Here is a 113884-nt window from a genome sequence, read left to right as displayed (position 1 = left end):
TTCCTCGTCGCCCTTCATCGCGAAAGCGGTTACCGCGATCACCGGTATGGTGTGCAGTTCATCGTCTTCCTTGATCCAGCGGGTGACGTCGAGGCCCGAAACCTCGGGGAGCTGAATGTCCATCAGGATGAGGTCGGGACGATGCTCGCGGGCGAGCTTCATGGCCTCGGTGCCATGGCGCGTCTGTATGGTCTCGTAGCCGTTGGCGACGAGCAGATCGTTGAAGAGCTTCATGTTGAGCTCGTTGTCTTCGACGATCAGTATCTTCTTGGCCAATGTTCCGACGTCCCCAATGGGCCGGCGCGCGGCGGCGCCGGTGCGTTCACGGATCTGCCGTACCGGCTCGGTGGCGGGTTTATGTGTTCCCGTGATCCGCTGTAACCTTACCGGGGATTCCTTACGCAAAAGCAAACCAGATACTGGACATGACCAACTTGAACAGCCGCGAAGCGGCGCAGGCCGTGGCGATCGAAGCCCTCTCTTTCCTGGCCCGGGACCCCGATCGCGTCTCCGGCTTTCTGGCGAATGCCGGAATCGGACCGGACCGGCTGCGCGACGTCGCCCGCGAACCGGGCTTCCTGGCCGCCGTTCTCGACTATCTCCTTGCCGACGAGCCACTTCTGCTCATGTTCGCCGAGGATTCCGGCATTTCGGCCCGATCCGTGCCGGCGGCGCGGATGGCGCTCGGCGAGCCGGACAAAATGTTCTGAAACAGCGGATCTGGCCCGAATGGACACATCCAGCACCGGCCTGCGCATCGGAATTGACCTCGGCGGCACGAAGATCGCCGGGATCGTCTTCGATGATGCCGATACGGTCGTCGCCGAGACGCGCGGGCCGGCGCCGCGCGACGACTACCGCGCGACGATCGCGGCAGTGGTGGACGCGATCGGCGCGCTGGAGACGCAAGCCGGTGGAACCGGCACGGTCGGCATCGGCATGCCCGGCTCGATCTCGCCGGTGACCGGCCGCGTCCAGAACTCCAATTCGGTGTGGCTCAACGATAAGCCCTTCGCCGAGGACGTGCAGGCCGCGCTCGGCCGGCCCGCGCGCTTTTCCAACGACGCCAACTGCTTTGCCCTGTCCGAGGCCACCGACGGCGCCGCGGCGGGCGCGGACAGCGTGTTCGGCGTCATCATGGGCACCGGCTGCGGCGGCGGCGTGGTCGTCGGCGGGCGGATCGTCGAGGGGCCGAACCGCTGCGGCGGCGAATGGGGCCACACGCCCCTCCCCTGGTCCACCGCCGAGGAGCATCCAGGCCCGCGCTGCTGGTGCGGCCGGCTGGGGTGCCTGGAGACCTGGCTGTCGGGAAGCGGGCTGGAACGGGACTTCGCACAGGCGACGGGCCGCGCCCTGTCGGGTCCCGAGATCGCCGCCCGCGCCGCCGACGATCCGGCCTGCGAGGCGGCGCTCGAGCGCCACGTTTCGCGGCTCGCCCGGGCGCTGGCGATGATCACCAACATCATCGACCCGGCGGTCATCGTGTTCGGCGGCGGGCTGTCACAACTTCCCCATCTCTACGCGCGGGTGCCTCCGGCGATGGCGCCCTATGTCTTCGCCGACAAGCCGAAGATCGACATCCGGCCGCCGGCGCACGGCGATGCCAGCGGCGTGCGCGGCGCGGCGCGGCTGTGGACCGGAGAGGCCCCCTCGCGCTGAGATGGATGCCGCCGACGGCCCGACGCGCTATAGTCGGGCCGATCTCGTCGCTCGCCAGGCACGGCCATGTCGGGACTGCCCACTCTCTGCCTCGATTGTTCGACGCGCCCGCCCGACGGGGCGGCGCGCTGCCCGTCCTGCGGCGGGCCCCGGCTCGTGCGCCACGCCGAGCTGTTCGACCTGTCCGTCGCCCATGTGGACTGCGATGCCTTCTACGCGGCGATCGAGAAGCGCGACGACCCCAGCCTCGCCGACAGGCCGCTGATCATCGGCGGCGGCAAGCGCGGCGTCGTGTCGACGGCCTGCTATATCGCCCGCATCGACGGCGTGCGCTCGGCGATGCCGATGTTCAAGGCGCTGAAGCTCTGCCCGAACGCCGTCGTCATCAAGCCGAACATGGAGAAGTATTCCGCCGTCGGCCGCCAAGTCCGTGCGCTGATGCTGGAGCTGACGCCGCTGGTCGAGCCGCTGTCGATCGACGAGGCCTTCCTCGATCTAACCGGCACACAGGCCGTCCATCGCATGGCGCCGGCGAGCACGCTGGTCCGCTTCGCCCACCGCGTCGAGACCGAGATCGGCATCACCATCTCGGTCGGCCTCAGCCACAACAAGTTCCTCGCCAAGATCGCCTCCGACCTGAAGAAGCCGCGCGGCTTCTCGGTCATCGGCAAGGCGGAGACGCTGGACTTCCTGCGCGACAAGCCGGTCGGCCTGATCTTCGGCGTCGGCGCGGCCATGCAAACGAAGCTGGCCAGGGACGGCATCACCAGGATCGGAGACCTGCAGCGGATACCGGAAACCGACCTGGCGCGGCGCTACGGCGCGACGGGGATGCGGCTCGCGCATCTGGCGCGCGGCGAGGACGACCGGCGCGTCTCACCCGACAGGCCGGCCAAGAGCGTCAGCTCCGAAACGACGTTCGAGGATGACATTTCAGATCCGGTCCGATTGAGGACGATCCTGTGGGGCCTGAGCGAAACGGTCTCGCGCCGGCTCAAGACGGCGCAGTTGAGCGGGCGCACGGTGACGCTGAAGCTCAAGACGGCCGGGTTCCGCACGCTGACCCGCTCGCACACGCTGTCCTCGCCGACCCAGCTCGCCGACCGCATCTTCGAAAGCGGCCAGCGGCTGCTCGCCGACGCCGCCGACGGCACCGCGTTCCGGCTGATCGGCATCGGCGTCTCGGAGTTCGGTGCCGAGGACGCCGACGCCCTGACCGACCTCATCGATACGGGACCGGCCCGCCGTGCGGCCGCGGAACGCGCCGTCGACGCGGTGCGCGACAAGTTCGGCCGCGACGCCGTGACGCGCGGGATCGCGTTTTCGGGGACCGCGCCGCGGGACCGGTCGAAGTAGCTCCGGGTAGGCCCGGGCAGGCCCCGCCCTACTGCTCGCAGGGCTCAGCGTCGAGGAACTCGATCGCGGACAGGTCGCCGACCAGGGTGAAGTCGCCATAGTCGAGCACGATCTTGCGGCTGACGCCGTTCGAGAACAGATCGTAGCTGAACTCGTAGGACGGCAGGTCCTTGTTCTCCGCATCGTTGTCGAAGTAGGCGACCGTCACCGGCCAGCTGGCCAGCTCACCGAGCACCTCGTCTCCGGTCTGGCCCTCGTCGCCGGCGGGCTCCCGGCGCGCGCCGATCACGGTGGTGGTCGAATAGGTCTTCCGGCCCGTATCGGAGCCGTCATAGACGTCGGCGGCGACGATCTTCTCTCCCGACTCCGCGGCCTGGAGAATGCGCATCACATGCTGGGTCGGGAACAGGATCTCGGAGTCGAGCGAGAACTCCGCGTCCTCGGGGACGCTCAGGTCGACCGTGATCGTTCCATCCTCGCGTGTCGCGATACCGTCGGTCTCGTCCGCCAGGTCCTGGTCGAGATAGTTCTTCGTGACGAAGCGGTAGCTGGAGCCGTCGCCGGCCTCCCAGGTGGTCGAGCGCAGGTCGTTGACGAGGCTGCGCCGCGTGCCGGTGATACGGGTGACGAAGCGCGTCGTCACCGTGAACCCCTCGCAGGCCGACCCCATCGTCTCCAGGACCAGCCGCCCCTCGATGTCCGACGAACCGCCCCCGCCCTGGGTGCGATCGATCTCGAGGTCGTAGACGGCCCGGTGCGAGGCGATGGTCGGCACACCCGCCTGGAGCGGTGTCGCGACCAGCACCAGCGTTGCGGCAAAGGCGAACCGGCCGAGGCGCGGCATGAGCATTAGGCGAATCCCTTCAGCGTTCCGATGTTTCGACAATCTCGCATCACATGATGTTTTTACAAGGGCGCGCGGGGCGGCGCCTTGCATGCCGTCGCGAAATCGGGGATCAACGATGGCACTGCGCCGACACTCTAGGAGACTTACGCATGTCCGATACCGTCGAATCCCGCCTGGCCGCCATGGGCATCACCCTGCCCACGCCGCCGGCGCCTGCCGCCAACTACGTGCCGTTCGTGAAGACCGGCAACCTCGTCTACTGCTCCGGCCAGGTGCCGATGGGACCGAACGGGATCGAGCATGTCGGCAAGCTCGGCGACGACTACAGCATCGAACAGGGCATGGCGGCCGCGCGGCTGTGCGCCATCAACCTGCTCGCGGTGATGAAGATGGCGGTCGGCGACCTGGAAAAGGTGACGCGCTGCGTGAAGCTCAACGGTTACGTCAACTGCACGCCCGATTTCCGTGACCAGCCCAAGGTCGTCAACGGCGCGTCCGACCTGATCGCCGAGGCGCTCGGCGACAAGGGCAAGCACGCCCGTGCCGCCGTCGGAACCTCGGCGCTGCCGCTCGGCGTCGCCGTCGAGGTCGAAGGCATCTTCGAGGTCGCCTAAGGGATCACATGGCCGGCCTCGACTGGCTCACCGCCCGCCCCATCGCCCATCGCGGGCTGCATGACGCCAAAAACGGCGTCATCGAGAACACGCTTTCGGCGGCGCGGGCGGCGATGGAGGCCGGCTATTCCATCGAGCTCGACGTCCAGCCCGACCGGGACTTGGTCCCGGTCGTCTTCCACGACTTCACGCTCGACCGGCTGACGACGGGCTCCGGGCCTGTTTCCGCCCTGTCGGCCAAAGAACTGGCCGGCATCGCCTTCAAGGGGACGGACGACCGCATACCGACGCTCAGCGACTTCCTCGCGGTGGTGAGCGATCACGTGCCGGTTATCGTCGAGGTGAAGACCGACTTCACGGGAATGCCCGAATTCTGTGCCCGGATCGCCGACGTCCTGAAGGATTACGAGGGTCGCGTCGCGGTCATGTCGTTCGACCCCGGGACCGTCGATGCGTTTCGCCGTATCGCTCCGGCTTTGCCGCGCGGGATCGTCGCCGAATCCTTCCGGCAGGACAAACCCGAAGGAATGACGTGGTGGGACGTGTTCAGGCTGCGCCATCTTCTCCATGGCTGGCGAACCAAACCGCATTTCGTTTCGTATAGCGTGGACGACCTGCCGGCGGTGGCGCCGATGGCGCTGCGCTGGGTCTTCGGCCTGCCGCTGATTACCTGGACGGTCCGGTCCGAAAAACAGCGCCGGCGCAGCGATACCTGGGCCGATCAGATCACCTTCGAGGGGTTCCGGGCCTGAAACATCTCGTGGCGGGGACTTGAGCGATGGCGCGTTCGAAATCGTCCGAACCCGGCGGCGGGACCATTTCGGTCCGCGTCGTGGACCGGCTGGGCGACATTCCAGCCGCGGACTGGGATGCCTGCGCCAATCCCCGGGCGCAGCCCGAGGCTGCGTCACGCACCCCCTCTGAAATCACTTCAGAGGAAACCTATAACCCATTTGTTTCACATGCTTTTCTGAATTCCTTAGAAGCATCCGGAACGGTTGCAGCGAAGACCGGCTGGTTGCCGCAGCATCTCGTGGTCGAGGATCGCGGCACGGACGACAGCACGGACGGCGGCACGGACGGCGGCGTCATCGCCGCGGCGATGCCCTGCTATCTGAAGAACCATTCCTACGGCGAGTACGTGTTCGATCACGGCTGGGCCGACGCCTACGAGCGGGCCGGCGGGCACTATTATCCGAAGCTCCAGGTGTCCGTGCCATTCACACCGGTGACGGGGCCTCGGCTGTTGGCGCAGCCGGGTCCCGACGCCGACCGCAACCGCAATGCGCTGATCGCCGCCGCCGTCGAACTGTGCAAACGGCACAAGGCGTCGTCGGTCCACTGGACGTTCCTGCCGAAGCACGAGTGGGACCTGCTCGGGGAGGTTGGCGCGCTGCAGCGCACCGACCGGCAGTTCCACTGGGCGAACGAGGGCTATGCGGATTTCGAGGAATTTCTCGCCGCGCTGTCGTCGCGCAAGCGCAAGGCGATCCGCCGCGAGCGGCGCGAGGCCCTTTCCGAGGGCATCGAGATCGTCCGCCTGTCCGGCTCCGATATCACGGAAGACCATTGGGACGCGTTCTTCGCGTTCTACATGGATACCGGCGGCCGCAAGTGGGGCCGGCCCTATCTGAACCGGGCGTTCTTCTCGGAGATCGGCGCATCGATGGCCGAGCGCATCGTCCTGGTCATGGCCAGGCGCGCGGGCCGCTGGATCGCGGGCGCACTCAACTTCGCCGGCGACACGACGCTCTACGGCCGCCACTGGGGCTGCGTCGAGGACCACCCGTTCCTGCATTTCGAGGTCTGCTACTACCAGGCGATCGAGCACGCGATCGACAACCGCATGGCCTTCGTCGAGGCCGGCGCCCAGGGCGAGCACAAGCTGTCGCGTGGCTATCTGCCGGTCACCACCTATTCCGCCCACTACATCGCCGATGCGGGCCTGCGCGACGCGATCGCCGACTATCTCGATCGCGAGCGGCACTATGTCGACGCGGAGGCCAGGCTGCTGAGAGACCACGCTCCGTTCAAGAAAGACAGCCAATGACGAGGGCGACGCCCGAGAGCCGCGACCGTTACCGCCTGTTCCAGCCGATCACCACGCGCTGGATGGACAACGACCAGTACGGCCATCTCAACAACGTGGTCTATTACTCGCTGTTCGACACGGTGGTGAACCGGTTCCTGATCGACAACGGCCTCGTCGACCCGCTCGGCGGCGCCATGATCGGCCTCGTCGTCAACTCGCACTGCCACTATTTCGCGCCGCTCGCGTTTCCCGAGCCGATCGAAGGCGGCCTGCGGGTCGACCGCATCGGCTCGTCCAGCGTCGCATACGGGATCGGCATCTTCGCCCAAGACGCCGGGACCGCGGCCGCGCAGGGCGGCTTCGTCCACGTCTATGTCGACAGCACCACGCGCCGGCCGATGCCCCTGCCCGATCCGATGCGCGCGGCGCTCCGGGAGATCGCCGTCGACTAGACCGGCCGCCGGCGAGATCGGCGGCGTCAGGAGCGGACGATCAGCGCCCTGAAGGCGCCGCTCATCGAGCCTTCCTCGAGATATTTCAGCGCGAGAACGCCGCCGGCGATGATCGACAGCCAGGCGATGAACGAGCCGAGCGCCAATGTCGACAGCCCGGTCAGCCCCTGCCCGATCGTGCAGCCGAGCGCCAGCACGCCGCCGACGCCCATCATCGCGCCGCCGAGCATGTGCCGCATGGTGTCGGCGGCATCGGTGAAGGATTCCACCTGGAACTCGCGCGACAGGATCGACGCCAGGAACGAGCCGACGATGACGCCGCCGACCGTGGCGATGCCGAAATTGATCGTCGCGCCGGTGAAGGTCATCAGGTACTGCATGCTCTCGCCGATCGGCGCGACGAAGGTGAAGGAGGCGAGCTGCGTCGGCTCGAAGTCGTCGTAGCCGAGCACGCCGGTGATCCACCAGCCGGTCGGGATCAGCAGGCCGATGATGACACCGGCGGCGATGTCGCGCGGCGAGGACCGGAAATCCCGGTCCTTGAAGCAGAACCACAGGAAGCCGAGCGCAACCACCAGCGCGACCACCCAGCGGATCGTGCCGGCGTCCACGGCCAGCGTGTTGGCGAGGAGATCCGGAATGCCCTGGGTCTCGTGGCCGTATTGCGTCAGGTCGATATTGGAGCGTTCGAGCTCGAGCCGGGCCAGGCCGATCAGGCCGCGCAGGGTCATGTAGGCGAAGATGCCGAGGAACAGCACGGCGACGACCGATTTCAGGTTGCCGCCGCCGACGCGCACCAGCACCTTGTTGCCGCAACCGCCGGCCAGCACCATGCCGAAGCCGAACAGCAGGCCACCGATGATCGACGTCAGCCAGCCGAAGTTGGAGGTCAGATAGATCGAGCCGTCGAGCTCGACCATGCCGGCAGCGTCCATCGCCTGGCTCGTGAGGATGGCGATCGCGATCGCCAGAAGCCACGCCCGGAAGCGGGTGTAGCTGCCCATGTAGACGATGTCGGACAGGGAGCCCATCGTGCAGAAATTGGTCCGCTGCGCCGTCGCACCGAAGATGATGCCGGCACCGAAACCCGCCGCCGCCACCAGAATCCTGACGGAAATCTCGTCCATCGCCGCTTGTCTCCTACCATGATCGGGCTCTTGCCGGCCCCGTGCCCCCGCCTCTCATATGTTCATATCATAATTTGAGAATGTGTTTCCAGAAAACGGTTCCGGAGGCGTGCAACCGCAGCGGCAGGAAAAACCGATTTTCCGGACAGCCTCAAGCCCTCATCTTGACCGCCGCAATGGCGGAGGCGACACTTTTGCCCGCATTTTGGACCTGAAGTCGTTTTCGCGGATCGGACACGGTCCGCCCTATCGCCAGGCGTCCCGCGTACGCGTTGCGTAGAAAACCGAAGCCGCCGGAACAGGCGGCCAGATGACCCGTACATATTTCGACCAATGAAAGGAGCCGCCAACGCGCGGCAATACCAGCAGCGGGCAACCGCTACAGAGGAGGAATCCATGAGCAAGCTTCTCAAGGAAGTGCTGTCGGCCAACAAGAAATACGCCAAGGGCTTCGACAAGGGCCACCTGCCGATGCCGCCCGCGCGCGCCTTCGCGATCCTGACCTGCATGGACGCACGGCTCGATCCGGCGAAATACGCGGGCCTGGCGGAAGGCGATGCCCATGTCATCCGCAATGCCGGCGGCCGGGCCAGCGACGACGCCATCCGTTCGCTGGTGATCTCCTACAAGCTGCTGGGCACGCGCGAGTGGTTTGTCATCCATCACACCGACTGCGGCATGGAGACCTTTACCGACGACGTCATGCGCGGCCTCCTCGGCAAGAGCCTGGAGACGGCGACGGTCGACGAAGACGGCTGGCACGACATCGGAAAGGGTCGCGGCTCGTCCGAAGGAAAGTACATCGACTGGCTGACCATCTCGGACCTCGCCGAAAGCGTCGTCGAGGACGTCAAGCGCATCCGAAGCCATCCGCTGGTGCCGGGACGCATCCCGATCCACGGCTACATCTACGACGTGAAGACCGGCAAGCTGGTCGAGGTGCCTTCCGCAACCAAGGCGGGACAGTCCAGGGGCCGGCGCTGACACGACAAGCGAAGCGGCGGGCGGCGGAAACCATCCGCCGCCCGCGGCGGCGGCTCCGGCTCCGCAGGCACAATGCCCCGATCCGGTCCCCGGCACGCCCCGCTACACAGCACGCCCAGTTCGGGTGTGTCCAAACCGCACCCGCCGATTAACCGGATCGCGACCTATTGCCCCTAGGTTAGCCGGTCGACACAACGAAAAATCGACTGCGACGCGCGACAAGGGGGCTCATGTCCATTTCATACCCAGAAAACGGGGACGCCGGGAAAATCCGACCTGCTTCCGGCGATCGCCCGGGATCGCGCCGCGCACTGCCGACCTGGACCGCCATCACGCGTAGGTTTCGCAGGTCGATCCGCGTTCGGTTCGTCTTCGCGCTGGCCTGCGCGCTCCTCGGCATTACCCTCACCGCGGCGGTCTGGAAGGCATCGCAGTACGCGCTTCTGTCGACATTCGAACACACGGTGCACGAGGTACGGACGGACATCACCCCCTCGCACAATATCGCCGTTTCGCTGCTGGAGGCCGAGCGGCTGGTAAGGCTCTACGAAAAAGATCAGAGCCCGGCGTTGGCGACGGAATTCGAGCTGGCCGCAGGCGCGATCGAATCGAACTTTCTGATGTTCGTCGGCCATCTGACGAACGTCGAAGAACATCAGGACGACATCGACGTCCATCTGATGGTCTCGGCCTACGACGCCTGGCAAGGCGCGCGTCAGGCGGCCAGCGGTCTCTTTGCACGCAATCCGGAGACGCCCGCGTTCTCCGCGTCGTTCCACGACACGACCACAGGCCTCGAAAGCGCCTACGCCGCGACCTCGGACTTCTATCGCCGGACGGTCAGCGAGATCGAGCGGCACCTCAGCAACGGTCAGGCCGTTTCCAGTTGGGCGGGCTATGTCATGATGTCGGCGATCCTGGCCGGCTATCTGATCCTGATCCTCACCAGCCTCTATGTCTGCCGATCCATCCTCCATCCGATCGAAAGCCTGCAGGAAGGCGCGCGCCGGCTGGGCAAGCGCGACTTCGCCCATCGCGTCCGGCTGCACAACAAGGCCGACGAGCTCGGTCAGCTCGGCCGCGCGTTCAACGTCGCCGCCGCCTCGCTGCAACGGCTATACCGGGAACTCGAACACCGCTCGACCCGCGACGGCCTCACCGGCGCGCTGAACCGGGCCGCCTTCACCGAGCGCCTGTCGGCGGACTGCGCGAGTTCCGACCGGCACGAGCGGCCGCTGTCGCTGCTGATGGTCGACATCGATTTCTTCAAACGGGTCAACGACATGCACGGCCACCAGACCGGTGACCGGATCCTGCAGGGCGTGGTGGACCTGATGGAAAACACCATCCGCCCGGGAGATGTGGTCGCGCGATATGGCGGCGAGGAGTTCGCCGTCATTCTTCCCGATACCGACGAGCGCGAAGCCGTGGCAACGGCCGACCGAATACGTCGCGCCGTCGAGCGGCAGCTCTTCGATTGCGGGGCCGCCGAGCCGATCACCGTCACCGTCAGCATCGGCTGCGCCTGTCGACAGCCGGACGCCATGCCGAGCGAGGACCTGATCGAATCCGCCGATGCCGCGCTCTACCAGGCCAAGAGAACCGGCCGAAACCGGGTCGTCAAGGCGCATCCCGGGACCGGCAAGCCGTCGCATCCGGTCGCACTCGTCTCGGTGGCGTAACACGGCGGCGGCACCGTTCGGCGGGTCGGCCTTGACCTGCCCCGGCGGCTCTGGCTTGTAACGGCGAGCCCGCAGAAAGGAAGACCGCCATGGCCGCCTACGACGACGACAACATCTTCGCCAAGATTCTCCGTGGCGAGATTCCGAGCTTCAAAGTCTACGAGGACGACCGCAGCTTCGCGTTCCTCGACATCATGCCGCGCTCGCGCGGCCATACGCTGGTCATCCCCAAGGTGAAGGCGACCGACCTCACCGACATCGGCCATGACGACCTCGCCAACCTGATGAGCGTCGTGCAGGCACTCTCACCGAAGATTAGGGACGCGCTCGGCGCAGAGGGTTTCATGATCCAGCAGTTCAATGGCGCCGCCGCGGGGCAGACGGTGTTTCACCTGCACATCCACATCATCCCGCGCTGGGAGGGCGAAAGCCTGAAGCCGCACGGCACGACGATGGCCGATAAGGACGAGCTGGCGGAAACAGCGAAAATCGTCGCCGCGGCGCTGGCTGACTGAAGAATCGCCCCCGAAAAATATTGGCCCGAAAAATATTGGCCCCGGATGTGGATCCGGGGCCATTGGGCGGTCGCGAAACGTGGGGACGTCGATGACGCCCCTCACGCTCGTCAGGCGCCGTCCACCTCGATCTCGACCGGTACGTTTCCGCGCGTCGCGTGCGAATAGGGGCAGATCTTCTCGTGCGCCTCGTTGGCGAGCGCCAGCAGCTCGTCCGTCGGCAGGCTGTCGTCCTTGACGTGCAGCTTCACCATCAAGCCGAAGCCGCCCGCATCGCGCGGACCGATCGTGACGGAGCAGGTGACCACGGCCGCCGTGGCGTCCTTCTTGTGCTGGGACGCGATGAAGTCGAGCGCCCCGCCGAAGCAGGCGGCGTAGCCCGCGGCGAACAGATGCTCCGGCGTCGTCGTATCCGGCTTGCCGGGACCGCCCATCTCCTTCGGCACGGAAAGATCGACCGATACCGATCCGTCGGCGGCCTCCGAATGGCCGTTACGGCCGCCGGTGGCACTCGCCGTCGCGGTGAAAAGCGGCTTGATGCTCATGAATATGCTCCGTTGTGATCGCGAGGTTCGATAAGGACGCCATATAGTGGCGTCGCGCACCCTGGCGAGGGACCGCCGTCTGTTTCTGCCGTTGCCGGCCTCACCCCGCCCCGAGCCAGATCAGCGCCAGCAGCGCCGCCTCGCCAGCGAGGATGCCGATCAGCATGTTGCGCCTGAACAGGGCGAAGACAATCACGCCGACGGCGACCGCGCCGAACCGGGCGACAGGGCTGGTGGCGGCGAGATCGCCGACGGGAAAGACGATCAGCCGCGCGACGAGTCCCGCGATCAGCGCCGTCGCAACCGCCTTCACCCAACGCAGGACAAGGCTGGTCTCGTCGATCCGAGCGGCCATGCCGACGCCGAGGAGGCGCCAGAAATCGGTTGCCGCGAAGCCGGCCACGGCAATGAAGACGTATGGCCACCAGCCCCCCGCGACCCCACTCATCTTGCCGCCCCGACCATCGGCACCCCGGCTGTCGGTACCCCGGTCATCGGCGCCATCCGCGCGTGAGCACGAAGGCCGCGGTGCCGCCGACCAGCCCGGTCCACAGCAGGTCCAGTCCCGGCATGTACCAGTAGAACACCGGGCCCAGGCAGAAGCCCGCGACGATGGCGATCCAATCGATCCGCTCGCGCGCCGCGGCCATCATCGACAGCAGAAAATAGAACGGCGTCAGCAGCAGGAGCGCGGCGGCGATGGCCACGGGCACGCCTCCGGCGATTTCGTAACCCAGCACGGTCGCGACGATACAGATCGGCCAGAGCGACGCGACAATGCCGAGGTAATAGGGAATGCGAAGGTGGCGCTCGATCTCCGGCAGCCGGCGCATAGACTCGATCCAGACAGTCACCGCCACGAAGTGCGACAGCGGGATCTGTTTCCAGGCGGACTGACCGGGCTGGCGGAGAACGGGAAGGATCGCGACCGTCATCGGCAGAAGCCGAACGGCCGTCAAGGTCACGGCGACGGTCGCGGTGGCGAGGCTCGCGCCCGTTGCGATCTGGTCGACGAGAACGACCTGCCCCGGCAGGGCGAAAACGGTGGCGGTGATGATCGTCGCCTGGAAGACATCGAGGCCCGCGGCGCGGGCGAAGGCGCCGAAACCGAAGAACGACGCGAACAGAACGATACCGGGAACGCCGATCGCCCTGCCCGCCCCCATTCGAAACGCCGCACGTCGACCGTTCGACGCCTCGCTCACCACAGATGTCCGGTCATGGCCGCCCGGCGGCTACTGGCTGGTCAGCGGGATCTTCGGCACGACAGTACCGCCGCGCTTTCCCGTGCCCGATCCCTCGCCGCCCGGATCGCCGCCGGTCTTGCCTCCGGACGGACCGGACTTCTTGGGTTTGGCGCTCTTCTTGCGCGCCTTCTTGGGCGGGCTGGGACGCGGCGCCGGCTCGATGAACTCGAAGCCCAGGCGCGGCTCGGCATCCTTCGGCGTCTCGACGATCACCTTCACCGTACCGCCGTTCTTCAACTTGCCGAACAGCACCTCTTCGGCGAGCGGCTTCTTGATGTATTCCTGGATGATGCGCGCGAGCGGCCGGGCGCCCATCTGCGGGTCGTAGCCGCGATCGGCGACCCACTTGTTCGCCTCCTGGCTCATCTCGATCGTGATGTTGCGATCGGCGAGCTGGGCCTCCAGCTGCAGGACGAACTTGTCGACCACCATCGCCACCACTTCCGGCGGCAGGTTGTCGAACGGGATGATCGCGTCGAGCCGGTTGCGGAACTCCGGCGCGAACATGCGATTGATCGCTTCCTCGTCGTCGCCTTCCCGCTTGGTGCGGCCGAAGCCCATCGGCGCCTTGGCCATGTCGGCGGCGCCAGCATTGGTCGTCATGATCAGGATGACGTTCCTGAAATCGACGTGCTTGCCGTTGTGATCGGTCAGCTTGCCGTGGTCCATCACCTGCAGAAGGATGTTGAACAGGTCCGGATGGGCCTTCTCGATCTCGTCGAGCAGCAGCACGCAATGGGGATGCTGGTCGACGCCGTCGGTCAAGAGGCCGCCCTGGTCGAAGCCGACATAGCCGGGCGGCGCGCCGATCAGGCGGGACACCGTGTGCCGCTCCATGTACTCGGACATGTCGAAGCGCAGCAGCTCGACGCCGAGCAACTGTGCGAGCTGCTTGGCGACCTCGGTCTTGCCGACGCCGGTGGGGCCGGAGAACAGGTAGCTGCCGATCGGCTTCTCGGGCTCGCGCAGGCCGGCGCGGGCGAGCTTGATCGCCGCCGACAGCGCCTCGATCGCCTTGTTCTGGCCGAACACGGTGCGCTTCAGGTTCCCGTCGATATGGGCGAGCACCTCGGAGTCCGTCTTCGACACGGTCTTCGGCGGAATGCGGGCCATGGTGGCGACCGTCGCCTCGACCTCCTTCACGCCGATCGTGCGGCGACGCTTGGATTCGGGCAGCAGCATCTGCGAGGCGCCGGTCTCGTCGATGACGTCGATCGCCTTGTCGGGCAGCTTGCGGTCATGGATGTAGCGCGCCGACAGCTCGACCGCCGACTTGATGGCGTCGTTGGTGTATTTGACGCCGTGGAAGTCCTCGAAATAGGGCTTGAGCCCCTTGAGGATCTTGATGGCGTCGGGAACCGTCGGCTCGGTGACGTCGATCTTCTGGAACCGGCGCACCAGGGCGCGGTCCTTCTCGAAGTACTGGCGGTACTCCTTGTAGGTGGTCGAGCCGATGCAGCGCAGCTGGCCGCTCTGCAACGCCGGCTTGAGCAGGTTCGAGGCGTCCATCGCGCCGCCGGACGTGGCGCCGGCGCCGATCACCGTGTGGATCTCGTCGATGAACATGATGGCGCCGGGATACTTCTCGATCTCCTTGACAACCGCCTTCAGCCGCTCCTCGAAGTCGCCGCGATAGCGGGTGCCGGCGAGCAGCGTGCCCATGTCGAGCTGGAAGATCGTCGCCTTCTTCAGGACCTCCGGCACGTCGCCGTTGACGATGTGGCGGGCGAGACCCTCGGCGATCGCCGTCTTGCCGACGCCGGGATCGCCGACGAACAGCGGGTTGTTCTTCTGGCGGCGGCACAGGACCTGGATCGTGCGCTGCAGCTCGGCCTCGCGGCCGATCAGCGGATCGATGCGGCCTTCCTTGGCCTTCTGGTTCAGGTTGACGCAGTAGGCCTCGAGCGCGTCGGACTTCTTCTTGTCGCCCTCCTCGCCCTCGCCGGCCTCGTCCTCGGCGCCGCGCACGGTGCGCGTCTCGGAGAATCCGGGCCGCTTGGCGATACCATGGCTGATGTAGTTGACCGCGTCGTAGCGGGTCATGTCCTGCTCCTGCAGGAAGAAGGCGGCGTGGCTCTCGCGCTCGGCGAAGATCGCGACCAGCACGTTGGCGCCGGTCACCTCCTCGCGGCCGGAGGACTGCACGTGGATGACGGCGCGCTGGATGACGCGCTGGAAGCCTGCGGTCGGCTTCGAATCCTCGCCGCTCTCGCTGATCAGGTTGTCGAGCTCGTTGTCGATGTAGTCGACGAGGCTCTGCCGCAACGCGTCGATATCGACGTTGCAGGCGCGCATCACGGCCGCCGCGTCCTGGTCGTCGACCAGCGCCAGCAGCAGATGCTCAAGCGTCGCGTATTCGTGGCGCCGCTCGTTGGCGATGGCGAGCGCGCGGTGCAGGGCCTGCTCTAGACTTCTCGAGAACGATGGCACGATGCGATCCTACTTCTTCTCCATGACGCACTGCAAAGGATGCTGATGCTTTCGGGCAAAGTCCATGACCTGTGTCACTTTGGTCTCCGCCACCTCGTACGTATATACGCCACATTCGCCCACGCCGTTGTGGTGCACGTGCAGCATGATGGTCGTCGCCTCTTCCGGGCCCTTGTGAAAGAACCGCTCCAGAACGTGGACGACGAACTCCATCGGCGTGTAGTCGTCATTCAGAAGCAGCACCCGGTACAGGCTCGGCCGCTTGGTCTTGGGCCGTGTCTTGGTGGCGGTGCCGGTCCCGCTTTCGTCACCGTTTTCGTCGTCCGTCCCACCGTCGCGCTTGGCCATACGGAGGGGCCAGTCGCGTTCGGCCAGAGATGGCGTGAAACCCTTCATTCCCGTGCGCTCTCCCGCAACTGTCAGCATCCCCTCGATCCGGGAAATCGCGTTAGGTGCCTTCGAATCCCATTGTAAAAGCTGCCGATGCGACAGGCTAGACGCTCGATGGTTAAGTTAGGAACCGCCGGCCGACGTTTCCAGAGGGGGCGCACAAAAGCAAAAGGCCCGACCAAACGGCCGGGCCCTACGCGCTGACTGAATACGCAGTGGTTTGCGTCGAGGACGCCTTACTTGGACGCCTTGGCGACCATGCCCTCGAAGGGCTTGTAGGCGTCTTTGGCCAGGTCGGCATAAAGCTCACCGACTTTCGTGGCCTGCGCGACGAAGCCTTCGTAGGTCGACTTCACGTAATCGGTCTGGATTTCCATGGCCTTGTCGATGGACTTCGCAGCCATCAGCTTCTCCATGGTGGCCGCGCTGTCCTCGAAGGACTTCTTCGAATAGTCGGCCATCTCGACGGCGAGCGACTGCATGCCTTTGGAGAACGAGCCGAAGCTCTTCATCGCATAGTCCATGTTGTCCTTGCCGAGTTTCTGAATGTCATCAAAACCGTTGATCATGGGCGGATCTCCTAGAACTTCGATACGACCTCACGGCCGGACTTGTCCGGCCCTTGTGCATTGCAATCACGATATATGCAGCGCAGCATATTTGTCAATATTTTTTTGCACTGCACAAAACAGGAAAGCCCCGGCCGCCGTAACGGTAACCGTCATGATCGATCTTGCTTTACGGTTTCCTAACTCGATCGTACATAGCTTAGCGGTCGACAAAGGCACCAACAGCAGGGACGGCCGCAGAATTGCTGCATTCGCACGGTGTAAACAGGTCGATTGCGTGGGCGTGGGGATTCCGCAATAGGTATCCGTCGTATGCGTCGGCCGACAGAAACCGGGCGACAGCGTCGCGTGGCAGCAAGCCTCGCGCGGAGAGGCCGGCTCAGCGGAATGGAGATCGATCGATGATCGGCGTACTCCGGCGTATCCGGACGACGTTCAAATTGTTCACATTGGGTATCGGCGTCGCGGCGGTCGCGACCGGTCTGCTTTCGGCGCAGCCGGCCAGCGCGGAAGAACGCTACGCGGCATTCGTCATCGATGCCTTGAACGGCAATGTGCTTTTCTCGCGCTACGCCGACAATCGGCGCTATCCCGCGTCGCTCACCAAGATCATGACGATCTACCTGATGCTCGAGGATGTCGAAGCCGGACGCATCCGCTTCGACACCCCGCTGAAGGTTTCCCAGAACGCCGCGAACCAGGCGCCGTCGAAGATCGGTGTCCGCCCCGGCGAGACGATCACCGTGGATCAGGCGATCCGCGCCCTGGTGACCAAATCCGCCAACGACGTCGCGGTCGTGGTGGCGGAAAATCTCGGCGGCACGGTTGCCGCCTTCGCCCTGCGCATGACGCGCACCGCCCACGCCATGGGCATGCGCAGCACCAATTTCCGCAATCCGCACGGCCTGCCGGACTCCGGCCAGTATACGACGGCGCGCGACATGGCGACGCTGGCGATCCAGACCCAGCGCCGCTTTCCGCAGTACTACAGCTATTTCCAGACGCGCTCCTTTACGTGGAAGGGGCGCACCTACGGCAATCACAACAAGCTGCTCGGCCGTGTTAAGGGCGTCGACGGCATGAAGACCGGCTATATCCGCGCCTCCGGCTTCAACCTCGTCTCCTCGATGCGCCGCGACGGCCGCCACATCATCGGCGTCGTCATGGGCGGCCGCACCGGTTCCAGCCGTGACGCGCACATGCGCGACATCCTCGAAAAGAACATCCGCCTTGCCTCGACGGGCGGATCGATCATGTTCGCCAACGCGCCGCTGCCGCGCTCGCGGCCCGACAATGCCTCGCTTCCAGTCACGGCGACCGCGATGCAGGCCGTTCCTGCCCCCAGAATGCTGGTGCCGTCGACCACGGTGCCCGGAACCCTCGTGACGGCCGGCATGGCGGGCAAGCCGATGCCGCTCAACGGCGACGCGATGGTCGCGCTGATCGAACAGCAGACCGCCGACCTGCCGCCCGTGGACCAGGGCGATACCAGCGCCGACGTTCCGGAGCTCGAGACCACCTCGATCGCCAATGCCGGCGGATGGGTGATCCAGATCGGCGCCTTCAACGACCGCGGTCTGGCGCTCGATACACTGGAAAGGGCCAAGACCAGCGCGCCGACTGCCCTGGCGTCGGCGAAGGCCTTCACGGAAACGATCGAGAAGAACGGCGAAACCCTGTGGCGCGCCCGCTTCGCCGGGTTCGACAGGATGGGAGCGGAAGGCGCCTGTTCGCAGCTCAAGCAGCGTTCGTTCGGCTGCTTCCCGGCCCGCAATTGACCGGGTCAGGAGCGGCGGCGATGTTTGCCAAGCAGAAACTCCTTGGCCTCGTTGATCTTCGCGGCAAGGTAGGTCGATCCGCCCCGGTCGGGATGGAGCTTCATCATGAGCTCCTTGTGCGCACGCCGGATCTCGGCCTCGTCGGCCCCCGGCTCAACGCCCAGAACCTGATAGGCCTCCTCCGCCGTCATTGGCCCAGTGTGTCGCGGGCCGCCCGCCCCCGTTGCCGCGTCAGCCTCTCCGTCTTCACTCCATCCGGGCGCCCGGCGGTCCAGATACGCTTCGAGTAGCTGCCGGCTCTCCGTGTCGTCGAGCTCGGACAGCATGTCCAGCAGGCTGTCGACCTCAAGCGATTCCAGCGAACGCCCGGCGTACTGCCCGCGCAGCACGGTTCCCTCCATACGCCCGCTGTCGTGATCGAGTCTCATCTCGAGCCAGGGCGAGCGTACGGTCGAGGTCTGGCCCGCCGATCGGTTCGAACGCGACCCAAGCCCGGCGAACGGGTTGCGGCCGAACCCGAACAGCGAGAACCCGACGATCGCCAGCGGCGCGGCAAGCTGCCAGCGTCCGATCAGCGCCAGACCGACCGCGCCGAGAAGCAAGGCGCCGCCCACGCCCTTGCGCAGACTCGCCGCAAGCGTCGCGGGATTGGCCTTGGTGAAGGCGTTCGCCGCGATCACCAGAAGAATCAGTCCGATCAGACCAAGCAGAAACGGCCCCATACCCAGCTCGCCTCACCGCATCTGTTGGAGCAGCAGCCGGGCCTGGCCGCCACCCTTCCGGCCGTAATCGACCAGCGCCGCCCGGCCACCGGCCGCATAGACGGCGACCGCCGCCAGCAGCTCGCGCAGGTGCTGGGCCGATCCCGTGTCGAAACGGCAATAGGCACCGTTGGTCAAACGGGCGATCTCGCGGAACGCCTTCTCGGCGATCGCATCGCGGCCCTCGTGGAACATGAAGGCCCGCGTGCCGGTCATGCCGATCTCGCCGGCCACGGCGCACAGGTCGTCGATGGATTCCTCCATGCAATCGCCGATGTAGACGAGTGCCTGCACGGGCTTCTTGCGGGACTCGTTGCGCACGTGCGCCAGGGCCCGGCGGATCTGTGTGTGCCCGCCGCGGCAATCGATCCGCGTCATCAGGTCGGCGAGCGCCTTGGGATCGCTGACCCAGCGGCTCGCCCGGCACTCGTTGAAGCCGCGGAAATAGAGAAGCTGCACGTCCAGACCGCCGATCTGGGCCGTCTCGTTGAACATTTCCGCCTGGAGCTGGCAGGCGCTGTCCCAGGTCGGCTGCCGGCTCATGGTGGCGTCCAGCGCGAAGATGAGTCGACCGCGCGCGCCGCCGGTGTTGGCGGGCGTCATCGTGTGCGCCTGCTTCAGAAACGCGTCGATCTCGGAGCGCGAGCTCGCCTCCTCGATCTTGCCGCCTTCCTGGCGGGTTACAGGGGCTTTCCGCTCCCCCGACATGGCTCTTCGCTGCCTCCCGAGGCAATCGTTTCTCTATCCTAGTAAGATTGGCGCGTTGCGACGAAATCGCAACCGAGGCCTGCGCGCCGCCTCGGCAAGGCCTAAAGCAGGCCCAGTTCGACAAGCTCCCGGCGCATGGCGGCCGGCATATCGGCAATGCCGCTCGTCTTGTCTCCCAGATCCGGCGGCGCGTCCTTGGCGTCAAGATAGCGCCAGCCCTGGAAAGCGCCACGCGGGCGCGGCTCGACCAGCCGCACATCGGGATCGAGAACGATGCCACAGCGGGCTACGCCGTCCTCCCCCGTCACCGGGCGCAGCTCCAGAATGCGCTGACGGCACTGGATGATGCCCTTGATCACCCAGTACAGCGACCCGCCGTCGAGGATATCGTCCTGCCGCTTCGGCGTCATGCGGGTGACATGGACCTGCTCGGCCGGAACGCCACGTCTCTGCTTGTCGGCGAGACGTTCGGCGATCCAGCCTGTCAGGTCCTCGACGGAGTCCGCGCCGACGCAGAGCTTGATCAGGTTGACGGTCATGCCACCGAAACTAGTCCGTTCCCCGGAAACCGCAAATCCGCCGGTCTCACTCTTTCGCGGCTGTGGACGAAGCCGGCCGGCCGTTCGTCTGCTCCAGCCAGGCCACCAGCTCGGACACGCCTTCGAGTATGACGTCGGCATGCGGCTCGAGATGGGCCCTGTCGCTGGTGCCCGTCAGCACACCGACGGCCCAGCCTGCGCCGGCCGCACGCGCCATATCCAGGTCATGCGTATTGTCACCGACGACGGCGACCTCGCCCGGATGCAGCCCGGCGGCATCGCAAAAGGCATGGACCATGTCCGCCTCCGGTTTCGGCCGGGCGACACTGTCGTATCCGATCAGGTGGTCGATGCGGCCGGTCAGCCCCAGTTTGTCGATGAAGGCCGCCAGAGCGACGGTGGAATCGTTGGTGGCGATCCCGACTTCCAGCCCGCGCGCGCGCAGATCGCGGATCAATCCGTGAAGATCCAGCAGCGGCACCACGTTTTCAGGTCCCTTCACGGCGCAGATCGCGTCGATCCGCGTCGCCAGTTCGCGCGCCTCTTCCGCGTCCGCGGACGGCCACCACAACCGGACGAGATCGCGCGTCGAGCCCGCGGCCCAGATCGAGCCCGCCCTCAGGCGCCCGGTCTCGCGGTCGAGGCCGGCGGCTTCGACCAGGTCCTCTGGATCGCCCGACGGGGAGAGTTCGACCGCGAGGTGGCGGATCACCGGCGCCCAGGTGGCATCGCAGTCGATCAGCGTACCGTCCTTGTCGAGCAATACGCCGCGAATCCGGCGTCGCGGCCTCATGTCAGCCTCGCCACTCTGTGACGATCTTGGACAGATCGGGCCGGTCGCGCTCGCTCGGCGGCTCCGCCGGCGTACCGATATAGACGAATCCGGCGATCCGCTCGTTGGCTTCCACCGCGAGCAACGTCGCCACGTCGGCATCGAACGCGGGCCAACCTGTCAGCCACTGGCCGGCATAGCCGCTGGCATGGGCGGCATGAAGCAGGTTCATGCACGCGGCCCCGGCCGACAGCTCCTGCTCCCAGGCGGGTACCTTGGGGTGCTCACTCGTGCGCGAGATCACCGCCACCACGAGCGGTCCGCCCTCCTTCTTGCCGCGCTCGACAGCCTCGGCCTCGGCGGACGCGTCGGGATGATTGGCGCGCCAGATCGCCATCAATCGGTCGACGAACACGGACCGCGCCTCCCCCGCGATCACGACGAAGCGCCACGGCGCCAGCTTGCCGTGGTCTGGCACGCGGGCCGCAATCGTCAGGATCCGGTCCAGTTCGGGTTTCGACGGCGCGGGCTCGACCAGTTTCGCCGACGGGATCGACCGGCGGGTCGACAGATATGTCATCAAGTCGGTATTGGGCTTGTTCATAACCGTGGAGTGGCTCTTCTTCTGGAGCCCGGCGCAAGGTATCGTCGCGTCATCCTGCACCGGTACTCTTTCGACAGGTTGCGGTTTTTTAGCGTGGTCAGATCGGGATTTCCAAAGCAATGTTCAAACGAATCGTCGCATTTTCGTTGTTTCTTTTCACCGCTCTCGTTTTTCTTCCCTCCGCCCAAGCCCAACAGCGCAACGTGATGCTGGTGCTCGACGCCTCCAACAGCATGTGGGGGCAGATCGACGGCAAGAACAAGATCGTCATCGCCCGCGACGTGGTGCGCGACGTGCTCGGCGACATTCCCGCTGACATGAGCCTGGGCGTGATCGCCTACGGCCACCGCTCGGAAGGCGATTGCGGCGACATCGAAACCGTGATCCCGGTCGGGCCGGTCGATCGCCAGCGCTACATGTCGGTGATCGACGCGATCAAGCCGAAGGGCAAGACGCCGCTGACGGAGGCCGTGCGGCGCGCGGCGGAGGAACTGCGCTACAGCGACGTGCCGTCGACGGTGATCCTGGTCTCCGACGGCATCGAGACCTGCAATGCCGACCCTTGCCGACTCGCCGCCGACCTTGAAGCCGCCGGAGTCGACTTCACCGTCCACGTCGTTGGCTTCGACGTGAGCGCCGAGGAAGCCGCCAGCTTCTCCTGCCTTGCCGATCGTACCGGCGGTCAGTTCTTCCAGGCGCGCAACGCCGGCGAACTGACCGACGCGCTCGACACCGCGGTGCGCGAGGTTGCCGCCACCGAACCGGAACCGGCTCCCGAACCGGCCCCGGAACCGGCGCAGACCGGTCCGAATCTCAAGCTTTCCGCGGTTCCCACCGAAGGCGCAGAGGTGCTGTCGTCCGGACCGTACTGGGTGATCTACGAGGCGGATGCCGACCAGAACGGCAAGCGCAAGGAAGTGAAGCGCAGCGGCAGCCCGGTGGCGACGCTCGAGGTTGCGCCCGGCAGGTATTGGGTCGAGGTCTCCTACAAGCAGGCCAAGCAGGCCCGCGAGATCGAGGTGCCCGAAGGGGCCGTTGCAGACGAGGTATTCGTCCTCGGCGCCGGTCGCCTGACCGCCGTCGCGGTACCGGCGGAAGGCGCCGAGCCGCTGGAAGATGCCTACTGGACCCTCTATGGCAGCGAAAAGGACATGCAGGGCAAACGCCAGGAGATCGCCCGCTCCGGCAGCGCCAAGGGCGATTTCTTCGTACCCGCCGGTACTTACTGGCTGGAAGGAAAGTACAAGAGCGCCAGCGGCGGCAAGGAGGTCACCGTCGCGGCCGGCAAGCTCACCGAGGAGACCCTCGTCCTGGGCGCCGGCATCCTGGTGATCTCGGCGACCGCCACTGAAGGCGGCGAGCCGCTCGACGACATGCACTTCACCGTCTACGAGGCGGCCGCCGACCTGTCGGGCAAACGCAAGGACGTGACTCGGTCTGGCCGAGACGTCGCGGAATTCGGCCTGCCGGCCGGAAAATACCTGGTGGTGGCTCGTTCCGGCCAGGCGGAGGTGTCGACCGAGGTCGAGGTCGTAGCCAACCAGCGTACCGAGCGCACGATCGTGATGGAGGTCGGCGCGCTGAAACTGTCCACCCAGGTCGCGGGCCTGTCCGGTGCCATTCCGGACGTCGGATTCCGCTACGAAATCGAATCGGGTTCCCAGGACATGTCCGGAAAGCGCAAGAAGATCACGGCAACGGCCAGGCAGGAGCCGGTCCTTCGTCTTCCCGCCGGCAGCTATCGCGTCATCGCCCGGCTCGGGAGCCAAAACGTCATTGCCGAGGCAGATGTCAGCGTTCCGGCCGGCCAGCTTTCGGAAATCACGATCGAACAGCAGGCCGGCTTCGTCCGGTTCGCCGTGGACGGCGACCCCGAGGAGCGGATTCGCTGGGAAATCAACGATGCGGCCGGCAAGCAGATCGGTGCGACAACGCGCCAAGATGTCAGCTACGTACTGGCGCCGGGCGACTATGAAGCCCGCCTGATCGTCGGCGACAAGACCGCCACGCGGGCCTTCACGGTCGCCAGTGGACAGACCCTCGAAATCGGGATGGCGCCGGCGCAGTAACGATTTTCCCGGGTAGGGCTTGGCACCGCACGCCTTTTCGGTGCCATATTCGCGGCCCGTATTAGCGCCGTTCGCGTACAGAAGATCCGGCCGGCCCCTACCGGCCGGATTTTCGGCGCGGCGAACTGCGTGGGTAACCTACCTGGACCAAAGCAGCCGGATGCGCTTGAGACTCCGCCAATTGCACCTTCGAACCTTGATGAAAACTGCCGTTTTCGCGGTGTTATCGGTCGGGTTGATCGCAGGCAGCACAGCGGCGGAGAACTCGGCGGTCGTGCCTTCCGATCCGATCCTGGTCGCGCAGAACACAATTCCGATTCCCCGTGAACGACCGCTGATGGTCGAGCCGCCCAGGGCCGCCCCCATGGGCGAAAGCCCGGGTGCGCCGCTCGACCTGCTGCAGGGGCTCAACATCGACCCGGACAGCGCGTTCGGCGATGCGGCCGCCGACCTCGTCCGACCGGATCGGCAGATGCGGCTCGCCGCGCGTCTTTCCGAGGAAGGCGACATGCTCGTCGACGGCCTGGCGTGGCGGATCTACCGGGCGCAACCGGGAGTCGACGGGTCGTTCGAGCTGGTCGAGGAGAGCGACGCCTCCGCTCCGATCTTCACGCTGCCGGCTGACGACTACATCGTTCACGTCTCCTATGGTCTTGCCAACACCGCCAGCCGGGTATCGTTGCGCGAGGGCCCGGCCGAACAGACGCTCGACCTGAATGCCGGCGGTATGCGGCTGGCGGCGATCGGCGTCCTGGACGAGCCGATCCCATCCAAGCAGATCTCGGTATCGGTCTATTCGTCCGAGCAGGACGAGTACGGACAGCGGAAGCTTCTGGTGGAACAGGCCGAGCCCGGCAAGGTCATCCGCCTGAACGCCGGCAGCTATCACGTGGTCAGCCGCTTCGGCGACAGCAATTCGGTGATGCGTGCCGACATCCTGGTGAAGCCGGGGCAGCTAACCGACGCGACGATCAAGCATCGGGCCGCCGCCATCACGCTGAAGCTCGTCAACGAAGCCGGCGGGGAGGCCCTGGCCAACACCGCCTGGAGCATTCTCTCGCCGGGCGGCGACGTGGTGAAGGAGAGCTACGGCGCCTTCCCAACCCATGTACTGGCGGCCGGGGAATATTCCGTCGTCGCCCGCCACGACGAGAAGCTCTACAGCCGCGATTTCGTCGTGGAAGCCGGTCGCGACGCCGAAGTCGAGATCATCGCGCAATAGCGACACGCGTTTGCGCGGCCAGCCCGCGAGACAGACGACCGGCCCGCCGAAACCGTGAGCGCCGGTTCTCTACGGCGGCGCGGTGCCGGCTCCTCACTCTTCGGGCCTCACTCCTCGGCGTGAACGACGATCAGTTTCTGCCCTTCGCCGACCTGGTCGCCGGCACCGGCGGCGACTTCGGAGACCGTGCCGGCGCGCCCCGCGGTCAGGGTGTGTTCCATCTTCATCGCCTCGATGACGGCGAGCTTCTGGCCGCGCTCGACGGCCTGGCCTTCCTCGACATGAACGGAGACCACCTTGCCGTGCATCGGCGCCTTGATGACGGCGTCGCCATCGGCGGCGTCCAGATCGACCGAGAACGGGTCGCGTGCGGCGACGAGAAACTGACGACCATCGACGAGAACGTAGATGCCGTCCGGGGCGTCGATCAAATCGGCTTCGATCTCCTCTTCCCCATCGTCCGGGTGCGAGACGCGGATGGCCGGTTCGCCATCCACCCATTCGACAGGAACGGTGTCCTGCGCTCCGTCGACGACCAGCGGCTCGGCCGTCATTCGGCCCGCGCCGAGCTGAAAGCCGTCGGCGACGCTCCATGGGCTGTAGATCTCGTTCGAACGATTGAGCCGCTCCATCTCGACGCGCTCCTGCTCGCGATCGACGAGCCGCAGCGTGCCGAGCGCAATTGCCGCCTCTCTCACTCCCGGCGCGGCCGAGACGAGCGTATCGAGCTTGCGGTCGATCAGGCCGGTATCGAAGCGAACCGCGCGAAAGTCCGGATCGTCCACCAGACGCCGAAGGAAGCCGAGATTGGTGCGCGGGCCGGCGACCATGCTCGCATCCAGGCTCTGCGACAGCAGATCGAGAGCCTCGTCGCGGGTTTCGCCGTGGGCGATCACCTTGGCGATCATCGGATCGTAGAACGGGCTGACGTCATCGCCTTCGCTGACGCCGGTGTCGATGCGGATGCCCTCCCCCTCGAACAGCGACAGGACATGCAGATGGCCGGTCGAAGGCAGGAACCCGTTGTCCGGGTCCTCGGCGTAAAGCCGCGCCTCCACTGCATGGCCGTTGATCGTTATTTCCTCCTGGGCGAGCGGCAGCGGCTCGCCCGAGGCGACGCGGATCTGCCATTCGACCAGATCCTGTCCGGTGATCTCCTCGGTCACCGGATGCTCCACCTGCAGGCGGGTATTCATCTCCATGAAGTAGAAGGGCGTCTCGTCCGACAATGGCTTCGAGCCATCGACGATGAACTCGATCGTGCCAGCGCCCTGATAGCCGACGGCAAGCGCCGCCTTGACCGCCGCCTGCCCCATCCTGGCGCGGAGGCCTTCGGTCATGCCGGGCGCCGGCGCCTCCTCGATCACTTTCTGATGACGGCGCTGCAGCGAGCAGTCGCGTTCGAACAGGTGCACGGCGTTGCCATGGCTGTCGCCGAAGACCTGCATCTCGATATGGCGCGGCTGGGAGACGAACTTCTCTATCAGGACCCGGTCGTCACCAAACGCCGCCTTGGCTTCACGTTTGGCGCCGGCCAGCGCGTCGTCGAATTCGATCGCCTTGTCGACGCGCCGCATCCCCTTGCCACCGCCGCCGGCGACCGCCTTGATCAGCACCGGATAGCCGATCTCGTAGGCTTTCTCGTGCAGGAACTCCGGCTCCTGACGCGCACCGTGAAATCCCGGCACCACCGGTACCCCGGCCTTGTCCATCAACGCCTTCGCTTCGTCCTTCAGCCCCATCGCCTTGATCGCCGATGCCGGCGGGCCGACGAATACGATGCCGTTGGCGGCGCACGCCTCGGCAAACGCGGCGTTCTCCGACAGGAAGCCATAACCCGGATGGATTGCGTCCGCCCCCGCCTCCCGGGCCGCGGCGATGATGCGCTCGGCGACCAGATAGCTCTCGTTGACCGCCGCCGGGCCGATCGGCACGGCGATATCCGCCATACTCGCATGCATGGCATTGGCATCGGCGTCCGAGTAGACGGCAACCGTCGTGAGCCCCATGCGGCGGGCCGTACTGATGATACGGCAGGCGATCTCGCCACGGTTGGCGATGAGGAGCGTCTTAATCATGCTGAACGTTATCTCATCCCTGAGGTAGGCGGGCAATCGGGACAGGCGCGGGTGCGGACTTCAGCACTCGACGATGCTGACGGCCAGGCCGCCTTTGCTCGTCTCCTTGTACTTCTCGCTCATGTCTAGACCGGTTTGGCGCATCGTCTCGATGCAACTGTCGAGCGGCACGAAATGGCTGCCGTCGCCACGCAGCGCCAGAGACGCCGCGGTCACCGCCTTCACGGCCCCCAGTGCGTTGCGCTCGATGCAGGGCACCTGGACGAGACCACCGACGGGGTCGCAGGTCATCCCCAGATGGTGCTCGAGCGCAATCTCGGCGGCGTTCTCGATCTGCTCGTTGGTACCACCAAGGGCCGCCGCCAGCCCCGCCGCGGCCATGGCCGAAGCCGAGCCGACCTCGCCCTGGCAGCCGACCTCGGCGCCCGAAATCGACGCGTTGTGCTTGATGATGCCACCAATCGCGGCGGCGGCCAGCAGGAAGGTGCGCACGCCTTCGGCCTTCGCCTCGGGGCAATGATCGAGATAGTAGCGGATCACCGCGGGCAGGACGCCGGCGGCGCCGTTGGTCGGCGCCGTCACGACACGGCCGCCGGCGGCATTCTCCTCGTTGACGGCCATCGCATAGACGGACAGCCAGTCCATCACCGTGTGCTCGAAGGGGCGGTTATGTCCCGCCTCGCCCTCCAGCTTGGCATGGATGTCGGCGGCGCGACGCTTGACCCGCAGGCCGCCCGGCAATTGCCCGCCGGAACCGAGGCCGCGGGTCATGCAACCGAGCATTGCCGACCAGATGCGATCGAGGCCGGCGTCGAGGTCGGCGCCGGATCCACGCGAAAGTTCGTTGGCGCGCTTCATCTCCGCGATCGACAACTCGGCGTCGCGACCCATCGCCAGCATCTCGCCGGCGGTGGAGAAAGGATACGGCACCTTCGCCTCATGGGTGAGCGGGCTTTCGTCCTCGCCCACCTCGTCGAGCTCGGCCGCTGTTTTCACGAAGCCACCACCGATCGAATAGTAGGTTTCCTCGACCAGCACCGTGCCGTCCTCGGCATAGGCGAAGACCTTCATGCCGTTCGAATGGGCGGGAAGCGGATCGCCGTAGTCGAATACGATGTCGTGCTGCGGATCGAAGGACATCGATGGCAATCCAGGCGGGGCAATGCGCTTCGCCCGGGCCACTTCGTCGAGCAGGCCGTCGACGGCGTCCGGATCGACCCGATCCGGTTTCTCCCCGATCAGGCCCAGCACGACGGCGCGGTCGGTACCGTGCCCCTTGCCGGTGAAGGCAAGCGATCCGTGCAGCGAGACCGAGATCCGCGCGACATCGTCGGCACCGCGCTTGCCCAGAAGCGACAGGAAGCGCGCTGCCGCGACCATCGGGCCGACCGTGTGCGAGCTCGACGGACCTATTCCGATCTTGAACAGTTCGAATACGGAGAGGAACATCACCCTTCTCTTTGACCGGGCATGCCATGCGGCGTTGTTCGTGCACCCCACGACCGCCACTGACCTTATGGGGCGTTGTTATGCGCTGAACTTGTCCGCCCATGCAATGCCGGGCACCGGTCGGTCGTCCACCCAATTGGCGGTCGTGCCAGTGCAGCCTACATCCTCGCGGGTCGAGCTGCTAAGTGTCGGCAAACGCGCGGGTAAACAGCGAAACGGGGAAACGCCATGAAAGCCGCCTATTACGAGGAGAACGGCGCCGCAGCCGATGTGCTGAGGATCGGCGAGGTCGAGACGCCGGAGCCGGGTCCCGGCGAGGTGCGCGTGAAAATCGCGGCCTCCGGGGTCAATCCGTCCGACGTCAAGTCGCGCGCCGGCACAGCCCGCAAGATAGCCTTTGACCGAGTCATCCCGCATTCCGACGGCGCCGGAACGATCGACATGGTCGGCGACGGTGTGTCGCCGTCGCGGCTTGGCGAGCGCGTCTGGATCTGGAACGGCCAGTGGAAACGGCCGTTCGGCACCGCGGCCGAATACATCGTTCTGCCGGAAGTCATGGCGGTTCGGCTGCCGGACGATACGGGCTTCGAGGTCGGCGCCTGCCTCGGCATTCCGGCGATGACGGCGGTTCACGCCATCTCGCTGGCCAGCGCCTCGCCGCAAACCACGATCCTGGTTTCCGGTGGCGCCGGTGCGGTCGCGAACTACGTGATCCAGTTCGCCAAGGCGCGCGGCGCGCGGGTGCTGACGACGGTCTCGTCGGCGCAGAAGGCGGCGATGGCGAAAGAGGCCGGCGCCGACGAGACGATCGATTACACGCGCGAAGACGTCGGGACACGCGTGATGGACCTGACGATGCAGATGGGCGTCGACAGCATCATCGAGATGGACCTGACCGCCAATGCCGGGCTGATCCCAAAGGCTATCAAGCCGAAGGGACAGGTGGTGATCTACGGCACCGGTCCGGACGCGACCATTCCCGCAGCCTTCTGCCTGGTGAACACGATCCGGCTGCAGTTCTTCCTCGTCTATGAACTCGACGAGGCGGAGCGGCAGGAAGCCGTCGACGAGATCAACGCCAGGCTCGCGGCCGGCACGCTCGTGCATCACCTGGGACCGGAGTTCGGCCTCGACGACATCGTCACGGCGCACGAGGCGATGGAAGCGGCGAAGATCGGCAAGATCGTCGTGCGGCCCTGAGGCACTTACGACCGCAGGGAGTATTTCCCCGCGTCCCTTACCGCGCCTTCGCCAATACGCCGCCGGTCATCGGCTCGGGCACGCCGGTGCTCGTCGGGAAGGTGAGCGGCAATCCGCGCAACGAGCGGGCCGCCAGATAGGCAAAAGCCTGCGCCTCGACGTGATCGCCCGACCAGCCGATCTCGGCGCCAGTCACGACCGGGGCATCGAGCCGGTCGCGCAGCATCGCCATGAGCGTCGGGTTGTTGGCGCCACCACCGACCACGATCCACTGGCGTGCCGGCTCCGGGAACCAGTCCCGCGCCAGCGCCACGGATGCCGCTGTGAAGGCGGCAAGCGTCGCGGCGCCGTCCTCGAGCGACAGGCCTTCCAGAGAAGAAGCGGAAAACTCGTTTCTATCCAGAGATTTCGGCGGCCTTCTTGAAAAATAGAGTCCGGACAGAAGCGCTGCGAGGGCGTCTTCGTCGATCCGGCCGCGCGCCGCGATCCGCCCGCCCTCGTCATATGCCATCCCGGCCCGCGCGCTCACCCAATCGTCGATCAGTGCATTGGCGGGACCTGTGTCGAAGGCCAGCGGAGCCTCCCCGCTCAAGTAGGTGACATTGCCGACGCCCCCGAGATTGAGGACCACCACCGGAAGATCGAGGCCGGCATGAGCGGCGAGCGCCCGATGGTAGACCGGGACGAACGGTGCCCCCTGCCCGCCCGCGGCGACGTCGGCGGCGCGGATATCATGGACGACATCGATGCCCAACCGCTCCGACAAAGCCGGTCCGTCGCCGATCTGGACCGTCAGGCGTGTCTCTGGACGGTGGAAGATCGTCTGCCCGTGAAAGCCAATGACGTCGATATCCGCGGCGGTCAGGCCGTTTTCAGCCAAGAACGCTTCTACCGCGTCCGCATGCGCCCCGGTAACGATGCCCTCGGCCTCGCCGAAGGCACCGGACCGTTCGTTGCGGTCGGAAATCCCGGGTGCCTGCGCGACCGCCGCAGCGATCGTGCGACGCTCGGCCGCAGAATAGGGTCTGCTGCCGGTCGGTCCGAAAGCAAAAACCATTTCGCCGTCAGTCTCTATCAGCGCCACATCGACACCGTCCATGGACGTGCCGCTCATCAGTCCAATCGCCGTCAGCGCTTTCGTCACGTGGAAGCCTCTGGTAGAGCCATGTCGGCAAACAGATTACCTGGGATACACAGTCGACATGAGTGCCTTCAAGTCCGATTTCCTGCGCGTGCTCGAAGAGCGCGGCTTCATCCATCAGTGCTCCGACCCGGAAGGGCTGGACCAGAAGACGCTTGAAGGGCCGATAACCACCTATATCGGCTACGACTGCACCGGCCCGTCGCTGCATGTCGGCCACCTCTTGTCGATCATGATGCTGCGCTGGCTGCAAAAGACCGGTCACAAGCCCATCACGCTGATGGGCGGCGGTACGACGCGGGTCGGCGATCCGTCCGGCAAGGACGAGAGCCGCAAGATGCTCACCTACGACCAGATAGAGGCCAACAAGCAAAGCCTGAAGGAGGTCTTCGCGCGTTTCCTGTCGTTCGGCGACAAGGCCACGGACGCGACCATGCTCGACAACGCCGAGTGGCTGGCGCCGCTCAACTACATCGATTTCCTGCGGGACGTCGGACGGCATTTCTCGGTCAACCGGATGCTGAGCTTCGAGTCCGTGAAGATGCGGCTCGAACGCGAGCACGAGCTGTCGTTCCTCGAATTCAACTACATGATCCTGCAGGCCTACGACTTCGTCGAGCTGAACCGGCGCTACGGCTGCACCCTGCAGATGGGCGGCTCGGACCAGTGGGGCAACATCATCAACGGTATCGATCTCGGCCGGCGCATGGGGACGCCGCAGCTCTATGCCCTCACCTGCCCGCTGATCACCACGTCGTCGGGCGCAAAGATGGGCAAGACGGCCGCCGGCGCGATCTGGCTCAAGGGCGAGATGCTGAGCCCCTGGGACTACTGGCAGTTCTGGCGCAACACCGAAGACGGCGACGTCGGCCGCTTCCTGAAGCTGTTCACCGACATGCCGCTCGACGAGATCGCCAGGCTGGAGGCGCTCGGCGGCGCGGAGATCAACGAGGCCAAGAAGATCCTGGCAACCGAGGCCACCGCGCTGCTGCATGGGCGCGAGGCGGCGGAGGATGCCGCGGAAACGGCGCGTCGCACGTTCGAGGAAGGCGCGCTCGCCGAAAGCCTGCCGACGATCGAGGTCACCGCTGCCGAGATCCGGGCCGGGATCGGCGTGCTCTCGGCCGTCGTCCAGGCCGGGCTCGCCCAGACCAACGGCGAGGTGCGCCGTGCGATCTCCAACAACGCCATCAAGGTGAACGACCAGCCGGTGAACGATCCGGCGGCGACGCTGACCGAAGCGGATATCGGGCCGGAAGGCGTGATCAAGCTTTCCTTCGGCCGCAAGAAGCACGTGTTGCTGCGGCCGGCGTGATCCGCATCAGCGGATGGTCCTGGCCGGGCGGGTATCCCCGTCGGGACGCGCCGGTGCCTGCGGATTGTCCATGCCGAGGATGTAGCGGAACACACCTGGCGCAACGACCGATATCGGATTAATGGTCAGCACGGGCTTCTTGGTCGATCCGCTCAGCGAGTAGGTAATGCCGAGCAGCCCCTCGTTCTTCTTGCCGCCAAGCAAGGGCCCGAGAAACAGCGGCAACTGGCCGAACAGGTTGTTGAGGGCGTAGAGCGGCACATAGGTGCCGTGTAGATTCATTCGCTCGTCATCGAAATCGATGGTGCCCTCGAAAGTCGCCCCGACGGCGACGCCACGCAGCACGCCTTCCTTTACCTTCAGGTCGCCCTTGCCGCGCTCGAATTTCGCCGAGAGGCGGTCGAAGCCTACGTCGGCGACGTTGACCCGCTGCGCGGCACCGCCGGCCGATTGCGCCGGGGCCGAGGGGCGGGCCAGTGCCTCAGGCTGGTCCTCGCCCTCCTCTATGAGCCGGGCGAGCGACGGGTCGTTGGCGATGCGGAACCGATCGATGGCGATATCGCCCGACAGCGGCGCATTCGCCCCGCGGCGGCCGGCAACAACCCGCAACTGACCACCACGCATATTCGGATAATAGCCCACCCACGCGAGCACCCTGCCCGCATCGGCGCTGTCGACCGAAAGGTCCGAGTTGGCGCCGTCGTCGGAATAACGAACGCTGACCGGGACAGCGTTCGACGTCAACGCCGAGAGATCGAGCCGGTCGGTCCGGTTTCCGACACGCCTCACCGAGCCTTGCAGGTTGGACAAGACCTCACCGCCGACACCGATCGCGCGGTCCACGTCGATTTCGACGTTCATCACCTCGTTCCCGCTATTGCCGGAACTCTCGGCTGCCTCACCGAGGTTCGCGAGCAGCGCCCGCATATAGAGCGCCTTGCCCTTCAGCTTGAATGAACGGGCGCCGGACTGGCTCGTTCCGCTGACGGCGAGGTCGGTGCCGCGCGGCGTCCGGAGGACCGGCATATCGAGGCTGACGAGCCCGCCCGCCTTGGAGAATTCGGCGCTGCCCTCCACACGCATCGATTCCGACTGGACGCGCAGATCGGTCAGCTTCACGGTCTGACCGGACTGGGTGAGCTTGAAATTCGCAGTCGCCGGCTGGCCGGCGGGCTTTTCCAGACCGAGCGCGGGGAACGAAACCTTGGCCCGGGTAAGGTCCGCCTCGATCTGCTGGACGTTGCCCGACTCGGTCGCCTTGACGTCGGATACGGTCGTGACGATCGGGCCGGTCAGGATCGCGTCGAGCGGCATGCCGAGTCGCGCGCGCGCCGCCTCGTCCAGGGTCATGGTGACGGAACGCGCGCCGGGGGCACCAGAGGGGTCGAGGGAATCGTCGAGCGCCAGATCGGCGCGGACATTGTCGACCAGCGCGTCCCCCTCGATCAGAACCCGGCCGTCGGCGACACGTACGTCGATATTGCCGTCGCCGATGCTCCTCGCGCCGCCGAAATTCTCCGCGCTGAAGCCTGTGATGGAGCCATCGGCTCCCAAATCGATATCGGAGAAGCGCAAACCGTCGATGAGCGGCATTCTGAGGGTGAACTCGAACGCGCCTTCGCCGCCGAAACTGTCTATGTCGAATTTGCGCCGGGTGGCCAGTTCGATCGGCGGATAGTCGAGCAGCCGCATGATGTCCCTGATCTCGCCGTCGAGTTCGATGGTCAGCTCGCCGCTTGAGGGCTTGGCCGGTATGTCGGGAACAAAGAAACGCCCAGCAGGCAGGGTGACCGTCCCGCCATCGGGCAGATCGACCCGGCCGGGCGTGGTGGCCCGTGCAGTGAATTCCTGGGCATCGACCCGGCCGTCGGCGTTGACGCCGAGAAGCGGCGGCATCTCCTTGAGAAACACCAGCGATCCGTCCTTGAGCGAAAAGCCCAGGTCGAAGGCTTCCCGGTGAAACGGCACGCCCCTGAGAGCCCGCGCGATCTCGCCGGGGCGGATATCGACATCGACGCGACCGCCGACGATCTGCCCGGAAAGCATGTGGTTAACGAACCAGCGCCGCGCCTTGTCGGCGAGGAACGGCGGCCAGACAGTCTTGAAGGTCTCGACCGAGGTGGGCGTCATGGAGCCGGCAAGCCGGATGCCCGGCGTCTCGCCACCGCCGCCGATGAACCCAACGAACGACCCCGCGGTTCCGGCTCCTGCGACGTCCATCCGGCTGATATGCAGCACCCGCTGCGCGGTGACAAAGAAGGCTTCAACGGTGATCGAATCGTAGGCTGCGGGGACACCGGTATCCGGGTCATCCAAAACGATATCAGTGAAGTCGAGCCGTAGCGGCACGGTGCCGTAGCTGAAATCGCCACGGCTCGGTACGGCGATCTGGCCCGAGACCGTCCCGCGGCTGTTGCCGATCAGGACATGCGACGGCCCGATATTGATCGCGCCGGTGGCGTACCGCCAGTCAAAGGCCAAGTCTGCTTCGTCAACGAGGATCCGTCGGTCGCCCTTGCCGACATATCCCGCGCCCAGCGTCAGTTTGACCGACAGATTGTCGAAGCCGCCCGCGGCGTCGATGAAGGCATCAAGCTGGCCAGAAATCGGCCCGGTCATGTCGAAGGGCAATCCGCCGGGAACCAGTGGAGCGACATCGTCCAGGGCGATATTCTCGATCGTTCCTGCGATCGCGTAGGTTCCATCGTCGCGCCGCCGCAGCGATGCGGTTAAAAGCGGGGCTCCGGTCTTGCGGCCCAGGCCAACGCTTACCGTCACCGCCCCGGGCTCGTCGCCACGCTCGGCCGATACGTCGATCTGCTGCAGCGTGCCCGTGGTGCCGTCCGATCGGGCGATGCTGAGGCTTGCCCCGCGCGCGCCGATCGATGACAGGGCCGGCGCGCCGCCCTGTCCGTCCTGTCCCAGCACCGCGAACAGCACGGCGAATGCCTCAATCGGATTGACCATCTTCGCCGGAGGCTCGGCTTCGCCGGTGGCAAGGTCAGTGCCCGCCTTCATACGCAGCCGCCCGTTTTCCTCGATGACGGTCAAGGCGGGACGGATCAGGAAGACGCTGCGCGGCATCACGTCGCCGACAAACAGGCCAAGTCCCGACAGACCGATCGCGGCGCGCGGAGCGGCGAAGACCGGGGCGCCGTCCGGCCCAAGTACGGACACGTCGCGCAATCTCAGCAGAACCTCGCCGGAACCGGCATCGCGTTCGATGACCGTATCGGCGACATGCGCGGTAAATTCCGGCGGCAATTGTTTCTGGACCGCCTCGACGATCCGCGGAGTCAGGAAGCCGACGGAAACCGGCCCCTGCGACAGTCGGAAGACCGCGCCACCAAGCAATCCGCCGGCGACGACAGCGATTACCGCGAGCACCTGAGCCACGCGCAGCCACATCCTGCGGCGCGCGCGAAGATTGCGCAGCCGCTTCAGGCTCGACGCCGCAGCGCGCCGCACGGCGCGCCTGCGGTTGGGGCCAGGATTGGCTTCAGAAGTCATCGGCTGCGCATCACCTCAATCAGCGGCTGACAGTGCCGCTGCCGGCCGGTTACATAACCGTGACGATACACGTGCAAAGAGATATCCATCCAGCAGCGTGCCGATCGCGTACACTATCGCGCGGCGCCGGTGCGGTTTCCAGTGTGCCCGCCGTTTTTGCTACTGAAAACAAGACAAAAGGAAGGCAAGCTATGAGCTCGGACGCTGTTGAAGGCTCGCAGGCACCGGATTTCACACTGCCGGCGGATGGCGGCGGGCAGATTCGGCTCTCTGATCTGCGCGGCAATGCCGTCGTCCTGTACTTCTATCCCAAGGACGATACGAGCGGCTGCACCCGGGAGGCCATCGACTTTTCCGGCCTCGTCGCGGACTTCGAGAAGGCCGGCGCCGTTGTCGTCGGCATGTCCCCCGACCCCGCGTCGAAGCACGACAAATTCAAGGCCAAGCACGACCTGGCGATCGACCTGGTTTCGGACGAATCGAAAACCACGCTCGAAGCCTACGGTGTGTGGAAGGAAAAGAGCATGTACGGGCGCAAGTTCATGGGCGTCGAGCGCTCCACCTTCCTGATCGACAAGAGCGGAACCATCCGCAGGGTGTGGCGCAAGGTAAAGGTCGCAGGCCACGCCGAGGAAGTCCTTGAGGCCGCCCGCACGCTCTAGGCGCGATCGCAGCCGAGCGCCCGTTTGCACCATGATTCAACACGCGTTTTCAGGGTAATTGCCGGCCCGTTTCGGACTTTCTTAACCTTAATGGATCGATAATCGCGGCGCTGGGTTCAAACAGAGTCGCGTTGTCGAATTCATGCCTATTTCTCACCGATTTTTCGGCCGTCGCTCACAGCCGCATCACTTCATCGTCGCCCGCGGGGACAAGGTTCGGTCGGTGACATTGCCGACATGGGCTGTCTGGGTGGGCGGTGCGACCGCAGCCGCCGCCATCACCTGGCTGATCGGTTCGACCGCCTATATCGCGTTTCAGGACGACATCAACGCCGCGGCGAAGGTGCATCGTATTTCGGTCGAGCGCGCCTATGAGGATCGCATCGCCTCGCTCCGGCGCAAGATCGACGATATCAACACCCGCCAGTTCCTGGATCAGCAGGCCTTCGAGGGGCGCCTCGAAACGCTCCTGCGCAAGCAGACCGCCCTGGAAGAACGGCAACACGACATCGCCGGACTGATCGACGCGGCCAGGGCCCGCAAGGTAACGCTCGATTTCCAGCCGGACGCCGAACGGCAGGTTACGGATAGCCGCGGTTACGGCCTATTGACCAGCCCGGCAAAAGCGGCGTCCTTCGATCCGTCACGCCCTGCCCCGCTGGACAAGCCCAAAATGATTTCCTCCCAGCCCCTGGCACAGGACGCCGACCTGGCGCCGATCGACCGGGTTCAGGCATCGCTTACGCGCGTAGAGACGATGCAGACGTCGGTGCTCGATAGCCTGGAAGCCACGGTCGGGGGCCTTTCGGAACGACTGATCGAAGTCAGCGGCGCGGTCGGCGCGGATCTGCCAAACGATGTCGCCGAAGGCGGCGTGGGAGGGCCACTCATCGAGTTGCGCCGCATGAGCACCCCGTCGGTCCCCGATCGCCAGATCGAGCGAATCAACGGTAAGCTCGAGCGGCTCGACGTCCTGCGGACCCATATCGGCCGCCTCCCGGTTCGCGCGCCGCTCGCGGGTCCGATCGAATACTCCAGCAGCTTCGGAACCCGGCTCGATCCCTTCCTCAAACGCCCGGCCTTGCATACCGGCCTCGATTTCCGGGCTTCGACCGGAACGCCGGTCCTTGCGACGGCCGGCGGTCGGGTAACCGTTGCCGGCTATTCGGGCGGGTACGGTCGGATGGTCGAGATCGATCACGGAGACGGCTATACGACCCGGTACGCCCATATGAGCCGGGTCGAGGTCGTAGTCGGCGATGTGATCCAGCCGGGCGCCGTCGTCGGACGTGCCGGCAGCAGCGGGCGCAGCACGGGACCGCACCTGCACTACGAGACGCGGGTCCATGGCCAAGCCAAGAACCCGTTGCCGTTCGTCCGCGCGGCCGAACTGCTTCCCGAAGGCTACTAGATCCGAACGTCAGGCGTTCGCAGCCGCCTTCTCCTCGGCTTCCGCGTTGACGCGGTGAGCGAGTGACGCCTCCATGAACGTGTCCAGATCACCATCCAGTACGGCCTGCGGGTTGGTGCTTTCGACGCCGGTCCGCAAATCCTTGACCAGCTGATAGGGCTGCAGGACGTAGGAGCGGATCTGGTGCCCCCAGCCGATCTCGGTCTTCGAGGCGGCGTCGGCCATCGCCTTCTCCTCGCGCTTCTGCAGTTCGGCCTCATAGAGGCGCGACCGCAGCATCGCCCAGGCGGTCGCACGGTTCTTGTGCTGCGAGCGCTCGTTCTGGCACGCCACGACGATACCGGTGGGAACGTGCGTCAGACGGACGGCCGAATCCGTGGTGTTGACGTGCTGGCCCCCGGCGCCGCTGGAGCGGTAGGTATCGACGCGCACGTCGGACTCGTTGATATCGATCTGGATGGAGTCGTCGACGACGGGAAAGATCCAGACCGAGGCAAAGCTCGTGTGGCGCCGCGCGCTCGAATCGTAGGGCGAGATGCGCACCAGCCGGTGGACGCCGGATTCGGTCTTGAGCCAGCCGTAGGCGTTCGGCCCCTTGATCACCAGCGTAGCGCTACGGATGCCGGCCTCGTCGCCCGCGTTGTAGCCGATCTCCTCGACCTTGTAGCCGTGCGCGTTCGCCCAGCGCGAGTACATGCGCAGGAGCATTTCAGCCCAGTCCTGGCTTTCGGTGCCGCCGGCGCCCGCATGGATTTCGACATAGGTGTCGTTCGCGTCCGCTTCACCCGACAGGAGCGTACCCACCTGACGTTTCATCGCGTCCGCGTGGAGCTCGCGCAGCGTCTCCTCCGCGTCGGCGAGGACACCGGCATCGTCCTCCTCCTCGGCAAGCTCGATCAGCTCGATCGTATCGGAAAGTCCGGTCTCCAGTCGCCTGACGGCCTCGACGGAATCCTCGAGTTGCTGGCGCTCGCGCATCTGCGTTTGCGCCTTCTCGGCGTCGTTCCAGAAATTCGGATCTTCGGCGTAGTGGTTCAGGTCATCCAGACGGGCAAGCGCGTTGTCCCAGTCAAAGATGCCTCCTTAGCAGGGAGATCGACTGACGAATTTCGTCGACCAGCTGCAAATGTTCGGCGCGCATGGCGGTCTCGTTGCTGTCTTGGTGTTGCTAGAAAGGGTTCTCGAAACGCTATCTGGTCAATACAGGCCGCCGGTTCCAGACCTGACGGCCCTGTCGGCTTCCGGACTGACCGTCAGCGGCTTGCCGAACTGGTCCTGATAGCCGATCACCGAGTAACTCTCCGGCGGGGCCTGGCCCGGCTTGAAGGCCTCCAGGATGACATTCTGGTCGCTGTTCGGGCCCGCCCGCAGACCCGTCGTCGCGTTGATACGCACGAGCTGGATGCCCGGCGGCACGCGGAAAGGAATGGCCGGCTTGTCCTTCAGCGCGCCGACGAAGAAGTCACGAACCACCGGTGCGGCGAGACGGCCGCCGGTCATGCCCCGGCCGAGCGGCTTGGGCTGATCGTAGCCGATATAGACGCCCACGGTGAGGTCCGGCGAAAAGCCCATGAACCAGGCGTCCTTCTCGTCGTTCGTCGTGCCCGTCTTGCCGGCGATCGGCTTCTCGACGGACTTCAGAATCGTCGCGGTGCCGCGCTGCACCACGCCTTCCAGCATCGAGATGACCTGGTAGTCGGTGTAGGGATCGAGGACCTGTTCGCGATTGTCGATCAGTTCGGGCTCGTCCTGGCCCTGCCACTGCGGAGCGTTGCAGGTCTCGCAGACGCGCTCGTCGTGCTTGTAGATGGTGCGGCCGTAGCGATCCTGGACGCGGTCGATGAGCGTCGGGGTGATCTTGCGCCCGCCATTGGCAAGCGTCGAATAGGCACCCGCCATGCGCAGCACCGTCGTCTCGCCGGCCCCCAGCGCCATCGGCAGATACGGCGCCAGATCGTCGTAGATGCCGAACCGCTTGGAGTATTCGCGGATGATCGGCATGCCCATGTCCTGGGCCAGGCGGACGGTCATAACATTACGCGACTTCTCGATACCGCGGCGCAGCGTCGAGGGGCCGGCGAACTTTCCGCCATAGTTCTGCGGTCGCCAGATCTTGCCACCCGAGACGATCTCGATCGGTGCGTCGATGACGACGCTCGAGGGCGTGTATCCGTTGTCCAGCGCGGCCGCGTAGACGAACGGCTTGAACGAGGAACCGGGCTGGCGCATCGCCTGGGTCGCGCGATTGAACTCGCTTTCGGCGTAGCTGAAGCCGCCGACCAGCGCCAGCACGCGGCCGGTATGCGGGTCCATCGCCACCAGCGCGCCGGACACCTTCGGAACCTGCTGCAGCTCGAAGACGCCCTCTTCCTCGTCGCCGGTCTCCTCGTTGACCACGGGAGAGACATAGAAGACGTCGCCGGGCTTTAGGATATCGGCGGCTTTCTTGCCGGCCCACTTCATCTGCTCGAACGGAATGCGTCCGACATCGCGGCGCTCGCTGAACTGGCCAGACGGCAGCTTGTCGGGACGCAAGCCGATCACCGCGCCCTCGTCGTCGACCTTCAGCGCAACCGCAAGGTGCCAGGGCTCGACGTCGCTCAGTTCATCGACCTTGCCGACCGCCGGGCCCCAGTCGCCGGCGATATCGACATTGGCGACCGGACCGCGCCAGCCCCTGGTGCGGTCGTAGCCGATAAGCCCCTTGACCAGCGCACTGCGGGCGAGGACCTGCAGTTTCGGATCGAGCGTCGAGCGTACCGACAGGCCCCCCTTGTACAGGCCATCCTCACCGTAGAGCTCGTAGAGCTTGCGGCGGACCTCCTCGGCGAAATAGTCGGCGGCTTGCAGACGCGCGCCAGTCGGGCGCAGCTTCACTTCCAGCGGGCTGTTGCGCGCCGCGTCGGCCTCGTCCGGCGTGATGAAGCCGTTCTCCTCCATCCGGTCGATGACCCAGTTGCGACGCTCGATCGCGCGCTCGGGCTGGCGGAAGGGATGGTAGTTGTTCGGTGCCTTCGGCAAGGCGGCGAGATAGGCGGCCTCGGCGATGGTCAGCGTGTCGACGGACTTGTCGAAATAGATGAGCGCCGCGGCGGCGATGCCGTAGGCACCGAGACCGAGATAAATCTCGTTCAGATAGAGCTCGAGAATCTGGTCCTTCGTGAAGGCGTTCTCGATCCGCAGCGCCAGCAGCGCCTCCTTGAGCTTGCGCTCGTAGGACTTCTCGCTGGTGAGCAGGAAGTTCTTGGCGACCTGCTGCGTGATCGACGAGCCGCCGACAAGGCTGCGGCCGCCACCTCTCATCAAATTCTGCGCGTTCTCGACCGCGGCGCGGAAGATGCCGACCGGATCGATGCCGAAATGCGAATAGAAGTTCTTGTCCTCGGCCGACAGGAACGCCTCGATCACCTGACGCGGCACACCCTGGATCGGCATGAAAAGCCGGCGCTCGACCGCGTACTCGGCGACAAGCTCGCCGTCCGCGGCGTGGACACGGGTCATGACCGGGGGTTCGTACTCGCGCAGGCTCGCATAGTCCGGCAGGTCACCCGAGACCTTCCAGAGCAGATACGCGGCGCCCGCTGCGCCGACCACGAACAGGATCACGCCCGCGGTGAACAGAAAACCGATGAATCTCCAAAGCATCGAGGCTACCGCCGAGTATCGCTTGCGTCCGGACGGCTCCCGCGACACGGGCCGTCAGCCGAGGGTGTCCCAACCAGGGTTTTCCGCGTCGCCCCCGCATGCGCGGCAATCCTCGCCATGCTCATACCCCGAACCGTTCGAACGATCAAATCGCCTTTTGACCGTTGAACGGGACGGAAATGACGAAATTGTGATCCGACCGTCCGCCAATCGTCAGGTTGGACGCCAGAACGGGCGTCAGAACGGGGCGCGCGCGTGCCGTTCACCGAAATATTCCGAAACCGCCTTGGACACAGTATCGGCGATCGTTTCCTGCCATTCCGCGTCGACCAGATGTTTCTCGTCGTTCGGATTGGTCAGATATCCCAGTTCCAGCAGAACCGACGGCACGTCATGCGCCTTCAGAACCCGGAAGCCCGCGGACCGGTGCGGATTCTTCACCACGCTCGTGTTGCGTTTCAGTTCGCCGACCAGCGTGCGGGCGAAGAAAACCGCGTAGTTCTTCGTCTCCCGCTGCACGAGATCGATCAGGATGTCGGCGACGGCGTCGGACTCGCCCGTGAGATCGACGCCGGCGATGACGTCGGAACGATTCTCCTGCTCCGCGAGCGCGGCGGCGACGCTGTCGGATGCGCGTTCGGAGAGGGTGTAGACCGTCGCACCGCTGACATTGCCGACGCGAACGGAATCGGCGTGAACCGAAATCAGGAGCGAGGCCTTTTCTTCGCGGGCGAAATTGACCCGATTCCCTAACGGAATGAATACGTCGTCGTCACGGGTGAGCTTGACGGTGAAACGACCGGATTTCTCCAACGCGGTCCGAAGGCGCCTGGAGAATTCAAGGACCACGTCCTTCTCGAGAGTCCCCTTCCGACTCTTGGCGCCCGGGTCGATCCCGCCGTGCCCCGGATCGATGACGACAACGATATCGCGCCCCTCATGCCCGGCGCCAGGCCTGACCGCCTCGTGCCCCGATACGGCCGGCGTCTTGAGGGCAGCCGCGTTCCTGGGTTCCTGAAGCGCCAGCGCCGCCATGAAGTCCTCGCGCGAAGTCGACAGCAGGTCGACGACGAGACGAACCGGCTGATCGTCGACCGCGTCGACGACGAAGGCCTTGTCGACCTTCACCGGCCCCTTCGCGTCGAGCACGATTCGCGACTTGCCCGGGCCGATCAGGCCGTAGCGATAGGCGCTGACGAGGCCGCGCCCCTTCGCACCTTCGCCGCTTGCGAACTGGAACGCCGTCTCCGGCAGATCGATGACAATCCGATAGGGATCGGCCAACGCGAAAACGCCAAAATCGACGTTGCGATCGACATCGACCACGAAACGTGTCCGCTTCTCGTCCCCGGCTAGTCGCGAGCTCATTGCGGTGACCGGCATTTCGATGTCGGAATCCGCGGCAGCCGTTGCGTCAATAACGCCGGCCGCTTCTTCCGCCACGGCAACGCACGCCGATGCAGCCCCGAACGAGAGCGCGAGGCCAAGGAAAAACCCTTTTGTTGCAACGGTCTTGAACACCGGCCAGCGACCCCAGCACCTGCCCAACGGTGGTGTCACCATGGATGACTCGTTTTCAGGATTATAGGCGCAGGGTTAATCGGATATTGACGGGTGGACTCGAATAATCCGCGGTTGTGGCCTCCACAACACAACTCTTGCAAAGATGGACGCCGACACATTAATAACGGGCAGGTTTCGAATTCGCGTCTCTGGCCTTGAGCGCAAGGCGGCCCCCTGAGACAGGCCGCAGAGGACCGAAGGTTCCGCCGGACAACCCGGGCATTTCGCCGAATCAGGGACGTCCCGTTGAAGCCGCGCTCCGACATAAGCCAGAGGTCGAATCAACCGCCGCGCACCCAATTCGCGGCAGCAAAGGGCGGCATCGAACAGTTCGTTTCGCCCGATTTCTGACCCTCCGCCGGCCTTGCCGGCAGGAAAGTGAGTGTTACGGATGTATGGTTTTGGAGAGCCACCGGCCAGCAATGCGTCTCAGGGCGCACTGCATTTTGAGCCGGCCGGTAAGGCCCGAAACCCCATCATCCTCTTCCCAGATTCCCTTCAGGCCTTCGGGCCGGGAACACACCCAGCAGATCCGGCGCGCCCGCCTGCCCCAGCAAGGTTGGCGGCGATGACGCGCGTGGAATCTTGCGATTCAGAGTTGAGAACATGCCCACCAAGATGCTTATCGATGCGGCGCATCCGGAGGAAACCCGGGTCGTCGTTCTACGCGAAGGAAAGGTCGAGGAGTTCGACTTCGAGGCCGCTGCGCGGCGCCAGCTTCGCGGAAACATCTACCTGGCGAAAGTCACCCGCGTAGAGCCATCGCTCCAGGCCGCCTTTGTCGATTACGGCGGCAACCGGCACGGCTTCCTCGCCTTCAGCGAAATCCATCCGGATTACTACCAGATCCCCTTTGCCGACCGGCAGGCCCTGCTCGCGGCGGAAGAGGAGGACGAAAAGACCCTCGGCGAGTCCGACGACGACACAGACGAACAGTCGTCCGCAGATTCGGACGCCGCCGTGTCGGATTCCGCCCCGGAAGCCGAGGCCGACGGCGATGCGGACTCCGGCGAGGATCGGCCCGGCGACACTGTCGAGGACGTCTCCGGCTCGGGCGACGACTCCGTCGAATCGGTCGGCGGTGATGACGCCCTCGAGGAAGTGCCTGCCCGCAAGTCCAGGCCGCGGCGCTCCTATAAGATTCAGGAAGTCATCAAGAAGCGGCAGATCCTGCTCGTTCAAGTCGTCAAGGAAGAGCGTGGCAACAAGGGCGCCGCACTGACCACCTATCTGTCGCTGGCCGGCCGCTATTCGGTGCTGATGCCGAATACGGCGCGCGGCGGCGGCATTTCCCGCAAGATTGTCAACGCCTCGGACCGCAAGCGGCTCAAGGGCATCGTCGGCGAGCTCGACGTGCCGGAGGGGATGGGCGTCATCCTGCGCACCGCCGGCGCATCGCGCACCAAGGCGGAGATCAAGCGCGACTTCGAGTATCTGCTCAGGCTCTGGGAGAACGTTCGCGAGCTGACGCTGAAATCCGTGGCGCCGACCCTCGTTTACGAGGAAGGCAGCCTGGTGAAGCGGGCGATTCGCGATCTCTACACCAAGGACATCGACCAGGTTCTGGTCGCCGGCGACGAGGCCTATCGCGAGGCCAAGGATTTCATGCGCATGCTCATGCCGAGCCATGCCAAGAACATCCAGCCCTATCGCGACCCCGAGCCGATCTTCACCAAGAACAGGATCGAAGCACAGCTCGATGCGATGATCAGCCCGCGCGTGACGCTCAAGTCCGGCGGCTACATCATCCTCAACCAGACCGAGGCGCTGGTCTCCATCGACGTGAACTCGGGGCGGTCGACCCGCGAGCACAATATCGAGGACACTGCGCTGAAGACGAACCTGGAAGCCGCCGACGAGGTGGCACGCCAGCTGCGGCTACGCGATCTCGCCGGCCTCATCGTCATCGACTTCATCGACATGGAGGAGAAGCGCAACAACCGGTCGGTGGAACGGCGTCTCAAGGACGCGCTGCGCCACGATCGCGCCCGCATCCAGGTCGGCAGGATCAGCCATTTCGGCCTTCTTGAGATGTCGCGGCAGCGCATCCGCGCCGGGGTGCTCGAATCCACCATGCAGCACTGCCCGCACTGCGAGGGCACGGGCTACATCCGCTCCGTGGAATCGGTGGCCCTGAACCTGCTGCGCGGGATCGAGACGGAACTGCTCAAGGGCAAGCCGACCGACCTCACTCTGCGCACCCGCTCGGAAGTCGCCCTCTACGTGCTCAACAACAAGCGCGCTCACCTGCGAGAGCTCGAAGAGCGGTTCGGCGTCATCATTACGATCGGGTCCGACGAAACCGTCGGCGCCTCGTCCTTCGAACTTGAGAAGGGCGAGCCGGCGCGTCCCACCGAACGGGAAGCGGTCGTCAGGCCGGTCTCGGTGGAACCCGAGGAAGAGGAAAGCGCCGCTGAGGCGGACACCGAGGAATCCCGTGAGGCTCGTGAGGCGCGCGACGAGGATGGTGGTCGGCGCAGGCGCAGACGCCGCCGGCGGCGCGGCGGTGGCGACACGTCGGCGGAGGCCGATACCAGCGCCGGCGAAACGTCCGAGGAGACGGAAGCCGTGCCGGGCACCGGCGAGCAGCCAGATGTCGAGATGGCGGACGGTGAAGCGGCGTCGTCCGGTGGACGGCGGCGGCGGCGCGGCCGTCGCGGCGGCAGGCGACATCGCGGCGAGACCGTAGAGGCCACGGCCGAGGCGGAAGCCGCCGAGAGCGGAGAAGCCACCGAGACCGCGGAAAGCTCGGGGATAGCGGAAGACAGTGAGGCAACGGAAGACGGCGGGGTAACCGCGACCGGCGAGACGCCGCAGCTTGAAGCCCCTGCACCGGAAGCCGTATCGCGGGACATCGAGCCCCAGGAAACCCAGCCCCAAGAAACCGCGGCTCCGGAAACCTCGGCTCAGGAGGACGTTGCGCCTCAGGAAGCCGGCAAGGCCGCTGAAGCCGCGCCGGAATCGACCGAAGAACCCGCCGCCGAAGAAAAGCCGAAGAAGCCGCGCCGGTCCCGCCGAAAGGCAGCCGCGCCGGTGGAGGTCGTCGAGGCAGCCGAGGCACCTGCCGAGGCGCCCGAATCGGCCGCAGAGCCGGCATCGGCCCCTGAGCCGGAAATGTCCGGCGAGGCGGAAGCCGCTGCGGAAAGTACCGAGGGGACTGAACAGCCCATCGAGGACGTCCCCCCGACGCAGCCGGAAGAGCCCGCCGCCGAAGCGGAGCCGGAGCCTGTTCCGATGGCCGCGCCCGAACCGGCGGCAAAGCCCGAGCCGCCCAAGGAGCCGGTGTCGGAAGGCGCCGTGCCGAGCGAGCCGCGCAAGGGCTGGTGGCAGCGCCGCAGCCTGTTCGGCGACTGATCGAGAGGATTGGCTGAAGCGCGGGCTGCCGCTAGCGCTTCAGCCACCTGTCGAGGCTGGCGACCGCCTCCTCTATCTCTGCGGTCGGGCCGGCAAAGGATATCCTTAGATATCGATTGCCACGAACCGGATCGAAGTCGAGCCCGGGCGTCGTGGCGACACCGGCTTCCCGCAGCATCCGGTCGGCGAACTCGCCCGAATCGTTGGTGAACCGCCCGACATCGACATAGGCGTAGAAGGCGCCATCCATGGGCAACACCTTGTCGAAGCCGAGCTTCGGCAGGGCGTCCATCAGGATCTCGCGGTTCTTCGCGTAGACTGCCTTGTTGCGCTCCAGTTCGTCGGTGCAATCGAACGCGGCGAGCGCGGCGACCTGGGACAGCGCGGGCGGCGAGATGTAGATATTCTGGGCGAGCCTTTCGATCGGCCGCACCAGCGCCTCCGGCACCACCATCCAGCCGATCCGCCAGCCGGTCATGCAGTAGTACTTTGAGAAGCTGTTGATCACGATGGCGTTTTCATCGTGCTGCAGCGCCGTGTCGCACGGCGCGCCGTAGGTCAGGCCGTGATAGATCTCGTCGGAGATGAACCACATGCCCAGCTCGCGGGCCCGCGTCATCAGGGCTTCCATCTGATCGGGCGCGACGACCGTGCCGCTCGGATTGGCCGGGCTGGCGACCAAGATGCCATCCAGTCGACCGCGCGCCGCGGCTTCATCCAGCATTTCCGCCGTCGGCGCCCAGCGCGACCTCTCGTCCGTCTCGAGCCAGACGGTTTCCAGCCCCATCGCGGAAATGATATTGCGATAGGCGGGGTAGCCGGGGGCTGGCAGCGCGATCCGGCCTCCGACATCGAAAGCCGCCAGGAATGACAGCACGAAGGCGGCCGACGACCCGGTCGTCACGACGATCCGCGACGGCGGCACGTCGATGCCATAGGCGTCGCGGTAGTGCCTGGCGATGCGCTCGCGCAACGGCGTCGTGCCCAGCGCCTCGGTATAGCCGATGCGCCCCTCGGAAAGCGCAGCGTCGACCGCGACCCGCACGCCTTCGGGCGTCGGTGCCCCGGGCTGGCCGACTTCCAGATGCAGAATCCGCTGTCCACCCGTTTCCAGCGCCTTCGCGTCCCGCAGAACGTCCATGGCGATGAACGGCGCGACCTCGGATCGCCGGGACGGTGCCGGCCGGCGTTGCGTAGAACCAGGTCGCTCGTTCTCGATCTTCTCGCTCATCGTCTCCATCTCTCCGCGTTGCGCCCGGCAGGCGGGCATGCGTCTCCGCCACCCTGTCGCCTCAATTGCCGCGCTTTCGTAGCGGAGAGACATCGGTGGGTCCACATTCGCGGCAATTTGACCCGGAGCGACGTGCCCAGGGTTTGACCATGGCCAACGACCACCCTACCCTCGCTGCTTTCATGGAGTTCCGTTCAACCATGGCTGAAAAGACGGCGAAATCTGTGGCGCCAGCACGGCGCGACGGTCGGGGTACGGGTCGACGGTGCGCCAACGCGGTGGTTGCGCTGGCAACCGCCGTATCGGTCGCTTCGATGTCGGTTATGCCCGCCTCGGCACAGTCGATCGGGTTCATTCGCGACGCGGAAATCGAAGACCTGCTCCGCGACTACACGACCCCGATCCTGAAAGCCGCGGGGGTGGGCGCGTCGGCGGTGCACATCTACCTGGTCGGCTCGACAGCCTTCAACGCCTTCGTTGCCGATGGACGGCGCATCTTCGTCAATTCGGGCGTGTTGATGCAGGCAAAGACACCGAACGAAGTCATCGGCGTGCTCGCGCATGAGACAGGCCACATCGCCGGCGGGCATCTGGCCCGCATGCGCCAGCAGTTGCAAAACGCGCAGGCGATTTCAATTCTGGCCACGCTGCTCGGCGCGGCCGCTATGGGCGCGGGCGCGGCGTCCGGCGACTTCGGTTCGGGGGCGCAGGCGGGCAATGCCCTGATGCTCGGCGGCGCGCAGATCGCGAAACGCTCCCTGCTCTCCTACCAGAGGTCCGAGGAGGCCGCTGCGGACCGATCCGCGATCAATTATCTGAATGCCACCGGCCAATCGGCCAAGGGCATGCTGACGACCTTTGCGGGCCTCGCCGACCAGTCGATGCTGTCGGCCAAGTACGCCGATCCCTACGCGGTCAGCCATCCGATGCCGCGCGAACGCGTCTCGGCGCTCGAGCGGGTCGCGCGCGAAAGCCCCTATTTCGACCGAAATGATCCGCCGGAACTGCAAAGGCGCCACGATCTGGTGCGCGCCAAGCTGTCAGGCTACCTCGAACATCCGGGCACAGTGGCGCGGCGCTATCCGAAGTCGGACAAAAGCCTGGCCGCCAACTATGCGCGGACCGTTTCGCAGATGCGGACCGGAGACTACCGCGCCGCGCTTGCAAGCGCCGACGGCCTGATCAAGGCAATGCCGAACAATCCGTATTTCTGGGAGCTCAAGGGCGATCTCCTGGTGAAGTCGGGCAAGCCGCGCGAGGCGATCGCGCCGTATCAGAAAGCCGTGGCGCTGGCCCCCAATCCCGGTCTCATCAAGGTCTCGCTGGGCGGTGCGCTGGTCGCGGCGAACGATCCGGCGCTGCTGAACGAGGGAATCAAGTACCTGAACGGCGGCCTGCAGGAAGAACCGGACTTCGTTACCGGCTACCGCCATCTCGCCATCGCCTACGGCCGCGCAGGGCGCGTGCCCGAGGCGGAACTCGCCACGGCACAGGAACATTTCAAGCGCGGCGACTACGAGATGGCACAGCGGTTCGCGCAGCGCGCCAAGCAGGGTCTGAAAACCGGGTCGCCTGCTTGGCTGCGTGCTGACGATATTTTGACATACAAGCCGCCGCGGTCGTGATAAGCGGACCGTGACAACGCGACTTTAAGCTACGGGACACGCAACATGACGAGAACGCCCATCGTTCTTTCCGCCCTCGCCCTGATCGTGGCCGTGGTTGCGGCGGTCGGAGCCTTCCAGGACAAACCGGCGCCGGGCCTCGACGCAGCCGCCGTCGCCGCGATGATCGACGAGAAAGTCGCCGGTCTCGAGAAGGAGACGGCGGGCGACGACGCCGCGCAAACGCCCGCTGAGCAAACGTCGACGCTCGACGCCGAAACGATCGGCCCGGTGGTTCGTGACTACATGATCGCGAACCCGGACATCCTCGAGGAGATGCTTGCCGCGCTCGAGACGAAGCGGCAGGAGGACGAGGTCTCGGCCCGGTCGGAGGCACTGACGGCGAATCGGGACGCGATCTTCAATTCGCCCAACTCGCCGGTCGTCAACAATCCGACGGGCGACGTGACGCTGGTCGAGTTCTTCGATTACAACTGCGGCTATTGCAAGCGGATGCTTCCCGCCATGATGGACCTCATGAAGACCGACCCGAACCTGCGGGTTGTCTTCAAGGAGTGGCCGGTGCTGTCCGAGGGGTCGGGCGAAGCCGCCCGTATCGCGCTCGGCGTTCTCAAGGTCGCACCGGAGAAGTATCTTGATTTCCACGTGGATTTGATGGCGCAGCCCGGCGGGGGCGACGGGATCGGCCAGAAGGAAGCGCTCGCGGTGGTCGAAAAGCTCGGCCTGGACAAGGATGCTGTCATCGCTGCCTCCAAGGACCCCGCGGTGGACGAACAGATCTCGGAGAACTACAAGATCGCCGAAGCGCTCGGCTTGCGCGGAACGCCTTCCTATGTGATCGGCGACGACGTGATCCCCGGCGCCGTCAGCTTCGAGGAGCTAGAGAGTAAAATCGCCAAGGCCCGAAAGGAGGCCTGCCAGACCTGCTGACCGCGACGGTTTGCGCTGGCGAAACCTAGAATCCGGGGATTTCCCCAAAAACACGCACCAGTCCGTTCGGACGCGATTTGCGGATTGCGTTCGAACGGCTATGTATGGTCTTCCGTCTCCAAAGCGGAAGCAATGACACGATCGGGCTGCCGAGCGGCGGTCGGCAGGATATCAAGATGGCAAAATCCGACCGGGATATAGACCAGACCCTCATTCGCGAACTGGCGGCGCTGCTGAGCGAGACCGATCTGAGCGAGATCGAGATCGAGCAGCAAGGGCTGCGGGTCCGCGTGGCACGCACCGTCTCCGTGGTCGCCGGCGCGGCACCGGCTATCGCAGCCGCCCTGCCGGCCGCTTCCGCCGGACAGGCACCGAGCGCGGGAGCCAGCGCCGAGACCGGTCTGAAGCCCGGCACGGTCACGTCGCCGATGGTGGGAACCGCCTATCGCGCGCCCGAGCCCGGAGCTGCGCCTTTCATTGAAGTCGGGGCCAGCGTTCGCGAGGGCCAGACGCTGGTCATCGTCGAAGCCATGAAGACGATGAACCAGATCCCGGCGCCGAAAGCCGGCACCGTTACAGCGATCCTCGTCGAGGACGGTCAGCCGGTCGAATACGGCGAACCTCTCGTCGTGATCGAATAGTCCGCACTCGACACATCCAACGGGCGCTCGCGCGTGTTCGACAAGGTCCTCATCGCCAATCGGGGTGAAATCGCCCTCCGGGTGCTTCGCGCCTGCAAGGAGCTCGGCATTTCGACCGTCGCCGTCCATTCGACCGCCGACGCGAATGCCATGCATGTGCGCCTAGCCGACGAAAGCGTGTGCATCGGCCCGCCTCCCGCGCGCGACAGCTATCTCAACATCCCGGCGCTGCTCTCGGCTTGCGAGATCACCGGCGCCGACGCGGTGCATCCCGGCTACGGGTTCCTCTCCGAGAACGCCCGCTTCGCCGAAATCCTGCGCGCCCACGACATCGCCTTCATCGGCCCCTCGCCCGAGCACATCCGCATCATGGGCGACAAGATCGAGGCCAAGCGCACCGCGAAGCGGCTCGGCATTCCCGTCGTGCCCGGTTCCGACGGTGCGGTGAAAGACGACAAGGAAGCCGCGCGGATCGCAGCCGAGATCGGCTACCCCGTCCTCGTCAAGGCTGCCGCCGGCGGCGGTGGACGCGGCATGAAGGTCGCGCGCTCGGCCGACGATATCTCCGAAGCCGTGAGCACGGCGCGCTCGGAAGCGAAGGCGGCGTTCGGCGACGACGCGCTCTATATCGAGAAGTACCTCGAACGGCCGCGCCATATCGAGATCCAGGTCTTCGGCGACGGACAGGGCGGCGGCATTCATCTGGGCGAGCGCGACTGCTCGCTGCAGCGCCGCCACCAGAAGGTCTGGGAAGAGGCCCCCTCCCCGGGAATCAACGCAAAGGAGCGGGCGGAGATCGGCCAGCGGGTCGCCAGCGCCATCGCCGAACTGGGCTATTCCGGCGCGGGGACCGTGGAATTCCTGTACGAGAACGGAGAATTCTACTTCATCGAGATGAATACCCGCCTGCAGGTCGAGCATCCGGTCACCGAGATGATCACCGGCATCGACCTGGTCAACGAGCAGATCCGCGTCGCCTCGGGCGGAACGCTGTCGGTCAAGCAATCCGACATCACCTTCGGCGGCCACGCCATCGAATGTCGCATCAACGCCGAGGACCCGGCGACGTTCCGGCCCTCGCCGGGCAAGATCAACTACTACTATCCCCCCGGCGGCCTGGGCGTGCGCGTCGATTCGGCCGTCTATCAGGGCTATTCGATCCCGCCCTACTACGACAGCCTGATCGGCAAGCTGATCGTGCACGGCAAGACCCGCAACGAATGCCTGATGCGGCTGCACCGCGCGCTCGGCGAGTTCGTCGTCGACGGCATTTCCACGACGATCCCCCTGTTCCAGCGGCTGCTGGACCAGACCGATATCGTCGACGGCAACTACGACATCCATTGGCTGGAACGCTTCCTGGCGGCCAACCAGCAGGAAGACTGAGTCAGGCCGGGCCCCGTCCGGTATTGGACGGGCAGCCGCCAGCCCCTAAGTTTCCGCTATGACCACGCCCGACGATCTGTCGCTTTCGATCACCCCGCAGGTTGTGCTGAAGGCGTATGCCTGCGGCATCTTCCCGATGGCCGAGAGCGCGGAAGACCCGAGCCTTTACTGGATCGAACCGCGCGAGCGGGGAATTCTGCCGCTCGACGGGTTCCATATTTCCCGCAGCCTCGCCCGCACGGTGCGCCGTGACGACTACGAGATCCGCATCGACAGTGATTTCGACGCCGTCATCGAGGCCTGCGCCGAGCCGGCACGGGGGCGCCGCAAGACCTGGATCAATTCCGAGATCCGCCGCCTCTACCGGGAGCTATTCCGGATCGGCCATGTCCACACGGTCGAGGTGTGGCGGCAGGACCAGCTTATCGGCGGGCTTTACGGGGTCAGCCTCGGGGCCGCGTTCTTCGGCGAGAGCATGTTTCACCGTGAACGCGACGCCAGCAAGATCGCCCTCGTCCATCTGGTGTCGCGGCTCATCTACGGCGGCTTCACGCTGCTGGACACCCAGTTCGTGACCGACCATCTCAAACGATTCGGTGCGATCGAGGTGCCGCGCAAGGGCTACCAACAAATGCTGGAGCGGGCGATCGCCCAGCAAGCCGATTTCGGTCAGTTGCCGATCCCGAGCTCTTCGGAGCTTGTCTTGCAGTTGGTGAGCCAGACGTCATAGATCGGGTGATCTATGGCGTTGAGGCCAGGACTGTCGGCGAACATCCATCCACTGAAGATCCGCTGAATCTTGCGGTCCAGCGTCACCTCGTCGACTTCGACGAAAGCGGTGGTGCGCGGCGGTTCGGTCGGCGGGCGCGAGTAGCACACGCGCGGAGTGAGCTGCAACGCGCCGAACTGGACGGTCTCGTCCACCAGGACGTCGAAGGTGCGGATCTGACCCGTAATCTTGTCGAGACCGGTGAACTCGGCAACCGGGTTGGAGATCTTCTCGGCGCGCACGCCCGTGGCGGCGGTGATAGCCAAGCCCGCGATCACGAGCGCCGCCAGTACCCCGCTTCGTCCGACCAGCCCCGTCCGGTGTTTCGACACTCGCTGTTCCATCCCCGGCCCCGATCCGGCACCCGTCTTTATCCGATCGCCTCGAAATGTGGTCATCTCGGGTCCGATCGACGCGCGTCACGACATGCGGGAACGAATGGGACAGGCGAAAGGATCATGAAATCCGCCCGGATCATGCGTCCGGCGACCAGGCCTCGTAGTCGCCCGTCACCCGCGGGCGCCGCTCCGGCGTCAGCGTGCTTCCGGGCGGCCGATAGGCCGCCGCCGTGCCGGTCATGTTCGGCTGATGCGGCTTCTGCCACTCGCGCGGCTGGTAGTCGGTCTCGGTGGGCGGCGTGTCCACTTTGTGGTGCATCCATCCCCACCAGCCGGGCGGAATCATGCTCGCCTCGGCAGGCCCGTTGAAAAGGACCCAACGCCGCTGGAAGCCCAGGTCACGATCCACCGCACCACCGCGCGTGCGGTAGTACCGGTTTCCGAATTCGTCCTCGCCGACGAATTCGCCCCTCAGCCACGTGTTGAACCGCGTGCCGAGCGTGGCCTTGTGCCACCAGGCGAAGATCTGAATGATGAAGTCGCGCATCGTCCGCCCTTGAAATGCCGGCGGACTATGGCGGGAACGGGCCCGCGTGTCCAGCCTTGTCGGATAGACGAAATCCGGATTCCACCGCCTTTGCGGCCCGGCCTGCCGACACCGCCCGGACATGGCGGCCGTGACCGAGGTGGCTGCGGCATCGCGCCGCTACGTGACGTTCCAGCTGTTCCAGGTGACCTTCGATTGATCGGCCTGTCCGCCCTGGGACGGATCGTGTTCGCCGAGCTCGCCGTTGACGATCCTGTCGACCACGTCCTGAGCGTTCTCGGCGCGCTTGGCGATCGCGTCCTGCATGGCCTTCTGCTTGCGCAGCAGATTGCCCACGTCGGCACGGCGAATGCGTTCCTCGAGCACCTCCTCCATGCCGCCGAGGACATAGTGATTGTCCTGCAGAACGAACTCGCGGTCGTCGCGGAGCAGCCATTCGAATCTGTGGCGCAGCGCGATGGGAGACACCGGCATGACGACAATGTTGTTCACGCCGATCGAGAAGGCCCGGTCGACCATCGACAGGGTCGGCATCGGCGTAATCGCGAGAATCGGCATGAACGACAGCGGCTCCATGTCCTTCTGGCGAATCGTCCGCACCAGCCGATAGCCGCTCATCGGCTTCATGTCCCACTCGGCGATCAGCACGGTCGGGGGATCGACCATCATGTCGCTGAGCGCCTGCTCCGCGTGGTCGTAGGCGCGCAGCCGGGCGATGTGCATGGAGGACACCATCGATCGCAGTATCGCCTGCGCCCCCCTGTTGTCGTGCACGAGCACGACGTCCAGAGACGCGAGAGTTTTTCCATAGGCGAGACTAGTTGGCATCGATATCGGCTCCGTCTGTCGTGGGGCACGGTAGCCAGACCGACTTAAGCCGCGTTGAAATCGATAGGGACAATTCGAGACGAATCGTCCTCAATGATTTTCACTTCGATTTTCGGCGGGTCCGGCGGACCGGACAGCGCCCTCAGAAACGGCCTGCGGATCCCCTTCGCAAGGCGCCGGGCGGGTTGTCCCCAGGATTCACCGGCTGTTAATTTCCGACACCATATCTTGTTGACACAAAACCCGCGGGCCACAAGGGATTGTGAAAAATTGACGTCAGCAGACGTGAATGTCCTTGACGCAATCCGTGCGAGTCTTTTAGCGTTACTCATGTTGTCGCCTACGGCACAGCTTTCGCCGGTCGGCGGAAATTCCATATAAGTATCAATGAGTTACGCCTTTCGGGTCACCCGAGGGTAACGATAAAATGCGCCCATGGCTCGGGGATCGATCCGTGGGCGGCAGCGTGAGGCGTTGCGGCGTCGCGAGACGCGAATGACGGGGCAATCGCCGTCATAAATCGGACAGGAGCCGGGTCAGTCAGGTCCGGCGCGGGGCAAGTGCGCGCCGAACAGCGCGAACGGGGAATGAGCAAGATGCGGATAGAGCGGCGTTACACCGTCGAAGGGAAATCACCCTATGAGGGGATCGATTTCCGGACCACCACCAGCGAGATTCGCAACCCCGACGGTTCGATCGTGTTCCGGCTCGCAGACATCCAGGTCCCGGCCGGCTGGTCGCAGGTGGCGAGCGACATCCTCGCCCAGAAGTATTTCCGCAAGGCTGGCGTCCCCGCGCGGCTGAAGCCGGTCGAGGAGAACACGGTTCCCTCCTGGCTGTGGCGATCCGTGGCCGACGAAGAAGCCCTCGCCGAGCTGCCCGAGGACGAGCGCTACGGCCCTGAAACCGATTCCTGCCAGGTCTTCGACCGCCTCGCCGGCACCTGGACCTACTGGGGCTGGAAGGGCGGCTATTTCGACTCGGAAGCCGACGCCCGCGCCTTCTTCGACGAGCTGGCCTTCATGCTGGCGACGCAGAAGTGCGCGCCGAACAGCCCGCAATGGTTCAACACCGGCCTGCACTGGGCCTACGGCATCGACGGTCCCGGCCAGGGCCATCACTATGTCGATTTCCAGACCGGCGTGCTGACCGCGTCGGCCTCGGCCTATGAGCACCCGCAGCCGCACGCCTGCTTCATCCAGTCGGTCGAGGACGATCTCGTCAACGACGGCGGCATCATGGACCTGTGGACGCGCGAGGCGCGCCTGTTCAAGTACGGTTCCGGCACCGGCTCCAATTTCTCGATGGTGCGCGGCGACGGCGAAAAGCTGTCGGGCGGCGGCAAGTCGTCTGGCCTGATGAGCTTCCTGAAGATCGGCGACCGCGCCGCCGGCGCCATCAAGTCGGGCGGGACCACGCGCCGCGCCGCCAAGATGGTCGTCGTCGACGTCGATCACCCGGACGTCCAGGACTACGTCAACTGGAAGGTGAAGGAGGAGCAGAAGGTCGCCGCCCTCGTCACCGGCTCCAAGACCTGCCAGAAGCACCTGACCGCCATCATGAAGGCGTGCGTGAACTGCCAGGGCCCGGGCGAGGACTGCTTCGATCCCACCAAGAACCCCGCGCTGAAGCGCGAGGTGCGCGCCGCCAAGAAGGCGCACGTGCCGGAGAACTACATCCGCCGCGTGATCCAGTTCGCCAAGCACGGCTACACGTCGATCGAATTCCCGGTCTACGACACCGACTGGGATTCCGAGGCCTATCTCACGGTCTCCGGCCAGAACTCGAACAACTCCGTGCGCGTCACCGACGAATTCCTGCGCGCGGTCGAGGACGACGATGAGTGGAACCTGATACGCCGGCTCGACGGCGGGGTCGCCAAGACATTGAACGCCCGCGACCTGTGGGACGACATCGGCCATGCCGCGTGGGCCTGTGCCGATCCCGGCATCCAGTTCCACACCACCATCAACGACTGGCACACCTGCCCGGCCGGCGGCGAGATCCGCGCCTCCAACCCGTGCTCCGAGTACATGTTCCTCGACGACACGGCCTGCAACCTCGCCTCGCTGAACCTGCTGCAGTTCCGCGACGAGGACGGCAAGTTCGATGTCGCCGCCTTCGAGCATGCCACGCGTCTATGGACGATCGTGCTCGAGATCTCGGTGCTGATGGCGCAGTTCCCCTCCAAGCGCATCGCCGAACTCTCCTACGAGTACCGCACGCTGGGTCTCGGCTACGCCAATATCGGCGGCCTGCTGATGACCTCGGGCATTCCCTACGACTCCACGGAAGGCCGCGCCCTGTGCGGCGCCATCACGGCGCTGATGACCGGTGTCGCCTACGCCACGTCGGCGGAGATGGCATCGGCGCTCGGCGCCTTCCCCAGCTATGAACCGAACCGCGAGCACATGCTGCGGGTGATCCGCAACCATCGCCGGGCAGCCCATGGCGAGGCCGAGGGCTACGAGGCGCTCAACACCCTGCCCGTCCCGCTCGATATCGCCTCCTGCCCGGAAAGCGAGATCACTACGGCGGCGCGCGCTGCCTGGGACAAGGCGCTGGAAATCGGCGAGGAGCACGGCTACCGCAACGCCCAGGTCTCGGTCATCGCGCCGACTGGCACCATCGGCCTGGTCATGGACTGCGACACGACCGGCATCGAGCCCGATTTCGCCCTGGTGAAGTTCAAGAAGCTCGCCGGCGGCGGCTATTTCAAGATCATCAACCGGGCCGTTCCCGCCGCCCTGTCGAAGCTCGGCTACGAGCCGTCGCAGATCGACGAAATCATCGGGTACGCGGTGGGCCACGGCAGCCTGAACGGCGCACCGGCGATCAACCACGACACGCTCAGGGCCAAGGGCTTCACCGAGGAGAAGCTCGAGGCGATCGAGCAGGCGCTGAAATCCGCATTCGATATCAAGTTCGCGTTCAACAAGTGGACGTTGGGCGAAGATTTTGTCCAGGGGGCCCTGGGGGTCGCGGCGGACAAACTGGCGGACCCGAGCTTCGACCTGTTGTCGGAGCTCGGGTTCAGCCGGCGCGACATCGAAGCGGCCAACACCCATGTCTGCGGCGCGATGACCCTGGAAGGCGCGCCGCATCTGAAGGACGAGCACCTTGCCGTCTTCGATTGCGCCAGCCCCTGCGGGCGCAATGGCAAGCGCTTCCTGTCGGTGGAAAGCCACATCCGCATGATGGCCGCGGCGCAGCCGTTCATCTCGGGCGCCATCTCCAAGACGATCAACATGCCAAACGAGGCGAGCGTCGAGGATTGCACGAGCGCCTACATGCTGTCCTGGCGTCTCGGCATCAAAGCGAACGCGCTCTATCGCGACGGCTCCAAACTGTCCCAGCCGCTGTCGGCGCAGCTTCTCGCCGACGACAGCGAGGATGAGGACGACGTCGTCGAGCAGATGGTGTCGCAGCCCGCCCAGGCGAAGGCCGCGGCGATGGCCGAGCGGATCGTCGAACGCGTCGTAGAGAAGGCGGTGCGCGAGCGCGAGAAGCTGCCGCATCGGCGCAAGGGCTATACCCAGAAGGCCATCGTCGGGGGCCACAAGGTCTACATCAGGACTGGCGAGTACGAGGACGGCCGGCTCGGCGAAATCTTCGTCGACATGCACAAGGAAGGCGCCGCCTTCCGCAGTCTGATGAACAACTTCGCCATCGCCATATCGCTTGGCCTGCAGTACGGCGTGCCGCTCGAGGAATTCGTGGAGGCCTTCACCTTCACCCGCTTCGAGCCGGCCGGCTTCGTGCAGGGCAACGATTCGATCAAGAACGCCACGTCGATCCTCGACTACATCTTCCGCGAGCTGGCGATCTCCTACATCGGCCGCCACGATCTCGGCCACGTCGATTCGGCCGACATCGGCTCGACCGCGATGGGGGCCGGCGTCAGCGAGGGCAAGCCGGAGCCGGCGGTGCCCGCCGCCAAGTTCGTGTCGACCGGCCTCGTGCGCGGCCGCGTCAACGAGAAGCTGGTGGTGGTGCACGGCTCGGAACCCGGCGGCCGGACGGCGGATTCGTCCACCGGAGCCATCGGACAGCTTCAGGCCCGCGCCAAGACCTTTGCGGGCACCGGGTCGGGCGGCGGTCAGGCGACCGCGCTAAAGCACGAGATCGAGATCGACGTCGAAGTGGAGACCGAGACCGAGGTGGTGGCGACGCCGAGCGTCGAGGAGCAGCGCGCCCAGGCCCGCCTGAAGGGCTATGTCGGCGAGAGCTGTGGCGAGTGCGGCAACTTCACGATGGTGCGCAACGGCACCTGCCTGAAGTGCGACACGTGCGGTTCCACCAGCGGCTGCAGCTAAGCCTCCGCATTACCGAAGATCATCGCGGGCGGCCTCATGGCCGCCCGTTTCGATTCGCCGACCGTTTCTATTATCCGATCGTCTCGTTTCAGGGCCGGACAGCGGATCGATCCCTCTGCGCCTGCTCGATCAGCGCCATCGGGCCGCCGGCCTCCTCGATGAGGCGGGAGACATACCGATAGCAGCGCTCTTCCTGGGCGCGGCCCGACTTCCAGTCGAGCAGGCCCATCCGGTCCGGCACTGGCAGGCTGACCAGCAGATCAGAGCCGATCTCGGTCTCCCGCAGGGACCGGCGGCTGGTCACCAGCATCGCGCGCGACAGCACGTCGAACAGGCTCGGGAAAGACCGCCGGCGCTGCAGCACGATGTCGGCGATGAGCCGCTCGCGGCCCGGCACCGGATCGTAGCGGCGGCCGCGCGGGCGGCGATCCTCGCGGAAGAAACCAGCAAGCACGTTGGGCCCGATCTTCAAGTCGCGCATCACCGAGACCGGCAGGTTATCGACCAAGGCGCCATCGACCAGCAAGTCGCCCTCCTCCGTCGTAAACGGCGGCAGCGCGCCGGGGACCGCACCGGACGAGCGGATCGCCTGCCAGATCGGTCCGGTGCGGTGCACATGCAGGCTGTCGCGCGACAGGTTGGTCGAGACAGCGAAGGCGTTGAGCGGCAGGTCGGCGATGTCCGCGTTTCCGTAGCTGGCAACCAGCTCGCGCTCGAAGACGGTATGGTCGAGGAAGCTGAACACCGGCAGCGTGAAGCGACGCAGCGCCCGCTTCCTGACGAAGATCTCGTCGATGCGATCCATCACGTCCTCGGGACGCTTGCCGGCGGCAAGCGTCAGGGCCATCGCGGCACCGGCGCTGGTTCCGCCGAAGATGTCGAACGCCATCCCGGCGTCGCGGAAGGCGCGGGCGAGACCGAGATGACCGCAGCCGAGCGCGCCACCGCCGCCGAACACCGCTCCGACCGCGCGGCCGGCGAGAAACCGGGCGACCCGCTCGGCATCGCCCGGGGCATCGAGCGCGACATGGTGGTGCAACGCGACCTTATGCCTGGCGAGCCAGGCCGGCGTGCCTGCGATCGGCGTCGTGGAGGTCTCACGCCACAGGATGAGACTGCGGTTGCGCGTGAGGAACAGATCGGCACAGGTGCGCTCCAACCGGTCGCGCCCGGGCACGGCGGCATCGCCGAGGCGGCCGACGAGGACGACGGAATCGCACTGGCGCAGCAGCAACTCGGCGCGTTCGGCCCCATCGGCTTCGGGAACCGGCAGCGGACAGAGAACGAACCTGCAATCCCGTTCAAGGTTGGAGAGCCTAATGTCGATCGCAGCGGCGCCATGATCCGCGGCCGGATCGGGAACCGGATCAGGACGGAGGACCTGTGTCGGGCCGTACTGCGCCAGCGCCGCCTCGAGCCGCTTCACCAGGATATGCGGGATCGGCGCTAGGCCCACCGGACACAGCGCGATGGTCCTGCCGGGCGAGCGGGCGGGCGGACGCGCTGTCGCCGCGATCGTCTGCATGCGTTCGGCAAGGCGCACCAGAAGTCCCTCCTGCAGCAGCGGCACGCGCTCGAAGAGCTGCTGATAGGTCGTGCGAGACACCGCGATAACCTCGCTGTCACGTGCCGCAACGACGGTGGCTGTACGGGGCTGGCCGGTCAGAAAGGCGAGATCACCAACCGGCTCGCCGACACCGATCTCGGCGACGGGGTCCTGATCGGCATCGATAAACACGAAGAATCGTCCGCTTGCGACCAGATACAATGTGTCCGAGGGGTCTCCGCGCTCGAACAGAACCTGGCCACGCGCGATGCAGCGCAGCTCGACCATTCTGGCGACATCTGCGAACGACCGCCGCGACAGGCTGCGGAACGGTTCGAGGCACCGCAACGCGCGTGCCAGCCGCGGATAGCTCCGGTCACCGTCGCGCCGGGCACCGACACTGTCCGATCCGCGGACATTCAACGTCGAAACGGTCCCCATCGAAGTCGCTCCTTCCGGTAGCGCTGGACCTGCACGAAGCCTGTGCCCGTAGTCGTCGCGGGCCTGGTCGCGAGGAATCCCATGCATGGGACCAATAGTAATCACGGCCGCGTTTCAGGAGTTTTTCTCCCGCCGGCGCGTTTTCGATCCGTTTGTTTCAATCCGGTTTCGCCGAGGCGCACCTAAAGCAGCCGCCGAAACCGCGCTTGACTTCACCCGGCCCCGATGAAAGCTGAAACCATGAGCGCTACATCCGGCTTTATCACGCCTCCTCGAATCGCCACCGAGTCGTTTCAGTCCGCCGAGCAAGCCGTCATTCGGCTCTCCGAGATCTACGAGCGCAACACGGCCTTCCTGCGCGATCACTTCCAGGGTTTCGTGGGAGGCGATATTCCCTCCGCCCCGGTGCGTGCGACCTACCCGTTCGTCCGGATAACGACGGCTACTCACGCCCGTGTCGATTCGCGGCTGTCCTACGGGTTCGTCTCAGGCCCCGGGGTCCACGAGACCACGGTGACGCGACCGGATCTCTTTCGTCGCTATCTGGTCGAGCAGATCGGCCTGCTGATCGAGAACCACCGGGTTCCCGTCGAGATCGGCGAATCGGACGAGCCGATTCCGATCCATTTCGCCTATCGCCGCGACATCAATATCGAGACGGAAGCCGGCCACCTGGCTGTCGAAAGCCCGCCGTTGCGCGACCTGTTCGATACACCAAATCTGGCGGCGATGGACGACGCCATCGTAAACGGGACAATTCTGCCGAGTCCCGGCGCAGCGGCGCAGCTCGCGATGTTCCGGGCGGCCCGCATCGACTATTCACTGCACCGCCTGTCGCATTACACGGGGACCGCGCCGGAGCATTTCCAGAACTTCGTGATTTTCACGAACTACCAGTTCTATGTCGACGATTTCTCGCGTATCGGCCATCAGCGCATGGCCGACGGCGATCCGGTCGCGACAGCGTTCGTGGAACCGGGCAATCTGATCACCCACAATGCCCGACTGAAGTCCGGATCGTCCGGACAGCCCCCGGCCCGGATGCCGCAGATGCCGGCCTATCATCTGGTACAGCCGGACGATTCCGGTATCACCATGATCAACATCGGCGTCGGGCCGTCCAACGCCCGCACCATCACCGACCATGTGGCCGTGCTGCGGCCGCATGCCTGGCTGATGCTCGGGCATTGCGCGGGACTGAGGAATACCCAGAAACTTGGAGACTACGTGCTGGCCCACGGCTATGTGCGCGAAGACCATGTGCTCGACGAGGAGCTGCCGCTTTGGGTGCCGATTCCGGCGCTCGCCGAGGTGCAGGTCGCCATCGAGCAGGCTGTCGGCGAAGTCACCGGGCTGAACGGCTACGAGCTCAAGCGCGTGATGCGCACCGGTACGGTGGCGAGCGTCGACAACCGGAATTGGGAGCTATCGGACCACGGCGCGATCCTGCGACGGCTGTCGCAATCGCGCGCGGTGGCCCTCGACATGGAATCGGCGGCCATCGCGGCCAACGGCTTCCGGTTCCGCGTGCCGTACGGCACGCTCCTATGTATCTCGGACAAGCCTTTGCACGGGGAAATCAAGCTCGCCGGTATGGCCGGCGAGTTCTATCGCCAGCGGGTCGGACAGCACCTGGAAATCGGACTGAAGGCCCTCGAAAAGCTGAAATCCCAGGAGCGTGAGCGATTGCATTCGCGAAAACTGCGAAGTTTCGCCGAAGTCGCGTTTCAATAAGCGTGATTACGCAGCGTAATAATACTGTGCCCGAACAGCAACAGACCGAATGGATTTCCGATATTCTGCCGGCACGACGCGCATTAAGCCGGCGAATCAGTCAAACTGTTTTTCATTGATGAGGGGTTAGCCCCTCGCCCGCGACGGAGGGGTCGCGGGGGCGAGACATCAGCGAAACCTCCCTCCGTTGGTGCGTATCAAACTAGGGCGGCCTTTAGCCGCCCTTTTGTTTTGCGCAGCTCAAGCTGGTCAGTACGGCCCGCGCGACGCGATGTCCTTGAGAATGGTATCGAGTGCGCCGATACGCTGGGCGATCGTCTGGCCGATACATTCCGGATCGCCGGTGCAGGCCTCGCGCGCCTTCAGGAAAGCCTGCTGGGACGCGGCCATCTCCATGCCCGTCTCCGGTTTGACCAGCGCATTGAGCACGTTGTAGAGCGTGATCATCTGCAGATCCATCGCCGCCAGGACGGGGGTCGAGCAGATTGCGGTCTCGACGGGGCGAAGCTGGTAGCGACAATCCACGGTGCCGGCGACCAGTGTCATCGTATCGTCGGCCTCGGTCTGCTCCTGCGCGGAAGCGCCGGCGGCGCCGAATGCGACGGCTACCGTCGCCAAGGCGGCGAATATCGCGTTACGAAGCATTATCGGATGTTCCTCTTCTCGTTTGTCGCCCCGCTCATACCCGGAACCAGCCACGCCATGCAATGTTGGCAATATCGGAATCGGCGAACTCGGGCTATGGCGGGTTTGTCGACGGTCCGCTTGAACGCCCCCCGCGCGGCCTCTAAGTTCGACCGATAGCAGAGACTTCAGGGTTCAGGAAAGGGAGGACCAGCGTCCGACATGGACTATCGTGACGGCCTCGTCGAGGCGATCGGCAATACGCCACTAATCAAGTTGCGCCACGCCTCGGAGGCGACAGGCTGCACCATTCTCGGCAAGGCCGAATTCCTGAATCCGGGCCAGTCGGTCAAGGACCGGCCAGCTCGGCAGATGATCCTCGAAGCCGAGAAGCGCGGCGACTTGAAGCCCGGCGGGCTCGTGGTCGAGGGCACAGCCGGCAATACGGGCATCGGACTGGCCCTGGTGGCGGACGCGCGCGGATATCGCACCGTGATCGTCATTCCCGAGACGCAGAGCCAGGAAAAGAAGGACATGCTGCGGCTGGCCGGCGCCACGCTAGTCGAGGTCCCGGCCCTGCCATACGCCAATCCCAACAACTACCAGCATGTCGCGCGGCGGATGGCCGACAACCTGCGCAAGACCGAACCGAACGGCGTCCTGTTCGCCGATCAGTGGAACAACCTCGACAACCGCGGGGCCCACTATGACTCGACCGGGCCGGAGATCTGGGCGCAGACCGCGGGCAAGGTCGACGGGTTCATCTGCTCCGTCGGCACCGGCGGAACACTCGCGGGAACCTCGACGTTCCTGCGCGACCGGAACGCCGACATCGTGATCGGTTGCGCCGATCCGCGCGGCGCGGCGATGTACGAGCTGTTCGCCCATGGCGAAGCCAAGTCGACCGAAGGCGGCTCGATCACCGAGGGCATCGGGCTTGGTCGCGTGACGCCGATCATCGAAGACATCCATGTCGACAAGGCCTATCTGATCGAGGACAGCGAGGCGGTTCCGGTGGTGTTCGACCTGCTGGAACACGAGGGGCTGTGCCTTGGGGGGTCTACCGGCGTCAACGTCGCCGGCGCCATCCGGCTCGCCAGGGAGATGGGTCCGGGGCATACGATCGTCACGATCCTGTGCGATCCCGGCACCCGTTATCAGTCGAAGCTGTTCAATCCGGACTTCCTGCGTTCGAAGAACCTGCCCGTTCCAGGCTGGCTCGAACGCGCCATCGATATCGAAATTCCCTTCGAGTAGGCGGAGACCAAGGTGCCAGAGACCGAACCGCTGTTCCGCGACGACGCCTATCTCAAATCCTGCGAGGCGACCGTCCTCGGCGTCAACGATCGCGGCGGCATCGTGCTCGACCGGACGGTGTTCTACCCGACCGGTGGCGGGCAGCCAGGCGACAAGGGCGTTCTGCGGCTTCAGGACGGGACCGAGATCCAGATCGCCACCGCGGTCAAGGGCGACGCGCCCGGTGAGATCGTGCACGTCCCCGCCGAGCCCGGCGCCCTCCCTGAGCCCGGCCAGACGGTCAAGGCGGAGATAGACTGGGACACGCGCTACAAGCGGATGCGCGTTCACACGGCGCTGCATCTGTTATCGGTCGCCATGCCGCATCCGGTGACCGGCGGGCAGATTTCCGATGATTACGGCCGCCTGGACTTCGCGATCGAGGGAACGGTACCGCAGAAGGAGGAGCTCACGGAACAGCTCAACGCGCTGCTTTCCGGCGACCACCTCGTGACGACAGAATGGATCACCGACGCGGAGCTCGAGGCCAACCCGGACTTGGTCAAGACGATGAGCGTGAAGCCACCGATGGGCGCCGGCAAGGTGCGGCTGGTGCGGATCGGCCAGGATGTCGACCTGCAGCCGTGTGGCGGCACGCACGTGGCGCGCACCGGCGAAATCGGCGCGATGGTCGTCACCAAGATGGAATCGAAGGGCGCGCAGAACCGCCGGGTGCGCATCGCCTTCGCAGATGGGGCGTGAAGCAATGCTTCTTAAGGGCTCCTGCCATTGCGGCGCGGTTACCTTCTCGCTGCAATCCTCGACGCCCTACCCTTACATGCGCTGCTATTGCTCTATCTGCCGCAAGACGGCGGGCGGCGGCGGCTATGCCATCAATCTCGGCGGCGACGCCTCGACGCTGAAGGTTCAGGGCGAGAAGGACATCACCGTATTCCACGCACAAGTCGACGGCGAGGAGAGCCCGGGCGAGCGGCGCTTCTGCAAGAAGTGCGGCAGCGCGCTATGGGTCTGGGATCCGCGCTGGCCAGAACTCGTCCATCCCTTCGCATCGGCGATCGATACCGAACTGCCCGTTCCACCGGAGCGAGTTCATCTGATGCTGGCCTACGCACCGGATTGGGTGCAGCCCGACATCCGCGAGAATGACGACAAATTCGACGAGTATCCGCTTGAATCGCTTGCCGGCTGGCACGAGAAACGCGGCCTGACGAGCAAAGACTGAACGAAAGGACCAAAGGAACACCATGGCCGGCGAACGCGCGCAATTCCTCGTTTCCACCGAATGGCTCGCCGAACATTTGTCGGCGCCGGATCTCGTGGTGGTCGACGGATCCTGGTACCTGCCGCACATGGAACGCGACCCGAAGGCGGAATATCGGGAAAACCACATCCCCGGCGCCGTGTTCTTCGATATCGACGACATCGCCGACACCGACACCGACCTGCCCCACATGCTGCCGCGGCCGGAGAAATTCTCCTCGCGGATGCGCAAGCTCGGCATCGGCGACGGTCAACGCATCGTCGTGTACGACGGGGCGGGCCTGTATTCTGCGGCGCGGGTCTGGTGGATGTTCCGGATCATGGGCGTGGCGGACGTGGCCGTGCTCGACGGCGGGCTGCCGAAATGGCTCGCCGAGAACAGGCCGGTGGAGCCGGGCCCGGTGACGAAGCAGGAACGCCATTTCACCGCGCGCCTGGACCATGGCGCGGTCCGCGATGCCGCAGACGTCCTGCGTTCGCTCGGCAACGGCTACGAGACGGTTCTGGACGCCCGTTCGCCGGGCCGCTTCGCCGGCACCGAGCCGGAACCGCGTGAGGGCGTGCGCGGCGGGCACATGCCCGGCAGCGTCAACCTGCCCTGGGACTCCCTGGTCACGCCCGAGGGCGTCCTGAAGAGCAACGAGGATTTGAAGGCGACCTTCGACGCGGTCGGCGTCAGCCGGCGCATACCGGTGATCACCAGTTGCGGATCCGGCGTGACGGCGGCGATCCTGGTGCTGGCGCTGCAGGTCATCGGCCACCGCCAAACGGCGGTTTACGACGGCTCTTGGTGCGAATGGGGCGGCCGCGCCGACCTGCCCGTGGCGACGGGCATGGAGTGAAAGTGGGCCATGGAGTGAAGGTCCCTGCTCAAACCCCCATCACCGGCCGAACAGCCACAGTAACAGGCTGAGGACGGCGCTGATCAGCAGCGACGTCACGATCGGAACGTAAAGGCGGACGCCTTCGCGTTCGATGACGATGTCGCCAGGCAGACGGCCGAGGCCGAGCCTTGCCAGATACGGCCACAGCAGCCCGACGACGACCAGCACCAATCCGAGCATGACGAGAAAACGGCCCATGCCCCTGATGTGAGGCGCATGGGCCGGTATTCAAGCCGGTGCGTGATCCTCAGTGCAGGATCTGGCTGAGGAACAGCTTGGTGCGATCGTGCTGCGGGTTCTCGAAGAACGCCGTCGGCTCGTTCTGCTCGATGATCTGGCCGGCATCCATGAAGATCACCCGGTTGGCGACCTGACGGGCAAAGCCCATCTCGTGGGTCACGCACAACATCGTCATGCCGGACTGGGCGAGATCGACCATCACGTCGAGCACTTCCTTGATCATCTCGGGGTCGAGAGCCGAGGTCGGCTCGTCGAACAGCATGATGCGCGGGCTCATGCACAAGCTGCGGGCGATCGCCACACGCTGCTGCTGACCACCGGAAAGCTGACCCGGATACTTGTTGGCCTGCTCGGGAATCTTGACGCGCGTGAGGTACTCCATCGCGACCTCCTCCGCCTCCTTCTTCGGCATCTTGCGCACCCAGATCGGCGCCAACGTGCAGTTTTCCAGGATCGTCAGATGGGGGAACAGGTTGAAGTGCTGGAACACCATGCCGACCTCGCGGCGGATCTCGTCGATCTTCTTGAGGTCGTTGGTCAGCTCGATCCCATCGACGGTAATCGTGCCCTGCTGATGCTCCTCGAGCCGGTTGATGCAGCGGATCAGCGTCGACTTGCCAGAGCCGGACGGTCCGCAGATGACGATGCGCTCGCCCTTCATCACCTTCAGATTGATGTCCTTGAGGACATGGAAATCGCCGTACCATTTATGGACGTCGACCATTTCGATGGCGACTTCCTCGCCCACCTTCATCTTCGAACGATCAACCTGCGGGACCGAGCTTTCGGTGGCAGCCTCTGACATCTGTTTACTCCTCAACGTCGGTGGCCCGTGTGGAGCCGTTTTTCCATGTATATCGAATAGCGGGACATGCTGAAGCAGAACACCCAGAAGACCAAAGCGGCGAACATATATCCGGTATGGCTTTGGGTCGGCGTCGACCAGGTCGGATCGGTGTAGGACGACTGAACCTGTCCCAGAAGATCGAACAGACCGATGATCAGCACCAGCGTGGTGTCCTTGAACAGCCCGATGAACGTATTGACGATGCCGGGGATGACCAGCTTCAGGGCCTGCGGCAGCACGATCAGCCCCATCATCTTCCAGTAGCCGAGGCCCAGCGCCTGGGCACCCTCGTACTGGCCCTTCGGGATCGCCTGCAGGCCGCCGCGCACGACCTCCGCCATGTAGGCCGCGGCGAACAGCGCGACACCGATCAGCGCGCGCAGCAGCTTGTCGAAGGTCACGCCCTCCGGCAGGAACAGCGGCAGCATCACGCTGGACATGAACAGCACCGTAATCAGCGGTACGCCGCGCCAGAACTCGATGAAGATAATCGACACCAGCCGGATGATCGGCAGCTTGGACCTGCGGCCGAGCGCGAATGCGATGCCGAGCGGCAATGACGCGACGATGCCGGTGATGGCGATGACCAGTGTCACGAGGAGGCCGCCCCAGACCTCGGTCTCCACCACGGCCAGGCCGAAATCGACCGACACCAGGAACAGCACTGCGGCAATGACGGCCATCCCGGCGAGAACGCTGATGACCATTGGCTTGGGGTCGGTGGCCCCCGCCTTTGCGATACCAAACGCGACGCCGGCGAGAACGACCGTCAGGATCAGGTATTCGATCCAGAAGGATGCCGTGGATTCGGAGAATACGAAGCCGCTTAGATCGAAGTCGCCGCCCGTCAGCAGGATGAAGCCGACAACCGGGAATGCGCCGAGCATGTAGATGATGTTCGCGCGCTTGAACGGCACGCGCGGCATCAACATCGGCACCAGGCCAATGGCGAAAAGGAAGAACACCAGATTGACCCGCCAGCGTTCGGCATCGGGATAGCGCCCGTAGATGAACTGCGGCAGGTAGGCCTTAACGTAGGCCCAGCAGGCGCCCATGTGGACATTGCTGTCAGGCGGCGCCAGGCAGGCCTCCCGGTTCTCTCCCGTCCACACCGCGTTCACGAAAGCGAATTCGATCACGGGCGGAACGAGCAGCCAGACGATGTAGATGCCGATCAGCGTCAGCAGCGTGTTGGACCAGCTCGAGAACAGGTTCTTGTGCAGCCAGCCGAGTACGCCGACCTCGGAGGCGGGTGGCGGAACCTCGTCCGCCATCTCGGTGCGCACATATGCGTAATCCGTCGTAGACATCGCAGCGCCCCCTATCGTTCCACGAGCGCCATGCGCTGGTTGTACCAATTCATGAACGCCGAGGTGAGCAGGCTCAGCGACAGGTAGACCACCATCCAGATTCCGATGATCTCGATGGCCTGCCCGGTCTGATTGAGGATCGTCCCACCGACCGAAACGAGGTCGGGATAGGCGATGGCGACCGCCAGCGACGAGTTCTTGGTCAGGTTGAGATACTGGCTGGTCAGCGGCGGGATGATGACCCGCATGGCCTGCGGAATGATCACCAGCCTCAAGGTCGGACCGTTGCGAATGCCGAGCGCATGGGCGGCTTCGGTCTGGCCATGGCTGACCGCGAGTATACCGGCACGGACGATCTCGGCGATGAAGGAGGCCGTGTAAATCGACAACGCCAGCAGAAGCGCCATGAACTCCGGCGTCACCTTCACGCCGCCGACGAAATTGAAGCCCTTGAGCGCCGGATAGTCGACGCCGACGGGGAAGCCGGTGACGATCAGTCCGATAAGAGGCAGACCGACGATGAGGCCGACGGCCGTCCAGAAAACCGGGAACTGCTGGCCGGTCGTCTCCTGGCGCCTATGCGCCCAGTTCTTGATGAAGAAGACCGCAGCGATGGCGACGAGAAGCGCGATGCCGGCGAGCCCGGACCCGGATTCAAAAACCGGCCGTGGCGCGAACACCCCGCGATTGTTGACGAAGATGCTGCCCGGCAACTCGATTGAATCGCGCGGGTTAGGCACCGCGCGAAGGACGGCGAAATACCAGAAGAAAATCTGCAGCAGGAGCGGGATGTTGCGGATGATCTCGATATAGACGTAGGCGATGCGGGAGATCACCCAGTTCTGCGACAGCCGCGCGATCCCGATGACGAACCCAAGGACTGTCGCCAGGATGATGCCGATGAAGGCGACCAGCAGCGTATTGAGAAAACCGACGACGAGACCACGGCCGTAGCTGGATTCCTCGCTGTACTCGATCAGCGACTGGATGATGCCGAAGCCGGCCGTCGTATCCAGGAACGCGAAACCCGAGGCGATGTTCTGGCGCTCGAGATTGGCGACGGTGTTCGTGACGATCTGGTACCCGAAGAAGATCAGCGCCGCGATCAGCAGAAGCTGAAAGAAGATGCCGCGGATCTTCGGGTCGTAAAACAGCGAGGCGCGCGCGGATTCCGCCGGCGCTGTGTGCTGTACGGCCATAGTCCCCCTCCACTGGCAACCGGCTCGGAAATCAGCCGTCGCCAAAAACTCTGAACATCAAGCAGGAGCGGAGAACCGAAGTGCCGGCGCTGGTGCCGAGTCGTTCTTGGTGGATCCGGTGCCGCCCCTAAAAAAACCCCCGGCCGTTTCGCGGCCGGGGGTGGGAACCAATCAGCGGATCGGCGGAGCGTACAGGATCCCGCCCTTCGACCACAGCGCGTTCAAGCCGCGCGCGATCCCAAGCGGGGTGTTCGGACCGACATTGCGGTCGAAGACTTCGCCGTAATTGCCGACCGCCGCAATGGCTTTGGCCGCCCAATCGTTTTCGAGGCCGATGCCTTCCCCGAAGGCGCCTTCGGTGCCGAGCATACGCTTGATCTCCGGATTGTCGGAGTTCTTCATTTCCTCGACGTTGGCCTGGGTGACACCGAGCTCTTCGGCATTGATCAGCGCGAACAGCACCCACTTGGCGACGTTGAACCACTGATCATCGCCCTGGCGGACGACCGGCCCGAGCGGCTCCTTCGAGATGATCTCCGGCAGCACCATGTGCTCGTCCGGATTGGTCAGCTTGAGGCGCTGGGCATAGAGGCCCGAGGCGTCCGTCGTGTAGACATCGCAACGGCCCGCGTCGTAAGCGGCGACGACCTCGTCGGCCTTCTCGAAGGCGACGATCTCGTACTCCATGTTGTTGGCGCGGAAGTAGTCGGCGACGTTCAGCTCGGTGGTGGTCCCGGTGTTGGTGCATACCGAGGCGCCGGACAGCTCGAGGGCCGAAGACACGCCGAGCGACTTGCGGACCATGAAGCCCTGGCCGTCGTAGTAGTCGACGCCGGCGAAGTTCAGGCCGAGCGAGGTATCACGCCCCATCGTCCACGTGGTGTTGCGCGACAGGATATCGATTTCACCCGACTGCAGGGCGGTGAACCGCTCCTTGGCGGACAACGGCGTGAACTTCACGGCGTCGCCGTCGCCGAAGATCGCCGCGGCGACCGCACGGCAATAATCGACGTCGAGGCCGGTCCAGTTGCCCTTATCGTCGGGATTGGAAAACCCGGGCAGCCCCTGGCTCACGCCGCATTGAACGAAGCCCTTCCCCTTGACGTCGTCGAGCGTCGCGGCAGATGCCGCCGTAGCCGCGACCAGCCCGAACGCTGCGCCGAGGAATACCGGCATAAGTTTGTTTCTCATCATGCAGCCTTCTCTGTTACCCGTTGGATCACATGAGGTTTCCGTGTAGATCGGTCCCGATCGTGCGCCGGGTTCCGTCCTTGTCACACCCCCACTGGTGAGTGGCCCGCGCAGGCCCCGGAGGAACCACGGTCGGGCCAGACCTACGCATCACAGGCGATTATGACCGTCTGGTCAAGACTTTCGGACATGTCGCATCACGACCGAGAGCGTCAGTAACCGCAAAGACGAGAGAAGAATTAAGTACTATGGGAAAGACAAACTACAGGCGCACGCACCACGTCGATACGGACATTGTTACTGTCGGGCGCACCCCGGAGGAACAATTCGGATACGTCAATCCACCGGTTTATCGCGGCTCGACTGTCCTCTATCCCGACACGGCGCATTTCGAACGGCGCGATGCCCGTTATCCCTACGGGCGGTACGGCAGCCCGACGACGGATTCTCTCGAAGCCGCGATGACCCTGCTCGAAGGCGGCGCCGGCACCGTCCTGGCCTCGTCCGGCCTCGCCGCGATCGCCATCGCGCTGCAGTCGCAGCTCAAGGCCGGCGACCATCTGCTGGTGACAGACTCCTGCTATGCGCCGACGCGCGGTTTCTGCAATGGGGTCATGACGCGGTTCGGCGTGTCCGTCGAGTACTACGACCCGCGGATTGGCGCCGGCATCGCAGATCTGATCCGGCCCGAGACCGCGGTGATCTTTCTCGAGTCTCCCGGCTCGCATACCTTTGAAGTCCAAGACATCCCTGCAATTGTCGCGATCGCGAAGAAACACGATATCGCGACCATCATCGACAACACCTGGGCAACGCCGTTGTTCTTCCGCCCGCTCGACGTCGGGGTCGATATCGCAATCCATGCGGCGACGAAATATATCGGCGGCCACTCGGACGTAATGCTCGGCACGGTCACCGCCAACGAGAAGACCTGGCCGGCGCTCAAGGCAACCTGGCACATGGTCGGCGAATGCGCGGGCCCGGACGTGGTGTGGCTGGGACAGCGCGGGCTGCGGACGCTTTCGGCCCGCCTGAAGCGACAGATGGCGGCGGGGATCGAGGTCGCCGGCTGGCTGGAAACCCAACCGGAGGTCGCGCGCGTGCTGCATCCAGCCCTGGAGAGCCATCCCGACCACGCGCTCTGGAAGCGTGACTTCAAGGGCGCGACATCGTTGTTTTCCGTCGTGATGAATCCCGGACCGAAGGAAGCGTTCGCCGCTTTCCTCGACGGTCTCGAGCTGTTCGGTATCGGCGCCTCTTGGGGCGGATACGAGAGCCTGTGTTTGCCGTTCGATCCACGGGCGGTACGGACGGCCACGACATGGCACGCGGACGGCCCGGCCGTGCGGTTCCATATCGGCCTCGAGGACACCGGCGACATCATCGAAGACCTCAAGGCCGGCCTGGAGCGCTGGCGCAAGGCCGGTGGCGGAGCCGGATAGGAGCGAAACCGCAACCGCGCTAGGATCGGCAGGATCTGTCCGGGAGCTCTTCCATGCGCACGCCGATTGCCGCGTTTATACTAGCCGCGGGCCTGGTCGCACCGGCCTGGGCGAACGACTCCTCCGCCGTGCTCGGGGCGGGCGGCATTCGGCTGGTGCCCAATTGGGACATCGTGCTCGACCAGGAAGATCTCTATCTTTCGCCGAACCAGGTGGCGGTGCGCTACGTGTTCCGCAACACGACGGAAGAGCCGATCCGGCTTCTCGTCGCCTTCCCCCTGCCGGATGTCGACATGGCGGACCTGTTCGAGGCGCCCGTCGACATCCCGTCGCCCGAAAGCGACAACTTCGTCGACTTCCAGGTGATCGCGAACGGAGCGCCCGTCGACATCCAGATCGACAGGCGCGCGATCGCGCAGGGCATCGACCGGACCGCGCTGCTGGAAAGCCTGGCGATCCCGCTCAATCCGTTTTCCGAGAAGACCTACGCCGCGCTCGCGGCGATCGATCCGTCGACGTCCGCGGACCTGCGGCGTCTCGGTGTCGGGCATTCCTATGAACCGCACGACCCGCTCCAGCCGTTCTGGACACTTGAGACGGTGTTCTACTGGGAGCAGGAGTTTCCGCCACAGGCAGAGACCGTCATCGAACATCGCTACCGCCCGGTGGTCGGCCAGGGATTCTTCGGCGACTACGTCTTCGATCCCGGCGACCCGTCCGGCTATGTCGGCGATTACTGCATCGACGCGTCGACGCAATCGGCCATCCGCAAGCGCCTGCAGCAATCCGGCGGCGACTACCTGATCGAGCACCGTCTGTCCTACATCCTGACGACGGCGCGCAACTGGCAGGGGAAGATCGGACGGTTCCGGCTGATCATCGACAAGTCGGATCCGTCCTGGCTCGTCTCCCTGTGCCTCGACGGCCTGAAGAAGATCGCCCCGGCACAGTTCGAATTCACGGCGACGGACTACGTGCCGGACGGGGACATCGAAATCCTGTACCTGTCGCCGCCCCGGTAACCGCCAGGCCCCGGTCGGCGCCTGGAGGCGGCGCCGCCGGACGGTCCTGGTACCGGGCGCTATTGCCGTCGCCCGGGTTCGGGCGCAGTATTTGAGACAACAACAAAAGCGCACCCGACATATGGCACTCGCCAAACGGAGCGCGGCGGGCAAGCGACAATGGGGCGCTCCAGGGGAAGAGGATCAATGACGACACCTTCTGCCAACGAAAAAAGCTTCGATCAGGCCGCCCTCATGGGGCTGATCAACGCTATCAAGGAGGACCCCGAGGTCGGAAAGACCGTCTGGAAGGCGAGCACCAAATGGCTCGGCGGATTCCGCAGTCAGGCGCAGATCCGCGACTTCACTATCGGAATGGACGAGCCCACCGGACTCGGAGGCTCGGATACCGGCCCCAACATGGTCGAGGTCGTGCTCGGTGCGTACGGCTGCTGCCTGACGACGGGCTACGCGGCCAATGCCGCGTTGCGCGGTATCGATTTGGAAGACATCCAGATCGACCTCGAAGGCGATCTCGACCTAAACGCGTTCCTGGGATTGCAGACACCGCAGCAGTGCTGCCCGGGCTACACCAATGTCCGCGCCAAGGTGACACTGAAGGCACCGGACGCAACACCCGAGCAGATTGCCGAGTTGCACGAAGCGGTGAAGGCGACGTCGCCCGTCGGGGCGATCCTCGGACGCCCGGTCGAAGTCGTGACCGAGTTGCACACCTGATTGCCGTACCGCGACCGGCGCATCACGCGCGCCGGCGCGGCCTTTCCTCTCCGTAGAAGCCATACTGGGCGGCCATCCCGGCTGCGGCATGGCGCAACGTCGTGCCCTGGTACGGGTCGATCGCCCTGAGCACGGCCCCGACCATCCGACGGGCAAGCTGCGGGTCGTCGTTCGCCGCCAGAAGCATCTCGCCCGGCGTTCGCGCCGGCGGCGGCAGGTCGTCGGATACGAGCCATTCGGAAAGATGTTCGGTCAGCGCACGTTGTGCATTGGCCGTCGCCTCGTCGAGGCTGCGCCCCGACGAGCGGCAAGCGGGAAGATCAGGAAAGCTCACGCGCCATTCGAGGCCGTCGAGCGGATAATGAATCAACGCGATGTATCCAGTCATCGTAGTGCCTCCCTGGCAGCGCCTTTCGGGACCGGCCTATGCCGGTGCCGCGCTACCTGTACGCACTATCGCCGATCGTCATGGCCGTATGATGTCAGGCCGGTGACGATCGCACGTCGACTTAGGGTCACTCTCGCCACGATGCTCGCACGGCGATTCACAAAACACGCATAAGACGCTGAAAATAAATGGCGACCCCGGCAGGACTCGAACCTGCGACATGCAGCTTAGAAGGCTGCCGCTCTATCCAGCTGAGCTACGGGGCCGTCGTTCGGGGCTTGCCCTTCGAGGGAACAACCGCTGGGTCAGTGTGTCCACTGACCGATCCGGTTGTACCGGAAATTATCGGAATAGGCGACGCTGCGGCGCTTGGGTTCGTGCGGTTCGGATACGGTATAGGGAATCCGATTTCGCTCGGCGTATTCGATGGCCGCTTCCTTTGTCGGGAAGGTCAGCCGCAGCTGCTGCTTCATGTCGGCCGAGCTGGTGTAGCCCATCAGCGGCTCGAGCGAACGGGGAACCTCCTGCTCGAACTGCAGCACCCACGCCTGGGTCCTGGCCCTGCCGGATTGCATCGCCGTCTTGGCAGGCTTGAAGATCCGCGCCGACATGTTTCGAACTCCCAAGCTCCGGCCCGCTCGTGATCGGGGGTCGATTGGTCGGGGCAGCAAGATTCGAACTTGCGACCCCCTGCTCCCAAAGCAGGTGCTCTACCAGGCTGAGCTATACCCCGAGCCGCCCCCGAAAAGGTATCCGGGTATCTAGCGATTCAAGGGCCCGGCCGCAAGCAGCCACGTCCACTGCGATCCACTTCTGCATATTGGATCGCGACCGGGACCGGCCACCGCGCCTGTCGCAGCGTATCCTGGGCGACACCTATTCGGCGTTGCCGAACATCTCGTGGCGGACGATATCGCCGCGCTTCAGCCCGATCCTGTCGGCAATGCCGGCATTCAGTTCCAGCACGGACCGCACCGGTCCCTTCGAGGAAACGATATCGAGCGAAAACGGTGTCGTGCTGCGCGCGATGCGATGCACGGTGCCGTCGGCCTTGATGAACACCATGTCCAGCGAAATGTAGGTGTTCTTCATCCACATGGACGATTCTTCGTCGACACCGAAGTCGAACAGCATGCCCGCGTCGTCGGCCATCGACTGACGGTACATCAGGCCACGCCCGCGCTCCTGCGCCGTCACCGCCATTTCGACGGTGAAGGGATGCGTGCCGCTTTCGGTCTCGATGACGATCCTCGACGTTTCGAACGCGGCCGCGGGCAGGCTCGCGAGCACAACCCAGAACGCAAGAAGCGCGGCAAACGCCGCGCCCCATTGTCGATTGGTCTGCATGGTCGAGGTCAATGGGAGGGCGGACCGCCGCCGCCGTCGGGACGGATCTCCGCGGCCATCAGGCCCTTCGGGCCGTTCCCGAAACGCACCAGCAGCGTCTGTCCGGGACGCAGTTCGGTGAAGCCGAAGCGACGCAGCGTCTCCATGTGGACGAAGATGTCCGGCGTCCCCTCGCCGCGCGAGAGGAAGCCATAGCCGCGAACCCGGTTGAACCATTTCACCTCGACGCGCTCGAATTCGCTTGTCGGTGTGACGTTGACATGGGTGCGCGGCGGAACCTGGGCGGGATGGACCGCGGTGGACTCGTCGATCGAAACGATGCGGAAGGCCTGCAGCCCCTTCGGACGGTCGAGGGCCTCGCACACGATGCGCGCGCCCTCATATGCTGTCTGGTAGCCATCGCGCCGTAAGCAGGTGACATGCAGAAGCACGTCGGGCAGGCCATTGTCGGGAACGATGAAACCGTACCCCTTGCCCGCATCAAACCATTTGATCGTGCCGACGATTTCGATGACGTCGACCGACCCTTCCTCGCTTGGCTCTATGGCCACGCCTATTTCTGGCGTGTGCTTGGCCCCCATTCCAGACTCCAACGTCTTTACGCGACGTTTGACGACGTCAGCCGCCGCCCTCTGATCGCCCCCGATTCGATAGAAGAATATCATCGCATCATCTTCGTGGAAGACCAAATCGACGAAGCATTGCGATCATGACCAGTTCAGTTGTTGAGTGTGGATAACGGCTCCAGGACCGACCCGATATCGTCGCTGACGACGAGATCCGCATAAGGGTCCAGGTCGGTTGCTTCGCGATTTAGGATAACAAGCCGAGCGCCGTTTCGTTTCGCCATCAGTGGAAAACCCGCCGCCGGATAGACGACGAGCGACGACCCGATCGCCAGGAAAAGATCGCAGTCCTCCGTCGCGGCTTCGGCGCGCAGCATCTCCTCCTGCGGCATCGCCTGACCGAAGGAGACGGTCGCCGTCTTGACGATGCCGCCGCAGGCGCGGCATCCGGGCGCTTCGCCCGTCGCCTCGAACGCCATGCGGATGTCGTCGATCTCGTGACGCAGGCCACAGTCGAGGCAATGGGCGTATGTCGCGTTGCCGTGCAGTTCGATGACGCGGTTCTCCGGCACGCCGGACATCTGATGCAGGTTGTCGATGTTCTGCGTGATGACGTTCCGGACTTTTCCAATCCGCACCAGATGCGCGATCGCGTTGTGGCCGCGGCCCGGACGCGCGGCGCGGAAGGCCGGCTCCATGGCGAACTTGCGCCGCCATGCTTCGGCGCGCATCTGCGCCGACGACATGTAGTCCTGGAATTCGATCGGGCGGTATTTCGTCCACAGGCCGCCGGGGCTGCGGAAATCCGGAATACCGCATTCGGTGGAGATGCCGGCCCCCGTGAACACGACGACGCGTTCGGCGTCGCGCACCATGCGGATGAGCGCCCTGGCCGGCGGTTCGAGATCGTCCATCAGTCCCATCGCTTCCGTCCAGCTGGTATGCCGCCGCGGGTCTTGGCTCCGGGCGCGCCCCGCCTTAGTTTGCCCGTCGAACGCTCGGGACGAAAGATGCCCGTGCCCTGCCCTAACGCCCACGGAGGCTCACCGTGAAATTCCTTCACACCATGGTCCGCGTCACCAGCGTCGACGACTCGCTCGACTTCTATTGCAACAAGCTCGGCATGGTCGAGGTGACCCGCAACGACTATCCCGAGGGTCGCTTCACTCTGATCTTCCTGGCCGCTCCCGAGGACGCGGACCGGGCGCGGGACGAACGCGCGCCGATGCTGGAGCTCACCTTCAACTGGGATCCCGAGTCCTACGACGAGGGGCGCAACTTCGGGCACCTCGCCTTCGTCGTCGACGATATCTATGCGACCTGCGAGAAGCTTATGGCCGCCGGCGTCACCATCAACCGTCCGCCGCGCGACGGCCGGATGGCGTTCGTGCGCTCGCCGGACAATATCTCTATCGAGCTGCTGCAAAAAGGCGAGGCATTGCCGAAAGCAGAGCCCTGGGCGTCGATGCCGAACACCGGCAAGTGGTGAACTTTTCCCTATAAGCCGACACCCTGTTGCAGACGGCGCAAATCCCTTCTATATCCGTGCCGGCGCTGCTCCCTTCGTCTATCGGTTAGGACGCCAGATTTTCAATCTGGAAAGAGGGGTTCGACTCCCCTAGGGAGCGCCACTTTCTCCCGTCAGACTTATTGAGCCTCAGCCTCGTCGCAGAACGGACGCGGGCCCGACCTTCGCTGCCCTGCCCCGCAGCCTACGGCGTCAGCGCGGCCAAGACGGTCAGTCGTCGGCGGAATGCAGTTCCGGAATCCTGGTCGCGTCGTTCCAGTAGGAACCTTCTTTCCGGTCGATGTGCGCCTTCAAAATCTCCAGAGCCCGGTCCGTGTCCCGATCCTTCACGGCCTCCACCAGATCCAGGTGCTCGCGATAGGATTTCGCCAGGTGGTCCGGGTGCCGCCCCAACCGGTTTCGCAGGGCTGCCATTTTCGGCGCAACGGTCTGGTAGGCGTCGTTCAGGAACCGGTTGCCCGAGCAATCCAACAGGTGCTGATGGAATTCCGTGTCCAGCGCCAGGTACAGCGAGACATCATCACGCTGGCGCGCGTCCGTCATTCGCGTCACGCAATCCGAAAGACTTGCGTAGAGCCGGTCCGGGTTCGCCCGAATCGCGGCGGCCATCGCCGTGGTCTCGAGACAGACGCGTGCGTCGCATAGCTTGGCCAGCTCCTCCGGCTCGAGACAAAAGACGAAGGTGCCGCGCTGCGGCCTGACGGTCAGGAGCCCCTCGATCTCGAGGCGGTTGATTGCCTCGCGTACCGGAGTGCGGCTGACATTGAGATCATTGGCAATACGCACCTCGGACAGGTGACTGCCGAGATCCAGTTCACCTTTGACGATCCAGTCCCGCAGGGTCTCGGTTACCAGTTCCGTCAGTGATTTCGGGCGATCTAACGATTTCATGGCTCGTTCCTTGCGCCGGCGCGCGAGCGCCTTAGGCCAGCGCGCAGGGCGACGCCTAGCACATATAGGTTCGCGTTGACAGGTGGCATACTGTATGCCAGCCTTTGCTCAACGAACAAGAATGCGCTGTGGGAGGTATGGCGTTGCGCGCGCTGGAGTGCTGGATCGTCGCGCTGAATCGGGCCCTGGTGGCGATCGTCCTGGCGATCGTCTTCGCGATCGTTTTCATCAATGTGGTCGGCCGCTACGGCTTCAACACGTCCTTTGCGTGGGCGGAGGAAGTCGCCCGGCACCTGATGATCCTCGGCGCCTTCGCCGGCGCGGGGCTGGCGCTGCGCGAAGGCCGTCTGGTGGCCATCGACGCCCTGCCCATCATGCTTCCGCGCAGATACGAGCTCGCGTTGCGCTGGGCGATCGTCGCGGTGATGTTCGTCTTCATGGCCGTGATGGGCTGGCTCGGGATCCGGTTCGTCGAATTCGGCTGGAACAAGGAGACGATGTCGACGGGCATCTCGCGCGGGATCCCCTATCTCGCGATCCCGATCGGGTGCGCGCTCTTCCTCGTCCAACTCGCGTTCTTCGCCAAACGCTTCGTCGCGCAGGACTTCGAAATTCAGGCCGGTGGCGCGTCGGTCGAATAGGTGTCCTGAGCCGTGGCCAATACCCTCATCCTCCTGTTCTTCGCGACCCTGTTCCTGGGGGTCCCGGTCGCGTTCACGATGGGGATTGCCGGCATTACTGCGGTCCTGATCGACGGGTCTTTGAACCCGCTGATCGCGACACAGCGCATGTTCGCCGGCATCGACAGCTTTCCGCTCATGGCGGTACCGTTCTTCATCCTCGCATCGGAACTGATGACGGCATGCGGACTCACCAACGCGCTGCTGCGGTTCGCCAACGCCCTGGTCGGCCATCTGCGCGGCGGGCTCGGGCACGTCAACATCCTGGTCTCGATGCTGTTTGCCGGCATAAGCGGATCGGCCCTGGCCGACGCTGCGGGACCGTCGGCCATCGTGATGCGGATGATGCGCCAGGCGGGCTACGACAAGAACTATGCCGGAGCGTTGTCCGCGGCCACCGCAACCATCGGCCCCATCATCCCGCCTTCGATCCTGGCCGTGATCTTCGCCATTTCCACGAACGGCGTGACGGTCGCGGGTCTGTTCCTGGCGGGAATCGTTCCGGGCGTTCTTCTTGGGATCGGCCTGGCCATCGCCAACCACATCGTATCGACCCGCAATGGCTATCGCGGCCGAGACAGCCGCGCCGACTTCACCGAACTGCGCAATGCCACGCTGGCCGCCCTGCCCGCGATCATCATGCCCGCGATCATCCTGGGCGGCATCCTGCTCGGTATCTTCACGCCGACCGAAGCCGGCGCGGTCGCATCGGCCTACGCGCTCCTGCTCGGCTTCGTTGCGCGCGCCTTCACCCTGAGGGGGCTGTACGACGCCTTCACTCGCGCGGCGATCGTCACCGCATCGGTCTTCCTGATCGTCGCTATGGCATCGATCTTCGCCTGGCTGTTGACCTATCTGCAGATTCCTCAGGATCTGGCAAAGGCGGTTGCCGGCCTCACCGACTCGAAGATCGGCATCCTGCTCATTCTGGCCGGCTTCGCTCTCGTCTGCGGCTTTTTCATCGACACCCTGCCCGCACTGATCATCCTGACGCCGGTCCTCGGCCCCATCGCCTATTCCGCCGGGATCGATCCGTTGCAGTTCGGGATGATGCTCGTCCTGAACCTCACCATCGGCATGATCACGCCGCCCGTCGGGCCGGTTCTCTTCGTCATCGCTGCGGTCGGCAAGCTCCGGATCGAGGCGCTGTCAAAGGCCGTCCTGCCGCTGCTTTTCGCCGAGCTCATCGTGCTGATGCTGGTCATCCTCGTGCCCGGCATCACCACCTTCGTGCCGAACCTGTTCGGCTTCGCCAACTGAACTGAAAGGGAGGATTGTTATGAAACACACATCAAAAATCCTAATGGCAACCGCCGCGATCGGCCTGATCGCGGGCACATCGGCGGCCTTCTCGAAAGACCTCAAGTACGCGCATTTCCAGTCCGCGGACCTGAGCTCGCCGAAGCACGCCGCCGCGCTGGCCTTCGAGAGCTGCGTCGAGGGCAAGACGTCGGGTTCGATCGATGTCCAGATCTTCCCCGCCTCCCAACTCGGTGGCGGTTCGGAGATCATGGAAGGCCTGCAACTTGGAACCGTCCAGATGGCCGCGGTCCACGACGGGCCGATCTCGGCGGTCTACAAGCCGTTCTCGGTCCTCGCCATTCCCTACATCTTCGACGATCAGGCGATGGCTTGGTCGGTCATGGACGGTGAGTTCGGTGATGCCATGGCCGAAGACATGCTGGCCAAGACCGGAATCCGCATGTTCGGCGTGGCCGACAACGGGGTCCGCAACTTCACCAACAACGTGCGCCCCGTGGCCGAGCCCAAGGACATGGAAGGCCTGAAGATGCGCGTCATGACGGCCCCGGTCTGGGTGACGCTCGTCGAAAGCCTCGGCGCGTCGGCCACCCCGGTGCCGTGGCCAGAACTGCCCGGCGCCCTGCAGCAGGGCGTTGTCGACGGCCAGGAGAACGGCGTGACCAACATCGTCAACGCGTCCCTGTACCAGCACCAGAAATACGTCTCGCTCGATGGCCACGTGTTCAGCTGGCACGCGTATCTGATGTCCGAGGATTTCTTTCAGGGCCTCAGCGACGCCGAGAAGACGGCCGTCACCCAGTGCGTCGAGATCGCCAAGACGATCCACCGTGGCATGACCGCGGCACAGGATGCCAACGCCACGGCGATCCTGTCCGAAAAGGGCATGGAGGTCGTTCCGGTCAGCCCCGACCAGAAGGCCAAGTTCCGTGCCGCGGCCCAGCCGAAGGTGCGTGAATTCGTCGTCAGCGAAATCGGCGCCGAATGGCCCGATCGCCTGGATGCGGCCGTCGAGGCCTACCGGAACCAGTAAGCAAGTGCAGCGAGTCCACGTCATGCCGACACGAACGGTTGCCGTTCTGGAACCGGGCTACGCCACCTATGATACCGAACGGACCATCCTGTCCGAACAGGATGTCCGGGTCGTCCCGGTGGGTGTCGGCAGCGACGCGGTCTCCGCCCTGCGCGAGCTCGATCCGGTGGCGGTCATGGTGCGCGAGCGCCCCGTGACCGCCGCCGAGTTCGGCAGCTGCCCGAGCCTCAAGGTCGTCGTCCGCTATGGAGTGGGCGTCGACAATATCGATCTGGACTGCGCGTCGCGCCGGGGCATCTATGTGGCCAACATCCCCGACTACGGCGCGGACAACGAGGTCAGCGAACATGCCCTGGCGCTGTATCTGTCGGTCCAGCGCCGCATTCCCGGCCGTGACCGGGACGTGCGCCTCGGCAAGTGGGGCATCGGACAGAGCGAGACGATTCCGAGCCGGGAGAATGCGACGCTCGGCCTCATCGGCTGCGGCCGCATCGGCCTGGCCACGGCCGGGAAGTTCCGGGCCCTCGGCTTCGGGCGCGTGCTGGCGTTCGACCCGTATCTGAGCGCGGAGCGCGCGGCATCCGCCGACGTCGACCTCGTCGACCTCGATACGCTGTGCAGACTGGCCGACGTCGTCAGCCTCCACGCGCCTTTGACCGAAGACACCCGCCATATCCTGGACGGGGGAAAGATCGCGCTGATGAAGCCCCAGTCCATCGTCGTCAACGTATCCCGCGGCGGACTGGTCGACGAAGCCGCCCTCGCCGCCGCATTGCACGAAGGCAGGATTTTCGGTGCCGGCATAGACGTGTTCGAATCCGAACCCGTCTCGCCGGACAACCCGCTGCTGTCCGCGCCCAACACGGTGATTACCGATCACACCGCCTGGTACTCGGAACGGTCCGTCGCGGTGCTCCAGACGAACGCCGCCAGTGAAGTGAAGCGCGTGTTGACCGGAGAGCCGCCGATGAGCTGGGTGAACCGATGGTAGATCGTTTCATCGACAGATTGCGCGCCGCGCGCGTCGTGCCCGTGATCCGCCATGACGACCCTGGAATTGCCGAACAGGCGTGCGGGCTGCTGGCGGCGGAAGGCGTCTCCATACTCGAGATAACAATGACCGTGCCCGGCGCGATCGCGCTGATCGCCACCCTGCGCGATCGGTTCCCGAATGCCTGCATCGGCGCCGGCACCGTGCTTTCGGCGGACGACGCGGACGCCGCCATCGGCGCAGGCGCCGAGTTCCTGGTTTCGCCGTGCTGGAACGACGGCGCTGCCAGAACCGCCCTGAAGGGCGGCATCCCCTATCTTCCGGGCGCCATGACGCCCGGCGAGATCCTGCATCACGCCGAAGCCGGCGCAGCGGTGGTCAAGGTGTTTCCGGCCGATGCCGCGGGCGGGCCAGGATTCCTGAAGGCGATTCGCGCGGTCTTTCCGCATATCCCGATCATGCCGACCGGCGGCGTCTCGCCCGAGACCGCGCAGGCCTACCTGGACGCCGGCGCCATCTGCGTGGGGATAGGCGGGAATCTTCTGCCGGCGAAGGCACTCGAAGCAGGACGAACCGACGAGGCTCGTGATCAGATCCGAGCCGCCTTGTCCGCCATTCAATTTTCCCAAGCCTGAAAGAACGAGGACACTGACATGACCCTAGACGAACTCGTCGCCGGATTCCGCAAGGTCGCGACCGCTTCGGTTGCCGACGCCGTCGACAAGGTGGCCGGAAAATCCGGACTCCTCAGTCACGAGATCCGCCCGCGCATCAACGAGAACAAGATCGTCGGCCCGGCGGTTACGGTTCTGGAAGGCCCGACCGACGAGTTCGTGCCGCCACAGCACGCACTGGACGCGATCGACGAGGCGGACGCGGGGTCCGTTATCGTGATCTCGACCAACGGCAAGGTCGACGTGGCGATCTGGGGTGGCCTGATGGCCGCCGGCGCAGTCGCCAACAAACACGAGGCTGCCGTGCTCGACGGCGGGATCCGCGACATCGTCGAGATCCGGCGCGACTACGATTTCCCGATCTACTCGCGGACCGTGTGCCCCGGTACGACGCTGGGTCGCGCCAAGACACTCGCTTCGAACATCGAAGTCGACATGGGCGGCGTGATCGTCCATCCCGGCGATCTCATCGTTGGTGACATCGACGGCGTCGTCGTCGTTCCGCGCCAGCACGCCGAGGCCGTTCTCGAGATGGCGCAGGAAATCGACATGCGCGAAGCCGAGCAGGCCAAACTGATCATCGAAAGCAAGTCGCTGCGCGACGGTCTGGCCCGGTACGGCCGGATCTAGGAATGCCGTTGCCGTCCGCGCATCCAGTAACGAGGGGAAACGTCCTATGACACCCGACATTCTCTGCCTCGGCGAACCAATGCTGGAATTCAACCAGCAGCCGGACGGGAACTATCTGCCCGGACACGGCGGCGATACGTCCAACTGTGCGATCGCCGCCGCGCGGCTGGGTGCGCGTGTCGGCTACATCACCCATGTCGGCGCCGACACCTTCGGCAACTCGTTCATGGCTCTGTGGCGGACGGAGGGCGTGGACACCACGACCGTCAGGCAGGTGTCTGATGCCCACACCGGCATCTACTTCGTCACGCACGGACCCGACGGGCACGAGTTCAGCTACTTCCGCGCCGGCTCGGCATCCAGCCGCATGGGTCCCGACGACCTTCCGGTCGACGCTCTCAAGGCCGCCAGGATCCTGCACGTCTCGGGCATCAGCCAGGCGATCTCGACGACGGCGGCCGACGCGGTGTTCTCGGCGATCGAGATCGTCAAGGCGGCAGGCGGCAGCATTTCCTACGACACCAACCTGCGCCTCAAGCTATGGCCGATCGAACGGGCCCGCGCGGTGACGCATGCGGCCATGGCCCGCGCCGACATCGCCCTGCCCGGCCTGGAGGACGCCCGACAGCTCACCGGGCTGGAGGATCCCGACGCCATCGCCGACTTCTATCTCGGGTTGGGCTGCGGAATTGTCGCCCTGACTCTGGGGCCGGAGGGCACGCTGATCGCAACCGCCGACGAACGCCGGCGGATCGGCGGCCGACAGGTCGTGGCCGTCGACGCCACCGCGGCGGGCGATGCCTTTGACGGCGCCTTCCTGTCCCGCGTCGTCGCGGGGGACGATCCGTTCACCGCCGCCCGCTTCGCGAACGCCGCGGCCGCGTTGTCCACCCTCGGCTACGGCGCCGTGGCACCGATGCCCCGCAAGGTCGCCGTCGATGCCTTTCTGCAGGAACAGGACTAGCCAGTGAAACACGCAGTCATCATAGGCGGCACACGCGGCATCGGTGCCGGGATCGCCGACGTTCTGGCCGGCAAGGACTGGTCGATCACGGCGACAGGCGTCGGACGCGAGGAGGTGGAGACCTACGCGGCCGATCACCCCGGAACGCGCTGCGCCGTGCTGGATGTTCGCGACACGGATGCGGTGAACCGTTTCTTTGCCGGCCTCGACCGGCTCGACGCCCTCGTCAACTGTGCCGGCATCCTGGCGCGCGGTGCCGAATACGAGATCGACGTGTTCGAGACCGTGATCGACATCAACCTGACCGGAACCATGAGGACCTGCCTCGCGGCGCAGCCACTGCTTTCGGCTTCCAAAGGCGCGATCGTCAATACGGCGTCCATGCTGAGCTATTTCGGGGGACCGCTCGTCCCGGCGTATTCCGCCTCCAAGGGCGGTGTCGCGCAGCTCACGAAGGCACTTGCCGGAAAGTGGGCGAGCGACGGCATTCGCGTGAATGCGGTCGCACCGGGCTGGATCGAGACCGAGATGACGGAGGCGTTGCGCGCCGATCCGGCACGCAACAAACCGATACTTGAACGAACACCCATGGACCGCTGGGGACGGCCGGCCGAGGTCGGAGCTTTGGTCGCGTGGCTCGTGTCGAACGACGCTTCGTTCGTCACCGGCGCCGTGTACCCCGTCGACGGCGGCTATTCCGCGATCTGAGGAGAACACCATGCCCGTCGAAACGTCTGACACCGATCCCCGAACGCCCTACCAACTGCCCTTCCCCCAGGATGCGCAGGACGAGATCGTCATTCCCGACGCGATCGCGGAGGACGAGCGGATCTGGGTTCCACAGGCCGAGAACGTGTCCTTCCGACCGCTCTGCCTGAACCGCTCGCAAGGCTACTGGATGAACCTGCTGCGCGTGCGCAAGTCCGGCGTCCTGTCGCGACATCGGCATCCGCAGCCCGTTCACGGATTTGTCCTCAAGGGCCGCTGGTATTACCTCGAACACGATTGGGAAGCGCGAGAGGGCGGCTACGTCTTCGAGCCCCCCGGGGAGACGCACACGCTCGTCGTGCCCGACGATGTCGAGGAGATGATCACGTACTTCCAGGTGAACGGCGTCATGCTCTACGTCGACCCCTATGGCAAGACGATGGGATACGAGGATGTCTTCACCAAGATCGAGATGTGCCGGAAGCACTACAGCGAAGTCGGTCTCGGCGCGGACTACGTCGACCAGTTCATCCGCTGACCCGCACCCGGCACGGCGTCACCCGACGCCATTCAGCGTAGCAAGATGGCACTCGCCGCAGAGGGTGCGGAATTGTTCGAAGGCGACCGATCCGGACCGCCGCACCCTTTCGGCCATCAACTAATCATTTGGTAGGACACCACGCCCCCGACATCATCGGAACAGCGAGGTGAACCGAAATCCAATACGAGGCGACGACATCGGTTCGACGCCAATCGACTGCGGAAACTTTGGCGCAACTTCAATCAGGAATGAGGAGATCTCGGCTCAAAACGAGCACCGCAGATTTTCCCGTTTTTGCAAGTTGTTCCAAAGACTAACGGGCCGACCGGCATGACGTCCGCCGGCTTCTCCGGCGCACGTCGAGGCCGCCGGACATGGCTTCCAGACGAGAGCGCCCATGCCGCTGCCGACACCTCGCGGCAATCATCAACGCGGCATGTCATCGCTCTCGAAACGCGCAAAATCGGCGACATTTTCCGGTTCCGAAGGTTACGTTGTGTTCATTTAATTCGCCATAATTCCTCGCATTATCCAGCGAATCAGTTGATTAGCCGAATAGACTACGGCTAACAATTCGCTGATCTTGAAAGGGCGAGGAACATGGCCACGAAACCAAGGACGAAGAAGACCGCTTCGACGACTCCGAAGACCCCGGCACGCAAGACTACCACCGCCGCCAAGCGGGCTGCTCCGGCGAAGAAGGCTGTCGCCAGCGCGGCGAAGAAAGCGGCACCGGCAAAGAAGACCGCAGCCAAGAAGACCACCGCCGCGAAGACGACTGCGGCTGCAAAGAAGCCAGCGGCGACCAAGGCCGCGGCGGCGAAGAAAACCACGACCGCGAAGAAGCCGGCGGCGACTAAGACCGCAGCGGCGAAGAAGACGACGGCAACGAAGACCGCGGCCGCCAAGAAGACCACAACCACGAAGAAGCCGGCCGCAAAGACAGCCGCTGCTAAGGCGCCGGCGGCCAAGAAGACCACCGCTGCGAAGAAGCCGGCCGCCAAGGCCACCGCCGCCAAGAAGCCCGCGGTCAAGAAGGCAGCCGCCGCGAAAAAGCCGGCCGCAAAGACAGCCGCCAAGGCAACAACGACCAAGGCGACGACTGCCAAGAAGACAGTCGCCAGGAAGCCGGCAGCCAGGAAGCCGGCCGCCAAAAAAAAATGACGCGCTGAAACGGACGGCTTCCCCAAAGGTCCGTTCGAAGAAGTCGCGGGCAGACGCGGTCTCGGCGGCAGATCCGGTATTTGCCGCCGGGCTTGAGGTTCGCCATGCCATGTGGGGATCCGAGGGCGGTGAAGACCAGATCAATGCGGCCAGCGACTTCGTCTGGCCGATGCAGGAGGTCGTCACCCGCTATTGCTTCGGCGAGACATGGACCCGCGAAGGACTGTCGCGCAAGGCCCGCAGCATGGTGACACTCGGCATCCTGGTCGCCCAGGGCCGCCCACACGAATTGAAGGTCCACGTCCGAGGCGCACTCGCCAATGGCGTCTCCAAGGAAGAGATCGGCGAAGTGCTTCGTCATGCCATGGTGTACTGCGGTATTCCGCGCGGGGTCGAAGCCTTTCGCTCCGCTTCGGAAGTGCTGAAGGAACTCGGGCTGGATTGACGCCATGACAGGCAAGGCACACGTCGGATTCGTCGGCATCGGCAACATGGGTTGGCCGATGGCCGCCAATCTCGTTCGCGCGGGTCATGTGGTGACCGCTTACGACCTCGATCCGCAACGGGCCCAAAGGTTCGCGGCCGAGTTCGGCGCGACTGCCGCCGGTTCGCTGGGAGATTTCGCGGGCTGCGCGTTTGTCGTCACGATGCTCCCCACCGGCAAAGAGGTCCGTCATTCGCTGCTGGAAGCCGAGGAAGGCGGTGCGGCAGCTCATCTCAAGTCCGGCGCGATCGTCATCGACATGAGCTCGGCGGAGCCGGTCGGCACCCGCAGGCTCGGCAACGACCTCGCCGAACTCGGGATCCGTCTCGTCGACGCGCCGGTATCCGGCGGCGTCGTCCGCGCGGAGAACGGCACGCTGGCGATCATGATCGGCGGAGAAGCCGACGCGGTGGCCGCGGCCAGACCGGTCCTTTCGGCGATGGGCGATCGCCTCTTCGACGTCGGACCGCTCGGATGCGGCCACGCCATGAAGGCGCTCAACAACTACCTCGCCGCGACCTCGTTTGCCGCGATGAGCGAGGCGGTCCTGATCGGCGAGCGTTTCGGGCTCGACCCGGAGGTGATGGCCGACATCTTCAACGTCTCGACCGGCAAGAGCTTCTGCACGGAGAACCTGTTGAAGCAGGAGATCCTGAGCGGCCGCTACGGGTCCGGCTTCGCCGCCGGGCTGTTGGCGAAGGATGTTGGGATCGCCTCGGATCTCGGCGAGCAGATCGGGATCGACGCGCCGGTGAGCCGTCTCGTCCGCGACCGCTGGGCAGAGGCCCGCGACGGCGTAGGCCCGAACGCGGACCACACCCGCGCGGCGCCGTACTGGGCCTCGAAGGCGATTAGGGACTGACTGGCCTCGCGTGTCCGGCCTACGCCGGCGCCACCTCCTTGATGCGCGACAGGACGGCATCCGTCACCTCGCGCACCCCCGATTGTCCGCCGATCTCCCAGGTCCTCATACCGTTCGCAAACGTATCGTCGACCGCCGCGCGGATGGTCGCGGCGGCGGTTTCGGCTTTCGGTTCGTCGTGTTGCTCGGCAAGCCATTCGAGCATCATCGCACCCGACAGGAACATCGCCGTCGGGTTGGCCCTGCCCTGCCCCGCTATGTCGGGTGCCGTGCCGTGGCAGGGCTGGAACACGGCAGAGCGGTCGCCGATATCCGCCGAGGGCGCAAAGCCCATTCCGCCGATCAGGCCGGCGCCGAGATCCGACAGGATGTCGCCGAACATGTTCTCGGTGACGATGACGTCGAAGCGCCACGGCCGGCCGACGAAATCGAGGGTCGAGGCATCGATGTAGACGTGGTCGACGGTCAGCCGCGGATGCAGCGCAGCGCGCTCGTCGAAGATCTTTCGGAAGAAGGCGTAGGAGGCAAACACATTGGCCTTGTCGACGCAGGTCACATGACCCTTGCCGCCTCGCGTCATCCGCGTCGCTGCAATGCGCATCGCCGCGTCGACGACCCGTTCCGTCCCCCTCCGTGTGACGAGCAATCGGTCTTCCGCCTCGTTGTCCTCCCGGACGGTTCCCTTGCGGTGGGAGACGAACAGGCCTTCGGTCGACTCGCGGACGACGACGAAATCGAGCCGCGAGCCGCGTGGATCGGCAAGCGGCGACGGCACGCCGGGGATCGAGCGAACCGGCCTGACCCCCGCATAGAGATCGAGGATCGACCGAAGCTCGATCTGGGGCGCGATCTCGGTGCCGTCGGGATAGCGGATATCGGGCAGGCCCGCCGCGGCGAGAAGGATCGCATCGGCGGCGCGGGCCGCATCAATCGATGCATCCGGCAAGGCCGTGCCGACCTGCTGATAGGTGCCGGCCCCGGCCGGCAGGGTCTCGTAGGCCAGTCGCAATCCACCGACACGGCTGGCGGCGGCATCGACGACGGCCATACACGGCTCGGTGATCTCGAGACCGATCCCGTCTCCGGGAAACACGGCTATGCGGAACTCGCGCGTCGGACTCATGACCAATGCCTTGCCTTCGTGCCGCCCCCTATTGCGACTCCCGCGCCGGGTCCGGTCTTCGGATGAACTCAAGGCGTGCTATATCCGGAACGTGACTGCTCTTGGACGTCGCACGCAACGTATTCACTGATGTATACACATTGCGATGGTCGGGCAATCGCGGGGCCCCGAGCAAGGCCCGAAACGCAAACGGGGGGAACGATGCTCATTGGCGCTGTCGCCGACGACCTGACCGGCGCGACGGATCTCGCTTTGACGCTGACGGCCGGCGGAATGCGCACGATCCAGGTCATCGACGTTCCGGACGACCCGGCGTCGCTCGCAGATTATGACGCCGTGGTCGTCGCGCTGAAGTCGCGCACCATTCCCGCTGCCGAGGCGATCGCGATGTCGCTCGCCAGTGCCAAAGCGCTTCGAGCGGCGGGCTGCCGCCAGCTGTTCTTCAAGTACTGCTCGACGTTCGACTCCACCGACCAGGGCAATATCGGACCGGTCAGCGAAGCCCTGATGGCGCTGACGGGCGCAGACCTGACGCTCGCCTGTCCGGCCTTCCCGACCAATGCCCGCACCATCTATATGGGCAACCTGTTCGTCGGCGACGTTCCGCTCGCCGAAAGCTCGATGCGCGACCATCCGCTAACGCCGATGCGCGATTCCAATCTCGTGCGCGTCCTGCAACGGCAGACGACTTTGAAGGTCGGGCTCGTACCCTACCCCGCCGTCGACGCAGGGCGAGAGGCGATTGCTTCGGCTTTCGCCGAGGCTAGGAAGCGCGGCGAGAAGATCCTCGTCGTCGACGCCATCACGGACCGGCATCTCATCGAGATCGGCGCAGCGGCCAGGGACTTCGCGCTGATCACCGGCGGATCCGGTGTCGCCATCGGCCTGCCACGGAACTTCGTCGCCACGGGCGCGTTTTCGCCGGCCGAAACGCCCGCACGAATGGCCGCGCCGATCGGCCGCGCCGCGATCCTTGCCGGAAGCTGCTCGCAGGCGACACGCGGCCAGGTTCGCGCTGCAATAGGGGCCGGCATTCCGGCGCTGCGCATCGCGCCGCAGGACCTCGCCGAAAGCCGCCAGAGCGCCGCGACGATCCTGTCCTGGGCTCTTCGGCAGCCCGCCGAGGCCCCTGTCCTGGTTTACTCGAGCGACGAGCCCGACGCCGTCCGCACGGCGCAGGAGACGCTCGGCCGGGAGGCTTCCGGGGACATCATCGAACGAACGCTGGCGGATGTCGCCAGGGGGCTTCGCGCGAACGGGTTCACCAGGCTGATCGTTGCCGGCGGCGAGACATCGGGCGCCGTCGTCGGTGGGCTCGGCGTGGCCATGCTCGAAATCGGCCCGCAGATCGCCCCCGGCGTTCCCTGGACTCGCGCGATCGGGACCGACGACATGGTCCTGGCGCTGAAGTCGGGTAACTTCGGTGCCGAAGACTTCTTCATCAAGGCCTGGGACAGGCTCAACTGAAAACAAGGAAACGCACATGACCAACAGGATCGATCTCGACGGCAAAGTCGCGGTGGTGACCGGAGGGCGGCAGGGCATCGGCGAAGCAATCGCCCGGCGCTTCGCCGAGTCCGGCGCCAGGGTGGTAATCTGGGACCGCGACGGCATCGGCGCACAGAAGACGGCCGAGTCCATCGGCGCGCAGGCGCGCGGGATGGACGCCGAGATCACCGATATCCACGCGGTGGAGGCCGCCCGCGACAACGTGCTCGAGACAGAAGGCCAGATCGATATCCTGGTGAACAATGCCGGCATCGCCGGGCCGAACGCGCTAACTTGGGACTATCCCGTCGCGGACTGGAACCAGATCATGGCGATCAACCTGACCGGCACATTCCACTGCTGCCGGGCGATCGTCCCGGCAATGATCCGCAACAACTACGGGCGCATCGTCAACATCGCGTCGGTCGCGGGTAAGGAGGGCAACCCGAGCGCCTCGGCCTACTCGGCGTCCAAGGCGGGCGTGATCGCGCTCACCAAGTCGCTCGGCAAGGAGCTCGCCGAATACGACATCTCAGTCAACTGCATAACGCCTGCCGCTGCCAAGACGCCGATCTTCGACCAGATGAGCGAAGAGCACATCGGCTACATGCTGTCGAAGATCCCGCGCCGCCGCTTCGTCATGGTCGACGAGATCGCGGCGCTCGCCGCTTTCGCCGCGTCGGCGGAATGCTCGTTCACGACCGGCGCGGTTCTCGACATATCCGGCGGCCGGGCGACCTATTGACGCCAGCCGGCTCGCATCAACCCGATCGCTCCCGCGTTCGCGGCTGCGACCGGGGGCGACCGCGACGCGGGATGGCGAACGCGGCTCCGGCTAGGTTTTAACCCCGTTCGCCTCGGCGATGATCTCGGCCAGGAACGGTACATAGTCGCCGCCGCGGCCGATCGCCTCGGCATAAGCATAGGTGTTCTTCGCCGCCGCGCCGATGTGGTTGGCTATGACGGCCTCGTTGGCCATCGCGGCGAGGTAGCGCAGGTCCTTGTGCGCGTTCGAGAGCGTGAACTTGTGGACGTCGCGGTCACCGGTCAGCGAGTACTGGATGAAGGTCTGGTAGAAACCGCAATCCATGCGGCTGCCGCGGATGACGCTGTCGAAGGTCTGGGCACTGATGCCGACCTTGCGGGCGACGGCAAGCGCCTCGGCATAGAGCGCACCGTAGCCGAGCGACAGGAAGTTGTTGAGCAGCTTCATCTTGTGGCCGTCGCCCACGGGTCCAAGATGGACGACCTTGGCCGCCCAGGCCTGGAGCACAGGCTCGATCGCGGCGAACACCTGCGGGCTCGCACCGACCATCGCCGATAGCTCGCCCGCCTCGGCCTGCGCGGGCGTGCCGCCGAGCGGCGCGTCGGCCATGGCCGCGCCCTTGGCTTCCAGTTCGGCCGCAAGCGAGATGGTGGAATCCGGGATCGCCGTGGAGGTATCGACGACGATGAGGCCGTCATGCGCCCCGGCCAGGATACCGTCGGAGCGGCGCATCAGATCCTCGATCTGCGGGCTGCCGGTCACGCACAGGAACAGGATATCGGACGCCTCGGCCATTTCCCGGGGCGTCTTCGCCTCCAATGCGCCGCGGCTCACAAGGTCCTCGACCGGCGCGCGGTTGCGGTGGCCCATCACGGTGAGCGGCCACCCCTTCTCGACGATGTTGCTGGCCATGCCGTGGCCCATGAGGCCAACGCCAATGAAACCGATACGCTTGTCGCCCATAGCTCGTCTCCCTGTCGGTTCTCCGTTCAGATGCGCGCCATCGGCCGGGCCGCCCGTCAATCGTAGGCAGGCGTCCACATGGTTTGGTCGATGGCCTGTTCGAGTTTCTCCGGTGTCATCGGATCTGCAACGCCGTCCTGCTGCGCCTGCCTCGCCACGGCGACTGCGATGTGGCGCGACACCGTGCGGATGTCCTTCAGCGGGGGCAGCAGAGAGCCGTGCGGATCGCTCAGCGCCGGCGACACCTCCATCAGGGCCTCGGCGGCCGCCATGAACATGGTGTCGGTGACGCGCCGGGCTCCGACGGCGATGATGCCGAGCCCCATGGCCGGGAAGACGTAGCTGTTGTTGCACTGGGCGATCACGTGCGTCTCACCCTCGTGCACGACAGGAGCGAACGGGCTGCCGGTGGCGACCACCGCCTTGCCGTCTGTCCAGGTCATCAAGTCGGCCGGCGTCGCTTCGGCGCGCGAAGTGGGATTGGACAGCGGAAAGATCACGGGCCGTTCCGCGTAGCTGGCCATCTCGCGCACCACGTCCTCGGTAAAGGCACCGGCCTGCCCGGTCGCACCGACCAGTACGGTCGGCCTGGCGTGCCGGACAACGTCGGCAAGGCCGATCGCCTGGGTGAGGTCCTTGCCCCATTCCTTCACGGCTTCGGCCTTCTGGGCGAGCGGCTTGCGGACCGCATCGAGGTCCTCGCGGGCGTCGTGCAGCAGGCCGTTGATATCCATGATGTAGAAGCGCGAGATCGCGTCTTCCTCGCTGACGCCCTTCTTCTTCAGGGCGCCGATCAATTGCCCGGTGATGCCGATGCCGGCCGAGCCTGCACCCAGCATGCCGAACCGCTGGTCCTCGAGCTTGCCGCCAGCCGCAGCGATCGCCGCCAGGATCGTCCCGGTGGTGACGGCGGCCGTGCCCTGGATGTCGTCGTTGAAGGTGCACAGGTCGTTGCGGTAGCGCGCGAGGATGCGCTCGGCGTCGACGGACGCGAAGTCCTCCCATTGCAGCAGCACGTTCGGGAAGCGCGCCTTCACCGCCTGGACGAAGCGGTCGACGAAATCGTCATAGTCGGCGCCCTTGATGCGCTCGTGGCGCCAACCGATGTAGCGCGGGTCCTCCAGCCGTTCCTGGTTGTTGGTGCCCAGATCGAGCAGGATCGGCAGCGTGCGGGACGGATGGACGCCGCCGCACAGGGTGTAGAGCGACAGCTTGCCGATCGGTATGCCCATGCCGCCCGCGCCCTGGTCGCCGAGACCCAGGATGCGCTCGCCGTCGGTGACGACGATGACGTCGATGTCGCGGTCTATCTCAGCGAGGATGTCGCCCAGGACATCGCGGTGCGGATAGGACAGGAACAGACCGCGCGGACGCCGGTAGATGTGGCTGAATTTCTGGCAAGCCTCGCCGACCACCGGCGTATAGACGACCGGCATCATCTCTTCGACATGCTCCAGGAGCAGTCGATAGAAAAGCGTCTCGTTCTCGTCCTGCAGCTGGCGCAGGAAGATGTGCTTCTCGATCGGGCTATCCTTCGTGGAGAACGCCTCGTAGGCACGCTCGGCCTGCTCCTCAAGCGTTTCGATATGCGGCGGAAGCAGCCCGAGGAGGCCCCATTCGCGCCGTTCGGCCTCGGTGAAGGCCGTTCCCTTGTTGAGGAACGGATCCTCTATACGGTCGACGCCGCGCTTGTCCGTGCCTCGATGCGATTTTCCGGATCTCATGGTGCTCTCCGTGTGCCCGACGGTCCGGCCACAACCGGCCTGTCCCGCGATCAATCCCGAGGCACCTTTATCCCGCTCAGGTTTTCGTAGGCCTTAAGAACCTGGGAATCGTCTTCCGAGCCCGCCCCCATCCCCGATGCGCCGAGAAACATCTGGTGGGCGGCGGCGGCGAGCGGCAACGCCGCCTTCAGGTCGCGGCCGGCATCGAGCACGATGTCTAGGTCCTTGACGAAGATGTCGACGGCGCTGGTGACCGGCGGATCGGATTGCAGCATCCGCGGCCCGCGATTCCCGAGCATCCAGCTAGCCGCCGCGCCGGCCATCAGTACGTCCTGCGCGAGGTTGGGATCGAGACCGGCGCGGGCGGCAAGGCTCATCGCTTCGGCGGCGACGGCGATATGGGCACCGCACATCAGCTGGTTGACGGTCTTCATCATCGAACCGAGGCCGGGTTCCGCCCCCATTCGCCAGACGGCCTTGCCGAGGACATCGAACACGGGTGCGGCCTTGTCGAAGGCGGCGTCCGGCCCCGACGCCATGATCGACAGCGTCCCCTGCTCGGCCCCGACCACGCCGCCGGATACCGGCGCGTCGAGCAGGAGCACGCCGAGCTCGTCCAGCCGTGCGGCAAGGGACTTGGCGCGCGCTGCGGGCTGCGTGCAGGAGGCGACGACAACGGCGCCCCGTTTCAGGCCGGACGCGGCCCCGCCCTCGCCGAACAGGACGGCCTCCGCCTGGTCCGCATTGACGACCATGAGGATCAGTACGTCGGCGTCGTGCGCGGCATCCGCTGGGGCCGCCGCCGCGCGGCCGCCGGCTGCGGCCAACGCGTCGACCGGTTCGCGCCTGACGTCGCATCCGGCGACCACGTGGCCGGCGGCGACAAGGTTCCTGGCCATCGGCAGGCCCATCGCGCCCAGACCGACGAAACCGATGTTCATTGGGTGCTTTCCCGTTTTGCCTGGACGTACGAGCGGCTGTCGGCGCGCTATTCCTTCACCGCGCCTGTCATCGCCGAGACGTAGTAGTTGACGAAGAACATGTAGACGATCGCGACCGGCACCGAGCCGAGCAGCGCGCCCGCCATCAGCGATCCCCAGCGATAGATGTCGCCGTCGACGAACTCGGAGATGATCGCGACCGGCACGGTCTTCTTTTCCGGCGTCGAGATGAAGGTCAGCGCGTAGATGAACTCGTTCCAGCACAGGGTGAAGGCGAAGATGCCCGCCGAGATGAGACCGGGCACGGCGAGCGGCAGCACGATCTTGGTCAGGATCTGCCAACGGCTCGCGCCATCGATCAGGGCGCATTCCTCAAGCTCGAACGGGATCGACTTGAAGTAGCCCATCAACAGCCACGTCGAGAACGGGATCAGGATCGTCGGATAGGTCAGGATCAGGGCCCACGGCGTATCCCACAGCCCGTACTTCACAACGATCAGCGACAGCGGAATGAACAGGATCGAGGGCGGCACCAGATAGGCGAGGAAGATCGCCCCGCCGATCCACTGCGCCCCCTTGTAGCGCAGCCGCACGATCGCGTACGCGGCCAGCACGCTCGCGACGATCGACAGGAAGGTGGCGACCAGCGCGATCATCATCGTGTTCCACATCCAGCTCAGATACGGTGTCTCGAACAGGAGCTCCCAGATGTGCTCAAGCGTCGGCGCGACGACCCAGTACGGGTTGACCACGTCGAGATTTACGAGTTGCTCGTTCGGTTTGATGGACGTGATGAACATCCAGTAGAACGGGAACAGCAACACGAACACGATGATGGCGAGCGGCACGTAGATGGTGACGACCCGTCGCGGGGTCGACATCAGGTAGTCCATGCCGGTCTGGCTCATCTCCTCCGCCTTGCGCAGGCGGCGGCGTTCGCGCCAGCGGGCAAAGCTGCCGCCCCCGGACATTGGTTCTGTCGGGCGCTTGGAGACGGCGGTCTCAGTCATCGGCCTCTCCCTGCTGCCACTTGCGGCGCTGGAGGCCGAACCAGGACAGCATGATCGCGGCGAGCAGGAACGGGATCATCGCCGTCGAGATCGCCGCGCCCTCGCCGAGATAGCCGCCTAGGATGGCGCGCTGGTAGCTGAGTGTGGCCATCAGGTGGGTGGCGTTGACGGGCCCGCCGCGGGTGATCGCCCAGATGAGCTGGAAATCGGTGAAGGTGAACAGCACCGAGAAGGTCATCACCACCGCGATGATCGGGGTGAGCATCGGATAGGTGATGTGGCGGAACATCTGCCACCGGTTAGCCCCGTCGATGGTCGCCGCCTCGTAGAGCGACGGCGGCACCGTCTGCAGGCCGGCGAGCAGCGTGATCGCCACGAACGGCACGCCGCGCCAGATGTTGGCGAAGATGACCGACCAGCGGGCGTTCCACGGATCGCCGAGAAAGTTGATGTTGGTGGTGATCAGCCCCAGCTCCTTGAGCGTCCAGGAGATGATCGAGAACTGCGGGTCGTACATCCACCAGAAGGCGATGGCCGACAGCACGGTCGGCACGATGAACGGCAGAAGCACGATCGCCCGCAGGAACGCCTTGAACGGCAGGTGGTGGTTCAGAAGGATCGCCAGATAGAGGCCGATCGCGAACTTGAAGACGCTTGCGACCGCCGTGTAGAGCAGCGTGTTGAACACCGACAGCCAGAACACCGGATCGTCGTAGAGCCAGGTGAAGTTCTCGAAGCCTACGAAAATCCCCTCGCGGCCGATGCGCGCATCCGTCATCGACAGCCAGACGCCGAGCCCGAGCGGATAGGCGAGAAACAGGAACAGGAAGGCGGCGGTCGGCAGCATGAACCAGGCGCCGAGCCAGTCGCGGTTGGTTTTCAACCGGGACCAGGCCGACGGTTCGGCCGGTATCGTCCTCGTTCCTATAGCGGCATCCGCCATGCCGTTCCTCCCGGTGAGAAACGGGCCGGGCCCGGTACCCGGCCCGCAGGTCTCGTCAGCGGTAGATACGCTTCGCCTGGCGCTCGGCCTGGGCGATGGCGTCGTCCACGCTCATGTTGCCCGTCGCCGCGTTGGCGAACATGTCGAGCACGATGAACTCGGCAAGGGCCGAGGCGGCCTTCTCGCCGACGGAGCCTTCGTAGCCGGCCGTCAGCGTGTCCCGGGCCGCGTCGCGGAACACCGTCAGCTTCGGATCGTCGGTGAAGACAGAGTTCGCCTCATACTTCTCCAGCGGAGGCGTCAGATAGGCGACGGCGGCCTGCAGCCACATGTCGTACTGTGCCGGCTGGAACAGGTATTCGATGAAGCCCTTCGCGGCATTCGGGTACTTCGAATACTTGAAGATCATCATCGGGTAGGCGATGTGGAATTCGGTCGGCTTGCCGACCGGGCCGACCGGCCATTTGGCATGGTTCATGTCGGCCGCGATGTCGGGCGCGTCCTTCTTGGCCGCCGGATAGATCGACGGGCCGTTGTTGGTCATGCTGACCTCGCCGGACATGAACGCCTTGTTGTTGTTGGAGTCGTTCCACGCGGCGACGCCCGGGGCCATATAGCCGTAGAGTTCCTTGACGTACTCGACCGCGGCCTTGGTCTCCGGCGAGTTGATGATCACCTCGTCGTTCTCGTTGACCAACGAACCGCCGAAGGACCACAGCGCCCAGTGCACCCAGGCGTTGCCGTCGCCTGTCGCGTGGCCGAGCGCCATGCCGAGCGGGGTGCCCTGCTCCTTCAGCGCCTTCGCCAGCTCCATGAACTCCGCCGTCGTCTTCGGCGGCTCCTTGAAGCCGGCCTTCTCGACCGCCGAGATGCGATAGTTGATGTAGTTGCCGTTGTAGGCGATCGGAATGTCGATCCACTCGCTGGTGCCGGCCTTGGTGCCATACTTCACCGCCGAGGGCACCCACGGGCCGTATTTTCCGGCCAGATAGTCGGCCAGGTCGGTCACGTCGACGAGCTTGTCCGGGAACAGGTGCGGCAGCGAATAGAGGCCCCAGACCATGTCCGGGCCCTGGTTCACGTTGGCGGCGACCGACGCCTTCGGCTGAACGTCGTCCAGGGACTCGTTCTGCACGTTGACGGTGATCCCGCAGTCCTTCTGGAAGTTTTCGACGATCTTCATGAAGGCGTCTTCTTCGGCCTGGATGAAGCGCTTCCAGCGCAAGAGCGTCAGCTCGGCGCCGTCTTCCGGCTTGAACTGAAGCTCGCAGGCGGCAAGCGCCGGGCTCGATCCGGCAAGCGTCCCGGCGACGAGCAGTCCCGCGAGGGCAACGCCGCCCCCGAGCAGTCTGAACTTGCTTTTCATGGACATCAATTTCCTCCCGGTTCTGGCTTTCAACTCAAAGCCTCCCGCTCCGTCGTTGCGGCGCGGAGGTATCGTCAAACGGGAAGCCGCTGTCCGGTCTCCACGTTGAACAGATGAACGGTGTCGAGATTGGGCATCAGCCTGATGCGCTGGCCCGGCTTCAGGTCGTGGCGCTCCTTGAAGGAGGCAAGCAATTCCTGTCCCGCGATGCGCGTCACAACCAGCGTCTCGGCGCCGGTCGGCTCGACTACCGAGACCTCGACGTCGAGGCCGGAGCCGTTGGCGGTGAGCGCCAGATGCTCGGGCCGGGTGCCGTAGGTGACAGCGGTCCCCGCCTGCGCCGAGACCGAACCCGGCAGCGGCAGCACCGTGGCTTCGTCGACCCGGACGACGGGGCGGCCATCGACACTGTCGACGCGGCCGTCGATGAAGTTCATCGCCGGCGAGCCGATGAAACCGGCCACGAAGGTGTTGACGGGATGGTCGTAGAGATCGAGCGGTGCTCCGATCTGCTCGACGATGCCGTCGCGCATGACGACGATATGGTCGGCCATGGTCATCGCCTCGATCTGATCGTGGGTGACGTAGATCGAGGTCGACTTCAGGCGCTGGTGCAGCTCCTTGATCTCGGTGCGCATCTGCACCCGCAGCTTGGCGTCGAGGTTCGACAGAGGCTCGTCGAACAGGAACACCTGCGGGTCACGGACGATGGCGCGGCCCATGGCGACGCGCTGACGCTGGCCGCCGGAGAGCTGGCGGGGATAGCGGTCGAGATAGTCGGTAAGGTTGAGGATCTTGGCGGCTTCCTCGACCTTGCGCCGGATCGTGTCGGCGTCGACCTTCGCCAGGCGGAGCGAGAACGACATGTTCTCCGACACCTTCATGTGCGGATAGAGCGCGTAGTTCTGGAACACCATGGCGATGTCGCGCTCCTTCGGAGGAACGCGGTTTACCACGCGGCCGCTGATCGAAATCTCGCCCGACGTGATCTCCTCGAGACCGGCGATCATGCGCAACAGCGTGGACTTGCCGCAGCCGGACGGACCGACCAGCACCACGAACGCGCCGTCGTCGATGTCGATGGAAACGCCGTGTATGACCTCGGTCAGGCCAAACGCCTTGCGCACGTCACGGATGCCGACAGGCGCCATGTCCTCCGTTTCCTCCCCTGGGACGGTCTCCGCCGCCTTTTTGTTCTTTGGTCGCTCCCCGCCGGGACTGCCGCCCGGATCATTCTCTCAGCGCACTTCGGCGCCTTCTATGTATACTTCTCTGCATTCAACATCGGCTATTCAAGCCTCTTTTATCGTACAAATGCAAGATGCGATTGCCGTCGGCCAACCGGCATGCACGGGCGCGCGAATACGCCCGCAATCACATCCACTTAGGCCGCCACCTTTCGCGCGCTGTCGATACTTCCCAACAAAAAAACCGGGGCATCCCGTCTGGAATGCCCCGGTTTCCGGACCGCGAAACCGCGTCGGTCAGTGATTGTCTCGCGCCACGCCCTTTTCGGCGACGCGCTGGTACTTCACCGCCGGCTTCAGCACCATGCCCTCGTCGAACTGGGCAACCATGCCCCGCTGGATCTCCTGCCAGGGCGTCTGGTGATCGGGATAGTGGAAGCCGCCGGCGGCCTCCAGGTCCTTACGTCGCTGTGCGAGCTCTTCCTCGGGAATCAGGATGTCGGCGGTGCGCTTGTTGAGATCGATGCGCACCGTGTCGCCGGTCCTGAGCAGCGCGAGGCCACCGCCGGCGGCGGCTTCCGGGCTGGCGTTCAGGATCGACGGCGAGCCCGACGTCCCCGACTGACGCCCGTCGCCGATGCAGGGCAGCTCGCGCACGCCCTTTTTGATCAGCTCGTCCGGCGGCTGCATGTTCACGACCTCCGCCCCGCCGGGATAGCCGATGGGCCCGGCGCCGCGGATGAACAGCATGGTGTTCTCGTCGATCTTCAGGCCCGGGTCGTTGATGCGGTGATGGTAATCCTCCGGCCCCTCGAAGACGACCGCCCTGCCCTCGAACGCGTTCGGATCGTCCGGCTTCGACAGATAGCGCTGTCTGAACGAGTCCGAGATCACGCTGGTCTTCATGATGGCGGATTCAAACAGGTTTCCCTTGAGGTTGAGGAAACCGGCGTTGCGCACCAGCGCCGTGTCGAAATTGCGGATGACGTCGGCATCGCCGGCTTCGCGGCCACGACAGTTGTCGCCGATGGTCTTGCCGTTGACGGTCAACGCATTCTCGCGAATGAGGCCATGCCGCATCAACTCGCCGATCACCGCCGGCACACCGCCGGCCCGGTGGAACTCCTCGCCGAGATACTTGCCGGCCGGCTGCAGATTGACCAGCAGCGGCACCTCGTAGCCGATCCGTTCCCAATCGTCGTTGTCGAGGTCGACGCCGATATGACGGGCGATCGCGTTGATATGGATCGGCGCGTTGGTCGAGCCGCCGATCGCCGAGTTCGCGACGATGACGTTCTCGAAGGCCTCGCGCGTCATGATGTCGGAGGGCTTCAGGTCCTCCTCGACCATCTGGACGGCCCGCATACCGGTCTCGTAGGCGATCTGGGCGCGCTCGCGATAGGGGCCGGGAATGGCGGCGCAGCCGGGAAGACTCATGCCGAGCGCCTCGGCAAGCGAATTCATGGTGGTCGCCGTGCCCATGGTGTTGCAGTGGCCGACGGACGGCGCCGAAGAGGCGACTATGTCCATGAACTCGGCGTAGTCGATCTTGCCGGCGGCATGGTCGGCGCGCGCGTTCCAGACGGCCGTGCCGGAGCCGGTGCGCTCGCCTTTCCACCAGCCGTTCAGCATCGGACCGCCCGACAAAACGATCGCCGGAATGTTGACGGTCGCGGCCGCCATCAGGCAAGCCGGCGTGGTCTTGTCGCACCCCGTCGTCAGCACCACGCCGTCGATCGGATAGCCGTACAGAAGCTCGACGAGCCCCAGATAGGCGAGATTGCGGTCAAGGGCGGCGGTCGGCCGCTTGCCCGTCTCCTGGATCGGATGAACCGGGAACTCGAAGCAGATCCCGCCGGCCGCGCGGATACCCTCGCGAACCCGGTGGGCGAGGTCCAGGTGATGCCTGTTGCAGGGCGACAGGTCGGACCCGGTCTGAGCGATGCCGATGATCGGCTTGCCGGACTGCAGCTCCTCGCGCGTCAGGCCGAAATTGAGATAGCGCTCGAGATAGAGCGCGGTCATTCCCGGGTTGTCCGGGTTGTCAAACCAGAGCTGGCTGCGCAGCAGACCCTTACGAGACACGATAGCATTCCTCCCAACACGTTTTCGGACCTACATAGTCCATTCCCAGACGACTCCCTAGCGCAGCGTTACGCATGCGGCCGCGCCGCGAATGCGACGCGTTGAATCTTATGTCGCTGACTGTGTATACGTAAATGTGACGGATCGACCAATGGCGCGCGCCGCCGGGAGGGGCTGGAATGCTTCTGAAAGGCCGAACGGCTGTCATTACCGGCGCGGCCTCGCCGCGCGGACTGGGGCTGGCGACGGCGCGGCTGTTCGCCGAACACGGCGCCAAGGTCGCCGTGCTCGATCTCGACACCGAAATGGCCCGGGAGGCGGCGAGAAGCCTCAAGGGGCGCGGCCATTTCGGCATGAAATGCGATGTCGTGAAGATGCGCGACTGCGAAAAGGCCGTCGAACGCGCGCTGAAGCGGTTCGGACAAATCGATATCCTCGTCAACAATGCCGGCGTCACCTCGCCCAAGCGCGTCATGGAGATCGACAAGACGGAATACGACCGCGTCCTCGACATCAACCTTCGCGGCACCTTCCAGATGTGCCAGGCGGCGATCCCGCACATGCGCGAACGCAAAACCGGCTCGATCGTCAACCTGTCGTCGGTTTCGGCTCAGCGCGGCGGCGGCGTCTTCGGCGGATCCCATTACACGGCGTCTAAGGCCGGCGTCCTCGGTCTCACCAAGGCGATCGCCCGTGAGCTGGCGCCGGACAATATTCGCGCCAACGCCATCTGTCCGTCCTTCATCGACACGGATATTCTGGGCAGCATGCGGACCGACGAGATCATCGAGCGGATCGTCTCGGCGGTGCCGATGGGCCGGGCGGGCACGGCCGGGGAAGTGGCGGGGTGCGCCCTGTTCCTCGCCTCGGATCTGTCGTCCTATGTGACGGGAAGCGAGATCGACGTGAACGGCGGGAGCCATATCCACTGATGAAGACGCGTTTGTCCTCCACCGCCGTCTGAGGCTTCACAACCGCCATGTCGTCGCGCGCCCTCAAGAACGTCACCAGGGAAGACCTCAAGGACAAGGCCCGCCTGATCCGCCGAGAGACCGTCCGGCTCACCGATATCTGCGGCTCGGGCCACTACGGCTCGTCGTTCTCGATGGCCGAACTGGTCGCCGCGCTCTACTACCAGTTCATGCACGTGAGGCCGGACGATCCCAAATGGGACGACCGCGACCGTTTCCTGCTCGGCAAGGGACATGCCGCGATCGGGCTCTATCCCGTCCTCGCCGATCTCGGTTTCTTCCCGCAGAGCTGGCTCGATTCCTATACGCGCCTGCACTCCCCTCTCGGCGACCATCCGGACGTCAAGAAGGTGCCCGGAGCCGATTTTTCCTCCGGCTCCATCGGGCACAACCTGTCGGTCTCGGTCGGGATGGCGCTGGGGCTCCAACGCAAGGGTTCGCCCGGCCGCGTCATCTGCATGATGGGCGACGGCGAGCAGACCGAGGGACAAATCTGGGAAGCCGCGATTTCCGGCGCCCATTGGGACCTGTCCAATCTGATCGGAATCGTCGATATCAATGGTGCCGGGTCCGATGGCGATCCACAGGCGACGATGGCGACCGAACCGTTGGTGGACAAGTGGCGCGCCTTCGGATGGGATGTGATCGTGCTGGAGGACGGCCACGACCTGGAGCAGGTACAGGACGCGCTGAACCGGGCGCTGAACGGACCGGGCGACAAGCCGCGCTGCGTTCTCGCCTACACCGTCGCCGGCAAGGGCGTGTCGTTCATGGAAGGCACCTGGCAGTGGCATCTGGGCTTTCTGGGGCCGAAGGATCTCGAGCGGGCCTACGCGGAAATCGAGGCGGGAGATATCGGATGAATGCTCTTCGGCGCGGGTTTGTCGGAGCGATCTTGGCGGGGTGCCTCGCGCTTGTCGCCACGGCAGGCGCGCAGGCCCAGCAGTGCCCGGTCGCCGGCAGGGTCGACGACGGCTACACCCTGCATCTGACCACCGACGAGATGTTCAAGGTCGACAAGATCGTCGACGACGTCACCTATGTCCGCCATCTCGACAATCGCGGCAACACGCTGAACGGGCAGGAACTCTATCGCGGCCTGTTCACGCTGGCGACGATCGGCGGCAAGGGCCGCACGATCTATTCCTACGATATCGATCCGGCGTCGTTCTTTCCCATCAGCGCGGAGGGCGACGCCACGGTCGGCGGCATGATGATCCCCGAGAACGGCAAGTCGAGCCGCGTCGAACGCTGGTGGCGGATCAGCGGCGCCGGCACCAAGAGGCTCGATTCCGGCGAGGATCGGGAATTCCTCTGCATCTACAACGTGAAGACCGTCGAGGCGGTGACGAAATGGCCGGAGCTGGGCCTCGAGTTCCGCCAGGAAAAGCTGTGGTCCGACACCCTAAACATGGTGCTCTACCTCAAGACCGAGGTCTGGGAGAACGGGGAACGGACGCGGGTCCGGGTCTACGACGCCGACTGGATCCTGGAGGAGTAGAGGGGGACCGCGACAATGGCTGACGAAGCTGCCAAACCGGCAACACCGGCCGTCCCCTACATGACCCGCGAGCTCAAATCCGGTCTCGACCTGACCGATTCCACCGTTACCGACGAATTCGACGAGCGGTCCTGGGACATGGTCGTCTCGCTCGGCCTGTCGCGCCAGCTCACCACCGGCAAGACGCTGGTGGACCTGGCTGATGCCGGCATGGACGACATCGTCGTGTGCACCGCAGATCTCGGCCGGCCGACGCAGGTGGAAACCTTCGGGCGCCGCTTTCCCGACCGCTATTTCAATTTCGGCATCGCCGAGCGCAACATGATCGGCGCCGCGGCCGGGCTGGCGGCGGTCGGGTACCTGCCGGTCATCTCGAACTATTCGTTCTTCCTCGCCCTGATGGGTGTCGAGAACATTCGCAACGACATCTGCTATCCGGGCCTGCCGGTGAAGATGGTCGGCACCCATTCCGGCATCGCCATGGGCTTCTACGGCACCTCTCACCATTGCTGCGAGGACATCGGCGCGCTTCGCACGATGGCCGGGCTCAATCTCATGGCGCCCTGCGACGGCACCGCGCTTTCCTCGGCGCTCAAAGGCCTGATCCGCCATCCCGAGCCGATCTACTTCCGGGTCGGGCGCGGGCGCGAGGCGGTCGTCTACGACACGGCGTTCGATTTCAGGATCGGCGGCTCCAACACCCTGCGCGAGGGCAGGCACGCCACCGTCTTCGCCATCGGCAACCTGGTGAAGGCCGCTCTCGACGCCGCCGACATCCTCGCGGACGAAGGCATCGAGATTACCGTCGTCGACATGTACTCGATCCGTCCGATCGACCGCGAGGCGATCCGCAAGGCGGCCTCCGAGCACGGCGTCCTGATCTCCGCGGAAGAGCACAACGTCACCGGCGGGTTCGGCGCGGCGATCGCGGAAGTCGTTGCGGAAGAAGGGCTTGTGGCGAAACTCCACAAAGTCGGCATGCCCGACCAGTACGCGATCCTCGGGCCGCCGACCCATCTCTATGCCCACTACGGCCTCGATGGGCCCGGCGTCGCCAGCACCGTGCGCACCGCGCTCAGCGGCTGAGCGCCCTACCCGAACCGTTTCCTGAGCTCGGCCACCTGTTCGGGCGTCAATGTCCGCACCGCCATGCCCTGCAGCATCAGGAACAGCTTCGCCGTTTCCTCGAGTTCCTCGGTCGCGTAGGTCGCCGCCTCCAGGCTGGTGCCGGCGACGACGGGTCCGTGATTGGCGAGCAGCACGGCGTGGTGCCGCGAGGCGAGCTTTCCCACCGCATCGGCCAAGCCGTGGTCGCCGGGCGGAAAGTACGGCACCAGCGGCAATCGCCCCACCCGCATGACGTAGTAGGCGGTGATCGGCGGCAGCACGTCCTCGGGATCGATATCGGCGAGCGCGCTGACGGCCACCGAATGGGTCGAATGCAGGTGCACCACGGCGCGCGCATCGGGGCGTTCGCGGTACATGGCGACGTGCAGGAAGGCTTCCTTGGTCGGATTGTCGCCGGAAACATGCAGTCCGTTGGCGTCGAGCCGCGACAGCCGCGCGGGATCGAGGGCGCCGAGGGAGGCGTTGGTGGGCGTCATCACCCACGAGCCGTCCGACAGGCGGACACTGAGGTTGCCAGTCGACCCGAATGTGAGGCCGCGCGTGAACAGGGAGCGTCCGGTCGCGACGAGGGCCTCGCGGGCCCGGGCTTCCTCCGTCATCGGGCCGCCCTCTGGCGAGCCAATTCCGGAATCAAAAGAATTGCTTGGGCCCGGTTGCTCATAGTCCGATTCACCCTCTATCGCGGGCTGGAACGGCAACGTCGCGCAGGTGCAGCTGCACCGTCTCACGCCCGCCCCAGCGGTCGATCCGCAGGGTGCCTGCGGCATGCAGCGTATCCTGCCGGCCGGACAGAAGCGCGTCGCCAAGCGGGCTGCCGACGGCCCGGAAGGCAATGGCTTTCAGCCGCCCGCCGTCCGGTGACGCGAAGGTACAGCGGACATGGCCCTGCTCTGTCGCGTCGGCGAAGGACAGGCGGTGGGCGGGGAAGACGAAGACCGGCTGCGGGTTGCCGGAGCCGTACGGACCGGCATCCTCCAGCGCCTTGAGGAGGTCGACCGTGGCCCCGCCGGCCGTCAGCAAAGCGTCGACTTCGAGTCGGCTGACGTCGGCTTCTCCGACGGATCGCGCCAGGTGCGAATCGAGAAAGGCCGTCAGCGCCTCGACGCGGTCGCGTTCGACGGTGAGGCCGGCCGCCATGGCGTGGCCGCCGCCTTTGATCGCCAGCCCCTCGTCCACCGCCGCGCGGACGGCGGCGCCGATATCGACGCCGGCGATCGACCGGGCCGACCCGGTGCCGGTGCCGTCCGGGCCGAAGGCGATCGCGATGGCGGGCCTGGAAAACCGCTCCTTCAGCCGCGCGGCGACGAGGCCGACGACGCCGGGGTGCCAGTCCTCGTGGGAATGCACCAGGATGAGCGCCTTCGCCTCGGCATCCGGGTCCGCCTCGACCATGGCCATGGCCTCGGCGACGATGGCCGCCTCGATCTCCTGGCGCTCGCGATTGAGCCGGTCGAGATTGGCGGCGATGGTGGCGGCCTCGTCGGGGTCCGTGGACAGCAGGAGGCGCACGCCGAGGGCGGCATCGCCGATGCGCCCGCCGGCATTGATGCGCGGCCCCAGGAGAAAGCCCAGATGGTAGGTATCGGGCGCCTCGCCCAGCCGCGCGGCGTCGGCGAGCGCGCTCAGACCGAGGCTCCGCCTGCTCCGCAGCGCGATCAGGCCCTTGCGAACGTAGGCGCGGTTGAGACCAACGAGCGGCACCACGTCGGCGACGGTGCCGAGCGCGACGAGATCGAGCCAGGCGAGCAGCTCCGGCTCGCGCCGGCGCGCGTACCAGCCGCGCTGCCGCAGGACGCGGTTCACCGCGACGAGCGTCAGGAACACGACACCGACGGCGGCGAGATGGCCCTGCCCGCTCAGATCGTCCTGGCGGTTCGGATTGACCACGGATACCGCCGGTGGCAGGTCGACGCCGATCTGATGGTGATCGATCACCACCGTGTCGAGGCCGATCGCGGCGGCGTGCGCCAGCGCCTCGTGACTGGTGGACCCGCAGTCGACGGTAACCAGCAGGGAGGCACCGGCATCCTTCAAGGCGGTGATCGCCGGCGCGTTCGGGCCGTAGCCTTCGGTGATCCGGTCGGGAATGTGGATCGACGGCTCGATGCCGTTTTCCCGCAGGAAACGGGCCAGCAGCGCCGCCGATGTGGCCCCGTCGACGTCATAGTCTCCGAAGATCGCGACCTTCTCGCCGGCCTGTATGGCATCGGCCAACCGTTCGGCGGCCGCATCCATTCCGGCCAGGCCGGACGGGTCCGGCAGAAGATCGCGCAGGCTCGGATCGAGATAGGAATGGAGGTCGTCGGGTCCGACGCCGCGCCCGGCGACCACGCGAGCGACGATCTCCGGAATGTCATGCTGCTGGGCGATCGCCAATGCGGTCTGATGGGCGGCCCGGCCGAGACGGTCGACCCAGCGCCGCGACGTGGCAGACTTCGCGACGCCGAGAACCGTGCGAGGGGCGTCCGCCTCGCCCCCTAACGCGTTGTCTGTCGAAATCGCCGCCACAGCGCCGGCCAAATCCGCCTCCAGGGAAACCGTCGAATCGGACTGAGCCTAGTCCGACCGGCGGGGGCCGTCACCTTTCGGCGTCCCCCGCCTCCGCTCGGTCCCGCAAAAGCGGGGACCGCTTTTCGTTTTCCGAGACGCACCGCGATTCCGGCGTTCGCGGGAATGTGCGGCTCACCGAACGGGACTTACCCGAACTTCGACAGCGTGCGATGCTCGGCCTTGATCCAGCGCACGGTCTGCGTGGACGACCGCATCACCACGGTTTCAGTCGTGATCGATTTCTTGCCGAACCGCACGCCCGAAAGAAGATTGCCGTCTGTGACGCCGGTGGCGGCAAACAGGACGTCGCCGCGCGCCATCTCTTCCATCTGGTAGACCCGATCGGGCTTGTCGATGCCCATCTTGCGGGCGCGGGCCCGCTTCTCCTCGGTGTCGAGGATCAGCCGGCCTTCCATCTGGCCGCCGATGCAGCGCAGCGCAGCGGCCGCCAGCACGCCTTCCGGCGCGCCACCGATACCCATGTAGATATCGATTCCGGTTTCGTCGGGGTTGGTCGTGTGGATGACGCCGGCGATGTCGCCGTCGCCGATCAGCCGGATGCCGGCACCGACCGCGCGAACGTCCTCGATGATCGCGGCATGGCGCGGACGGTCGAGGACGCAGGCGGTGATCTCGCCGATGGGAACGCCCTTGGCCTTGGCCAGGGCCGCGATGTTCTCGGCGGGCGAGGCGTCGAGGGAGACGACGCCGGCCGGATAGCCCGGTCCGACGGCGATCTTGTCCATGTAGACGTCGGGCGCGTTGAGCAGGCTGCCGCCCTCGGCGAACGCCACGACGGCGAGCGAATTCGGCAGGTCCTTGGCGCAGATCGTCGTGCCCTCGAGCGGATCGAGCGCGATGTCGACGACCGGTCCGGCCTTCGTGCCCACCTCTTCGCCGATATAGAGCATCGGCGCCTCGTCGCGCTCGCCTTCGCCGATCACGACGGTGCCCTGGATCGGCAGGCGGTTCAGCTCACGGCGCATGGCGTCGACGGCGGCCTGATCCGCGGCCTTCTCGTCGCCACGCCCGCGCATCCGTGCGGCGGCCACAGCGGCGCGCTCGGTGACGCGAACAATTTCCAGCGTCAGAATGCGGTCGAGCGCACCGCCCGGCTCGCCGGCCTTCTTCCCGGTGGCCTTCGGCTTGGCGGCCGTCGATGCGGCGGCCTTCGGTTTCGCGGTCTTCGTGGAGGTCTTTGCCATTTCGTCCTTGCCTGCCTAGCGCCCTCGAACGTCAGGGCATCTCGATACGGATCATCTGCGGCTGATCTTCGATCTGCCCGTCGTCGATAATCGCTTCGAGTGCCTTCCTGACCTGTATTTCCGTCGTTTCGTGCGTGATCAACACGGCGCGCCGAGCCTTGGTGTCCTGCGCGTCGCGTTTCTCCTTCTGCATGATGCTTTCCAGCGAGATCGACTGCTCGGCCATCCGCTTGGCAATCGCCGCGAAGGCCCCCGGCCTGTCGTAGACGGCAAGCCGGATATAGTAGCCGCCCTCGTGGGCCCGCATCCGGGCCGGCTTATAGTCAATCAGCTCGGTCGCCGGAATACCGAAAACGGACGAGTGCATACCGCCACGGGCGATATCCACGATGTCCCCGGCAACCGCGGAGGCCGTGGCCGTGCTGCCGGCCCCGGGACCGACCAGCATGATCTCGCCGACTTCGTCGCCATCGACCGCCACGGCGTTGAGAACACCGTGGATTCCCGCCATGGCCGAGGATTTCGGCACCATGGTGGGCGTCACGCGCTGCTCGATTCCGGTATCTGTGCGGCGGGCAACCCCAAGCAGCTTGACGCGGAAGCCCAGCTCTTCTGCCGCTTCCAGGTCTTCCAGGGTGATCGAGGAGATCCCCTCGAGATGGATCGAGTCCGTATCGATCTTCGTGCCGAAGGCGAGCGCCGACAGGATCGCGAGCTTGTGCGCCGAATCGTGGCCCTCGACATCGAAGGTCGGATCGGCCTCGGCATAGCCGAGCCGCTGGGCTTCAGCGAGGCAGTCGGCAAAGGACAGGCCCTCGTCCTCCATCCGCGTCAGGATGTAGTTGCACGTGCCGTTGAGAATGCCGTAGACGCGCGAAACCTTATTGCCGGCAACGGCTTCGCGCAGGGTCTTGATAATCGGAATCCCGCCCGCGACGGCCGCTTCATAGCCGATCGTGGTGCCGTTCGCCTCGGCAAGCTGGGCAAGATCGACACCGTGGGCGGCGAGAAGCGCCTTGTTGGCGGTCACGACCGGCTTGCCTGCGGTCAGCGCCGCGCGCACGGCCGCATGGGCCGGGTCGCCGTCGCCACCCATCAGCTCGACGAAACAGTCGACATCCTCGGCTGCCGCCAGCGCGGCCGGGTCGTCATACCAGGCGACGCCGGACAGATCGATACCGCGATCGCGGCCGCGATCGCGGGCGCAGACGCCGACGACCTGCACCGGCCTGCCGGCTCGAACGGCAACATGCTCGGCTTTCTGTGAAAGCAGCCGGAAGACCGCCGCGCCGACGGTTCCCAGGCCGGCGAGCCCGATACGCAACGCCTGGCTCATATCCCCTCGTCTTGAAGTCCGGTTGGCTGAAATCCGGAAGGACGCGGCCGCACGTCAGCCGCGCTGCCCCCCGAGCGCGACGACGTTGTGCATGGTTTCGTCCGCCGTGGCAAGAAAGCGGCGGATATTGCGGGCGGCCTGGCGTATACGTTGCTCGTTTTCGACCAGCGCGATGCGCACGAAGCCCTCTCCGTCCTCGCCGAAGCCGATGCCGGGCGATACCGCCACTTCGGCCTTCTCCACCAGCAATTTGGCGAATTCGAGCGAGCCGGCGTCACGGAACTTCTCGGGGATCGGCGCCCAGGCGAACATCGTGGCCTCGGGGACCGGAACCGGCCAGCCGGCGCGGCCGAAGGCCTCGACCATGACGTCGCGTCGATGCCTGTAGACGGCGCGAATCTCCTCGATCACGGAATCCGGACCGTTGAGCGCCGCCGTGGCAGCGACCTGAACCGGGGTGAAGGCGCCATAGTCGAGATAGGATTTGACCCGGGCCAGCGCGGACAGGAGCCGCTCGTTGCCGACCGCGAAGCCGACCCGCCAGCCCGGCATCGAATAGGTCTTCGACAGCGAGGTGAATTCGACCGTCAGGTCGATCGCGCCGGGAACCTCCAGTACCGACGGCGGCGGCGTGTCGCCGAAATAGATCTCGGCATAGGCGATGTCGGAGAGGATGAACAGCTCATGCTTGCGCGCGAAATCGACGACTTCCTTGTAGAAGTCGAGATCGGCGCAATACCCGGTCGGATTGGCGGGATAGTTCAGCACCACGGCGAGCGGCTTCGGCACCGAATGGGCGACGGCGCGATCCATGGCGCGCAGGAAATCCTCGTCGGGCTTCGCCGGGAGCTGGCGGATGACGCCGCCGGAAATGATGAAACCGAACTGGTGGATCGGATAGGTCGGGTTGGGGACCAGAACGACGTCGCCCGGCGCGGTGATCGCCTGGGCGATGTTGGCGAAGCCCTCCTTGGAGCCGATCGTGGCGACGATCTGGGTGTCGGGGTCGAGCTTCACGCCGAAGCGGCGTTCGTAATAGCCGGCCTGCGCGCGACGAAGACCGGGTATCCCCTTCGATGTGGAATAGCCGTGCGTATCGGGCCGCGTCACGGTCTCGACCAGCTTGTCGACGATATGTTTGGGCGTCGGCAGATCGGGGTTGCCCATGCCGAGGTCGATGATATCGGCGCCGGCGGCGCGGGCGGTCGCTTTCAGGCGGTTGACCTGTTCGAAGACATAGGGCGGCAGTCGCTTCGTCTTGTGAAATTCGCTCATGATGGATCATCCGCGGGCGGTGTCAGCGAAAGCGGTTTGCCGCCAGAACCGGCATCCGACGTGTCGCCAGACTTGCCGGGGGACTTGCCGGCGGCGGGCTTCTTGTCGGCCTTCTTGCCCTCGTCGGCCTTGTCCTCACTGTCCTGCTCCGGCGGCGCGCCGGTGATCTTGCTGACGGCTTCTTTAACATGCGCGCTGCCGTCGGCTTCAAGAGACTTTTCGATCTCCTTCAACTCCGACTCGGAATGCACCACCGAAGGGCGGTCCGGCGCATTGTTGATGTTGGGGAACTGGCCGTTCTTCGATTCCGGATGCCTGCTCTCCGGCACTTCCGCAGTCAGCTTCGGCATCGTCGGCGCCAGCCGGTCCAGGTCCGGTCCGTTCTCGCAGCCGGCCAGGGCCAGCACCGCGATGCCGGCAAGCAGCAGAGGGCCGGCACGCAGCAGGCGCCCCGCCCGGCCCGCACCCGCCAGGCCCGCAAAAGCTGTGGTTTTCATGACCCGCGTGTCCAAACATCCCGGCCCGAGGCACCCTCGCCGCCTGGTTCGCTGGCAAACTGACGAGGGATGGTAAATCATGGCTTAACTGATGTGCCCGGGCTGTGGCAATTCGCGGTACAAATCCAATATGTCAAAACGGCGACGCAACGCCTCGTCATGTTAGGATGAATCGCGAACCCCCGGTTCGGAAACAGAGGCCGCGCTACTCATGGACGATACGACGAGAAACCCGGACCAGAGCTTCACGATCCGCGACCCGGAAGCGTTCGCGCAGAACATGGCCCAGCTCACCGAGGAAGGCGGCAAGGCGTTTGCCGCCATGTTCGAGGGCAGCGAGAAGGGCGAGGCCAAGCTCATCTTCGCCGAGGAGATGAACCACGCCGCCAAGACGCTGTCGCAGATCGCGGAGAAATGGCTCTCCGATCCGCGCAAGGCGATGGAGGCGCAGAACCGGCTGTGGTCGGGATACCTGACCCTGTGGACGCAGGCGCTGCGGCGCATGGCCGGCGAGGATGCCGAGCCGGTGGCGGAGCCGGACCGCGGCGACAAGCGGTTC

General features: G+C 65.2%; 105 protein-coding genes and 3 tRNA genes (2 of these 108 only partly in view). 52 read left to right on the top strand and 56 right to left on the bottom strand.

Annotation, left to right across the window (positions count from 1 at the left end; genetic code table 11):
* Positions 1-276, bottom strand: the 5' portion of a protein-coding gene (locus MUB46_RS15050) for a response regulator (RefSeq protein WP_261616754.1). The gene continues 108 nt to the left of window position 1, outside the view; the window shows 276 of its 384 coding nt (coding positions 1-276); it begins with the start codon at positions 274-276; the stop codon falls past the left edge of the window.
* A 149-nt stretch (positions 277-425) separates the two neighbouring features.
* Between MUB46_RS15050 and MUB46_RS15045 the strand changes: the two genes are divergently transcribed.
* From MUB46_RS15045 to MUB46_RS15035, 3 genes are all read left to right on the top strand, one after another.
* Positions 426-710: a DUF3572 domain-containing protein gene (locus MUB46_RS15045; protein WP_261616753.1), complete on the top strand. Its 285-nt coding sequence runs from the start codon at positions 426-428 to the stop codon at positions 708-710.
* 19 nt (positions 711-729) lie between these two features.
* Positions 730-1659: an ROK family protein gene (locus tag MUB46_RS15040; RefSeq protein ID WP_261616752.1), complete on the top strand. Its 930-nt coding sequence runs from the start codon at positions 730-732 to the stop codon at positions 1657-1659.
* A gap of 66 nt (positions 1660-1725) precedes the next feature.
* On the top strand, positions 1726-3015 hold the full coding sequence (locus MUB46_RS15035) for a DNA polymerase IV (RefSeq protein ID WP_261616751.1): 1290 nt from the start codon (positions 1726-1728) through the stop codon (positions 3013-3015).
* Between the two features lie 28 nt (positions 3016-3043).
* On the opposite strand, the gene MUB46_RS15030 is transcribed toward MUB46_RS15035, so the two are convergent.
* Positions 3044-3865 (bottom strand): cell envelope integrity EipB family protein, encoded by an 822-nt coding sequence (locus tag MUB46_RS15030; RefSeq protein ID WP_261616750.1) that lies wholly within the window; start codon positions 3863-3865, stop codon positions 3044-3046.
* Positions 3866-4011: 146 nt separating this feature from the next.
* Here MUB46_RS15030 and MUB46_RS15025 point away from each other — a divergent pair, with 146 nt between their 5' ends.
* Genes MUB46_RS15025 through MUB46_RS15010 form a run of 4 tightly spaced genes read left to right on the top strand, consistent with a single transcriptional unit; the run spans position 4012 to position 6960 of the window.
* Positions 4012-4476, top strand: a complete 465-nt coding sequence (locus tag MUB46_RS15025) for a RidA family protein (protein WP_261616749.1) — start codon at positions 4012-4014, stop codon at positions 4474-4476.
* Positions 4477-4484: 8 nt separating this feature from the next.
* Positions 4485-5228, top strand: a complete 744-nt coding sequence (locus MUB46_RS15020; protein WP_261616748.1) for a glycerophosphodiester phosphodiesterase — start codon at positions 4485-4487, stop codon at positions 5226-5228.
* A gap of 26 nt (positions 5229-5254) precedes the next feature.
* The gene (locus MUB46_RS15015) at positions 5255-6526 is read left to right on the top strand and encodes a GNAT family N-acetyltransferase (RefSeq protein WP_261616747.1); all 1272 of its coding nucleotides are present in this window, start codon (positions 5255-5257) and stop codon (positions 6524-6526) included.
* On the top strand, positions 6523-6960 hold the full coding sequence (locus tag MUB46_RS15010) for an acyl-CoA thioesterase (protein ID WP_261616746.1): 438 nt from the start codon (positions 6523-6525) through the stop codon (positions 6958-6960). Before MUB46_RS15015 ends, MUB46_RS15010 begins: the two co-directional genes overlap by 4 nt.
* Before the next feature lie 26 nt (positions 6961-6986).
* Here the strand turns inward: MUB46_RS15010 and MUB46_RS15005 are convergent, their stop codons facing one another.
* Complete coding sequence (locus MUB46_RS15005) at positions 6987-8087, bottom strand: YeeE/YedE family protein (RefSeq protein ID WP_261616745.1); 1101 nt, start codon at positions 8085-8087, stop codon at positions 6987-6989.
* A gap of 396 nt (positions 8088-8483) precedes the next feature.
* On the opposite strand from MUB46_RS15005, the gene MUB46_RS15000 reads away from it, so the two are divergent.
* From MUB46_RS15000 to MUB46_RS14990, 3 genes are all read left to right on the top strand, one after another.
* Positions 8484-9071, top strand: a complete 588-nt coding sequence (locus MUB46_RS15000; protein ID WP_261616744.1) for a beta-class carbonic anhydrase — start codon at positions 8484-8486, stop codon at positions 9069-9071.
* 230 nt (positions 9072-9301) lie between these two features.
* The gene (locus MUB46_RS14995) at positions 9302-10753 is read left to right on the top strand and encodes a sensor domain-containing diguanylate cyclase (protein WP_261616743.1); all 1452 of its coding nucleotides are present in this window, start codon (positions 9302-9304) and stop codon (positions 10751-10753) included.
* Positions 10754-10842: 89 nt separating this feature from the next.
* Complete coding sequence (locus tag MUB46_RS14990; protein ID WP_261616742.1) at positions 10843-11268, top strand: HIT family protein; 426 nt, start codon at positions 10843-10845, stop codon at positions 11266-11268.
* Between the two features lie 110 nt (positions 11269-11378).
* On the opposite strand, the gene MUB46_RS14985 is transcribed toward MUB46_RS14990, so the two are convergent.
* The 6 genes from MUB46_RS14985 to MUB46_RS14960 form a co-directional block, all read right to left on the bottom strand.
* On the bottom strand, positions 11379-11813 hold the full coding sequence (locus tag MUB46_RS14985; protein ID WP_261616741.1) for an organic hydroperoxide resistance protein: 435 nt from the start codon (positions 11811-11813) through the stop codon (positions 11379-11381).
* 100 nt (positions 11814-11913) lie between these two features.
* Positions 11914-12261, bottom strand: coding sequence for an AzlD domain-containing protein (locus MUB46_RS14980; RefSeq protein WP_261616740.1), 348 nt, complete (start codon positions 12259-12261; stop codon positions 11914-11916).
* 43 nt (positions 12262-12304) lie between these two features.
* A complete protein-coding gene (locus MUB46_RS14975) occupies positions 12305-13018 on the bottom strand; it encodes an AzlC family ABC transporter permease (RefSeq protein ID WP_261616739.1) in 714 nt (237 codons plus the stop codon).
* Positions 13019-13048: 30 nt separating this feature from the next.
* Positions 13049-15490, bottom strand: coding sequence for an ATP-dependent Clp protease ATP-binding subunit ClpA (gene clpA, locus MUB46_RS14970; protein ID WP_261616738.1), 2442 nt, complete (start codon positions 15488-15490; stop codon positions 13049-13051).
* Positions 15491-15499: 9 nt separating this feature from the next.
* Positions 15500-15838: an ATP-dependent Clp protease adapter ClpS gene (gene clpS / locus MUB46_RS14965; RefSeq protein ID WP_261616838.1), complete on the bottom strand. Its 339-nt coding sequence runs from the start codon at positions 15836-15838 to the stop codon at positions 15500-15502.
* Positions 15839-16116: 278 nt separating this feature from the next.
* Entirely contained in the window at positions 16117-16449 is a 333-nt protein-coding gene (locus tag MUB46_RS14960) for a phasin family protein (RefSeq protein WP_261616737.1), read from the bottom strand.
* Positions 16450-16850: 401 nt separating this feature from the next.
* On the opposite strand from MUB46_RS14960, the gene MUB46_RS14955 reads away from it, so the two are divergent.
* Positions 16851-18227 carry a D-alanyl-D-alanine carboxypeptidase gene (locus MUB46_RS14955; RefSeq protein ID WP_261616736.1) on the top strand — a complete coding sequence of 459 codons (1377 nt, stop codon included), beginning with the start codon at positions 16851-16853 and terminating at the stop codon, positions 18225-18227.
* Positions 18228-18232: 5 nt separating this feature from the next.
* On the opposite strand, the gene MUB46_RS14950 is transcribed toward MUB46_RS14955, so the two are convergent.
* The 5 genes from MUB46_RS14950 to MUB46_RS14930 form a co-directional block, all read right to left on the bottom strand.
* Positions 18233-18949 (bottom strand): DnaJ domain-containing protein, encoded by a 717-nt coding sequence (locus MUB46_RS14950; protein ID WP_261616735.1) that lies wholly within the window; start codon positions 18947-18949, stop codon positions 18233-18235.
* A 12-nt stretch (positions 18950-18961) separates the two neighbouring features.
* Complete coding sequence (locus MUB46_RS14945) at positions 18962-19696, bottom strand: vWA domain-containing protein (protein WP_261616734.1); 735 nt, start codon at positions 19694-19696, stop codon at positions 18962-18964.
* 101 nt (positions 19697-19797) lie between these two features.
* Positions 19798-20235, bottom strand: a complete 438-nt coding sequence (locus tag MUB46_RS14940; RefSeq protein WP_261616733.1) for a DUF1489 family protein — start codon at positions 20233-20235, stop codon at positions 19798-19800.
* A gap of 46 nt (positions 20236-20281) precedes the next feature.
* Entirely contained in the window at positions 20282-21028 is a 747-nt protein-coding gene (locus MUB46_RS14935; RefSeq protein WP_261616732.1) for an HAD family hydrolase, read from the bottom strand.
* Between the two features lies 1 nt (position 21029).
* A complete protein-coding gene (locus MUB46_RS14930; protein ID WP_261616731.1) occupies positions 21030-21611 on the bottom strand; it encodes a nitroreductase family protein in 582 nt (193 codons plus the stop codon).
* A gap of 119 nt (positions 21612-21730) precedes the next feature.
* Here MUB46_RS14930 and MUB46_RS14925 point away from each other — a divergent pair, with 119 nt between their 5' ends.
* The gene (locus MUB46_RS14925) at positions 21731-23680 is read left to right on the top strand and encodes a VWA domain-containing protein (protein WP_261616730.1); all 1950 of its coding nucleotides are present in this window, start codon (positions 21731-21733) and stop codon (positions 23678-23680) included.
* A gap of 199 nt (positions 23681-23879) precedes the next feature.
* On the top strand, positions 23880-24902 hold the full coding sequence (locus MUB46_RS14920; protein WP_261616729.1) for a hypothetical protein: 1023 nt from the start codon (positions 23880-23882) through the stop codon (positions 24900-24902).
* A gap of 107 nt (positions 24903-25009) precedes the next feature.
* On the opposite strand, the gene MUB46_RS14915 is transcribed toward MUB46_RS14920, so the two are convergent.
* Positions 25010-26980, bottom strand: a complete 1971-nt coding sequence (locus MUB46_RS14915) for an ATP-binding protein (RefSeq protein ID WP_261616728.1) — start codon at positions 26978-26980, stop codon at positions 25010-25012.
* Positions 26981-27040: 60 nt separating this feature from the next.
* The gene (locus MUB46_RS14910; protein WP_261616727.1) at positions 27041-28429 is read right to left on the bottom strand and encodes an L-serine ammonia-lyase; all 1389 of its coding nucleotides are present in this window, start codon (positions 28427-28429) and stop codon (positions 27041-27043) included.
* Positions 28430-28657: 228 nt separating this feature from the next.
* Here MUB46_RS14910 and MUB46_RS14905 point away from each other — a divergent pair, with 228 nt between their 5' ends.
* Positions 28658-29629, top strand: coding sequence for an NADPH:quinone reductase (locus tag MUB46_RS14905; RefSeq protein ID WP_261616726.1), 972 nt, complete (start codon positions 28658-28660; stop codon positions 29627-29629).
* 37 nt (positions 29630-29666) lie between these two features.
* Here the strand turns inward: MUB46_RS14905 and MUB46_RS14900 are convergent, their stop codons facing one another.
* Entirely contained in the window at positions 29667-30773 is a 1107-nt protein-coding gene (locus tag MUB46_RS14900; protein WP_261616725.1) for an anhydro-N-acetylmuramic acid kinase, read from the bottom strand.
* A gap of 58 nt (positions 30774-30831) precedes the next feature.
* Between MUB46_RS14900 and tyrS the strand changes: the two genes are divergently transcribed.
* Positions 30832-32085 carry a tyrosine--tRNA ligase gene (gene tyrS, locus MUB46_RS14895; RefSeq protein WP_261616724.1) on the top strand — a complete coding sequence of 418 codons (1254 nt, stop codon included), beginning with the start codon at positions 30832-30834 and terminating at the stop codon, positions 32083-32085.
* A 6-nt stretch (positions 32086-32091) separates the two neighbouring features.
* Here tyrS and MUB46_RS14890 read toward each other — a convergent pair whose 3' ends face one another.
* Positions 32092-35595 carry a DUF3971 domain-containing protein gene (locus MUB46_RS14890; protein WP_261616723.1) on the bottom strand — a complete coding sequence of 1168 codons (3504 nt, stop codon included), beginning with the start codon at positions 35593-35595 and terminating at the stop codon, positions 32092-32094.
* Positions 35596-35786: 191 nt separating this feature from the next.
* On the opposite strand from MUB46_RS14890, the gene MUB46_RS14885 reads away from it, so the two are divergent.
* Together MUB46_RS14885 and MUB46_RS14880 are read left to right on the top strand one after the other, a co-directional pair.
* On the top strand, positions 35787-36257 hold the full coding sequence (locus MUB46_RS14885; RefSeq protein WP_261616722.1) for a peroxiredoxin: 471 nt from the start codon (positions 35787-35789) through the stop codon (positions 36255-36257).
* Between the two features lie 223 nt (positions 36258-36480).
* A complete protein-coding gene (locus tag MUB46_RS14880) occupies positions 36481-37668 on the top strand; it encodes a M23 family metallopeptidase (RefSeq protein ID WP_261616721.1) in 1188 nt (395 codons plus the stop codon).
* A gap of 9 nt (positions 37669-37677) precedes the next feature.
* Here the strand turns inward: MUB46_RS14880 and prfB are convergent.
* From prfB to MUB46_RS14865, 3 genes are all read right to left on the bottom strand, one after another.
* A protein-coding gene (prfB, locus tag MUB46_RS14875) for a peptide chain release factor 2 (protein ID WP_425256270.1) occupies positions 37678-38809 on the bottom strand; the annotation gives its coding sequence in 2 pieces (ribosomal slippage) (positions 37678-38742 and positions 38744-38809; 1131 coding nt in all).
* 56 nt (positions 38810-38865) lie between these two features.
* Positions 38866-41313, bottom strand: coding sequence for a penicillin-binding protein 1A (locus MUB46_RS14870; RefSeq protein WP_261616719.1), 2448 nt, complete (start codon positions 41311-41313; stop codon positions 38866-38868).
* A gap of 237 nt (positions 41314-41550) precedes the next feature.
* On the bottom strand, positions 41551-42681 hold the full coding sequence (locus tag MUB46_RS14865) for an N-acetylmuramoyl-L-alanine amidase (RefSeq protein ID WP_261616718.1): 1131 nt from the start codon (positions 42679-42681) through the stop codon (positions 41551-41553).
* Between the two features lie 801 nt (positions 42682-43482).
* On the opposite strand from MUB46_RS14865, the gene MUB46_RS14860 reads away from it, so the two are divergent.
* Complete coding sequence (locus tag MUB46_RS14860; RefSeq protein ID WP_261616717.1) at positions 43483-46230, top strand: Rne/Rng family ribonuclease; 2748 nt, start codon at positions 43483-43485, stop codon at positions 46228-46230.
* Positions 46231-46261: 31 nt separating this feature from the next.
* Here the strand turns inward: MUB46_RS14860 and MUB46_RS14855 are convergent, their stop codons facing one another.
* Positions 46262-47461, bottom strand: coding sequence for a pyridoxal phosphate-dependent aminotransferase (locus tag MUB46_RS14855; protein ID WP_261616716.1), 1200 nt, complete (start codon positions 47459-47461; stop codon positions 46262-46264).
* A gap of 149 nt (positions 47462-47610) precedes the next feature.
* Between MUB46_RS14855 and MUB46_RS14850 the strand changes: the two genes are divergently transcribed.
* The 5 genes from MUB46_RS14850 to aat all read left to right on the top strand — a co-directional run bounded on the left by MUB46_RS14850 (position 47611) and on the right by aat (position 52773).
* The gene (locus MUB46_RS14850; RefSeq protein WP_261616715.1) at positions 47611-49086 is read left to right on the top strand and encodes a M48 family metalloprotease; all 1476 of its coding nucleotides are present in this window, start codon (positions 47611-47613) and stop codon (positions 49084-49086) included.
* Positions 49087-49131: 45 nt separating this feature from the next.
* The gene (locus MUB46_RS14845; protein WP_261616714.1) at positions 49132-50016 is read left to right on the top strand and encodes a DsbA family protein; all 885 of its coding nucleotides are present in this window, start codon (positions 49132-49134) and stop codon (positions 50014-50016) included.
* A gap of 176 nt (positions 50017-50192) precedes the next feature.
* On the top strand, positions 50193-50657 hold the full coding sequence (gene accB, locus MUB46_RS14840; protein ID WP_261616713.1) for an acetyl-CoA carboxylase biotin carboxyl carrier protein: 465 nt from the start codon (positions 50193-50195) through the stop codon (positions 50655-50657).
* A 33-nt stretch (positions 50658-50690) separates the two neighbouring features.
* Positions 50691-52043: an acetyl-CoA carboxylase biotin carboxylase subunit gene (gene accC / locus MUB46_RS14835; RefSeq protein WP_261616712.1), complete on the top strand. Its 1353-nt coding sequence runs from the start codon at positions 50691-50693 to the stop codon at positions 52041-52043.
* 58 nt (positions 52044-52101) lie between these two features.
* Positions 52102-52773, top strand: a complete 672-nt coding sequence (gene aat, locus MUB46_RS14830; RefSeq protein WP_261616711.1) for a leucyl/phenylalanyl-tRNA--protein transferase — start codon at positions 52102-52104, stop codon at positions 52771-52773.
* On the opposite strand, the gene MUB46_RS14825 is transcribed toward aat, so the two are convergent.
* From MUB46_RS14825 to MUB46_RS14815, 3 genes are all read right to left on the bottom strand, one after another.
* A complete protein-coding gene (locus tag MUB46_RS14825; RefSeq protein ID WP_425256269.1) occupies positions 52713-53156 on the bottom strand; it encodes a DUF2155 domain-containing protein in 444 nt (147 codons plus the stop codon). The two genes, aat and MUB46_RS14825, sit on opposite strands and share 61 nt — an antisense overlap.
* Before the next feature lie 130 nt (positions 53157-53286).
* Positions 53287-53697, bottom strand: coding sequence for an NADH:ubiquinone oxidoreductase subunit NDUFA12 (locus tag MUB46_RS14820; RefSeq protein ID WP_261616710.1), 411 nt, complete (start codon positions 53695-53697; stop codon positions 53287-53289).
* 159 nt (positions 53698-53856) lie between these two features.
* Positions 53857-54525 carry a response regulator gene (locus MUB46_RS14815; protein ID WP_261616709.1) on the bottom strand — a complete coding sequence of 223 codons (669 nt, stop codon included), beginning with the start codon at positions 54523-54525 and terminating at the stop codon, positions 53857-53859.
* Positions 54526-55121: 596 nt separating this feature from the next.
* Between MUB46_RS14815 and MUB46_RS14810 the strand changes: the two genes are divergently transcribed.
* Positions 55122-58841, top strand: coding sequence for a vitamin B12-dependent ribonucleotide reductase (locus MUB46_RS14810; protein ID WP_261616837.1), 3720 nt, complete (start codon positions 55122-55124; stop codon positions 58839-58841).
* Positions 58842-58929: 88 nt separating this feature from the next.
* On the opposite strand, the gene MUB46_RS14805 is transcribed toward MUB46_RS14810, so the two are convergent.
* Positions 58930-60828 carry a patatin-like phospholipase family protein gene (locus tag MUB46_RS14805; protein WP_261616708.1) on the bottom strand — a complete coding sequence of 633 codons (1899 nt, stop codon included), beginning with the start codon at positions 60826-60828 and terminating at the stop codon, positions 58930-58932.
* Positions 60829-61068: 240 nt separating this feature from the next.
* Here MUB46_RS14805 and MUB46_RS14800 point away from each other — a divergent pair, with 240 nt between their 5' ends.
* Entirely contained in the window at positions 61069-62562 is a 1494-nt protein-coding gene (locus MUB46_RS14800) for an AMP nucleosidase (protein ID WP_261616707.1), read from the top strand.
* Between the two features lie 249 nt (positions 62563-62811).
* On the opposite strand, the gene MUB46_RS14795 is transcribed toward MUB46_RS14800, so the two are convergent.
* Complete coding sequence (locus tag MUB46_RS14795; RefSeq protein ID WP_261616706.1) at positions 62812-63207, bottom strand: lysozyme inhibitor LprI family protein; 396 nt, start codon at positions 63205-63207, stop codon at positions 62812-62814.
* Positions 63208-63408: 201 nt separating this feature from the next.
* Between MUB46_RS14795 and MUB46_RS14790 the strand changes: the two genes are divergently transcribed.
* From MUB46_RS14790 to sseA, 4 genes are read left to right on the top strand one after another with little or no spacing between them, the layout of a single operon-like run.
* Positions 63409-64443 carry a cysteine synthase A gene (locus tag MUB46_RS14790; RefSeq protein ID WP_261616705.1) on the top strand — a complete coding sequence of 345 codons (1035 nt, stop codon included), beginning with the start codon at positions 63409-63411 and terminating at the stop codon, positions 64441-64443.
* Positions 64444-64455: 12 nt separating this feature from the next.
* Positions 64456-65184 (top strand): alanyl-tRNA editing protein, encoded by a 729-nt coding sequence (locus tag MUB46_RS14785; protein WP_261616704.1) that lies wholly within the window; start codon positions 64456-64458, stop codon positions 65182-65184.
* A 4-nt stretch (positions 65185-65188) separates the two neighbouring features.
* A complete protein-coding gene (locus tag MUB46_RS14780) occupies positions 65189-65665 on the top strand; it encodes a GFA family protein (RefSeq protein ID WP_261616703.1) in 477 nt (158 codons plus the stop codon).
* A gap of 22 nt (positions 65666-65687) precedes the next feature.
* On the top strand, positions 65688-66545 hold the full coding sequence (sseA, locus tag MUB46_RS14775) for a 3-mercaptopyruvate sulfurtransferase (RefSeq protein WP_261616702.1): 858 nt from the start codon (positions 65688-65690) through the stop codon (positions 66543-66545).
* 39 nt (positions 66546-66584) lie between these two features.
* Here sseA and MUB46_RS14770 read toward each other — a convergent pair whose 3' ends face one another.
* The 5 genes from MUB46_RS14770 to MUB46_RS14750 form a co-directional block, all read right to left on the bottom strand.
* Positions 66585-66785, bottom strand: a complete 201-nt coding sequence (locus MUB46_RS14770; protein ID WP_261616701.1) for a DUF2905 domain-containing protein — start codon at positions 66783-66785, stop codon at positions 66585-66587.
* A 49-nt stretch (positions 66786-66834) separates the two neighbouring features.
* Positions 66835-67632, bottom strand: coding sequence for an amino acid ABC transporter ATP-binding protein (locus tag MUB46_RS14765; protein WP_315902742.1), 798 nt, complete (start codon positions 67630-67632; stop codon positions 66835-66837).
* 11 nt (positions 67633-67643) lie between these two features.
* Positions 67644-68984, bottom strand: a complete 1341-nt coding sequence (locus tag MUB46_RS14760) for an amino acid ABC transporter permease (protein ID WP_261616700.1) — start codon at positions 68982-68984, stop codon at positions 67644-67646.
* A gap of 11 nt (positions 68985-68995) precedes the next feature.
* Positions 68996-70183 carry an amino acid ABC transporter permease gene (locus tag MUB46_RS14755; protein WP_261616699.1) on the bottom strand — a complete coding sequence of 396 codons (1188 nt, stop codon included), beginning with the start codon at positions 70181-70183 and terminating at the stop codon, positions 68996-68998.
* A gap of 171 nt (positions 70184-70354) precedes the next feature.
* A complete protein-coding gene (locus MUB46_RS14750) occupies positions 70355-71374 on the bottom strand; it encodes an amino acid ABC transporter substrate-binding protein (protein WP_261616698.1) in 1020 nt (339 codons plus the stop codon).
* A 248-nt stretch (positions 71375-71622) separates the two neighbouring features.
* Here MUB46_RS14750 and metC point away from each other — a divergent pair, with 248 nt between their 5' ends.
* The 3 genes from metC to MUB46_RS14735 all read left to right on the top strand — a co-directional run bounded on the left by metC (position 71623) and on the right by MUB46_RS14735 (position 74555).
* Positions 71623-72816 carry a cystathionine beta-lyase gene (gene metC, locus MUB46_RS14745; RefSeq protein WP_261616697.1) on the top strand — a complete coding sequence of 398 codons (1194 nt, stop codon included), beginning with the start codon at positions 71623-71625 and terminating at the stop codon, positions 72814-72816.
* A 53-nt stretch (positions 72817-72869) separates the two neighbouring features.
* Positions 72870-73838 carry a DUF4424 domain-containing protein gene (locus MUB46_RS14740; protein ID WP_261616696.1) on the top strand — a complete coding sequence of 323 codons (969 nt, stop codon included), beginning with the start codon at positions 72870-72872 and terminating at the stop codon, positions 73836-73838.
* 186 nt (positions 73839-74024) lie between these two features.
* Positions 74025-74555: an OsmC family protein gene (locus MUB46_RS14735; RefSeq protein ID WP_261616695.1), complete on the top strand. Its 531-nt coding sequence runs from the start codon at positions 74025-74027 to the stop codon at positions 74553-74555.
* A gap of 22 nt (positions 74556-74577) precedes the next feature.
* Here the strand turns inward: MUB46_RS14735 and MUB46_RS14730 are convergent, their stop codons facing one another.
* The 7 genes from MUB46_RS14730 to MUB46_RS14700 form a co-directional block, all read right to left on the bottom strand.
* Positions 74578-74943, bottom strand: a complete 366-nt coding sequence (locus tag MUB46_RS14730) for a type II toxin-antitoxin system HicB family antitoxin (protein WP_261616694.1) — start codon at positions 74941-74943, stop codon at positions 74578-74580.
* A 189-nt stretch (positions 74944-75132) separates the two neighbouring features.
* Positions 75133-75209 (bottom strand) — tRNA-Arg (locus MUB46_RS14725).
* A 39-nt stretch (positions 75210-75248) separates the two neighbouring features.
* Positions 75249-75554, bottom strand: coding sequence for an ETC complex I subunit (locus MUB46_RS14720; RefSeq protein WP_261616693.1), 306 nt, complete (start codon positions 75552-75554; stop codon positions 75249-75251).
* Between the two features lie 45 nt (positions 75555-75599).
* Positions 75600-75676, bottom strand: a tRNA-Pro gene (locus MUB46_RS14715).
* Positions 75677-75819: 143 nt separating this feature from the next.
* Positions 75820-76290: a DUF192 domain-containing protein gene (locus MUB46_RS14710; RefSeq protein ID WP_261616692.1), complete on the bottom strand. Its 471-nt coding sequence runs from the start codon at positions 76288-76290 to the stop codon at positions 75820-75822.
* An 8-nt stretch (positions 76291-76298) separates the two neighbouring features.
* A complete protein-coding gene (locus MUB46_RS14705; protein ID WP_425256268.1) occupies positions 76299-76871 on the bottom strand; it encodes a cold-shock protein in 573 nt (190 codons plus the stop codon).
* Between the two features lie 137 nt (positions 76872-77008).
* Positions 77009-77779 (bottom strand): SIR2 family NAD-dependent protein deacylase, encoded by a 771-nt coding sequence (locus MUB46_RS14700; RefSeq protein WP_261616690.1) that lies wholly within the window; start codon positions 77777-77779, stop codon positions 77009-77011.
* 125 nt (positions 77780-77904) lie between these two features.
* Between MUB46_RS14700 and gloA the strand changes: the two genes are divergently transcribed.
* Positions 77905-78345, top strand: a complete 441-nt coding sequence (gene gloA / locus MUB46_RS14695; protein WP_261616689.1) for a lactoylglutathione lyase — start codon at positions 77905-77907, stop codon at positions 78343-78345.
* Between the two features lie 67 nt (positions 78346-78412).
* A tRNA-Glu gene (locus MUB46_RS14690) sits at positions 78413-78487 on the top strand.
* 107 nt (positions 78488-78594) lie between these two features.
* Here MUB46_RS14690 and MUB46_RS14685 read toward each other — a convergent pair.
* The gene (locus MUB46_RS14685) at positions 78595-79275 is read right to left on the bottom strand and encodes a GntR family transcriptional regulator (RefSeq protein WP_261616688.1); all 681 of its coding nucleotides are present in this window, start codon (positions 79273-79275) and stop codon (positions 78595-78597) included.
* 143 nt (positions 79276-79418) lie between these two features.
* On the opposite strand from MUB46_RS14685, the gene MUB46_RS14680 reads away from it, so the two are divergent.
* Genes MUB46_RS14680 through MUB46_RS14640 form a run of 9 tightly spaced genes read left to right on the top strand, consistent with a single transcriptional unit; the run spans position 79419 to position 86753 of the window.
* On the top strand, positions 79419-79916 hold the full coding sequence (locus tag MUB46_RS14680; protein ID WP_261616687.1) for a TRAP transporter small permease: 498 nt from the start codon (positions 79419-79421) through the stop codon (positions 79914-79916).
* Between the two features lie 12 nt (positions 79917-79928).
* Positions 79929-81215, top strand: a complete 1287-nt coding sequence (locus tag MUB46_RS14675; protein WP_261616686.1) for a TRAP transporter large permease — start codon at positions 79929-79931, stop codon at positions 81213-81215.
* A gap of 19 nt (positions 81216-81234) precedes the next feature.
* Positions 81235-82248: a DctP family TRAP transporter solute-binding subunit gene (locus MUB46_RS14670; RefSeq protein ID WP_261616685.1), complete on the top strand. Its 1014-nt coding sequence runs from the start codon at positions 81235-81237 to the stop codon at positions 82246-82248.
* Between the two features lie 22 nt (positions 82249-82270).
* The gene (locus tag MUB46_RS14665) at positions 82271-83239 is read left to right on the top strand and encodes a C-terminal binding protein (RefSeq protein WP_261616684.1); all 969 of its coding nucleotides are present in this window, start codon (positions 82271-82273) and stop codon (positions 83237-83239) included.
* Complete coding sequence (locus tag MUB46_RS14660; protein WP_261616683.1) at positions 83233-83874, top strand: bifunctional 4-hydroxy-2-oxoglutarate aldolase/2-dehydro-3-deoxy-phosphogluconate aldolase; 642 nt, start codon at positions 83233-83235, stop codon at positions 83872-83874. The genes MUB46_RS14665 and MUB46_RS14660 overlap by 7 nt, the downstream gene beginning before the upstream one ends.
* Positions 83875-83892: 18 nt before the next feature.
* Entirely contained in the window at positions 83893-84543 is a 651-nt protein-coding gene (locus MUB46_RS14655; protein WP_261616682.1) for an RraA family protein, read from the top strand.
* A 46-nt stretch (positions 84544-84589) separates the two neighbouring features.
* A complete protein-coding gene (locus tag MUB46_RS14650; RefSeq protein ID WP_261616681.1) occupies positions 84590-85507 on the top strand; it encodes a sugar kinase in 918 nt (305 codons plus the stop codon).
* 3 nt (positions 85508-85510) lie between these two features.
* Complete coding sequence (locus MUB46_RS14645) at positions 85511-86215, top strand: SDR family NAD(P)-dependent oxidoreductase (RefSeq protein ID WP_261616680.1); 705 nt, start codon at positions 85511-85513, stop codon at positions 86213-86215.
* Positions 86216-86225: 10 nt separating this feature from the next.
* On the top strand, positions 86226-86753 hold the full coding sequence (locus MUB46_RS14640; RefSeq protein ID WP_261616679.1) for a 2,4'-dihydroxyacetophenone dioxygenase family protein: 528 nt from the start codon (positions 86226-86228) through the stop codon (positions 86751-86753).
* Between the two features lie 569 nt (positions 86754-87322).
* Here the strand turns inward: MUB46_RS14640 and MUB46_RS14635 are convergent.
* A complete protein-coding gene (locus tag MUB46_RS14635; RefSeq protein WP_261616678.1) occupies positions 87323-87865 on the bottom strand; it encodes a hypothetical protein in 543 nt (180 codons plus the stop codon).
* Between the two features lie 164 nt (positions 87866-88029).
* Between MUB46_RS14635 and MUB46_RS14630 the strand changes: the two genes are divergently transcribed.
* Both MUB46_RS14630 and MUB46_RS14625 read left to right on the top strand, forming a co-directional pair.
* Entirely contained in the window at positions 88030-88365 is a 336-nt protein-coding gene (locus MUB46_RS14630; protein ID WP_261616677.1) for a carboxymuconolactone decarboxylase family protein, read from the top strand.
* A 4-nt stretch (positions 88366-88369) separates the two neighbouring features.
* Positions 88370-89266: an NAD(P)-dependent oxidoreductase gene (locus MUB46_RS14625; protein ID WP_261616676.1), complete on the top strand. Its 897-nt coding sequence runs from the start codon at positions 88370-88372 to the stop codon at positions 89264-89266.
* Positions 89267-89285: 19 nt separating this feature from the next.
* Here the strand turns inward: MUB46_RS14625 and MUB46_RS14620 are convergent, their stop codons facing one another.
* Positions 89286-90389: an isocitrate/isopropylmalate dehydrogenase family protein gene (locus MUB46_RS14620; RefSeq protein ID WP_261616675.1), complete on the bottom strand. Its 1104-nt coding sequence runs from the start codon at positions 90387-90389 to the stop codon at positions 89286-89288.
* A gap of 201 nt (positions 90390-90590) precedes the next feature.
* On the opposite strand from MUB46_RS14620, the gene otnK reads away from it, so the two are divergent.
* The gene (otnK, locus tag MUB46_RS14615) at positions 90591-91856 is read left to right on the top strand and encodes a 3-oxo-tetronate kinase (protein WP_261616674.1); all 1266 of its coding nucleotides are present in this window, start codon (positions 90591-90593) and stop codon (positions 91854-91856) included.
* 16 nt (positions 91857-91872) lie between these two features.
* Complete coding sequence (locus tag MUB46_RS14610) at positions 91873-92622, top strand: SDR family NAD(P)-dependent oxidoreductase (protein ID WP_261616673.1); 750 nt, start codon at positions 91873-91875, stop codon at positions 92620-92622.
* A gap of 90 nt (positions 92623-92712) precedes the next feature.
* Here the strand turns inward: MUB46_RS14610 and MUB46_RS14605 are convergent, their stop codons facing one another.
* The 8 genes from MUB46_RS14605 to MUB46_RS14570 form a co-directional block, all read right to left on the bottom strand.
* Positions 92713-93606, bottom strand: a complete 894-nt coding sequence (locus MUB46_RS14605; protein ID WP_261616672.1) for an NAD(P)-dependent oxidoreductase — start codon at positions 93604-93606, stop codon at positions 92713-92715.
* Between the two features lie 56 nt (positions 93607-93662).
* A complete protein-coding gene (locus MUB46_RS14600) occupies positions 93663-95330 on the bottom strand; it encodes an NAD-dependent malic enzyme (protein WP_261616671.1) in 1668 nt (555 codons plus the stop codon).
* 50 nt (positions 95331-95380) lie between these two features.
* Complete coding sequence (locus MUB46_RS14595; RefSeq protein ID WP_261616670.1) at positions 95381-96271, bottom strand: NAD(P)-dependent oxidoreductase; 891 nt, start codon at positions 96269-96271, stop codon at positions 95381-95383.
* Between the two features lie 47 nt (positions 96272-96318).
* A complete protein-coding gene (locus MUB46_RS14590) occupies positions 96319-97179 on the bottom strand; it encodes a carbohydrate ABC transporter permease (RefSeq protein WP_261616835.1) in 861 nt (286 codons plus the stop codon).
* 94 nt (positions 97180-97273) lie between these two features.
* Complete coding sequence (locus tag MUB46_RS14585; RefSeq protein ID WP_261616669.1) at positions 97274-98224, bottom strand: carbohydrate ABC transporter permease; 951 nt, start codon at positions 98222-98224, stop codon at positions 97274-97276.
* Between the two features lie 55 nt (positions 98225-98279).
* Positions 98280-99596 (bottom strand): ABC transporter substrate-binding protein, encoded by a 1317-nt coding sequence (locus tag MUB46_RS14580; RefSeq protein ID WP_425256267.1) that lies wholly within the window; start codon positions 99594-99596, stop codon positions 98280-98282.
* A 68-nt stretch (positions 99597-99664) separates the two neighbouring features.
* Complete coding sequence (locus tag MUB46_RS14575; RefSeq protein WP_261616667.1) at positions 99665-100741, bottom strand: ABC transporter ATP-binding protein; 1077 nt, start codon at positions 100739-100741, stop codon at positions 99665-99667.
* Between the two features lie 333 nt (positions 100742-101074).
* Positions 101075-102862, bottom strand: coding sequence for an IlvD/Edd family dehydratase (locus MUB46_RS14570; protein ID WP_261616666.1), 1788 nt, complete (start codon positions 102860-102862; stop codon positions 101075-101077).
* Between the two features lie 179 nt (positions 102863-103041).
* On the opposite strand from MUB46_RS14570, the gene MUB46_RS14565 reads away from it, so the two are divergent.
* From MUB46_RS14565 to MUB46_RS14550, 4 genes are read left to right on the top strand one after another with little or no spacing between them, the layout of a single operon-like run.
* Positions 103042-103794 carry an SDR family NAD(P)-dependent oxidoreductase gene (locus MUB46_RS14565; protein WP_261616665.1) on the top strand — a complete coding sequence of 251 codons (753 nt, stop codon included), beginning with the start codon at positions 103042-103044 and terminating at the stop codon, positions 103792-103794.
* A 47-nt stretch (positions 103795-103841) separates the two neighbouring features.
* Positions 103842-104696: a transketolase gene (locus MUB46_RS14560; protein ID WP_261616664.1), complete on the top strand. Its 855-nt coding sequence runs from the start codon at positions 103842-103844 to the stop codon at positions 104694-104696.
* Positions 104693-105334 (top strand): hypothetical protein, encoded by a 642-nt coding sequence (locus MUB46_RS14555; RefSeq protein ID WP_261616663.1) that lies wholly within the window; start codon positions 104693-104695, stop codon positions 105332-105334. The genes MUB46_RS14560 and MUB46_RS14555 overlap by 4 nt, the downstream gene beginning before the upstream one ends.
* Positions 105335-105349: 15 nt before the next feature.
* Positions 105350-106420, top strand: coding sequence for a transketolase family protein (locus MUB46_RS14550; RefSeq protein ID WP_261616662.1), 1071 nt, complete (start codon positions 105350-105352; stop codon positions 106418-106420).
* A gap of 5 nt (positions 106421-106425) precedes the next feature.
* Here the strand turns inward: MUB46_RS14550 and otnC are convergent, their stop codons facing one another.
* The 6 genes from otnC to MUB46_RS14520 form a co-directional block, all read right to left on the bottom strand.
* A complete protein-coding gene (gene otnC / locus MUB46_RS14545; protein ID WP_261616661.1) occupies positions 106426-107061 on the bottom strand; it encodes a 3-oxo-tetronate 4-phosphate decarboxylase in 636 nt (211 codons plus the stop codon).
* 70 nt (positions 107062-107131) lie between these two features.
* Positions 107132-108982: a single-stranded-DNA-specific exonuclease RecJ gene (recJ, locus tag MUB46_RS14540; protein ID WP_261616660.1), complete on the bottom strand. Its 1851-nt coding sequence runs from the start codon at positions 108980-108982 to the stop codon at positions 107132-107134.
* A gap of 176 nt (positions 108983-109158) precedes the next feature.
* Positions 109159-110217, bottom strand: a complete 1059-nt coding sequence (glpX, locus tag MUB46_RS14535) for a class II fructose-bisphosphatase (RefSeq protein ID WP_261616659.1) — start codon at positions 110215-110217, stop codon at positions 109159-109161.
* A 31-nt stretch (positions 110218-110248) separates the two neighbouring features.
* On the bottom strand, positions 110249-111553 hold the full coding sequence (locus MUB46_RS14530) for a homoserine dehydrogenase (protein ID WP_261616658.1): 1305 nt from the start codon (positions 111551-111553) through the stop codon (positions 110249-110251).
* Between the two features lie 54 nt (positions 111554-111607).
* A complete protein-coding gene (locus MUB46_RS14525) occupies positions 111608-112828 on the bottom strand; it encodes an LL-diaminopimelate aminotransferase (protein WP_261616657.1) in 1221 nt (406 codons plus the stop codon).
* The gene (locus tag MUB46_RS14520; protein ID WP_261616656.1) at positions 112825-113340 is read right to left on the bottom strand and encodes a hypothetical protein; all 516 of its coding nucleotides are present in this window, start codon (positions 113338-113340) and stop codon (positions 112825-112827) included. Before MUB46_RS14520 ends, MUB46_RS14525 begins: the two co-directional genes overlap by 4 nt.
* 196 nt (positions 113341-113536) lie before the next feature.
* Here MUB46_RS14520 and phaC point away from each other — a divergent pair, with 196 nt between their 5' ends.
* Positions 113537-113884 carry the beginning of a class I poly(R)-hydroxyalkanoic acid synthase gene (phaC, locus tag MUB46_RS14515; RefSeq protein WP_261616655.1) on the top strand. 1458 nt of this gene lie beyond the right edge of the window, so the window shows 348 of its 1806 coding nt (coding positions 1-348); its start codon is at positions 113537-113539; the stop codon falls past the right edge of the window.

The organism is Microbaculum marinisediminis (genome assembly GCF_025397915.1).
GTDB classification, from domain to species: domain Bacteria; phylum Pseudomonadota; class Alphaproteobacteria; order Rhizobiales; family Tepidamorphaceae; genus Microbaculum; species Microbaculum marinisediminis.
The sequence above is the reverse complement of the archived record's forward strand: the minus strand, read 5'-3'. Positions and strand labels throughout refer to the sequence as shown.

Coding starts and splice junctions, on each gene's coding strand:
- MUB46_RS14955 (WP_261616736.1), top strand. CDS start 16,851: ATGATCGGCGTACTCCGGCGTATCCGGACGACGTTCAAATTGTTCACA.
- MUB46_RS14825 (WP_425256269.1), bottom strand. CDS start 53,156: ATGGAACAGCGAGTGTCGAAACACCGGACGGGGCTGGTCGGACGAAGC.
- MUB46_RS14870 (WP_261616719.1), bottom strand. CDS start 41,313: ATGCTTTGGAGATTCATCGGTTTTCTGTTCACCGCGGGCGTGATCCTG.
- MUB46_RS14810 (WP_261616837.1), top strand. CDS start 55,122: ATGCGGATAGAGCGGCGTTACACCGTCGAAGGGAAATCACCCTATGAG.
- MUB46_RS14735 (WP_261616695.1), top strand. CDS start 74,025: ATGACGACACCTTCTGCCAACGAAAAAAGCTTCGATCAGGCCGCCCTC.
- MUB46_RS14650 (WP_261616681.1), top strand. CDS start 84,590: ATGACACCCGACATTCTCTGCCTCGGCGAACCAATGCTGGAATTCAAC.
- MUB46_RS14945 (WP_261616734.1), bottom strand. CDS start 19,696: ATGTCGGGGGAGCGGAAAGCCCCTGTAACCCGCCAGGAAGGCGGCAAG.
- MUB46_RS14750 (WP_261616698.1), bottom strand. CDS start 71,374: ATGAGAAACAAACTTATGCCGGTATTCCTCGGCGCAGCGTTCGGGCTG.
- MUB46_RS14995 (WP_261616743.1), top strand. CDS start 9,302: ATGTCCATTTCATACCCAGAAAACGGGGACGCCGGGAAAATCCGACCT.
- MUB46_RS14525 (WP_261616657.1), bottom strand. CDS start 112,828: ATGAGCGAATTTCACAAGACGAAGCGACTGCCGCCCTATGTCTTCGAA.
- MUB46_RS15000 (WP_261616744.1), top strand. CDS start 8,484: ATGAGCAAGCTTCTCAAGGAAGTGCTGTCGGCCAACAAGAAATACGCC.
- MUB46_RS14760 (WP_261616700.1), bottom strand. CDS start 68,984: ATGTCTACGACGGATTACGCATATGTGCGCACCGAGATGGCGGACGAG.
- MUB46_RS14685 (WP_261616688.1), bottom strand. CDS start 79,275: ATGAAATCGTTAGATCGCCCGAAATCACTGACGGAACTGGTAACCGAG.
- aat (WP_261616711.1), top strand. CDS start 52,102: ATGACCACGCCCGACGATCTGTCGCTTTCGATCACCCCGCAGGTTGTG.
- MUB46_RS14925 (WP_261616730.1), top strand. CDS start 21,731: ATGTTCAAACGAATCGTCGCATTTTCGTTGTTTCTTTTCACCGCTCTC.
- MUB46_RS14805 (WP_261616708.1), bottom strand. CDS start 60,828: ATGGGGACCGTTTCGACGTTGAATGTCCGCGGATCGGACAGTGTCGGT.
- MUB46_RS14655 (WP_261616682.1), top strand. CDS start 83,893: ATGACCCTAGACGAACTCGTCGCCGGATTCCGCAAGGTCGCGACCGCT.
- MUB46_RS14550 (WP_261616662.1), top strand. CDS start 105,350: ATGGCTGACGAAGCTGCCAAACCGGCAACACCGGCCGTCCCCTACATG.
- MUB46_RS14860 (WP_261616717.1), top strand. CDS start 43,483: ATGCCCACCAAGATGCTTATCGATGCGGCGCATCCGGAGGAAACCCGG.
- MUB46_RS15030 (WP_261616750.1), bottom strand. CDS start 3,865: ATGCTCATGCCGCGCCTCGGCCGGTTCGCCTTTGCCGCAACGCTGGTG.
- MUB46_RS14600 (WP_261616671.1), bottom strand. CDS start 95,330: ATGAGATCCGGAAAATCGCATCGAGGCACGGACAAGCGCGGCGTCGAC.
- MUB46_RS14575 (WP_261616667.1), bottom strand. CDS start 100,741: ATGGCGCCTGTCGGCATCCGTGACGTGCGCAAGGCGTTTGGCCTGACC.
- MUB46_RS14930 (WP_261616731.1), bottom strand. CDS start 21,611: ATGAACAAGCCCAATACCGACTTGATGACATATCTGTCGACCCGCCGG.
- tyrS (WP_261616724.1), top strand. CDS start 30,832: ATGAGTGCCTTCAAGTCCGATTTCCTGCGCGTGCTCGAAGAGCGCGGC.
- MUB46_RS15020 (WP_261616748.1), top strand. CDS start 4,485: ATGGCCGGCCTCGACTGGCTCACCGCCCGCCCCATCGCCCATCGCGGG.
- MUB46_RS14700 (WP_261616690.1), bottom strand. CDS start 77,779: ATGGGACTGATGGACGATCTCGAACCGCCGGCCAGGGCGCTCATCCGC.
- MUB46_RS14560 (WP_261616664.1), top strand. CDS start 103,842: ATGTCGTCGCGCGCCCTCAAGAACGTCACCAGGGAAGACCTCAAGGAC.
- MUB46_RS14990 (WP_261616742.1), top strand. CDS start 10,843: ATGGCCGCCTACGACGACGACAACATCTTCGCCAAGATTCTCCGTGGC.
- MUB46_RS14755 (WP_261616699.1), bottom strand. CDS start 70,183: ATGGCCGTACAGCACACAGCGCCGGCGGAATCCGCGCGCGCCTCGCTG.
- MUB46_RS14620 (WP_261616675.1), bottom strand. CDS start 90,389: ATGAGTCCGACGCGCGAGTTCCGCATAGCCGTGTTTCCCGGAGACGGG.
- MUB46_RS14740 (WP_261616696.1), top strand. CDS start 72,870: ATGCGCACGCCGATTGCCGCGTTTATACTAGCCGCGGGCCTGGTCGCA.
- glpX (WP_261616659.1), bottom strand. CDS start 110,217: ATGGCAAAGACCTCCACGAAGACCGCGAAACCGAAGGCCGCCGCATCG.
- MUB46_RS15010 (WP_261616746.1), top strand. CDS start 6,523: ATGACGAGGGCGACGCCCGAGAGCCGCGACCGTTACCGCCTGTTCCAG.
- MUB46_RS14580 (WP_425256267.1), bottom strand. CDS start 99,596: ATGTCCATGAAAAGCAAGTTCAGACTGCTCGGGGGCGGCGTTGCCCTC.
- otnC (WP_261616661.1), bottom strand. CDS start 107,061: ATGACGGAGGAAGCCCGGGCCCGCGAGGCCCTCGTCGCGACCGGACGC.
- MUB46_RS14625 (WP_261616676.1), top strand. CDS start 88,370: ATGACAGGCAAGGCACACGTCGGATTCGTCGGCATCGGCAACATGGGT.
- MUB46_RS14720 (WP_261616693.1), bottom strand. CDS start 75,554: ATGTCGGCGCGGATCTTCAAGCCTGCCAAGACGGCGATGCAATCCGGC.
- MUB46_RS14710 (WP_261616692.1), bottom strand. CDS start 76,290: ATGCAGACCAATCGACAATGGGGCGCGGCGTTTGCCGCGCTTCTTGCG.
- MUB46_RS14705 (WP_425256268.1), bottom strand. CDS start 76,871: ATGGGGGCCAAGCACACGCCAGAAATAGGCGTGGCCATAGAGCCAAGC.
- MUB46_RS14530 (WP_261616658.1), bottom strand. CDS start 111,553: ATGAGCCAGGCGTTGCGTATCGGGCTCGCCGGCCTGGGAACCGTCGGC.
- MUB46_RS15035 (WP_261616751.1), top strand. CDS start 1,726: ATGTCGGGACTGCCCACTCTCTGCCTCGATTGTTCGACGCGCCCGCCC.
- accB (WP_261616713.1), top strand. CDS start 50,193: ATGGCAAAATCCGACCGGGATATAGACCAGACCCTCATTCGCGAACTG.
- metC (WP_261616697.1), top strand. CDS start 71,623: ATGGGAAAGACAAACTACAGGCGCACGCACCACGTCGATACGGACATT.
- clpS (WP_261616838.1), bottom strand. CDS start 15,838: ATGGCCAAGCGCGACGGTGGGACGGACGACGAAAACGGTGACGAAAGC.
- MUB46_RS15040 (WP_261616752.1), top strand. CDS start 730: ATGGACACATCCAGCACCGGCCTGCGCATCGGAATTGACCTCGGCGGC.
- MUB46_RS15045 (WP_261616753.1), top strand. CDS start 426: ATGACCAACTTGAACAGCCGCGAAGCGGCGCAGGCCGTGGCGATCGAA.
- MUB46_RS14555 (WP_261616663.1), top strand. CDS start 104,693: ATGAATGCTCTTCGGCGCGGGTTTGTCGGAGCGATCTTGGCGGGGTGC.
- MUB46_RS14765 (WP_315902742.1), bottom strand. CDS start 67,632: ATGTCAGAGGCTGCCACCGAAAGCTCGGTCCCGCAGGTTGATCGTTCG.
- MUB46_RS14730 (WP_261616694.1), bottom strand. CDS start 74,943: ATGACTGGATACATCGCGTTGATTCATTATCCGCTCGACGGCCTCGAA.
- MUB46_RS14850 (WP_261616715.1), top strand. CDS start 47,611: ATGGCCAACGACCACCCTACCCTCGCTGCTTTCATGGAGTTCCGTTCA.
- MUB46_RS14590 (WP_261616835.1), bottom strand. CDS start 97,179: ATGAGCCAGACCGGCATGGACTACCTGATGTCGACCCCGCGACGGGTC.
- MUB46_RS14960 (WP_261616737.1), bottom strand. CDS start 16,449: ATGATCAACGGTTTTGATGACATTCAGAAACTCGGCAAGGACAACATG.
- MUB46_RS14780 (WP_261616703.1), top strand. CDS start 65,189: ATGCTTCTTAAGGGCTCCTGCCATTGCGGCGCGGTTACCTTCTCGCTG.
- MUB46_RS14820 (WP_261616710.1), bottom strand. CDS start 53,697: ATGCGCGACTTCATCATTCAGATCTTCGCCTGGTGGCACAAGGCCACG.
- otnK (WP_261616674.1), top strand. CDS start 90,591: ATGCTCATTGGCGCTGTCGCCGACGACCTGACCGGCGCGACGGATCTC.
- MUB46_RS14660 (WP_261616683.1), top strand. CDS start 83,233: ATGGTAGATCGTTTCATCGACAGATTGCGCGCCGCGCGCGTCGTGCCC.
- MUB46_RS14795 (WP_261616706.1), bottom strand. CDS start 63,207: ATGCTTCGTAACGCGATATTCGCCGCCTTGGCGACGGTAGCCGTCGCA.
- MUB46_RS14855 (WP_261616716.1), bottom strand. CDS start 47,461: ATGAGCGAGAAGATCGAGAACGAGCGACCTGGTTCTACGCAACGCCGG.
- MUB46_RS14890 (WP_261616723.1), bottom strand. CDS start 35,595: ATGACTTCTGAAGCCAATCCTGGCCCCAACCGCAGGCGCGCCGTGCGG.
- MUB46_RS14985 (WP_261616741.1), bottom strand. CDS start 11,813: ATGAGCATCAAGCCGCTTTTCACCGCGACGGCGAGTGCCACCGGCGGC.
- MUB46_RS14915 (WP_261616728.1), bottom strand. CDS start 26,980: ATGATTAAGACGCTCCTCATCGCCAACCGTGGCGAGATCGCCTGCCGT.
- MUB46_RS14940 (WP_261616733.1), bottom strand. CDS start 20,235: ATGACCGTCAACCTGATCAAGCTCTGCGTCGGCGCGGACTCCGTCGAG.
- MUB46_RS14630 (WP_261616677.1), top strand. CDS start 88,030: ATGTGGGGATCCGAGGGCGGTGAAGACCAGATCAATGCGGCCAGCGAC.
- MUB46_RS14670 (WP_261616685.1), top strand. CDS start 81,235: ATGAAACACACATCAAAAATCCTAATGGCAACCGCCGCGATCGGCCTG.
- MUB46_RS14605 (WP_261616672.1), bottom strand. CDS start 93,606: ATGGGCGACAAGCGTATCGGTTTCATTGGCGTTGGCCTCATGGGCCAC.
- MUB46_RS15015 (WP_261616747.1), top strand. CDS start 5,255: ATGGCGCGTTCGAAATCGTCCGAACCCGGCGGCGGGACCATTTCGGTC.
- MUB46_RS14790 (WP_261616705.1), top strand. CDS start 63,409: ATGGACTATCGTGACGGCCTCGTCGAGGCGATCGGCAATACGCCACTA.
- MUB46_RS14980 (WP_261616740.1), bottom strand. CDS start 12,261: ATGAGTGGGGTCGCGGGGGGCTGGTGGCCATACGTCTTCATTGCCGTG.
- MUB46_RS14595 (WP_261616670.1), bottom strand. CDS start 96,271: ATGAACATCGGTTTCGTCGGTCTGGGCGCGATGGGCCTGCCGATGGCC.
- MUB46_RS14920 (WP_261616729.1), top strand. CDS start 23,880: ATGAAAACTGCCGTTTTCGCGGTGTTATCGGTCGGGTTGATCGCAGGC.
- MUB46_RS14950 (WP_261616735.1), bottom strand. CDS start 18,949: ATGGGGCCGTTTCTGCTTGGTCTGATCGGACTGATTCTTCTGGTGATC.
- MUB46_RS14885 (WP_261616722.1), top strand. CDS start 35,787: ATGAGCTCGGACGCTGTTGAAGGCTCGCAGGCACCGGATTTCACACTG.
- MUB46_RS14865 (WP_261616718.1), bottom strand. CDS start 42,681: ATGAGCTCGCGACTAGCCGGGGACGAGAAGCGGACACGTTTCGTGGTC.
- MUB46_RS14665 (WP_261616684.1), top strand. CDS start 82,271: ATGCCGACACGAACGGTTGCCGTTCTGGAACCGGGCTACGCCACCTAT.
- MUB46_RS14800 (WP_261616707.1), top strand. CDS start 61,069: ATGAGCGCTACATCCGGCTTTATCACGCCTCCTCGAATCGCCACCGAG.
- MUB46_RS14905 (WP_261616726.1), top strand. CDS start 28,658: ATGAAAGCCGCCTATTACGAGGAGAACGGCGCCGCAGCCGATGTGCTG.
- MUB46_RS14610 (WP_261616673.1), top strand. CDS start 91,873: ATGACCAACAGGATCGATCTCGACGGCAAAGTCGCGGTGGTGACCGGA.
- MUB46_RS14565 (WP_261616665.1), top strand. CDS start 103,042: ATGCTTCTGAAAGGCCGAACGGCTGTCATTACCGGCGCGGCCTCGCCG.
- MUB46_RS14770 (WP_261616701.1), bottom strand. CDS start 66,785: ATGGGCCGTTTTCTCGTCATGCTCGGATTGGTGCTGGTCGTCGTCGGG.
- MUB46_RS14845 (WP_261616714.1), top strand. CDS start 49,132: ATGACGAGAACGCCCATCGTTCTTTCCGCCCTCGCCCTGATCGTGGCC.
- MUB46_RS14935 (WP_261616732.1), bottom strand. CDS start 21,028: ATGAGGCCGCGACGCCGGATTCGCGGCGTATTGCTCGACAAGGACGGT.
- MUB46_RS14585 (WP_261616669.1), bottom strand. CDS start 98,224: ATGGCGGATGCCGCTATAGGAACGAGGACGATACCGGCCGAACCGTCG.
- MUB46_RS14640 (WP_261616679.1), top strand. CDS start 86,226: ATGCCCGTCGAAACGTCTGACACCGATCCCCGAACGCCCTACCAACTG.
- MUB46_RS15005 (WP_261616745.1), bottom strand. CDS start 8,087: ATGGACGAGATTTCCGTCAGGATTCTGGTGGCGGCGGCGGGTTTCGGT.
- MUB46_RS14815 (WP_261616709.1), bottom strand. CDS start 54,525: ATGCCAACTAGTCTCGCCTATGGAAAAACTCTCGCGTCTCTGGACGTC.
- MUB46_RS14910 (WP_261616727.1), bottom strand. CDS start 28,429: ATGTTCCTCTCCGTATTCGAACTGTTCAAGATCGGAATAGGTCCGTCG.
- MUB46_RS15025 (WP_261616749.1), top strand. CDS start 4,012: ATGTCCGATACCGTCGAATCCCGCCTGGCCGCCATGGGCATCACCCTG.
- sseA (WP_261616702.1), top strand. CDS start 65,688: ATGGCCGGCGAACGCGCGCAATTCCTCGTTTCCACCGAATGGCTCGCC.